The 113,144-nt window shown below is 35.9% G+C and carries 90 protein-coding genes and 12 pseudogenes; 68 read left to right on the top strand and 34 right to left on the bottom strand.

The window, feature by feature from the left end:
* The first annotated feature begins 285 nt into the window (after window positions 1-285).
* Together ACQKMR_RS10235 and ACQKMR_RS10230 are read left to right on the top strand one after the other, a co-directional pair.
* The gene (locus ACQKMR_RS10235) at window positions 286-660 is read left to right on the top strand and encodes an STAS/SEC14 domain-containing protein (RefSeq protein WP_201223872.1); all 375 of its coding nucleotides are present in this window, start codon (window positions 286-288) and stop codon (window positions 658-660) included.
* A 226-nt stretch (window positions 661-886) separates the two neighbouring features.
* Window positions 887-1,441 (top strand): annotated as a pseudogene (locus ACQKMR_RS10230) (recombinase family protein).
* A 140-nt stretch (window positions 1,442-1,581) separates the two neighbouring features.
* Here the strand turns inward: ACQKMR_RS10230 and mprF are convergent.
* Window positions 1,582-4,122: a bifunctional lysylphosphatidylglycerol flippase/synthetase MprF gene (mprF, locus tag ACQKMR_RS10225; protein ID WP_427697194.1), complete on the bottom strand. Its 2,541-nt coding sequence runs from the start codon at window positions 4,120-4,122 to the stop codon at window positions 1,582-1,584.
* A 1,048-nt stretch (window positions 4,123-5,170) separates the two neighbouring features.
* Here mprF and xerS point away from each other — a divergent pair.
* Window positions 5,171-6,310 carry a tyrosine recombinase XerS gene (xerS, locus tag ACQKMR_RS10220; RefSeq protein WP_427697193.1) on the top strand — a complete coding sequence of 380 codons (1,140 nt, stop codon included), beginning with the start codon at window positions 5,171-5,173 and terminating at the stop codon, window positions 6,308-6,310.
* Between the two features lie 85 nt (window positions 6,311-6,395).
* Window positions 6,396-6,569, top strand: a complete 174-nt coding sequence (locus tag ACQKMR_RS10215) for a hypothetical protein (RefSeq protein WP_427697192.1) — start codon at window positions 6,396-6,398, stop codon at window positions 6,567-6,569.
* 838 nt (window positions 6,570-7,407) lie between these two features.
* On the opposite strand, the gene ACQKMR_RS10210 is transcribed toward ACQKMR_RS10215, so the two are convergent.
* Window positions 7,408-8,205, bottom strand: coding sequence for a LysM peptidoglycan-binding domain-containing protein (locus ACQKMR_RS10210; protein ID WP_427697201.1), 798 nt, complete (start codon window positions 8,203-8,205; stop codon window positions 7,408-7,410).
* Between the two features lie 541 nt (window positions 8,206-8,746).
* On the opposite strand from ACQKMR_RS10210, the gene ACQKMR_RS10205 reads away from it, so the two are divergent.
* The 7 genes from ACQKMR_RS10205 to ACQKMR_RS10175 all read left to right on the top strand — a co-directional run bounded on the left by ACQKMR_RS10205 (window position 8,747) and on the right by ACQKMR_RS10175 (window position 17,855).
* Window positions 8,747-9,355 (top strand): TetR/AcrR family transcriptional regulator, encoded by a 609-nt coding sequence (locus ACQKMR_RS10205; RefSeq protein WP_427697191.1) that lies wholly within the window; start codon window positions 8,747-8,749, stop codon window positions 9,353-9,355.
* A gap of 47 nt (window positions 9,356-9,402) precedes the next feature.
* Window positions 9,403-10,737, top strand: coding sequence for a cytosine permease (locus ACQKMR_RS10200; RefSeq protein WP_427697190.1), 1,335 nt, complete (start codon window positions 9,403-9,405; stop codon window positions 10,735-10,737).
* Window positions 10,734-11,822 carry a DUF917 domain-containing protein gene (locus ACQKMR_RS10195; protein ID WP_427697189.1) on the top strand — a complete coding sequence of 363 codons (1,089 nt, stop codon included), beginning with the start codon at window positions 10,734-10,736 and terminating at the stop codon, window positions 11,820-11,822. Before ACQKMR_RS10200 ends, ACQKMR_RS10195 begins: the two co-directional genes overlap by 4 nt.
* Window positions 11,822-13,387 (top strand): ROK family protein, encoded by a 1,566-nt coding sequence (locus tag ACQKMR_RS10190; protein WP_427697188.1) that lies wholly within the window; start codon window positions 11,822-11,824, stop codon window positions 13,385-13,387. Before ACQKMR_RS10195 ends, ACQKMR_RS10190 begins: the two co-directional genes overlap by 1 nt.
* 225 nt (window positions 13,388-13,612) lie before the next feature.
* Window positions 13,613-13,804, top strand: coding sequence for a sporulation histidine kinase inhibitor Sda (gene sda, locus ACQKMR_RS10185; RefSeq protein ID WP_427697187.1), 192 nt, complete (start codon window positions 13,613-13,615; stop codon window positions 13,802-13,804).
* Between the two features lie 294 nt (window positions 13,805-14,098).
* Window positions 14,099-15,658 carry a class I adenylate-forming enzyme family protein gene (locus ACQKMR_RS10180; RefSeq protein WP_427697186.1) on the top strand — a complete coding sequence of 520 codons (1,560 nt, stop codon included), beginning with the start codon at window positions 14,099-14,101 and terminating at the stop codon, window positions 15,656-15,658.
* A 463-nt stretch (window positions 15,659-16,121) separates the two neighbouring features.
* Entirely contained in the window at window positions 16,122-17,855 is a 1,734-nt protein-coding gene (locus ACQKMR_RS10175; protein WP_427697185.1) for an amidohydrolase, read from the top strand.
* Here the strand turns inward: ACQKMR_RS10175 and ACQKMR_RS10170 are convergent.
* A complete protein-coding gene (locus ACQKMR_RS10170; RefSeq protein WP_427697184.1) occupies window positions 17,852-18,058 on the bottom strand; it encodes a hypothetical protein in 207 nt (68 codons plus the stop codon). The genes ACQKMR_RS10175 and ACQKMR_RS10170 overlap by 4 nt on opposite strands.
* Before the next feature lie 834 nt (window positions 18,059-18,892).
* Window positions 18,893-20,263, bottom strand: a complete 1,371-nt coding sequence (locus tag ACQKMR_RS10165; RefSeq protein WP_427697183.1) for a sigma-54 interaction domain-containing protein — start codon at window positions 20,261-20,263, stop codon at window positions 18,893-18,895.
* A 293-nt stretch (window positions 20,264-20,556) separates the two neighbouring features.
* Here ACQKMR_RS10165 and ACQKMR_RS10160 point away from each other — a divergent pair, with 293 nt between their 5' ends.
* The 14 genes from ACQKMR_RS10160 to ACQKMR_RS10095 all read left to right on the top strand — a co-directional run bounded on the left by ACQKMR_RS10160 (window position 20,557) and on the right by ACQKMR_RS10095 (window position 36,838).
* Complete coding sequence (locus tag ACQKMR_RS10160) at window positions 20,557-21,582, top strand: NAD(P)/FAD-dependent oxidoreductase (protein WP_427697182.1); 1,026 nt, start codon at window positions 20,557-20,559, stop codon at window positions 21,580-21,582.
* Window positions 21,583-21,608: 26 nt separating this feature from the next.
* Window positions 21,609-21,860, top strand: coding sequence for a ferredoxin (locus ACQKMR_RS10155; protein WP_427697181.1), 252 nt, complete (start codon window positions 21,609-21,611; stop codon window positions 21,858-21,860).
* A 162-nt stretch (window positions 21,861-22,022) separates the two neighbouring features.
* Window positions 22,023-23,072 carry an aromatic ring-hydroxylating oxygenase subunit alpha gene (locus tag ACQKMR_RS10150; protein WP_427697180.1) on the top strand — a complete coding sequence of 350 codons (1,050 nt, stop codon included), beginning with the start codon at window positions 22,023-22,025 and terminating at the stop codon, window positions 23,070-23,072.
* A gap of 463 nt (window positions 23,073-23,535) precedes the next feature.
* A complete protein-coding gene (locus ACQKMR_RS10145; protein ID WP_427697179.1) occupies window positions 23,536-25,209 on the top strand; it encodes a thiamine pyrophosphate-binding protein in 1,674 nt (557 codons plus the stop codon).
* Window positions 25,210-25,292: 83 nt separating this feature from the next.
* Window positions 25,293-25,601: a hypothetical protein gene (locus ACQKMR_RS10140; RefSeq protein ID WP_427697178.1), complete on the top strand. Its 309-nt coding sequence runs from the start codon at window positions 25,293-25,295 to the stop codon at window positions 25,599-25,601.
* 98 nt (window positions 25,602-25,699) lie between these two features.
* Window positions 25,700-26,320: a hypothetical protein gene (locus ACQKMR_RS10135; RefSeq protein WP_427697200.1), complete on the top strand. Its 621-nt coding sequence runs from the start codon at window positions 25,700-25,702 to the stop codon at window positions 26,318-26,320.
* A complete protein-coding gene (locus ACQKMR_RS10130) occupies window positions 26,304-27,464 on the top strand; it encodes a M20 family metallopeptidase (protein WP_427697177.1) in 1,161 nt (386 codons plus the stop codon). Before ACQKMR_RS10135 ends, ACQKMR_RS10130 begins: the two co-directional genes overlap by 17 nt.
* Window positions 27,465-27,954: 490 nt before the next feature.
* Window positions 27,955-29,427: an aldehyde dehydrogenase family protein gene (locus ACQKMR_RS10125; RefSeq protein WP_427697176.1), complete on the top strand. Its 1,473-nt coding sequence runs from the start codon at window positions 27,955-27,957 to the stop codon at window positions 29,425-29,427.
* 862 nt (window positions 29,428-30,289) lie between these two features.
* Window positions 30,290-31,465 (top strand): Glu/Leu/Phe/Val family dehydrogenase, encoded by a 1,176-nt coding sequence (locus ACQKMR_RS10120; RefSeq protein WP_427697175.1) that lies wholly within the window; start codon window positions 30,290-30,292, stop codon window positions 31,463-31,465.
* 69 nt (window positions 31,466-31,534) lie between these two features.
* Window positions 31,535-32,959, top strand: a complete 1,425-nt coding sequence (locus tag ACQKMR_RS10115) for an amino acid permease (protein ID WP_379176384.1) — start codon at window positions 31,535-31,537, stop codon at window positions 32,957-32,959.
* A gap of 202 nt (window positions 32,960-33,161) precedes the next feature.
* Window positions 33,162-33,356, top strand: coding sequence for a DUF3311 domain-containing protein (locus ACQKMR_RS10110; protein WP_427697174.1), 195 nt, complete (start codon window positions 33,162-33,164; stop codon window positions 33,354-33,356).
* Window positions 33,353-34,837, top strand: a complete 1,485-nt coding sequence (locus tag ACQKMR_RS10105) for a sodium:solute symporter family protein (protein WP_427697173.1) — start codon at window positions 33,353-33,355, stop codon at window positions 34,835-34,837. Before ACQKMR_RS10110 ends, ACQKMR_RS10105 begins: the two co-directional genes overlap by 4 nt.
* Window positions 34,838-34,895: 58 nt before the next feature.
* Entirely contained in the window at window positions 34,896-36,338 is a 1,443-nt protein-coding gene (locus tag ACQKMR_RS10100) for an aldehyde dehydrogenase family protein (RefSeq protein ID WP_427697172.1), read from the top strand.
* Between the two features lie 230 nt (window positions 36,339-36,568).
* Window positions 36,569-36,838 (top strand): SH3 domain-containing protein, encoded by a 270-nt coding sequence (locus tag ACQKMR_RS10095; protein WP_427697171.1) that lies wholly within the window; start codon window positions 36,569-36,571, stop codon window positions 36,836-36,838.
* A gap of 288 nt (window positions 36,839-37,126) precedes the next feature.
* On the opposite strand, the gene ACQKMR_RS10090 is transcribed toward ACQKMR_RS10095, so the two are convergent.
* Window positions 37,127-37,669: a DUF2690 domain-containing protein gene (locus ACQKMR_RS10090; protein WP_427697170.1), complete on the bottom strand. Its 543-nt coding sequence runs from the start codon at window positions 37,667-37,669 to the stop codon at window positions 37,127-37,129.
* A 177-nt stretch (window positions 37,670-37,846) separates the two neighbouring features.
* On the opposite strand from ACQKMR_RS10090, the gene ACQKMR_RS10085 reads away from it, so the two are divergent.
* Window positions 37,847-38,437, top strand: coding sequence for an undecaprenyl-diphosphatase (locus tag ACQKMR_RS10085; RefSeq protein ID WP_427697169.1), 591 nt, complete (start codon window positions 37,847-37,849; stop codon window positions 38,435-38,437).
* 689 nt (window positions 38,438-39,126) lie between these two features.
* On the opposite strand, the gene ACQKMR_RS10080 is transcribed toward ACQKMR_RS10085, so the two are convergent.
* Both ACQKMR_RS10080 and tatC read right to left on the bottom strand, forming a co-directional pair.
* Window positions 39,127-40,047, bottom strand: coding sequence for an LCP family protein (locus ACQKMR_RS10080; protein ID WP_427697168.1), 921 nt, complete (start codon window positions 40,045-40,047; stop codon window positions 39,127-39,129).
* A 427-nt stretch (window positions 40,048-40,474) separates the two neighbouring features.
* On the bottom strand, window positions 40,475-41,221 hold the full coding sequence (tatC, locus tag ACQKMR_RS10075) for a twin-arginine translocase subunit TatC (protein WP_427697167.1): 747 nt from the start codon (window positions 41,219-41,221) through the stop codon (window positions 40,475-40,477).
* A gap of 925 nt (window positions 41,222-42,146) precedes the next feature.
* Between tatC and ACQKMR_RS10070 the strand changes: the two genes are divergently transcribed.
* The 3 genes from ACQKMR_RS10070 to ACQKMR_RS10060 all read left to right on the top strand — a co-directional run bounded on the left by ACQKMR_RS10070 (window position 42,147) and on the right by ACQKMR_RS10060 (window position 43,597).
* Window positions 42,147-42,392 (top strand): AbrB/MazE/SpoVT family DNA-binding domain-containing protein, encoded by a 246-nt coding sequence (locus ACQKMR_RS10070; protein WP_048689328.1) that lies wholly within the window; start codon window positions 42,147-42,149, stop codon window positions 42,390-42,392.
* Window position 42,393: 1 nt separating this feature from the next.
* Window positions 42,394-42,795: a type II toxin-antitoxin system death-on-curing family toxin gene (locus ACQKMR_RS10065; RefSeq protein ID WP_427697166.1), complete on the top strand. Its 402-nt coding sequence runs from the start codon at window positions 42,394-42,396 to the stop codon at window positions 42,793-42,795.
* Between the two features lie 514 nt (window positions 42,796-43,309).
* Window positions 43,310-43,597, top strand: coding sequence for a head fiber protein (locus tag ACQKMR_RS10060; RefSeq protein ID WP_427697165.1), 288 nt, complete (start codon window positions 43,310-43,312; stop codon window positions 43,595-43,597).
* A gap of 71 nt (window positions 43,598-43,668) precedes the next feature.
* On the opposite strand, the gene ACQKMR_RS10055 is transcribed toward ACQKMR_RS10060, so the two are convergent.
* Entirely contained in the window at window positions 43,669-44,586 is a 918-nt protein-coding gene (locus ACQKMR_RS10055) for an SDR family oxidoreductase (protein ID WP_427697164.1), read from the bottom strand.
* A gap of 1,468 nt (window positions 44,587-46,054) precedes the next feature.
* Window positions 46,055-47,032 (bottom strand): FUSC family protein, encoded by a 978-nt coding sequence (locus tag ACQKMR_RS10050; protein WP_427697163.1) that lies wholly within the window; start codon window positions 47,030-47,032, stop codon window positions 46,055-46,057.
* Between the two features lie 424 nt (window positions 47,033-47,456).
* On the opposite strand from ACQKMR_RS10050, the pseudogene ACQKMR_RS10045 reads away from it, so the two are divergent.
* Window positions 47,457-48,448 (top strand): annotated as a pseudogene (locus ACQKMR_RS10045) (IS4 family transposase); the annotation flags it as partial.
* Between the two features lie 48 nt (window positions 48,449-48,496).
* Here the strand turns inward: ACQKMR_RS10045 and ACQKMR_RS10040 are convergent.
* The 4 genes and pseudogenes from ACQKMR_RS10040 to ACQKMR_RS10025 form a co-directional block, all read right to left on the bottom strand.
* On the bottom strand, window positions 48,497-48,958 hold the full coding sequence (locus ACQKMR_RS10040; RefSeq protein WP_427697162.1) for a hypothetical protein: 462 nt from the start codon (window positions 48,956-48,958) through the stop codon (window positions 48,497-48,499).
* Window positions 48,959-49,193: 235 nt separating this feature from the next.
* A complete protein-coding gene (locus ACQKMR_RS10035; RefSeq protein WP_427697161.1) occupies window positions 49,194-49,673 on the bottom strand; it encodes a hypothetical protein in 480 nt (159 codons plus the stop codon).
* Between the two features lie 295 nt (window positions 49,674-49,968).
* Window positions 49,969-50,198 (bottom strand): annotated as a pseudogene (locus tag ACQKMR_RS10030) (integrase core domain-containing protein); the annotation flags it as partial.
* 265 nt (window positions 50,199-50,463) lie between these two features.
* The gene (locus ACQKMR_RS10025; protein ID WP_427697160.1) at window positions 50,464-51,696 is read right to left on the bottom strand and encodes a cytochrome P450; all 1,233 of its coding nucleotides are present in this window, start codon (window positions 51,694-51,696) and stop codon (window positions 50,464-50,466) included.
* 964 nt (window positions 51,697-52,660) lie between these two features.
* Here ACQKMR_RS10025 and ACQKMR_RS10020 point away from each other — a divergent pair.
* Together ACQKMR_RS10020 and ACQKMR_RS10015 are read left to right on the top strand one after the other, a co-directional pair.
* On the top strand, window positions 52,661-53,854 hold the full coding sequence (locus ACQKMR_RS10020; RefSeq protein ID WP_427697159.1) for a YhgE/Pip domain-containing protein: 1,194 nt from the start codon (window positions 52,661-52,663) through the stop codon (window positions 53,852-53,854).
* A gap of 45 nt (window positions 53,855-53,899) precedes the next feature.
* Window positions 53,900-54,439, top strand: coding sequence for a PadR family transcriptional regulator (locus ACQKMR_RS10015; RefSeq protein ID WP_427697158.1), 540 nt, complete (start codon window positions 53,900-53,902; stop codon window positions 54,437-54,439).
* 156 nt (window positions 54,440-54,595) lie between these two features.
* Here the strand turns inward: ACQKMR_RS10015 and ACQKMR_RS10010 are convergent.
* Window positions 54,596-54,838 (bottom strand): annotated as a pseudogene (locus ACQKMR_RS10010) (integrase core domain-containing protein); the annotation flags it as partial.
* A 130-nt stretch (window positions 54,839-54,968) separates the two neighbouring features.
* Between ACQKMR_RS10010 and ACQKMR_RS10005 the strand changes: the two are divergent.
* The 7 genes from ACQKMR_RS10005 (at window position 54,969) to ACQKMR_RS09975 (ending at window position 63,060) form a co-directional block, all read left to right on the top strand.
* Window positions 54,969-55,283, top strand: coding sequence for a hypothetical protein (locus ACQKMR_RS10005; protein WP_427697157.1), 315 nt, complete (start codon window positions 54,969-54,971; stop codon window positions 55,281-55,283).
* A gap of 1,305 nt (window positions 55,284-56,588) precedes the next feature.
* Window positions 56,589-56,795, top strand: a complete 207-nt coding sequence (locus ACQKMR_RS10000; protein WP_427697156.1) for a hypothetical protein — start codon at window positions 56,589-56,591, stop codon at window positions 56,793-56,795.
* A 207-nt stretch (window positions 56,796-57,002) separates the two neighbouring features.
* Window positions 57,003-57,341 (top strand): hypothetical protein, encoded by a 339-nt coding sequence (locus ACQKMR_RS09995; RefSeq protein WP_427697155.1) that lies wholly within the window; start codon window positions 57,003-57,005, stop codon window positions 57,339-57,341.
* Between the two features lie 105 nt (window positions 57,342-57,446).
* Window positions 57,447-57,758 (top strand): hypothetical protein, encoded by a 312-nt coding sequence (locus tag ACQKMR_RS09990; RefSeq protein WP_427697154.1) that lies wholly within the window; start codon window positions 57,447-57,449, stop codon window positions 57,756-57,758.
* Window positions 57,759-58,174: 416 nt separating this feature from the next.
* Complete coding sequence (locus ACQKMR_RS09985; RefSeq protein ID WP_427697153.1) at window positions 58,175-61,210, top strand: efflux RND transporter permease subunit; 3,036 nt, start codon at window positions 58,175-58,177, stop codon at window positions 61,208-61,210.
* A gap of 521 nt (window positions 61,211-61,731) precedes the next feature.
* On the top strand, window positions 61,732-62,382 hold the full coding sequence (locus ACQKMR_RS09980; protein WP_427697152.1) for a DsbA family oxidoreductase: 651 nt from the start codon (window positions 61,732-61,734) through the stop codon (window positions 62,380-62,382).
* A gap of 75 nt (window positions 62,383-62,457) precedes the next feature.
* Complete coding sequence (locus tag ACQKMR_RS09975; RefSeq protein WP_427697151.1) at window positions 62,458-63,060, top strand: nitroreductase family protein; 603 nt, start codon at window positions 62,458-62,460, stop codon at window positions 63,058-63,060.
* 152 nt (window positions 63,061-63,212) lie between these two features.
* Here ACQKMR_RS09975 and ACQKMR_RS09970 read toward each other — a convergent pair.
* The 4 genes and pseudogenes from ACQKMR_RS09970 to hutG form a co-directional block, all read right to left on the bottom strand.
* Window positions 63,213-64,254, bottom strand: a pseudogene (locus tag ACQKMR_RS09970) (serine hydrolase domain-containing protein).
* A 720-nt stretch (window positions 64,255-64,974) separates the two neighbouring features.
* On the bottom strand, window positions 64,975-65,286 hold the full coding sequence (locus ACQKMR_RS09965) for a CotD family spore coat protein (RefSeq protein WP_427697150.1): 312 nt from the start codon (window positions 65,284-65,286) through the stop codon (window positions 64,975-64,977).
* Between the two features lie 638 nt (window positions 65,287-65,924).
* Window positions 65,925-66,206: pseudogene (locus ACQKMR_RS09960) on the bottom strand (sodium/glutamate symporter); the annotation flags it as partial.
* A gap of 419 nt (window positions 66,207-66,625) precedes the next feature.
* Entirely contained in the window at window positions 66,626-67,570 is a 945-nt protein-coding gene (gene hutG, locus ACQKMR_RS09955; protein ID WP_427697149.1) for a formimidoylglutamase, read from the bottom strand.
* A gap of 116 nt (window positions 67,571-67,686) precedes the next feature.
* Here hutG and ACQKMR_RS09950 point away from each other — a divergent pair, with 116 nt between their 5' ends.
* From ACQKMR_RS09950 to abc-f, 5 genes and pseudogenes are all read left to right on the top strand, one after another.
* Window positions 67,687-68,586, top strand: a complete 900-nt coding sequence (locus ACQKMR_RS09950; RefSeq protein ID WP_427697148.1) for a LysR family transcriptional regulator — start codon at window positions 67,687-67,689, stop codon at window positions 68,584-68,586.
* Between the two features lie 248 nt (window positions 68,587-68,834).
* Window positions 68,835-69,689 carry a hypothetical protein gene (locus tag ACQKMR_RS09945; RefSeq protein WP_427697147.1) on the top strand — a complete coding sequence of 285 codons (855 nt, stop codon included), beginning with the start codon at window positions 68,835-68,837 and terminating at the stop codon, window positions 69,687-69,689.
* A 71-nt stretch (window positions 69,690-69,760) separates the two neighbouring features.
* Window positions 69,761-70,717: a VanW family protein gene (locus ACQKMR_RS09940; protein ID WP_427697199.1), complete on the top strand. Its 957-nt coding sequence runs from the start codon at window positions 69,761-69,763 to the stop codon at window positions 70,715-70,717.
* Window positions 70,718-70,726: 9 nt separating this feature from the next.
* Window positions 70,727-70,837: pseudogene (locus ACQKMR_RS09935) on the top strand (succinyl-CoA--3-ketoacid-CoA transferase); the annotation flags it as partial.
* Window positions 70,838-71,671: 834 nt separating this feature from the next.
* Complete coding sequence (abc-f, locus tag ACQKMR_RS09930; protein ID WP_427697146.1) at window positions 71,672-73,309, top strand: ribosomal protection-like ABC-F family protein; 1,638 nt, start codon at window positions 71,672-71,674, stop codon at window positions 73,307-73,309.
* A gap of 412 nt (window positions 73,310-73,721) precedes the next feature.
* Here the strand turns inward: abc-f and ACQKMR_RS09925 are convergent, their stop codons facing one another.
* The 3 genes from ACQKMR_RS09925 to ACQKMR_RS09915 all read right to left on the bottom strand — a co-directional run bounded on the left by ACQKMR_RS09925 (window position 73,722) and on the right by ACQKMR_RS09915 (window position 77,312).
* Window positions 73,722-75,185 carry a sodium/proline symporter gene (locus ACQKMR_RS09925; RefSeq protein WP_427697145.1) on the bottom strand — a complete coding sequence of 488 codons (1,464 nt, stop codon included), beginning with the start codon at window positions 75,183-75,185 and terminating at the stop codon, window positions 73,722-73,724.
* 203 nt (window positions 75,186-75,388) lie between these two features.
* The gene (locus tag ACQKMR_RS09920) at window positions 75,389-76,606 is read right to left on the bottom strand and encodes a Zn-dependent hydrolase (RefSeq protein WP_427697144.1); all 1,218 of its coding nucleotides are present in this window, start codon (window positions 76,604-76,606) and stop codon (window positions 75,389-75,391) included.
* Window positions 76,599-77,312 carry an L-2-amino-thiazoline-4-carboxylic acid hydrolase gene (locus tag ACQKMR_RS09915; protein WP_427697143.1) on the bottom strand — a complete coding sequence of 238 codons (714 nt, stop codon included), beginning with the start codon at window positions 77,310-77,312 and terminating at the stop codon, window positions 76,599-76,601. Before ACQKMR_RS09915 ends, ACQKMR_RS09920 begins: the two co-directional genes overlap by 8 nt.
* Before the next feature lie 195 nt (window positions 77,313-77,507).
* Here ACQKMR_RS09915 and ACQKMR_RS09910 point away from each other — a divergent pair, with 195 nt between their 5' ends.
* The 3 genes and pseudogenes from ACQKMR_RS09910 (at window position 77,508) to poxB (ending at window position 80,719) form a co-directional block, all read left to right on the top strand.
* A complete protein-coding gene (locus tag ACQKMR_RS09910) occupies window positions 77,508-78,374 on the top strand; it encodes a LysR family transcriptional regulator (protein WP_427697142.1) in 867 nt (288 codons plus the stop codon).
* 129 nt (window positions 78,375-78,503) lie between these two features.
* A pseudogene (locus ACQKMR_RS09905) lies at window positions 78,504-78,658 on the top strand (transposase); the annotation flags it as partial.
* 336 nt (window positions 78,659-78,994) lie between these two features.
* Window positions 78,995-80,719, top strand: coding sequence for a ubiquinone-dependent pyruvate dehydrogenase (poxB, locus tag ACQKMR_RS09900; RefSeq protein WP_427697141.1), 1,725 nt, complete (start codon window positions 78,995-78,997; stop codon window positions 80,717-80,719).
* Between the two features lie 890 nt (window positions 80,720-81,609).
* Here poxB and ACQKMR_RS09895 read toward each other — a convergent pair.
* On the bottom strand, window positions 81,610-81,951 hold the full coding sequence (locus ACQKMR_RS09895; protein ID WP_427697140.1) for a DUF4183 domain-containing protein: 342 nt from the start codon (window positions 81,949-81,951) through the stop codon (window positions 81,610-81,612).
* A gap of 453 nt (window positions 81,952-82,404) precedes the next feature.
* The gene (locus ACQKMR_RS09890) at window positions 82,405-83,043 is read right to left on the bottom strand and encodes a LexA family protein (protein WP_427697139.1); all 639 of its coding nucleotides are present in this window, start codon (window positions 83,041-83,043) and stop codon (window positions 82,405-82,407) included.
* A gap of 134 nt (window positions 83,044-83,177) precedes the next feature.
* On the opposite strand from ACQKMR_RS09890, the gene ACQKMR_RS09885 reads away from it, so the two are divergent.
* The 4 genes from ACQKMR_RS09885 to ACQKMR_RS09870 all read left to right on the top strand — a co-directional run bounded on the left by ACQKMR_RS09885 (window position 83,178) and on the right by ACQKMR_RS09870 (window position 87,660).
* Window positions 83,178-83,402: a helix-turn-helix transcriptional regulator gene (locus tag ACQKMR_RS09885; RefSeq protein WP_427697138.1), complete on the top strand. Its 225-nt coding sequence runs from the start codon at window positions 83,178-83,180 to the stop codon at window positions 83,400-83,402.
* Window positions 83,403-83,772: 370 nt separating this feature from the next.
* Window positions 83,773-83,988 (top strand): hypothetical protein, encoded by a 216-nt coding sequence (locus ACQKMR_RS09880; RefSeq protein WP_427697137.1) that lies wholly within the window; start codon window positions 83,773-83,775, stop codon window positions 83,986-83,988.
* Window positions 83,989-84,950: 962 nt separating this feature from the next.
* On the top strand, window positions 84,951-85,409 hold the full coding sequence (locus ACQKMR_RS09875; protein ID WP_427697136.1) for an NUDIX hydrolase: 459 nt from the start codon (window positions 84,951-84,953) through the stop codon (window positions 85,407-85,409).
* A gap of 718 nt (window positions 85,410-86,127) precedes the next feature.
* Window positions 86,128-87,660, top strand: coding sequence for an esterase/lipase family protein (locus tag ACQKMR_RS09870; protein ID WP_427697198.1), 1,533 nt, complete (start codon window positions 86,128-86,130; stop codon window positions 87,658-87,660).
* 199 nt (window positions 87,661-87,859) lie between these two features.
* On the opposite strand, the gene ACQKMR_RS09865 is transcribed toward ACQKMR_RS09870, so the two are convergent.
* Window positions 87,860-88,147 carry a hypothetical protein gene (locus tag ACQKMR_RS09865; protein WP_427697135.1) on the bottom strand — a complete coding sequence of 96 codons (288 nt, stop codon included), beginning with the start codon at window positions 88,145-88,147 and terminating at the stop codon, window positions 87,860-87,862.
* A gap of 988 nt (window positions 88,148-89,135) precedes the next feature.
* On the opposite strand from ACQKMR_RS09865, the pseudogene ACQKMR_RS09860 reads away from it, so the two are divergent.
* The 3 genes and pseudogenes from ACQKMR_RS09860 (at window position 89,136) to ACQKMR_RS09850 (ending at window position 91,800) form a co-directional block, all read left to right on the top strand.
* Window positions 89,136-90,118, top strand: a pseudogene (locus ACQKMR_RS09860) (alpha/beta fold hydrolase).
* Window positions 90,119-90,145: 27 nt separating this feature from the next.
* Window positions 90,146-90,817: a response regulator transcription factor gene (locus ACQKMR_RS09855; protein WP_427697134.1), complete on the top strand. Its 672-nt coding sequence runs from the start codon at window positions 90,146-90,148 to the stop codon at window positions 90,815-90,817.
* Entirely contained in the window at window positions 90,814-91,800 is a 987-nt protein-coding gene (locus tag ACQKMR_RS09850) for an ATP-binding protein (protein WP_427697133.1), read from the top strand. Before ACQKMR_RS09855 ends, ACQKMR_RS09850 begins: the two co-directional genes overlap by 4 nt.
* 321 nt (window positions 91,801-92,121) lie before the next feature.
* Here the strand turns inward: ACQKMR_RS09850 and ACQKMR_RS09845 are convergent, their stop codons facing one another.
* Window positions 92,122-92,244 (bottom strand): hypothetical protein, encoded by a 123-nt coding sequence (locus ACQKMR_RS09845; protein WP_427697132.1) that lies wholly within the window; start codon window positions 92,242-92,244, stop codon window positions 92,122-92,124.
* Window positions 92,245-92,441: 197 nt separating this feature from the next.
* Window positions 92,442-93,065, bottom strand: coding sequence for a transcriptional repressor LexA (gene lexA / locus ACQKMR_RS09840; protein ID WP_427697131.1), 624 nt, complete (start codon window positions 93,063-93,065; stop codon window positions 92,442-92,444).
* Window positions 93,066-93,220: 155 nt separating this feature from the next.
* On the opposite strand from lexA, the gene yneA reads away from it, so the two are divergent.
* The 6 genes from yneA (at window position 93,221) to ACQKMR_RS09810 (ending at window position 97,783) form a co-directional block, all read left to right on the top strand.
* Window positions 93,221-93,532 (top strand): cell division suppressor protein YneA, encoded by a 312-nt coding sequence (gene yneA, locus ACQKMR_RS09835; RefSeq protein WP_427697130.1) that lies wholly within the window; start codon window positions 93,221-93,223, stop codon window positions 93,530-93,532.
* A 19-nt stretch (window positions 93,533-93,551) separates the two neighbouring features.
* Window positions 93,552-94,208 carry a YneB family resolvase-like protein gene (locus ACQKMR_RS09830; RefSeq protein WP_427697129.1) on the top strand — a complete coding sequence of 219 codons (657 nt, stop codon included), beginning with the start codon at window positions 93,552-93,554 and terminating at the stop codon, window positions 94,206-94,208.
* Between the two features lie 64 nt (window positions 94,209-94,272).
* Window positions 94,273-94,506: a DUF896 domain-containing protein gene (locus ACQKMR_RS09825; RefSeq protein WP_427697128.1), complete on the top strand. Its 234-nt coding sequence runs from the start codon at window positions 94,273-94,275 to the stop codon at window positions 94,504-94,506.
* A 234-nt stretch (window positions 94,507-94,740) separates the two neighbouring features.
* Entirely contained in the window at window positions 94,741-96,744 is a 2,004-nt protein-coding gene (gene tkt, locus ACQKMR_RS09820; protein ID WP_427697127.1) for a transketolase, read from the top strand.
* A gap of 298 nt (window positions 96,745-97,042) precedes the next feature.
* Entirely contained in the window at window positions 97,043-97,483 is a 441-nt protein-coding gene (gene sirA / locus ACQKMR_RS09815; protein WP_053345514.1) for a sporulation inhibitor of replication protein SirA, read from the top strand.
* A gap of 84 nt (window positions 97,484-97,567) precedes the next feature.
* Entirely contained in the window at window positions 97,568-97,783 is a 216-nt protein-coding gene (locus ACQKMR_RS09810) for a YneF family protein (protein ID WP_377393060.1), read from the top strand.
* 333 nt (window positions 97,784-98,116) lie between these two features.
* Here the strand turns inward: ACQKMR_RS09810 and ACQKMR_RS09805 are convergent.
* Together ACQKMR_RS09805 and ACQKMR_RS09800 are read right to left on the bottom strand one after the other, a co-directional pair.
* Window positions 98,117-98,203 (bottom strand): annotated as a pseudogene (locus ACQKMR_RS09805) (IS3 family transposase); the annotation flags it as partial.
* Window positions 98,204-98,585: 382 nt separating this feature from the next.
* On the bottom strand, window positions 98,586-99,338 hold the full coding sequence (locus tag ACQKMR_RS09800; RefSeq protein WP_427697126.1) for a GTP cyclohydrolase II: 753 nt from the start codon (window positions 99,336-99,338) through the stop codon (window positions 98,586-98,588).
* A 553-nt stretch (window positions 99,339-99,891) separates the two neighbouring features.
* Here ACQKMR_RS09800 and ACQKMR_RS09795 point away from each other — a divergent pair.
* The 5 genes from ACQKMR_RS09795 to ACQKMR_RS09775 all read left to right on the top strand — a co-directional run bounded on the left by ACQKMR_RS09795 (window position 99,892) and on the right by ACQKMR_RS09775 (window position 102,832).
* The gene (locus tag ACQKMR_RS09795; protein WP_427697125.1) at window positions 99,892-100,047 is read left to right on the top strand and encodes a hypothetical protein; all 156 of its coding nucleotides are present in this window, start codon (window positions 99,892-99,894) and stop codon (window positions 100,045-100,047) included.
* Between the two features lie 246 nt (window positions 100,048-100,293).
* Window positions 100,294-100,713: an RrF2 family transcriptional regulator gene (locus ACQKMR_RS09790; protein ID WP_427697124.1), complete on the top strand. Its 420-nt coding sequence runs from the start codon at window positions 100,294-100,296 to the stop codon at window positions 100,711-100,713.
* A 104-nt stretch (window positions 100,714-100,817) separates the two neighbouring features.
* Window positions 100,818-101,204: an IDEAL domain-containing protein gene (locus ACQKMR_RS09785; RefSeq protein ID WP_427697123.1), complete on the top strand. Its 387-nt coding sequence runs from the start codon at window positions 100,818-100,820 to the stop codon at window positions 101,202-101,204.
* 53 nt (window positions 101,205-101,257) lie between these two features.
* Window positions 101,258-101,572 (top strand): thioredoxin, encoded by a 315-nt coding sequence (gene trxA / locus ACQKMR_RS09780; RefSeq protein ID WP_427697122.1) that lies wholly within the window; start codon window positions 101,258-101,260, stop codon window positions 101,570-101,572.
* A gap of 135 nt (window positions 101,573-101,707) precedes the next feature.
* Window positions 101,708-102,832 (top strand): NADH-dependent flavin oxidoreductase, encoded by a 1,125-nt coding sequence (locus tag ACQKMR_RS09775; protein ID WP_427697121.1) that lies wholly within the window; start codon window positions 101,708-101,710, stop codon window positions 102,830-102,832.
* Between the two features lie 406 nt (window positions 102,833-103,238).
* On the opposite strand, the gene ACQKMR_RS09770 is transcribed toward ACQKMR_RS09775, so the two are convergent.
* The 5 genes and pseudogenes from ACQKMR_RS09770 to ACQKMR_RS09750 form a co-directional block, all read right to left on the bottom strand.
* Entirely contained in the window at window positions 103,239-105,044 is a 1,806-nt protein-coding gene (locus ACQKMR_RS09770; protein WP_427697120.1) for a LamG-like jellyroll fold domain-containing protein, read from the bottom strand.
* A 1,659-nt stretch (window positions 105,045-106,703) separates the two neighbouring features.
* Window positions 106,704-107,102, bottom strand: coding sequence for a DoxX family protein (locus ACQKMR_RS09765; RefSeq protein ID WP_427697119.1), 399 nt, complete (start codon window positions 107,100-107,102; stop codon window positions 106,704-106,706).
* A gap of 648 nt (window positions 107,103-107,750) precedes the next feature.
* Window positions 107,751-108,509, bottom strand: a pseudogene (locus ACQKMR_RS09760) (aldehyde dehydrogenase family protein); the annotation flags it as partial.
* Between the two features lie 245 nt (window positions 108,510-108,754).
* Complete coding sequence (locus tag ACQKMR_RS09755) at window positions 108,755-109,495, bottom strand: polysaccharide deacetylase family protein (protein WP_427697197.1); 741 nt, start codon at window positions 109,493-109,495, stop codon at window positions 108,755-108,757.
* 385 nt (window positions 109,496-109,880) lie between these two features.
* Window positions 109,881-110,054: a Spo0E family sporulation regulatory protein-aspartic acid phosphatase gene (locus ACQKMR_RS09750; RefSeq protein WP_427697118.1), complete on the bottom strand. Its 174-nt coding sequence runs from the start codon at window positions 110,052-110,054 to the stop codon at window positions 109,881-109,883.
* A gap of 258 nt (window positions 110,055-110,312) precedes the next feature.
* Between ACQKMR_RS09750 and ACQKMR_RS09745 the strand changes: the two genes are divergently transcribed.
* From ACQKMR_RS09745 to ACQKMR_RS09735, 3 genes and pseudogenes are all read left to right on the top strand, one after another.
* On the top strand, window positions 110,313-111,020 hold the full coding sequence (locus ACQKMR_RS09745) for a cytochrome c biogenesis protein CcdA (RefSeq protein ID WP_427697117.1): 708 nt from the start codon (window positions 110,313-110,315) through the stop codon (window positions 111,018-111,020).
* 214 nt (window positions 111,021-111,234) lie between these two features.
* Window positions 111,235-111,593, top strand: a pseudogene (locus ACQKMR_RS09740) (response regulator).
* A gap of 110 nt (window positions 111,594-111,703) precedes the next feature.
* Entirely contained in the window at window positions 111,704-112,183 is a 480-nt protein-coding gene (locus tag ACQKMR_RS09735) for a CcdC family protein (RefSeq protein WP_427697116.1), read from the top strand.
* 772 nt (window positions 112,184-112,955) lie between these two features.
* Here the strand turns inward: ACQKMR_RS09735 and ACQKMR_RS09730 are convergent.
* On the bottom strand, window positions 112,956-113,144 hold a 189-nt coding region (locus ACQKMR_RS09730), incomplete at its 5' end, for a hypothetical protein (RefSeq protein ID WP_427697115.1).

Raw genomic sequence — 113,144 nt, 5'->3', positions numbered from 1 at the left:
AGTGCTTCCCGTAAGGGAGCGACAGTCTGTGATGCACCGAGGTCGTTGGAGTCAGACTAACGGATGGGCTCTAATGGCACCATAGTTCATCGACCACCATAGAATCAGTATGGACGGTTTTCCACCATTTTCATTCTCTGTGGTGCAGCGCTGGTCGTGCGCTGCATGGTTGGCTAACGGGGCAGTTTAGTTCAACAAGCGTAGTGTCTTCGAACTGTGCAACATTAAAATTTATTCTCCCTTCCATTATTTAGTTTATAATAATAGTAAGGAGTTGTTTTTTTATTGAATGTTAAAAATATAAGTACATCCATTTCTGAAGATATTATTATTACTAATTTGACAGGTTACATAACCCTTGCTGATGTAAACACATGGTTTAATTCATTTGAGAAAACGTGCTATTCATTTATTAGACAAGGAAAAAAGTATAAGTTGTTAGTTAATCGTAAAGGTTATACTCCAGAACATTTTTCTGTACAAAAATTGTGGAAAGACAAATTGTTCTCTAATAATATATTAGAGAACACTATTGCAGTCGCTTTTTTATTAGAAGAAGGGGATATTCTAATTCACCTTGAACAGTCTAATACTAAAGACAACGCAATGTTCTCAAGTAACTATGACCAATTAATTGACTGGCTTACTAAATATAAATAATGGATTTCTAATCCTAAGTTGCTGAAAGGTAACTTTTTTTATTTCACAGTTTGTGTCAACTCAACAATCCTTTTCTGAACACACTCAAATTCCCATTGAAATGAATGTTTTTTTATGGCTATAGATGTTACAAAACTCTGTTCACTATTCTATGTTCAATAACATACAGAATTCTATCTTATGTTACAATGAACTTAAAGGAAAAATGAGAAAAGAGTGATTACTGGTGTTAATTGGATATGCGCGCGTTTCGACAGGGTTACAAAATTTAGATTTACAAATGGATGCGTTAACACAACATGGCTGTGGAAAAATCTTTTACGATAAGATGAGTGGAGCGAAAAAGCAGCGACCTGGTTTGGAGGAAGCACTTCAATATGCACGTGAAGGCGATACCATTGTTGTTTGACGATTAGATCGTCTTGGTCGCAACATGCAGGACTTAATACAGATTGTGAATACTTTGAATGAACGAGTTGTGGGCTTTCACAGTCTGCAAGAAAGCCTAACGATGGACAAAAGCAACGCAACGGGGCAATTAATGTTCCACCTCTTCGCATCCTTTGCAGAATTTGAACGTAATTTGATTGAAGAACGCTCAGCTACAGGGCGTGCAGCAGCTAGAGCACGTGGTCGTCTTGGGGGACGTCCGGAGAAACTAGAACCGAAAGATATTGAAGTGATGAAAGCGCTCATTGAAAATGGTACATCAATTAAAGATGTGGCGGAAAAATGGGGTGTATCTCGAACAACCATTTATCGCTATTTGGAAAAACTCTAAATAAAACGTAAAGCACTTGTTACCAGCTTACAGCTTGGATAAGTGCTTTTATTGTTTAGAATAGACGTATATTGAAGTGCAAAATAGCACTTAAAACAGGTGCAATTTACCGATTAAAGTGACAAAAGAAGACTAGTGTCTCAATTTTGTTCTTTTCTTTTCTTTCCAATCAATAAGGTGATTTGTGTCATAGTAAAAGGCAATGAAGTTTTTTTTCGATAAGCTAAATATTTAGGTTGCCATGTATCTGCATATTTTTCTTTAAATTTTCTTAAACCATGAAAAGAATAGAGAAATTGACCATGCATAAATATTTGGGAAGCTATTTTTTCACTTAAAAATGAATACTTTGATAGCCCAACATTGGATAAAGGTGCCATCCCTATATTAAAGTATTTATATCCTTCTTCTTTTGCCCATTCAAATAATGATAGAAAAACAAAGTCCATCGTTCCAGAAGGTGCATCCTTTCCAAATCGCATCAAGTCCAAAGAGATAGTTTGTTTTTGATCATAAACCGGCATAATGTTTACAAATCCAAGGATCCTCTTTCCATCAGCTTTAACAATGGCGATCTCAGCTTTATTGAGGTAATCCTCATCAAAAAAGCCGAGGGAAAAACCTTTTTCTATTCTTCCTTGAAGCCATTCATTTGATAATCCCCTAAGCTCATTCATGAAATCTTCATGATAAGGGGGTGTTACAATCTCAAAATGATAATTCTCTCGTTCAAACTTGTTTTTTACTGCCCTAGCTCCTTTCATTTTTTTTCCACTAAATGAAAAACTGTCTAAATCAACGTAAGCCTCCTCGCCGAGCTTGAAAAAGTCATAACCGTTTTCATGCAGATAAGGGAGCATTGCATTGCTGACCTCATAAAAAACAGGGGTAAATCCATGGAGATCAGATGTTTCTCGGAATTCTTCTATTGCAAGAGGCAATTCGTCGCGTTCTCCAATAGGGTCTCCAAGAACCACTAGCTTGTCTGCAAATATTTGATAGGAAAACATTACGTTGTTCTTTTTATTCCAATAAATATATTTATCATGTAAAAAAACTAAATGTGTTAGCACAGTTCCATTAAATCTATCTAAGTGATCAATAATTTTCCCTTCCTGAATAAGAGAAGATTCCATAACCCATTTTTTATCCCGTCTTATCAAATAACCTGCGGTAAAAAGAGACAAGGCGATAAGCAAGCCAATTAAAGCACTATTAAATAAATCATGATAGTCTTTAATCACAAATAGCGATAGCTTTGGATTCACTTTCAATTTGGAGGAGGGCAAGTTTAGATATCCAATTAAAACATACATAAAGGTAATCGTGACAAACACAGCTATATCAAAAATAGTAGTGCCCCAGCTCAATACAAAATTTTCTCTGTAAAAACGTTTTTTTGAAATTCTCAAGAGCACGATAACAATTAGAAGGTATAATGCCTCCTCATAATCGAATCCTTTAAAGAAGGAAAATAAGGCAGCAAAAAATAGTACAATCATAGTTAGGGGGTATGACTGTTTTACCTTGTACTGAATACCTCGGGATAAACCGAGCAGGATAAAGCCTGTTGCAACAGAGAGCTGATGAGATATATTCATGATCGGTAAGGATAAAAATTCTTGAGCTAGTTGTAACCTTCCTATAATTCCCGGTACTGCAGCTGAAAGAAGCAAAATAAGTCCTGAAAGAAATACCAAAAAGGTTAAAAGTACATGGCTAGTCTTAACTATGACCACATTGGGAACATTGTTCCATGATTTATTCCACTTGTCCCAAAACTCTTTGATGAAAAAAACTACTCCTACTAAAAATGGAAGGATAAAATAGCCTATACGATAAAATAGTAGTAGGACTAGCACTTTCTCATCCGGAACACCCAATGACTGTGTTCCCCAAATGAAAACTAAGTCAAAAGATCCAAGGCCTCCAGGAATCATACTGATAATACCGGCACATGAAGCAACGATAAAAACAGGGACTAGATCGTCAAAATCAATTGGTATGCTCATAATAATACATAATAACCAAATAACAAGGAAAGCGCATATCCATTCCAGTAAAGAAACAATGAGTAGTCTTATTGCAATTCCAAAATCGATAACTGAACCAGTAGCTTTTTTGCGTTGAATTATATGGACAATGATAAAAATTGGTAGATAAATACCCACGGCCACAACTGCCCAAAAAAGCCACCTTGTATCTTGAAAAAGAGGGTAATTCCTATAACCAACAAGTACAATCCAGGAAAGCAAAGAGATTCCAGTAAGGTAAAAAAGAGAAACAGAGGCAATTTTCTTTACTAGTCTTTTCCTGTCAACTTCGTATTCATTATAGAAATAGGTTCTCAGCGTAGCGCCAACGAGACCTCCAAAACCAATTAAGTTTGAAAAGGTATTAGCAATAAAGGACTTTATCACCAAATCTTTTAAAGGTACTTTAAATCCTAATATTTTCACTAAAAATACATCATAAAATATCATAGGAAAAATAGCACAAAAAGTAATGAAAAGAATCAAGAGCATCTTAACATATTGCAACTGGCTTACTTCATGGCGAAGCAATTGAACATTTATGTTTCCAGTAAATTTTTTTATTTCAAAGACTGCAAGGCCTAATAAAATCAATGGAAAAATAATTTTTATGAATTGAACTACCTTTGCTTTATTTAATCTTTTCATACTCATTCACCTCGCATATTTCTCCTTGCTTGCCATCCATAGATATCTGCAATGAACTTATGATAAGGAAAAGAATTGCTTCTAAATTACAGATAAAAAATATTAATCTAAGCCGTAATTTGTATCGAAAGTACACAAATATTCGTAAATGAATTGATTTTTCTCTATCACTGAAACTGAAATCCTAATAAAAGAAAGTTTGTTATGTAACCAAGATTTTGTCTAACAAGTAACCCTTAAAAAGTGCCTATTAATAAGTTATTAGCTAATGAGTTGGGAAGTATACCAGTGGATAACTATGAGGCAGGGAACATTATCATTTAATCATTAGGACTAATACAACTTTTAAAAGGTGAGATTACAGAAAAATTACCGTTATATCTCATAGAGCAAGCAACGGATGTACAAGTGTAATTGGTATCCATAACGTTGAATGTGGACATACATTAATTAAATTGAATGTGATTCAGCGAATAATAATGTTTGAATCTATAAAAATAAAGATATCAACATACGCATTACTTTACCAGGAAAACTGTACAAATATTTCTTAGATGGGGAAAATAACAATTATATTCAAAAAAATAGGAGGGATTACTTTTGAGGAATATCTAAGTAATAAGATGGATTGAGGATGTTGTATGGGGCATGTTTATGAGGTATCACTTTTTTTATTTCCTAAACAAAAAAACGGGAGTAGCCTAATTAAAAATTTGCCGATAGGCTATTGTTCTTAGGAATCCCCCACTTCAATCAGACCGTAAGGTCGATAAGTGGTGGGTAGTTCAATCACGTTCAAACAATTCACGAAGTGTCGATTAGCGCAAAATAAATATAAGTATGATTTTTTAAACTCCTTAAACATTAATAATACTTAAGAAAGAAACAATAGCTATTTTTATTTTAGTCTTAAACATTTCATTAACCCGAACCTTCATTAAAGAATAAATAGAGGAAAAGGGGAACGGGATGTTCAGATTTTAAAGTTCGCGTTAAATTCTAATTTAACGCGAACATTCGACATTTTTCGACATGAGGAGTTTTATACATGGCTTCTGCAAGAGAAACACTTATACATGAAAAACGCTTAAACACTCACCTGGCATCTATGCCAGAGTACGTCGTTGAGTTTGTTCAAGCAAAAAAAAGAGCAAAATACTCCTCTTCTACCCTGCTTGGTTACATACATGAGTACAAAAAAATTTTCGAGTGGCTGCAGCACGAGGGAATCTCAAAAGTGGATCACATAAAATATATTCCTCTACCTGCCTTAGAAAATCTTACAAAAAAAAATGCAGAGTTTTATAAGGAATTTTTAGAAGAAGAAATCATTTCTGAAAAAGACGATGTAATAAAAAAACGGTCAGGTAATGCCGTAGCAAGAAATATTAATGCAATCAAATCACTCTTTAATTACCTTACGACTGAAACTGAGGATGAAGAAACAGGAGAATGTTATTTTTACCGAAATGTATTCAGTAAGGTGAAATTAAATAAAAAAGATGAAGATACAACCAGCCGTCGCGCCAAAAAGATAAGTTCTATTATCCTGAATGACAAGGAAATCAATGAATTTCTAGATTACTTAAAGAATGGCTATGAGAATCCACTCAGCCCGCACCAAAAAGGCTCATTTCTTCGAGACAAGGAAAGAGATATTGCGCTTATTAGCATGATGCTTGGAAGTGGTGTTCGAGTTAGTGAAATTTCCTCCCTTACGTTCAAAGACATTAACTTTCAAAAAAAGCAATTAGACATTATTCGTAAAAGCGGTAAAGCGGATACAGTAGAAATCCTAGATTCTGCGTTGAATGACCTAAAGGAATATCTCCGAATTCGAGAAACGCGGTATCCTGGAGCAAATAGTACCTCATATGTTTTTGTATCTAAATATGCCGGTACGGCAAGACCGATTTCAGTCAGAGCTATTCAAGATTTAGTAACTAAATACACAATTGCTTTTAATTCACAGGAGGAATTCTCTTCAGGGCAAGCTTTGAGTCCGCATAAATTAAGGCATACTTTTGCAAGCGAATGGATAAAAAACGGTGGAAATCTCATTTTGCTTCGTGACCAATTAGGACATAATTCAATTGAAACAACACAGAAATATACGAACTTATCATCCAAAGAGAGTAAAAAAGTAATGCATGAAATAGAAAAGGCACGTGATCAGACAAAAAACTAACAACTTGCATTAATCAGCGATCACAAGTATTTGATAAAAGTATTGGATCCGTCCCAAACTGTGAAGAAAGTGGTGAGGTATAATTATGTTTGAAATCGTAGTTAAACTTAAGAGTGATTGGATTGATTTGTCTCGTGTGCCAGATGTGGAATTATTTAAGGCACTGTCTGAGTGGTCAAATGGTAAAGAGGACGTTATTAAGATTAAAAGTTTTTCGTTCAAATCTAAAGATATTATGAGTATTACTATCAATAGATAATTGAACAGTACGAATAAACTGAGCAGTAAAATGATTAGCGACCTGGATAATAATCCAAGGTCTCTCTTCTATGGCACTGAAACAACAAACCATACGAACAGTTGTAGCTTCTAATATCATCAGATTTGGAGTCCTGTAGCTTTAAAATTAAGTTTGATCAAATCACTGAGCCTTGTTCCGCAAACACCCCAGTTAGTTAAACAAGAAAATCGATAAAGCAACTTCGAAAGAAAGAATCATAAATAATTCCCTTAATATATCAAAGAATATTACCTGATTTATCGCAACTAAATTCTATAGTGAAGGCTTTCTCAGTCGCTATACCATTAATATTATAAATACCTTCAATGCGAAGGCTATAATTTCGACCATTATCAATAGTGAAGCATCATAAGATGTTTGCTCCCACTCGCCCCTAGAAGAACTTGCTATATGCGATGTAATAGGGTCTACTTTTGAAAACACTTACCCCTTTCGAGATTCATTTGTTCAATTTGGCTATCTAGATTTTGATCTTGTGCACTTACTCGAGCATATCCATAAATCATTTTTTCCCTCTTTTCAATAGTATTTTTGATAGGTGTTATTGAGAGTCTATCAAGCTAATACATCAAGAAACCAAGATCTTATCAATAGAGTGTACCTTATTTATAAAAAATGGCTGTTTTCGTAAACTTTGTTGCTTTTGATGAAGGAAACTCTTGATTAATGTTAAAACCTCGCTTTATGTTTCCTAATTTCTTTAATTAAAAAGTGAACTTTTTCTATTTAATTGAATCCCTTTGCAGATAAAAAATCCAGTAAAAAGACCATTCCGTAGAATGGTCTTCCAAAATTATTAGTTAAAAACGCGTACTGCTTTTACAAACCTAGGCATCCAATAAGCTTTCGTATCTGCAATGGATACTCCTTTGGATGTGGCAGCATGTAATACTGTTGATGAATCTACATAAATGCTGACATGATTTATCACGCCGTTATTGTCTGTAGCAAAGAATAACAGGTCCCCTTTTTTCGCTTCTGAAAGTGGGATTGTTGTTCCGATTTTAGATTGTTCTGTAGAGGTTCTTGGTAATTTAATTCCATTTTCACTAAAGACTCTCTGCGTGAAAGAAGAACAATCAAATGTTGTTGTTTGGTTTGGTGACGCACCATATTGATAAGGAGCCCCCAAATACTTTTTTCCCGACTCAATAATAGCATTAGCCACTTGTTCCCTCGTTTTATCCACACTAGGTTTAGATGGTGTAACGCTGCCTGTCGTTCCATTTGGGACATTTACTACTTGTCCAACTTTTATTAAGTTTGGATTAGAAATTTGCGGATTTAAGCTTAGTAGATTCGTGGTTGTTGTATTATACTTTTTCGCTATACTACTTAAGGAATCTCCTGATTTAACCGTATATTTTTGATTTGATGTTTCATTTGTGGAAGGTTTAGAATCCGCAATCTGCAAAACCTGTCCAACATAAATAGTGTCAGAGGTTAATTTATTTTGAGTTTTTATTTCTGACACACTTACCTTGAAATTATTTGAAATTTCCCATAGGCTATCTCCTGATTTAACAGTGTATTCAGCAGCTGAAACACCTTCTCCCACAAACAAAGAACTAAGGAGTGCTCCTGCAATGACCATTTTCTTCAATTGAATTTCCCCCGTTTGTATGTAAAATAACTAGTTGTCTCAAGGACTGGTTAATCATAGCATCATTTCCATGGATATAGTCGAAATTCCAATATTTTTTTTATTGGTAATTAAACCCTAGGGGGAACTTTTAAAATTAGGTGGTAAAATTTATTTGTAGGTCTAATATCAGTAAGGAATGAAAAATAATGGAAGATAAATTGCTTGATTTTAATGCGTATGATACTTGGATGAAAGGACTACCTTCTCAAATTAAAGGTTTTAATGAGTTAAGAAAAGAGAAGTTACTTCCTCTAATGGAGATGTGATTTTTAATTTAATCGATTAGAGAGAATTGTTCCTAGAGCGAAAGCTAGGCCTATTTTGTGAAGGATGTTTTTTCAAAAGAAACAGACCGACAGCCGATCTTTCATATTTGCCCTTTAACTGAACTTCACCAGTTGGTTGAAAGAATTTTCAGAATTTAGCTATTGTAATTTATCAGAATAGTTAGTATTATTACACCTAACTAAATTAGTTAGGTGGTATGTTGATGACGAAAAATAAAATTAAAGACGTTGCTTACAAGCAATTATCTGAGAAAGGCTATGAGCGTGCAACTCTTTCAAGCATTGCTAAAGAGGTGGGTATTAAAACGCCGTCCATTTATGCTTTTTATAAAAGTAAAGAAGATCTATTTATGGCTGTATATAAGGATTTGTTGCAAGATAATCACCGTCACATAAAAAGTTCCATTGACAATCTAACAAATGGAACGGTAAAAGAAAAGCTCTATCAAATATTAGAAGCGATATGTCATTATCATTTAAGTCAACCTGAGAAAACGGCAGCCTATATGAAATTTACCTTCTTCCTTCCTCCGACTTTAAACGATGAAGTAAAAGAAACGTTTAGCGAGATGGAAGAGGTTCTTGGTGAGATGCTTGAAAGTATCTTTTCGGAGGGAATTAGGCAAGGGGTGTTAAAAAATCAACCTATTGATGACTTAATTGCCTCCTTCCTATGTTTAATGGACGGGATCTTTTTGGAATTGCTCTATTATCAACACCAGGAAGACAAATTTAAAAGACGGGTAGAGCAAACCTGGAGCATTTATTGGAATGGAATTCATAACGATCATAAAAAAAGCAGTTTACTCTGATGAAAGTAAAAAAAACAAATTGTGACAATAAATAGGGGGCTGCGTCTATGAAAGAGGAAAAAGTTACTTCAGATTTTGCACGGGAGGCTGTACCAAAGGAATTGCGAAGGTCATGGTTTTCGATGTTTTCGGTATTAGTCGCTATCGGGGTCGACTTATCTGCGGTTATTTTAGGCGCGGAATTAGCGAATGGGATGCCGATAAATCAAGCGATTTTATCGGTTTGTGTCGGTTCGCTCCTTCTATCCATTTTATGTACGATTTGTGCAATTGTTGGATCTTCCACTAATCTTTCTACAGCAATGATTACAAAGTATGTATTTGGAAAATACGGTGCTCAAGTGTTTTCTATTGTCCTCGGAATATCATTACTTGGTTGGTTTGGGGTACAAGTGGGCTTTTTTGCTACCAATGCGCACACAGTTTTAGAAGACACCTTTCACTTATCCATCAACGTCAAAGTCCTTTCTTTAATTGGCGGTCTACTGATGATGACGACCGCTATTTTTGGGTACCGGGCTATTGAGAAATTAAGCGTGTGGTCTGTGCCGCTATTATTAGGATTAATGCTGTTCACCTTATTTTTAACGCTGAAAAATTATTCGATACCCGTAAGTATTCCAAAAGCAGGAGGATATACGTTTGGCAGTGCAATATCGCTTGTTATTAGTATCTTCATTGTAGGAGCAACGGTGCAGCCAGATATTTCTCGTTGGGCAAAAAGTAAAAAGGATGCAATCATTGCTACATTTTTCGGAATTTTTATTGGAAACAGTTTCATGATTATCCTAGCCATTTTAATGTCAAAGGCAATGGGAACTGATGATATGATGAAAATTTTTATCACGCTTGGACTGGCGATTCCAGGAATACTCGTATTAACGCTCGCACAATGGACAACGAATACGTCGAATTTATACTCTTCTTCGTTAGGTTTTTCGATAGTTTTTACGAAAATTCCGAAAGAATGGTTAACGATTATTTTAGGAGTCATTTCAACAATCCTGGCAGTTCTCGGTATTTATGATCAATTTATTTCATTTTTAAATATTTTGGCGATTATAATTGCTCCGATTGGTGGTATTTATGTAGCTGAATATTTTTTTGTCAAAACAGAGTTCCAACGCTATGACCAACATTTAGAGGCAAAGGCAATTGTAACTCGTTCGATCATTGCCTGGGTTGCTGGAATGCTGATTACTTATTTGACAACTGCACAGCCGTCAGGATTATCCTTATTTTCCCTTACAAGCGTCTCTGCCCTTGATGGCGTTTTAAGTGGATTTATTGTACAAGCAGTGTTAGGAAAGCTTTTGAAACAAAAGGATTCATTTCAACAAGTAACGATCGATAAAAGAGAAAATGAGGAGTTTGGAAAATGAGATATATAGATGAACAGACAGTTGAAAAAATCGCATTAGGTGCAGCCGTTTTAGGAACAGGCGGCGGTGGAGACCCCTATATTGGGAAATTGATGGCGATAGAAGCCATTAGAAAATATGGACCTGTGAAGTTAATTTCATTAGATGAATTAGAGGATGACCAGTTGGTAGTAACTGTATCTGGTATGGGTGCCCCAACTGTCGCAATTGAAAAAATACCGTCAGAACATGAAATGACAGCACCATTGGAAATGTTAGAAAGAGTGCTGGGGAGAAAAGTCGATGTGGTAATGCCAATTGAAGTAGGGGGGATCAACTCTTTATTTCCAATTATCGCTGCTGCTAAAAAAGGTTTGCCAATGTTAGATGCGGATGCGATGGGGCGTGCGTTTCCAGAAGCACAAATGGTCACCTTCTATTTGGACGGTTTTGACCCATCACCTGTTACAATGGCTGATGAAAAAGGAAACACGGTCGTGTTGTATCCACAAGATGGAGTGTGGACAGAACGATTAGCACGTGCTCTCACGATTGAAATGGGAGGAAGCTCATCCGTTTGTGAATATAGTCTGTTTGGAAAGGATGTCAAGACGTCGGTTATTCCTGATACACTTTCTTTGGTTGAACGAATAGGTGAATATTTGTTAGATAATCAAGTGAAAGAACAAATAGGAATCAATAAAATGTTAGAGGAATTAAATGGATATTGTTTGTTTGAAGGCAAAATAGCAGACATTGAACGGAGGCTTAGTGGAGGCTTTACAAGAGGTAGTGCAAAGTTGGAAGGTAGTCGTAATGACCAAGGGAAAACATTTTCCATCTATTTTCAAAACGAGCATTTAGTAGCGAAAGAAGGCGAGCATTTATTATGTTCTACACCAGATTTGATTGCTGTTTTAGATGCTGAAACAGGTTTCCCGATTACAACAGAAAGAATGAAATATGGTACACGTGTTGTAGTCGTTGCATTTCCTTGCCATGATAAATGGAGAACGCCAAAGGGAATTGAAACAGCAGGACCTCGTTATTTTGGGTACGATTTTGACTATCAACCAGTAGAAGTTCTACAGAAGGAGAGAAGATAATGTATCGCTTAGGAGTAGATGTTGGAGGAACTAATACAGATGCAGCTTTATTAGACGAACGTTTACAAGTAATTCATACGGTTAAAGTACCAACTACAAAAGATGTAGAAAGTGGGATCTTTGAAGCCATCGCAAAAGTGGTACAAGAAAGCAGAATAGAGCCTAGTGATATTGGATATGCCATGCTTGGAACAACGCATTGTACGAATGCTATTGTTGAGCGTAAACGTCTAAATAAAGTAGGTGTTATTCGAATTGGGAAGCCTGCTACAACAGCTATCCCTCCGTTTACAGATTGGCCACAAGATTTAAGAGAAGAAATTGAAGGAGCTTCCACTATGGTTTCTGGTGGCTATGAATTCGATGGACGATTGATTTCTGAGATAAATAGAGAAGAAGTGTTGGAATTTTGTAAAGAAATAAAGGGGAGTGTAGAAAGTATTGCTATTTCGGGTGTGTTTGCGCCTGTAAATAAAGAACAAGAAGAAAATGTTGCAATCTGGGTAAAGGAAGAGCTTGGAGGTATCCCTATTTCTCTTTCTAATGAAATTGGTAGTATCGGTTTACTAGAACGTGAAAATGCCACTATTTTAAATGCAGCCTTAATGACAACAGGTCAAACTGTTATTAATGGATTTTCTAAGGCATTAAGTAATCTCGATATTAAAGCGGAAATGTTTTTCAGTCAAAATGATGGGACATTAATGAATGCGGCTTATGCCCTTCGTTATCCAATTCTGACCATGGGGTGCGGTCCAACAAACTCTATTCGAGGTTCAGCCCATTTATCAGGATTAAAGGATGCCATTGTACTTGATGTTGGAGGAACAACAAGTGACCTTGGTGTATTAACAAGAGGATTTCCAAGACAGTCTTCTTTAGCTGTAACAATTGGTGGTGTGAATACTAATTTTAGGATGCCTGATATTTTATCAATTGGGCTGGGCGGTGGAACTCGCATTTTTGGATTAGACGAAAATTTTACGATTGGACCGGAGAGTGTAGGCTATGAGATTACCAGAAAAGCACTTCTTTTCGGTGGAGATGTATTAACTACTTCAGATGTTGTGACGCGTTTAGGACATGCTTTTGAGGATAAAGCAATGCAGGTTGACCAATTATCAATTGAGTTTTGTAATAATGTATATAAAAAAATGACAGATATGTTAGAGGATGCAATTGATCAAATGAAAACGAGCTCAAAAGAAGTACCACTTATTTTATCAGGTGGTGGGAGCATTATTGTTTCGAATTCTTTGAAAGGGGTTTCAGAGGTCTTTAGGCCAAAACATTTTGAGGCCGCAAATGCAATTGGAGCAGCACTTGGTCAAATTAGTGGTGAAGTTGAAAAGGTTTATAGTTTAGAAGGAATTTCCCGTGAAGATGCTATCCATCATGCTAAAAAGTTAGCTACTGAGGAAGCAATAAAGGCGGGAGCAAATAATGCCACTATATCGGTGGTTTCTGTAGAAGATATACCACTTTCGTATTTACCTGGAAATGCATTGCTAATTAAAGTAAAAGTAGTCGGCGACTTAGTTGGTTCTGGTGTAAAAATTATTTGAAAAAGTCACAGGATATTACCTTTAAGAAAATTAAGAAGGTGCTTATAGATTTTTAAAATTTGAAAGATTGGTATTGTTACTAGAAAACAAAGTACTGAACCACATAAACAACGACGTAATTGAGTAGATGATTACTTAAAAACTAATTATCCTGATTTTGATGTTAAGGTGCGTGGAAAGGAAAGAATGGAGAGTTCTAAAAAGGTGTTGAAAGGGGGAGAAATATTGCTTCAAAAGTTAAGCGATGAATATACCTATCTTAAAGCAATAAAATTTGAAATTGATCCCAGTTTTATATCGTTATTAACCAAAGAAATAAATGAAAGATTTAGTTCTGATGTAATAAAATCATTAAATTTTCTAGAACTATCATGGAAATACACCATACCCAAACCAACAGATAGGCTTTGCAAATGAAATTGTACCAGTAACATTGAATAAAATTTATAAGGAACAAAAACAACTCAAAGAAAAGTAGAGCAGCTAAAAAAAGTTTTGAAATAATTAGAAATCAATATTTGGAAGAAGAAGTAGAGACAATTATCCAGTTGAAAAGCCTATTAATTAGGCTTTTTAATGTTTTTATAAATTAAAGCAGGGGTCTCAGTTATAACTAATGGTTGGTATAAAAAAGCTCGATAATATTTTTTTACCAGATTATTTTAAAATGATATAATTTTCTTAAAATTATATTTATTTAAGTGGGGACTGATGGAGAGTATGCTGACATTTGGTACAGTTATAAAGCAAAATGCAAGTAAGTACAAAAATAAGCCGGCTGTTATTTTTCAAGATACGATCAAGACATATGAAGAGTTAAACATTCGTGCGAACAAAATTGGAAACGCTTTCTTGCGACGTGGCTTTCGAAAAGGCGATAAAGTAGCTGTCATGTTAAAGAATCATGTTGTTTTTGTCGAAATCATGGCCGGGCTGTCTAAAATCGGAGTCATCATTGTACCGATAAACTATCGCCTGGTTGGACCGGAAGTAGAATATATACTAAGAAACTCTGAAAGCCGGGGATTCATTATTTCAAAAGAATATGAAGGGATTGCCCAAGAGTTGCTTCCAAACAACTCTCAATTAGACACCGTACTAGTAGTGGGTGGTGCGTCCAATGAAAATATGGAAGGGTATGTAGATTTTCTTGCTTCAGACTGTGATGATGAACCGAACATTGAGGTTCATGAGAAAGATACATTCTATCTGGGCTACACTTCCGGTACGACCGGAAAACCAAAAGGAGTAGTCATTTCCCATCGATCCCGAATACTGACAGGAATGGCCGCAGCTTATGAATACAAGATTGACGAATCAGATATTCACCTTGTTGCCGGGCCCGTTTATCATGCATCCCCATGGATTTTTCTTGTCATGCAGTTGCTCGTGGGCGGCACCATTGTCATTCATGAATCATTTAATGCAGAACAGGTGCTTGAAGACATTGAGCGATACAAGATCACAAATACGTTCCTTGCACCAACGATGTACAATTTCTTGATCAACACGAGGGAAGACACAAAAACAAAGCATGACATCGCCTCTATGCGCGTGTTGATTTCAGCAGGTTCGCCGCTGCCGACACAAACAAAAATGGATATTCTGGAATTTTTCAAAAATACCGATTTGAACGAATTTTACGGTTCGACTGAAAGTGCGATTACACTGAACATTAAACCGGGTGACATTCGCCGGAAGGAACTTTCAGTGGGACATCCTTTCCCGCTTGTGGAATGTGTAATTTTGGATGACGAGAAGAACCCAGTTTCGAACGGTGAAGTAGGGGAGTTGTATTTTAAATCTCCGTACAACTTAGACGGCTATTATAACAATCCGGATGCTGACGCCGCTTCGTTTTATCATGGTTTTTTTACAGTAGGAGATATGGCGTTGCAGGATGAGGATGGATTTTACTATATTGTAGACCGAAAGAAAGACATGTTGATTAGCGGCGGTGTTAATATTTATCCGCGTGAAATTGAGGAAGTACTTTATTCACATCCCGGGATTCTCGATGTTGCGGTGATCGGAGTACCGGATGCCGTGTGGGGGGAATCGGTTAAAGCCATTGTTGTACAAAGAGAAGGGGCTAATCTCAAAACAGAAGATATCATTAGTTACTGCGAAGGAAAATTAGCCGGCTATAAGAAACCAAAATCGGTAGACTTTGTCCATGAACTCCCACGCAACCCATCGGGGAAAATATTAAAAACAACATTGCGGGATTCCTTTGCAAATGATAGAAATGGAATCTTTCATATCAATTAATTTTTTCTATTACGGAAACAAGTTAAAAAGCAACTGTTGATTAAGCAGTTGCTTTTTTTTTATAAAATAGACAAATAGGACTATCGATAATTCCCTCTTTCGGTATTTCCATTTTGATAGCAATTTACTTAAATAAGGGAGTTGCTTCGGCAGCTCTTTTTCTTATGGGACTAAAGTCAAGTTAGTTCAACGGTGCTCTTTGATCTTTGTTCAACAATTGGGCCATCCTAATGAATTTTGGAGAAAAATAACCATTTTATATATATCCCTATATAAAATTCAGAATATTTTGTATAATATTGGTACGGACATCACGATGTTTATGAATCTTTTTCAACAGCATTTAGGAGGGGGGCTCTTTCTAGTTGTTTAAATGAAATATTTCTTAGAACATCATCGGTGTATATGGCATAAATCAAGAGGTGTTATGGATAGGATCTTAAATTAGAAAAGGGGTTTTTTCTTGAAAAGAAATTTTTTAAGTAAAAGAAATTTGTTTATCTTCTCCCTAGTTTTTGTGCTTGCATTAGTAGGCTTTTCTTCAGGTACACTTCCAGACCATCTTGATTCTCTTGCACCTGACACTGTTTACTTTAACGGAAAAGTTATCACCATGGACAAAGGTGCTACCATTGCCGAAGCCGTAGCAGTCAAGGACGGAAAAATCATTGCCGTTGGTTCAAATAAGGAAATTGGTAAGTTAAAGGGACGGCACACGAAAGTCGTTGATTTAATGAATAATGTGTTATTACCGGGATTCTATGATGCCCACAGTCATTTTCCGAGCTCCGGAATGGATGGGACTGTTCAAGTTAATTTAAATAGTCCTCCGGTAGGTCGTATTAAAAATATTGATGATCTGATCATTGCCTTGAAAGATCGAGCTATGGAAACCCACGAAGGTGAATGGATACTCGGGCGAGGGTACGATCAGACACTTTTAGCGGAAGGACGTCACCCGACACGTGAAAATCTGGATAAGGTATCAACGGAGCATCCAATCTATATCGGACATACTTCCGGACATTTAGCAGTAGCTAATAGTGTTGCACTTAAATTGGCAGGAATTACAAAAGATACTCCCGATCCACCTGGTGGAGTAATCGTAAGAGATCCTAAGACAGGAGAACCGACTGGGGTATTAGAGGAATCTGCTAAAGGTCTTGTAAGCAAGCATATTCCTGTTGTTACAGAAGAGGAAAATCTTGCAGCGTTTAAAAAGGCTGTCAAGGATTATATCTCAAAAGGTGTAACGACCTCGATTATAGCTGGGGCAAATAAACAGGGTCTTATTGATTTACAAAGATATCAGAAGCAAGGTTTGCTGCCGTTAAGGATTACAGCCATGGGTGCCGGGTTTGGTGGCGTTATAACCTCTGGTGAATTAGGTGGTATTGTAACAGGTTTCGGAAGTGATATGCTGAAGATTGGACCGGTGAAGCTGTCTCATGATGGATCTATTCAAGGGTACACCGGCTATTTAAGTAAACCGTACCACGTGCCTCCGGGAGATGATCCAAATTATCGGGGATATCCGGCGACAAGTCGTGAGGAATTAACGAAGCGAGTAGTGGATTTGCATAAGGCTGGATACCAAATTGCGATTCATGGTAACGGAGACGCAGCGATTGATGATATTCTTTACGCCTTCCGTACTGCCCAGGAGGAGTATCCGCGTAAGGATGCCCGTCATCGTATTGAGCATGCTCAAATGGCTAGATTAGATCAATTGGATGAAATGATGAAACTGGGTGTTACACCATCATATTTTGTTTCCCATACCTTCTTTTGGGGCGATCAGCACAGGGATATATTCATGGGGCCTGAACGTGCAGCTATGATGAGCCCTCTTAAATCTTCCATTGATCGTGGTATTAAATTTAGCATTCATCTTGATTCTCACATTACCCCAATGGACCCGCTGCAGGCAGTATGGTCTGCTGTTAACCGGATTTCAAGAAGCGGCAAAGTGATTGGTCCGGAGCAAAGAATTACACCATTAGAGGCACTTCGCGCAGTAACAAGTGATGCAGCATGGCAAAACTTCGAGGAAAATGAAAAAGGCTCAATCGAAAAAGGAAAATTTGCGGACTTTGTTGTTCTGGAAGAAAATCCGTTAACAGTTGACCCTATAAAAATTAAAGAAATCAAAGTACTTAAGACAATTGTGAACGATAAGGTTATCTACGAAAATTAAATTAAGGATAGGATGCACGGGGACGGTTCTACTGCTTCATTCACTTGCTGGTGAAGCACAAGAACTGTCTCTTTGCTTCCTGCATGTGTGCCCAGCAAGCCGTTAATTGCTAGTTGCGAAAGTCCAAGCCGAGTAAGTGCCAAGACGTTCGGTAGCTGACAGGCAACTGGTGGAGAAATCCTAAGGTTGAAGCCCTGTGACAAAGTAACTCTCTTTAAGGGGGGAATACCAGCTAATACAAAGTTATGTGCTTATTCAAGAAAAGGGAGTTGCGTTGGCAGCTCTTAAGGAGCTAACGGGGCAGTTTAGTTCAACAAGGTAATCGGGTTAAGGATACAGAATAAATATCCATAAAAAGTGAATCTTTGGTTAGATGATAATATAAAAAATATTGATTAATATTATATGGATAATTATATATTTCAAGTCAAAACGGGAGAGGAGAGATTAAGCGGGAATTACGGGAAGTGTGTAACTTGTGAGGTAACTTACATTCTTAATAAGACCTTTTGGTTCGTTATTTCACAGGTACTTTTAAGCGACTCATGGATCGGACATATTCGGACCTTCCTTTAGACGTTTTTTCAATCAGTAATTAAAAAAATCTCAATAATGAGCTACCAGTACATATTTTTTGCCTGTCATAAATGCCTTTGTACGATTTTATAAAGTTTTATGCAATTTAAACGGCCTTTACAGGTGAAAGGTGTCAATACTTATTTATGGGGTAGCGTCAGGAAAACGCGGATTTACAACGTTAAGGATATTCCATTATTAAAAATCCCAATTTCTCACTTATATGATTAAGAGATTGGGATTTAATTATTTTAACAATTGCAACCTATTATGAAAGAAGGTATTAGTCATATGCAATGCTAGTGACTAAGGATATAAAATGAATTTGGATCCTCGAAACTAAATCAATCTCATCGAAGTTAAGGAAGGCGAGTGCTTTTGGCTCGGGATCCGTACAAAAACGGCTTATATTTCATTACCTCAGACAAACAAGCCAAGCTTCGCAACATCCTCCTGGATGTTCAATCCCCATGCAAGCCCTGACAATACTCTCTGATCAATTTGGTTGCCCATGTTTGGCTGATTTGTAGATCCTTGGCTACACGCCTTGAACTTCGATTCAGCTTATAAGATGTACGAACCATCTCTTTTTTTGCCAATTCTATCGCCTCATTGAGGGAAGTGGGGGCAGTTTTTTCAATCTGCAGCTGGCTATGGTTATAAACGCCTTCGGGTAGATCATCGATGGCGATGACATCATCGCTTGTAATGACAAGCTTTTCGATGAGGTTTTCTAATTGCCTTACGTTTCCTGGCCAGGAATAATGGGTCAGCCATTTGAGACAATCTTCCGAAATTAATTTATTCATTTCATATTTTCGATTAAATTTATATAAGAAATAATAAGTGAGCGGGCTGATATCTTCCTTTCTTTCTCGAAGGGGAAGCATTTCGATATCCACTACGTTCAGCCTGTAATATAAATCTTCCCGAAACGTTTTATTTTTCACCATTTCGTTCAAGTCTTTATTGGTAGCGGCAATAATACGGATATCCACCGTCTTTTCTTTATTTCCACCAATAGGAATGAATTTTTTCTCCTGAATGACTTGAAGCATTTTGGCCTGAAGAGGCAAAGGCATGTCCCCGATTTCATCAAGAAACACTGTACCTCCATTAACACTTTCCAGCAGCCCTTTTTTTCCGGAACGGTTTGCATTGGTAAAAGATCCTGGTGTATAGCCAAAAAGCTCGGACTCCATTAAATCGGCAGGAATGGCTGCACAGTTGACTGTTAAAAAGGGACCGTTCTTTCTGCTGCCGTTTTCGTGGACATATTGGGCCAAAACGCTTTTACCTGTTCCGGACTCACCAAGAATTAATATAGTAGAGTTTGCAGCCGCTACCTTCTGGGCAAACTTCAGTACATTTTTCATTTTTTCATTATTGGTGATGATGCTGGCGAATGGGTCTTCCGTTTCTTTACTTTGATCTGAATCCTTTTCTTTTACCTTCAGCATTTTATAGCTTTGTAATTCCCTTGCGGTTGTTACAACCAATTCCACTTCCTTCTTTTCATTTAAAATAGGGACAGCAGAAGTGAGCAGCTCTGCACCGAGGACAGTGGTTTGTTTAATCATAATCGGTTCTTTTCTTTCCAATATATCGGGGAAAATCGAGGGATACCAATAGCCTTTATCCACTAATTCCAAGCTTAATTTCCCCATAACTTCTTCCTTATTTAAGCCATAATGCTTCTTACAGGCATCATTTACATAAATAATTTTCATATTCTTATCCAAAACAAAAATTTCATCAGAAGAATAATCCAAAATTTTAATAAGCGTTTCCATATCCAAATCGAAATTGGTTAAAAAATTGGATAGTGTCATGGTGTGACCTCCTGAAAAACATAATGTGAGTTCGATAGAACTCAAATTGAGTACAATAACGTTCAAACAAAATGAATATAGTACGATTTAGTGAATTAGCATGTAGTTTCGCCGCTCTTTAAAAGTTGGCACGGTTATTGCAAGTATTATAGAGTACAGCAAGAAGAGTGGGGTTTTGTGTGTATGCGCTTTCATTTAAAGATTTGTTACGCCAATAAAATCTTATCACTTTGCACTTAATAATAGATGAAATATTTCGAACTGTAAATAGGTGGATGAAGGAGGGCACTTAAATGGGAGATCATCGTGAGATTGTAGATATTACTATTATTGGCGGAGGACCGGCGGGATTATTCACCGCTTTTTATGCAGGCATGCGTCAAGCATCCGTGAAAATTATTGAGAGTTTGCCACAGTTAGGTGGCCAATTATCGGCTCTTTATCCCGAGAAGTTTATATATGATGTTGCTGGATTCCCTAAAGTGAAGGCACAAGAACTCGTCAGCAACCTGGTTGAACAAATGAATCAGTTCGAAGTTCAAACCTGTCTCGGACAATTGGTTGAACATGTGGAAAAAGATAAAGAAGGCATTTTCACCATTGAAACGGATAAGGAAGTTCACTATTCGAAAACAATCATTATTACCGCAGGAAACGGTGCTTTCCAACCACGCAAGCTAAAGCTTGAAGGGGAAGACAAATTCGAAGAAACGAATCTACATTATTCCGTTCAAAACTTAGCACAGTTTGAAGGTAAAAAAGTGGTCGTGTTTGGCGGAGGAGATTCGGCAGTTGACTGGGCGTTGATGTTGGAGCCAATCACAGAAAAAGTAACCATTGTTCATCGCCGGGATCAATTTCGTGCTCATGAGCACAGTGTAGAATTATTAAATCGGTCGAAGGTGGAGATATTGACTCCATATGTTCCGGTTGAACTTTTCGGAGATGAGATAGTAGAAAAAGTGATAGTCAAACATGCGAAATATGACGTAACATTCGAACTGGATGTTGACGGTGTACTCGTAAATTACGGCTTTATTTCTTCACTTGGACCAATTAAAGATTGGGGATTGGAAATCGAGAAAAACTCGATTGTAGTGAATTCCAAAATGGAAACGAACATAGAAGGTATTTATGCAGTTGGCGACATTTGCACATATGAAGGAAAAGTGAAATTGATAGCGACCGGTTTTGGCGAAGCACCAATTGCTGTCAGCAACGCAAAAGTGTATATGGATCCGAAAACTAAATTGAAGACGGTGCACAGTACAACATTAATGGAAGAAAAAGAAACGAAGAAAGAAAAATCATTAGTTTAAAGTGAATTTTACAGGGGTGGTTATCGATGGCGTTATATGTAAAAGTCGACAGGGATACTTGCATTGGATGCGGAGCCTGCGGGGCAGTGGCTCCAGATATCTTTGATTATGATGAAAGAGGAATTTCTTTTAGCCTTTTGGATTTTAATGAAGGAACCATGCCAGTCTCGGAAGATCTTGTTGATGATTTGGAGGATGCCTGCGATGGTTGCCCTACAAACTCAATCAAAGTGGAAGAAGAACCGTTTGCAGCTTCTTTAAAAGACGAAGTAGTTTAGTGCCAATGAGTGAGTTTAGGTACACACTCTGAACGCTAATGAACTCGCTTTCATTTTTTAAAACTTCGTCAATATTGGATTTTATATAAAAAAGTAGTTGGCATGAAATTTGCAATTGAATTTTAGGAGAAAACTTATTCAGGGATAGGGGGAATGGAAAAAATGAAACAGTTACAAACAAATCAGACCTTGGAACACACTCTTCCATACGATAATTATGTGAACCCGCAAATAATTGAAGAGGAAAAGAAAAAAATCTTCCAAAACAACTGGATTTTAGCCGGACACACAAGTCAAGTGGAGAAAGTTGGAGACTTTTTCACTTTTGATTTAGCAGATCAGCCATTAATCATCAGCAGGGATAAAAATAATGAATTGAATGCTTTTTATAATATTTGTCCACATAGAGGATCGAAAGTGGAAAAAAACGAACAAGGAAATAAAAAGGTCTTCATGTGTTCTTATCACGGCTGGACATTTCAATTGAACGGAAAATTGAATAGGGCACCAAACTTTGATACAAATGAATTAGGTAACCATAGCTGCATGACACAAGTGAAGCTTGAAGTATTTCAGTCATTGATCTTCATAAATTTGAACCCAGAGGCAAGACCGATGGCGGAAACATATGGAGAATTGATGGCCAACTTGGAAAAATACACGTTCTTAGATTCATTGAAAAAGATTCGCGTAACACAAAGAGTCATTGATGCCAACTGGAAAGCGGTAGTTGATAACTATTTGGAGTGTGACCATTGTACGATTGCACACCCTGAGTTTTCAAAAACCTTCGATATGAAAAATTACCACATTGATTTGCATGACAATTTTTCATGTCAATATTCCAAACTGACAAACAAAACAAATGAAGATCAAGAGGAGCACGCAAATTTCTATTGGGTATGGCCGAACTTGATGGTGAGCATCTATCCTGGAGAATCCGGAAATATGACGACAAGCCAAATCTTGCCTCTGGCTCCGGATAAATCGCTGGCTATCTATAGCTACTACTTTAAATCAGATGAAATTAATGAGGAGCAGAAAGAACTGATTCGATTCGTGGATCAGGTCAGAAATGAAGATTTCGATCTTGTGGAGTTATTGCAAAAAGGTTTCCACACGAATGCCTTCAAATACGGAGTTTATTCTCCAACTGAGTATGCAATTAAATTTTTCCACGGCCTTTATGAAAACGCCATCAATGGTGAGTGAAAGAAGGAACTAGATAGTAGAATGCCTTCTTTTTTAAGGAAAGCAAAAAATCTCAGGACTAAGTGACTATCCGTCTTCAGGTACCAGGGGCACAAAGCTTATATTAAGCACTCCGAATGGCAAGAATGCCTTCCGAAGTGCTCATCGTTACTGATACGACAAGCCACATTATTCAGAACCTTTCGACATAAATCTGGGGCTTCGATACAGTTTTAGTCATTTTGGTCATTAACTTTGTCATATAACGTAAGTTTAGCTACAAAAAAATGAAAAAATTGAGGAAGAGGACCATTTGTTTCAGGAATTGAAGGAGAAGGCTTAAAGGGAAATCTCCGTAAGACAGTGGGGATTTGTTTTTTAGACATATGAATTCAGGATGGGGTAACTGGACTGGACTTTCCGTTAAACCAAGAGAGTAAGATTCATAGAAATATATTAATAAACATACTTGGGGGATATTACAATGAATAATCAAACGGAATTCACAGTTGCAGATGCAATCGTAGAAGAATTGGTTGAGGAGGGCGTCGAGGTCATTTTTGGAATCGTGAGTATCCACAATATGCCAATATATGATGCGATGCTTCGCAATGGCAAAATCCGCATGGCAACTGCTCGCGGTGAAAGCGGTGCAGTCAATATGGCAGATGCCTATTCACGTGCGACTGGCAAGATTGGCGTTGTGTTGACAAGTACAGGAGCAGGCGCAGGAAATGGCGCAGGTTCATTGACTGAAACATGGAATTCTGGAACTCCGCTTCTTCATATTACAGGTGAGGCAGATTCCAACTATATCGGAACGGACCAACGTTACATCCACGAAAGTAGAGACCAGTTGAAAATGATGGAAGGAGCAAACAAAGCTGCTTATCTTCTGAAGCGTCCGAAATTGATTACGCCATTTATGCAAAAAGCAATCAAAGAAGCAAAAACTGTTCCTACAGGACCTGTGACTGTTCAGATCCCGACGAACTTCCAAGCGACAATCATTCCGAAAAACAACTTGGTTGCAGTGCAAGCTGAACTAGATACAGAAGTGAAAATCGACCTTCCGGCTGAAGTGATAGAAAAAATCGCTGCTGCAAAAAGACCGGTTATCTGGGCAGGAGATGGAGTGATTCATTCAGCCGCATCTGAAGAACTTTTGGCTTTGGTTGAAAAAATCCAGCCGGCAGTCGTCACAAGTGAATCTGGAAAAGGTTCCATCCCTGAAGAACATCCGCTTTGCATCGGAAACTTCGCGTGGTTCCCTCGCTTTGAGGAGCTTTTGAGAAAGTCTGATTTGCTTATCAGCATCGGCGTCCGTTTCCGTGGCGGTGAGACAAATGGCTGGACATCTCCAGTACCTGAAAATCACATCAATATCGACTTGAATCCTAATGCGTTCAACCGCAACTTCGATACACTTTACGGTCTGGTCGGCGATGCGAAAGCTGTTTTAAAAGAGATCAACAAAGCGTTGGCTGACAAGGAAATCACTTCTGATGCAGCTTATGTGGAAGAAGTTAAAGCTGTCCGCGATGGCGTGCGTGTCGACCTTTGCAGCACGATTGGGCCTTACGGTGATCTTGCTGCGATCATGAATGAGCAGCTTCCTGAAAACACAGTTTTGGTGACAGACGTTACAATCCCTGGATACACTTGGGCAAACAAATTAGTCGATGTTCACGAGCCGAGAAATTACCTCTACATGACTGGCGGCGGTATTGGACAAGGCTTGCCAATGGCCATTGGTGCCAAAGTTGGCCAACCGGAAAAACCTGTTGTTCTCGTTGCTGGTGACGGCGGATTCATGGTAAATGCGGGTGAGATGATCACTTCCGTTCAAGAAAATGCACCAATCGTTGTCCTATTATTCGATGATGGCGGCTACGGAATATTAAAATACTACCAAGAAGCAGCCTATGGCAGACAAACAGCTGTTGACTTGGTAAACCCTGATTTCGTCATGATGGCAAAATCCATGGGCTTCGAATCAGAGAAAGTACGCTCGGTCGATGAGTTCAAGGAAGGGTTAGCGAATGCAATCGCAAGCAAGAAACCTTATATGGTTGTAGTAGATGTAGAAGCAGTAGGAGTATTGGAATACCAAGATTCGGACGAATACATTTCATCTTTCCGTCCAAATCACGGATAAGTTTTAGCTGATTAACCACTTGCTCTTAGAGAGCCTATGTGTCTATTAAAAGTTAGATAGAATTGGTGGCCATATGAAGTAATATGGCCATCAATTTACCATATGGAATTACTATTCCGATGGTAATTGTGCTTGATTACAATGCAATGACTGGTTATGCAATGGTATGTTTTGGAGCGATGGCCGGGTTCCTAACAAGTATTACCAACCCATGTAATGTAGGAGTTGCTCAAGGAAATGCGGATCTCCCTCTTTTTTCAGGGATGGGATTACGTATAGCACTTTTTGTCGTACTGTATATTTGTACGGTGTTTTATATTTTCCGCCATGCGAATAAAGTAAAGAAAAATCTGTCCATTGGTACATATGGTGCCTTTACATCTCACATTTGACTCAAATTTTAAAATGAGTAAAAGGCATTTTGTTTCTTTGGTTATGTTATGACTTACGTTTATCGGATTAGTATATGGAGTAATCAAATTAGAATGGTATTTTAAGTGAAATTGGCGGATTGTTTTTACATAGCGGAATTATTATGGGGTTCATTTCTGGTATGCCTATTAATAAGGTTGCGAATGGTTTTGTCTCAGGAGCAAGTGGTATGACCTCATGTGCCCTAATCATAGACTTTGCATATACAATATTAGTTATCATTAAAAATGGTGATATATTAGATACTATTTTATATTATTCTACCAATTTGTTTGGCAGCCTTCCACCAGCGTTGAATGCAATCGGGTTATTCTTTGTTCAGTTATCTCTTAACTTTTTAGTTCCTTCTGGCAGTGGGCAAGCAGCTTTAACTATGCCAATTATCACTCCATTGGGAGATATGATGGGATTAACGAGACAAACAACAGTACTTGTTCTCCAAATGGGGGATGGAGTGTCAAATATTATCTTCCGTACAGTAGGAGTACTATTGGGTGGCTTAGCTATTGCGGGTATTCCGTATGTAAGTTGGATTAAATGGATTTTTCCTTATTTTCTTCTCATAGTGAGTGTCGGAGTAATTTTCTTAATAATAGCCCGATTGATAACAAACAATATATTTAGAAAACATAATCAGAAAAATAAGGAAGGTGATGTTAAAAGTGAAAGATACACTTAAACATGAATTAGATAATATAAAGTCAAAACTTTGGGAAATCAGTGATCAGATGTACAGAAACCCTGAACTCGGTGACAAGGAATTTGAATCAATGCAACTACTGACAAACTTATTGTCTGAACACGATTTTCGGATTGAAACAGGATTGGTTGACCGTCCAACTTCTTTTAAAGCTGAATTTAAAGGTGAAAAAGCTGGTCCTACAATAGCCTTTTTAGCAGAATATGATGCTTTGCCTGAAATTGGCCATGGGTGCGGACATAATTTGATCGGTACGATGAGTGTGGGCGCTGGTATTATTATTAGCAAGCTGATAAGTGAAATAGGGGGAAGTGTTGTCGTATTAGGTACTCCGGCAGAGGAAACGAATGGTGCCAAAGTTCCGATGAGTCAAGAAGGAGTATTCGAAAGTGTAGATGTTGCGATGATTCTCCATCCTAATAATGTATCCGTTGAAAGTGGAACAACTTTGGCGGTAGATGCACTTCAATTCAAATATAAAGGAAAAGCATCGCATGCAGCTGCGGCTCCTGAACATGGAATTAATGCACTGGATAGTGTTATCCAACTTTTTAATGGTATAAATGCACTTCGAGAGCATTTGCCGACAGATGTTCGTGTGCACGGGATTATTTCTGAAGGTGGTCAAGCCGCGAATATTGTTCCACATTTAGCAGTCGCTCAATTTTATATTAGAGCAAAACAACGTTCCACTTTAGATGAAATTGTAAAAAAAATAAAAAATATCGCAAATGGTGCTGCCCTTATGACGGGTTCTGAGCTTGAAATATCAAATTATCAAATAAGCTATCATAATATGGTTACAAATCAATATCTATCCCAAGCTTTCACTAAGAATTTACAAGAAATCACCGTTCAACCGGTTCTAACTGCTGAACATAGTAATGGATCTATTGATATGGGAAATGTAAGTCGTGTCGTACCAGCAATTCATCCATTTATTGGATTGAATGATACAGAGTTAGTATTACATACCCAGGAATTTGCTGATAGAACAGTATCAGAAGAAGGCCGTCAAGCACTTGTTAATGGTGCACTAGCATTAGCTTATACGGGATACGATGTTTTAACAGATAAAAACTTATTGGAAAATATTGATAAAGAATTTAAAAAGAGTAAATAGTTTGTTCGATTTTCACAGTGATAAGAATAGCTAACTTCAGCAGGGTCTCAAAGCCTATCAAAAGATTGTGTAGTGTTTATTATTTTAATAGAGTGCTTACATTTGATTGTAATAAGCCAGCCAAGGTCATCGATTACGATTACTTCCAGGTGAGTTTTAAAAGAGCCTCTTTGAGTACGAGCGTACTCAATCTTATGAATGAAAACTTATCATAATCAGCTTTTATTGAAGAATGAAGTTGGCGTGAAATTTGCATAAATTTATCATTGAAAAAACTTATATGATGTAGATATAGTTGTGTGAATTGGTAAAGAACTGTAAATGGATCACTTTCCGGAATGCGGCTAAGTGAAGAGTGGATATAATTTGCCGGGTTGAATTAATTAAGTGCTGCAAATCAACGGTGTGTGTGACTGTCATAAACAGCAATACAGTCTTGATTTCAGCATTTGTTAGACTGTAAACCGACATGTAAGGGGGAAACAAAGTCATGGTAAAAGAGTTGAAACAATATATAAACGGGCAATGGGTAGATTCAAGTAACCCAAAAAAACTTGATATTATTAATCCTGCCACACAAGAAGTCATCGCCAGAGCCCCGAAAGGATCAAAAGAAGAAACAGAAGAAGCTATCAAAATAGCAAAAAGAACGTTTGAAAGTAGTGTATGGTCCGATAAATCCCCGCAGGAGCGGGCGGCAGTTTTACTTCAGATTGCTGATAAATTGCAGGAAAACATTGACGAGTTAACGGACTTGGAAGTACAGAATAACGGAAAAATGAGAAGAGAAGCACGGTCGGATGCTGAAGAGGCTGCTAATACATTTCGTTATTATGCAGGTCTGCTTAATATGCCTAATAGCCAAGCGTATGAAGCCTCCGGGGATATGCAAACATTGATTGTAAAGGAACCGATGGGTGTTGCGGGATTGATTGTTCCTTGGAATTTCCCTTTATTGATGAGTGTTTGGAAGATTGCTCCAGCATTGGCAGCAGGTAATAGCATTCTTTTAAAACCGGCAGAAATTACTCCGATGACAGCGGTAAAAGTGTTTGAGCTGATTGATGAGTCCGATTTGCCAAAGGGAGTAGCTAACCTCCTTATGGGATCTGGATCGATTGTTGGCCAGACGATCGCTGAAAGCAATGATGTGGATGTTGTTTCCTTTACTGGAAGCACAGGGGTCGGCCGCCATATCATGCAGGCAGCAACAGGCAATATGAAAAAAGTGTCCCTTGAGTTGGGAGGGAAATCTCCGAACATCATCTTTGATGATGCGGACTTGGAAACAGCCGTCGATTACTCCTTATTTGGCATTTTCATGGGATCTGGGCAAGTTTGTTCTTCGGGAAGCCGCATTCTTGTCCAAGAGGGGATCTACGATGAATTTGTGGAAAAATATGTAGAAAAAGCAAAGGGGATAAGAGTTGGTCCCGGAAATGACAAGCACTCCCAGATGGGAGCCATTGTCAGCGAAAAGCACTTCGAGAGCATACTAGACTACATTCGGATTGGAAAAGAAGAAGGTGCAAACCTTGCTCTGGGTGGCAATCGAATCGAGAAAGACGGTTTGGAAAAAGGATTTTTCATTGAACCTACCGTCTTCACTCATGTAACAAGTGATATGCGGATTGTCAGAGAAGAAATCTTCGGTCCTGTCGTCGCCATCCAGAGATTCAAAAATGAAGAAGAGGCAATCAAGATCGCCAACGACACAGACTTTGGACTTGCGGGTGCTGTATTCTCTACAGATCAAAACAAAGCCTTGCGTGTCATCAAAAAAGTCCGAGCTGGCATCACGTGGGTAAACGCCTACCACCTTACGAATATTCAAGCCCCATGGGGCGGCTATAAACAAAGTGGTATCGGCAGAAGCCTTGGTACGTATGGATTGGATGAATACCAAGAAACGAAACAGATTAACATTAATCTGGCTCCAAAGCCGATTCATTGGTTTGAATAGAGGATTAACGAAAAGCTTGCAGGGAATCTTCTGCAAGCTTTTCTTGCAAGAGACTTTAATGTTGAGGTTGAGGTTTACTAATAATAAGCGATAGTCCAAAAAAATAGCTGAGATGTCGCCTTTCCTTTAAATGGAAGAGGCCATTGTGGAAGTTTCAACGTTATTATGGAACTCCCAAGGAGGATTATTACTGAAATAGTTTTTTTCGAGGCCAGGTGATTCATTTTTTCTTTTGGATTGAACACGTGCGGGTGAGTTTGAAGACACTCTACGAACACAATTGCACTCACCTTCATGTTTATAAACCTTATCGGTATCCGGTTTTGTATACAAAAAAGTTGGCATGAATTTTGCAAATATACTAGTAAGAGGGAGTTTTTTTGGGGAATGAGATGGCGGCAAGAATAATCGATGGACCTCCTTCTTTTTGAAAGCGCTTAAAAAGGACAGGGTGAAGAATCCCTATGTGAAAATGTGGGCGCTACCATGGTTTGCTAAAAAAATATGGGGGAGTCGCACTCGATGAAAACATGAAGTTTTTTAGAAGCGAAAGAAGATCCGCTTATGAATTTACATATAGAGGGGGTGATACATGAATTTGCTGCTCGGATTCTAAAAAATACAATCATTATGATTGCAAACTTCGGCTTAAGTTCCATATATCTTATTAATTAACAACATTTTCATAGTTGGTATGATATATAAGTGAAATAACGGAACCGATGGATATCCGGGTCTCTTCTTTGTTTAGAATAGCAATCTAGTAATTTTTTCTTAAAAAGAAAGTGTCTATATGAGGCTTGCATATAAGTTACGATAATAATAAAAGCAATGAAAGAAGAATTCTTTAGGGGGTATTGGAATGGCCAAACCATATTTAGTTGTAGAGTGGAATGATACGGAAACGGATGCACAAGGGTGGCTTGTTGTTCATAACTTCATGAAAGGCTATGCAGGCGGCGGTACGAGAATGCATCCGTCAGTTACAAAAGAAGAGGTTGAAAGATTGGCAGAGGCCATGGCTTATAAGTATGTAGCTAGTGACAGCGGAACGACCGGCGGATGTAAGGCAGGTATCTCTTATGATTACAAAGCTCCGGATGCATATGCCGTATTAAGAAGATTTTTAATTGCAATGATGCCTTATATTGATATCGGCGTATCTTTGGGAAGTGATCTAGGTACAAAATATGAAGATGTACTTAAAATCTTTAACGAATTTGGCATAGCTATCCCTCTGACGAAGTCAATGAAACAAGATCCTGCTATCCTTCAAGGGATAAAGGATTTTGATGGGCTGATGAAAACAAGAATTGACGGATTGCTTTTAAATGATGTTGTCACAGGATATGGTGCTGCATTTTCGGCAGATGAAGCTTGGAAATTTAAAAATGGTAAAGACGGTGCGAGGGTTGTCATCCAAGGCTTCGGTTGTGTAGGTGCAAGTTGCGCATTGAAATTGTCTCAATTAGGTTATAAAGTCGTCGGAATTTCGGATGCGAACTTGTTAGTCACATGTGAAGAAGGATTAGATGTTCAAAAGCTCATTGACCATAAGAATGTATACGGAGAAATGGATCAAGACTATTTTGAACCGAACTATACTGTAAGGCCAAACTCGGACTGGCTTAATGTGGACTGCGATATTCTCATCCCATGTGCATTAGAGGACGTTATTAACCATTCTAATGCTGGTACAGTAAAAGCAAGCTTGATTGTTGAAGCTGCTAATATTCCGATTTCTTCCGAAGGAGACGAAATCATCAAACAAAAGGGAATTGACATCGTCAATGATTTTGTTGCGAACCTAGGTGCAATAAGATTTTATGACGCAGTTATTTTTGGACTGGTCAAACCGGATCCGCAGGCTGTGATTGATGATATTGAAAAGCTATGCCGAAAAAATACCTATCAACTATTTTCGGAAGCAAAGAAACAAAACAGGTATCAGCGAGACGTTGCTAATGAAATTTTCAAACCGGAAGTCAGCGATTTATTAGAGTTTGAGGATCCGTCCAAAAAGGTAGCTACTCGATAAGCAGTTAATAAAACGGATATATATTTCTCCTAAATATTTCATTCTGATAGAAGAAACGGTGGGGATTGGATGAAGTCGGAACAAGGGAGTCAACCAAAAGAGTTAAAACGTTCGATGAAAAGTAGACATTTATTTATGCTTTCCATAGGTGGAGTCATTGGAACTGGTCTTTTCCTAGGGTCCGGGTATGCAATCGGTGAAGCCGGACCTGTAGGGGCCATTACTGCCTATTTGGTCGGGGGCTTACTTATGTACATGGTCATGGTTTGTCTTGGAGAACTATCCGTAGTGATGCCGGTCTCCGGTTCATTTCAAGCCCATGCAGAGCGCTTTATTGGCCCCGCCTCTGGGTTTATGATCGGCTGGACTTACTGGTTGAGCTGGGCTATTTACGTAGGGCTAGAGTTTATTGCGGCTAGTTTACTGATGGCCAGATGGTTTCCAAATGTACCAGTATGGGTGTGGTGTACAGTTTTCGCCTTGCTTTTATTCGGTATAAACGCTTTGACAACAAGAAGCTTTGCGGAGACGGAATATTGGTTCTCTGCAATTAAAGTAATTGCTGTACTCTTTTTTATCGTGATTGGCGGAGCAGCGATTTTCGGATTGGTTCCTATAAAGGGACAATCTGCCCCGCTATTTTCAAACTTTATTGGTGACGGATTATTTCCAACGGGATTCATTGGTGTGTTTATATCGATGATGACAGTCGTCTATGCGTTTATGGGTTCGGAAATTATGGGAGTTGCAGCAGGTGAGACAGAGGATCCCGAAAAGAGCATCCCAAGAGCAATCCGAAGTATCGTCATCCGTATTTTAATTTTCTATGTACTAGCAACTTTTGTCTTATCAGCAATTGTTCCGTGGAAAAAAGCGGGTATACTCGAAAGCCCGTTTGTAACTGTATTCGATATGATCGGTATTCCTTATGCAGCTGATATTATGAACTTCGTTATTTTAACAGCAATTCTTTCGGTGGGAAATACAGGTTTGTTTGCTTGTACGAGAATCCTTTTCTCACTTTCACAAAGCGGGCAGGCTCCACGTTTATTCGGAAAGGTAAACAAACGCGGTATACCTATGAACGCCTTACTCGTGACTCTCGTCTTTGCCTTGCTGTCCTTGCTTACTAGTGTCATGGCAGAGGAAACATTATTTGTAGTGCTGCTTGCTATCAGTGGTGTTGGAGGGTTGGTTACGTGGATGGCGATTGCGTTTGCACAATATAAATTCCGCAAACAGTATATTGCGGCTGGTGGAAAGTTGGAGGATTTAAAATTTAAGGTTCCTTTCTTCCCTTTTGTTCCAATTAGTTGCCTCATCATGTGCGTAGGTATCGTCGTGTTTACCGCTTTCGATCCGACACAACGGGCATCACTGTATATAGGATTCGGCTTCGTTGTAGCTTGTTATGTCTTTTACTATTTTAAATTTACCAGAATGAAAATCGATGCTACTATCCTAACAAATGGGCATCCCAATAAAACATTATAATAGATTTTCAGAATCATCTTCAGAACTTTTAGGGGAATTTCTTCTCGGTCGTGATATTCTATTAAATCATTGTATTTAGTATTAAGTGAATATTCAGGCTATTTTGGAGCCATTTCCCATCCATACATCCACTAACCTGTTTTGAATTGTAAGGTACAACAACCATATATACATGTATGTATTCTAAATAAGGAGATGGAAGATGAAAAAGAAGATTTTTATATTAACTACCATACCTGCTTTGGGTTCACTTGTTGTGATTAATCGAGTGGAACCCTATGTACTTGGATTGCCATTTGTCCTTTTTTGGGCTATATGCTGGGTTTGTCTGACATCTTTGTTTTTGATCATTGCTAATAAACTGGATCCCTCAAATAAGGAGGAAGAAGAATTATGAATGCAGCCCTTCTAGTAATACTCTTTTTCCTAGTTTTGTGTATATGGTTAGGACTACAGGCTGGTAAAGGGAAAAAAATGAATATGGAACAGTGGTCTGTCGGGGGACGGGGTTTTGGAAGTATATTGCTGTTCTTTTTGCTAGCGGGTGAGATGTTTACTACTTATACTTTTCTAGGAGCAAGTGGTGGTGTCTATAGATCTGGTATTCCCACAGCCCTATACGCTTTTAATTGCTTCTATTTTGTAATCGCTTACTGGATGTTGCCACCCATTTGGAAGTTTGCGAAGAAAAATAATGTCCTCTCCCAATCAGACTTCTATGAAAAAAAGTATAATAGCCCGGCTCTCGGCGTACTAGTAGCAATAATAAGTGTTATTGCCATTATCCCGTATTTGGTGATGCAGTTAAAAGGGTTAGGAATTATTGTATCCCAATCATCCTATGGTTCGATTTCTCCCAACATGGCGATAGTGGTAGGGGTGATTGCCATCACAATTTATGTAACGGTATCAGGGATGCATGGGGCCGCATGGACAGCGATTATTAAAGATATTCTGATCCTGGCTGTGGTCGTCTTTATGGGATTTTATTTTCCTTTTCATTATTACGACGGAATACGTCCGATGTTTGAAGCAATCAATACGGAAAAAAGTGAATTTTTACTATTCCCTGAACAAGGGTTGAGTATATCATGGTTTGTTTCTGCAACGATCATGACGGCACTAGGCTTTTACATGTTTCCACATATGCTAGCGGGGGTGTTCTCGGCTAAAAGTGCTAAATCACTGCGTGTGAATGCAGGGGTAATGCCCATTTATCAGATTATTATTGTTTTTTCCTTGCTTATCGGCTTTTCCGCTATTATCCAAGTTCCAGATTTAAATGGTACAGATGCAGATTTAGTCTTGTTTAAAATGGCTAAAATGTCCTTTGATCCTTGGTTTGTTGGTGTGATTGGGGCAGCTGGAGCAATGGCCGCTCTTATCCCAAGTTCATTAATATTGACGGCAACTGCAACGATTATTTCTAAAAACATCTATAAAGTATGGAAACCAAACACAACTGATCAACAGTTGGTAAAGTTGAGCAAAATGTTGGTGCCTGTCATTGCTTTGGTGGCACTTTACTTTACATTCAATGGCGGAAACAACATTCTTACGCTATATCTCTTGTCTTATAGTTTTATGGTACAGTTATCTCCTGCACTGATTTTTAGTCTTTGGAAAAGGAATCCTGTTACCGTTCAGGGGGCTTTTTCCGGAATGATTGTCAGTATTATGATCGTTGTATATTTAACTATTACAGAATCGTCACTTGCAACATTTTTCCCGTCCCTTCCACAAGTAATCAAGGATTTAGATAGCGGATTAGCCGTATTAATTATCAATATTGTTGTAACGTTAGTTGTCAGTGCCATAACAAGAAAACAAGGTGCCACAGTTGAAGAAGACACGAATACGAAAAATCTAGTTGGATAATTATATGAAGTAGAGAGCGAAAAAAGAATAATAGGAAATTCAAGGGGGATATTGAAGGATGCGTTATTTAAATTACATTAATGGACAATGGAAAGCACCATTTACAGAGGAATTTAGAGAGAATCTTAGTCCACATAACAAAGAAAGCCTAGGGGAATTCCCATCCAGTGCAGCAACTGATGTACACGATGCGGTTGCAGCTGCAAAAGATGCATTTCCAGATTGGAAAAGACTTTCCATTCACCAAAGAGCAACTTATTTACAAAAGGCTGCGGCTATTTTAAAAGAAAACATAGAGGAAATAGGAAGGGATCTAATTAGAGAAGAGGGAAAAAATTTATCAGAAGGGATGGGGGAAGCCAATCGTGCAGTAAGTATCCTCGAATATTTTGCGGCTGAAGCACGGCAATCACTTGGAGAAGTAATACCTTCCGCTAATGAGAAAACATTTTTGTATACGACTCGTACCCCCTTAGGTCCTGTGGGATTAATTACACCATGGAATTTTCCAATTGCAATCCCAGTATGGAAGATGGCACCAGCACTTATATACGGAAATACGGTGGTGATTAAGCCTGCTGATTTAACACCAAAATCCGTATATCATGTCATGAAGGCTTTTGATGAAGCTGGTCTACCAGCAGGTGTCCTTAATTGTGTATTTGGCAGGGGCTCTGTTATTGGGAATGAATTAGTGAAACATCCCGATATAAAAGCCATTTCTTTTACCGGTTCGAATCAAGTAGGTCGGCACATTCAAGAACAGGCTGTAGAACACGGGAAAAAGGTACAGATGGAAATGGGCGGAAAAAACCCACTTGTTATTCTAAATGACGCAGACCTTGAAAAAGCAGTTGAAATAGCTGTAGGCGGTGCATTTAAATCTACCGGTCAAAAATGTACAGCTACTAGTCGTGTGATTGTAGAAGAAGGAATTTACGAGACATTTCGTGATCGGCTTGTAGCGCGTACAAAGGAATTAAGAATAGGGAATCCACTTCACGAAGAAACATATATCGGACCTGCCGTATCGAAAACACAGCTTGATGGAGTGCTTGAAATGTTAGAAATAGGGAAATTAGAAGCAACACTGCTTTGCGGTGGGGAGGTCCCGGAGGATGATGAATTTAAAAATGGTTTTTATGTAAAACCAACAATATTTGAAAACGTGCAAACAAATGCTCAAATTGCCCGTGAAGAAATTTTTGGTCCAGTTATTGCATTATTTAAAGCCAAAGATTATGAGGAGGCAGTGAAAATAGCAAATGATACAGAATTTGGCCTTAGTGCAGCCATCTGTACAAACAATTTAACAATGGCTCGCCGTTTTGTTGAAGATGCAGAAGTAGGACTTGTACATGTTAACTCGGAAACAGCAGGAACAGAACCACAATTACCATTTGGCGGTTGTAAAAATTCTAGTACCGGTAGTCGTGAACAGGGCAAAACTGCTATTGAATTTTATACAGAAGTGAAGACAGTTTATATGGATCCAATGTAATTTTTAACGGTTTTACATATTAGATGCAGGAAAGACTCTCTTTTTAAATACAATATTTAAAAAGAGAAAAAAAGTGTCAGTCCCTCACTGCTCTAAAGTGGTGAGGGACTGACACTTTTCCCTTTGAGGATGGAGTAGTGGAAGGCATAGATATTTAAAATCAAATTATCCTCTTTTTTATGAAAATATAGTAAAATTTTGCTGTGAAATAATTAAGGAGGATTATACTTGTGAAAAGATTATTGAAAATATCTATTATGTCCGTTTTGGTATTCTCGTTTTTCTCGTTCTATTCAACAACTGCAGAAGCAGCTTCCACAGAAAAAGCATTTGTAAAAATCAAAAGTGGTACATTGACTGTAAGAAGTAAAGCAAGTGACAAAGCTAAAAAAATGGGTTTACTAAAAAAAGGAGCAAAGGTGAGTGTATCTTCGACCACGGACTCGGGTCGGTCGAAGATTAGTTATAAAAAGAAGAAGGCATATGTTGCAACAAAGTAACTAAATTTTGTAGATTCATACAAATGAACTCCTGGAATGAAAGCACTAATTGACTAAGCCGACACTATCATTACCTGTTCGTAAAAGTACAACTTTTACGAACTTTTTTTGATTGTTATTTCTTTAAAATAGACTCTGTTAAACAATGCTTTTGATTTTTCTTCTTCAACTAACGAAAAAACGCTAGTTCACATAATCACCCTTATAGGCATGAAAAAAGGATCTTCGATTAAAGATCCTTTTTGCTACTTGTGAACTAAACTTCCCTGTTAGTCTAAACTCAGATATTTAGTGACGGCCGGTAATCGCATTTTGGGTACCCCAACCATCTGATGTATAAATCCACACTTCGGCCGAAGCTTTATACGGGTCTTTATCCCATAATTGAGGGGTATAACAAGAGGTTTGACTTTTCATTACCATCCCGTTTCCACCGGAAGAAGCACAATCAGTAAATGTTCTCCGAGTAGTGCCATTGGTGTAACTATTTACGATTGCTTTTGCATAATAATTGTACGAAGCAGCAGAATAAAACTTTACATAACCCCAAGCCGTATGACAATAGGCACTTCCTTTTAGCTGTAGATATCCAATTTTCACGCCGTTTCTACTATAGATATATTTTGTTTCATAGGTGATTGGACTTTTATATGCACAACCTGTTGAGTAAGGGTTTGAATAATCATAAGATAGGGCAGATGCTTTATTTATTGGTGTAATTGCAAAAATCATTGAAAAGCAATTGATATTACTAATTACGTAGAAGATAATTTTCCATATAAAGAAGAAGGCTGCCAATTGGCGGCCTTTTGAAAGTATAATTCTATACATTATCATACTTTCAAATCAAAGGAAAAATATCCTATAATAGATTGGGGCAGGATAGTTGAACAGGAAATTTTATAATATTATTGACAATAGCTAGAGGAATACGAATAATAGAATTTTAATTACTTAACGAATAGGTGGACAGAACTATTCCAGAAAAATGAAGAAAGGGATGATTATATGAATTACGAATTATTTAAAAGCATCCATAATTTATCTGGCCATAGTAATGCATTGGATAACTTTATGGTATTTATAACGGATAAAGCTATTTACATTTTTGCGTTGGCACTTTTGGTTCTTTGGATATTTGGTGGAAAATCCATGAAACGTGCTGTATTATATGCCGGTGGAACAGGAGTCATTGCGTTAGTCGTAAATGTTCTAATTGCTCAAATTTACTATGAGCCGCGTCCATTTGTCACTCATCACATCCAAACCTTGATTCCTCATGCTGAGGATTCTTCATTTCCTAGTGATCATTCGACAGGCGCTTTTACGATTGCAATCGCCATGTGGTTTCGATATAAAAAAATAGGTATTCCCATGTTTATTTTAGCCCTATTAACAGGTTTTTCCCGCATCTGGGCAGGACTTCATTATCCGTTTGACGTATTAGGCAGTTTAATGGTGGCAATTGTCGTCTCTTATGTGATTGTAAAATTATCAAGATTGTTCGATCCACTTGTAAACTGGATTATTTCTATCTATGACTCAATTTTTGGCAAAAGAAGCATATCCAATAAATCTTCTCGAACTAAAAACTTCTAAAAAAGAAGGAAACGATTTAATAAGTCGTTTCCTTCTTTTTTGATTTTAAGGAATGTTGGTAGTTAAAACTGGATAAATCGCCAATACCCCAATGCACCGCAAGGACACTCATCTCTAAAAATTCAACTATGCGATCGGTGTTTCCTGGAATCGATCTGACCATCTGCTGGATAGTACTCTCACACACCTCAATCACCTTAATCTAATCTTTGACCATACTTTCAAAAATACCTTGACTTCTTACACCATTTAAAATTATTTATTATCTTTTTCTCATCAACTTACCCTAACAGAGTACTTCACTAGCCCACATTTATTAACCTTTTAGTTACGATTGATTATTGCAAAGCTAAGAAAAATTTAAGTATTTTATACCGATGAGAAAAGGCAGACTAATGCAGTCGGCCTTTACTAGTCATTTTCAAATGTATTTTTTATATGTTCCGTTCTCTATGTAAAGAACATTTTTGGGGTAGCCTATGCAACGGAAAACACTTCGAGGATTAAAAAAGTGGCCATGCAGGTGATGCTTAATTTTACTGGTAGGACACCACATGGAAGAATCTATGTCAGCCTAAGAGGTGAATTAAAATAAGAAAATTCCTTTTCGAAACGATGTTTTGAAAAGGAGTTTGTCTACGGTCTAAAATCACCTTTACGGTGATTTACGTCAATTAACACTCATGCTCTTATTTATTTCTACTTTCAATATCATCTTTTAAAAATTTCTGTAATTCCTCTTTGTTCTTATCTAGATCAATATTTAGAACTTCTCCGACATCATCATAACGCTGATTCTCAAATGTGTTATTTAAAGGAATTCTGAGTGTTTGTACATTTTTAGCTTGTCCAGTTATAAAATCTTTGCCGAGAATTAAGTTAGTCTTTGTATCTACATTTGTATCAATATATGAGTCTAATAAACCAAGTAATTTAGGTAATTTAAGCACACTATTAATATTAGTTGCTTGGTCTTTTAACTTCGATAATACTTCTTGTTGTCTCCCAACCCGACCAAAATCACTTAATTTATCATGACGAAAACGAACGTAACCTAGTAATTCTTTTCCATGTAGTGTTTGTTCTCCTGGATGTAGTGTCATCCCAATTCCGGAAGACATCTCATGAGAAATATTTACTTTGATACCATCTGGAGCTATTGTATCTACTATTTTAGAAAAACCATTAAAATCAACTACAGCATAGTAATTAATATCAACATTAAAATTTTGTTTAATTGTTTCTCTTAGTAACTCTGGTCCTCCAAATGCATAGGCAGCATTAATTTTTTGTTTGCCATGACCAGGTATTTCTACATACGTATCCCTCATAATTGATACAAGCTTAGGTTGTTGTGTATTTTGGTCATAATGAGCAATTAAAATAGAATCTGTTCGGGCATCCTTTTCACCTCGGGAGTCACTGCCTAATAAAAGAACATTTATTTGACCATCATCGGGGAGATTACCATTAAACTGTTCAAAGGTTGTTCCATCATTCTTATACTTTCCATCACTAGCTGCAGATAGTCCCTGTTTATATTGAATAATACTGTAGGTTCCTCCTATTAAAAAAATAAATACAAATAGTATAAAAAGAGCCCTTTTCATCTAAACCTGTGTTTCGTACGTTGTGATCGTTCCAACTTATACATCACCACTTCTTCCAAAATAATTACGTTTTTTTTATAAATAGAGCCAAGAATTTATTCTATCAAATGTTGCTAAAGATTCATAAGAAAGTAATTACCATTTCACAAAATTGGTGTATCTCCACAAGGGTTATGAATGTTCAACTGTAGTTAGGGCAGGATTTACCCCTTGGTGAAGCCTATAAGACAAAAGTTGGTTTTTCCTACGTTAAGGAAAACCAACTTTTTGTTTCCATCACTTATTCAAAATTTCTATAAAAAGACACAGAACTATTTACAGGTATTTCCATACCGTGGAAAATATGATAGCTAGCGGCACGATTATCGAGTATATTTCACTACTTACTTAACCGTATTACAAGGATTGAGGTAATTCATAATAAGCTTTAATCATTTGTTAATTCCTTTGTATTTGTCAATTTCATACCTTTTTGTTTTCTTTTATAAACGATCTTAGATAGGAAAACGCTTATTTCATATATAAGAATCAATGGGACAGCTACCGAAATATGAGAAATAAATTCAGGCGGAGAGATCATACAAGCAATAATCACTAAAATGAAATAGGCATATTTTCTTAACTTAACTATTGTATATGGATTTACAATTCCTAGTGTAGTTAAAAACATCATTACAAGAGGTAGTTCGAATGCGATACCAAATGGTAAAGTAATATTTATTAAAAATCTGAAGTATTTGTCTGCCGTGAAGGATATTGTCATTAAGTCGCTGCCTAGATTGATAAGAAAACTCAAAATGTTTGGAAATATAAAGAAGTAGCCAAATGCCAATCCTCCAATAAAAAGAATAAATACCCCAGGTATATAGGATAAAGCTGCTTTTCTTTCATGTGGCTTTAAAGCAGGTCTAACAAACAACCAAATTTGCCAGGCTACAACTGGAATTGTTCCTGCAATTGCTACTAAGGAAGCAATGTGAAAATAAATCCACATAATATCACTAGGTCCTAGAACGAGCAATTTGTAATCAAGATTTCCCATGAAAAAGAGATAAATATCTTTTACATACATAAACCCTATAATAAGAAATACTAAGAAAGCTAAAGCAGAGATGATCAGCCTCTTACGCAACTCATCTAGATGTACTATTATATCAAGTTTTTTTTCAGTCAAAATAATCCACCACGCCTTCCTGTTAAATTAGAATCGTCTTTTCCTTATTGAATAAAATCCTACTTATTTTGTTGCCTCTAATTTTATATTGGATTATATCTATTATCAAAAATATTGTCTATCTATGTTAAAGGGTTGTCCTCCACATGTTTTTTGGATTATGTTATTAGGCATTGCTACAATTTTATCAGCTTTTTTTAATTGGGACCATATGATAGGGGTCCCACCACATCGCCATCAAACTAAGGTGAATTTGTATCATCATAACGAAAAAAACGCTTTTCTTTTTGTAGAAATATACAGGAAGGATGGCGTTTTCTATGAGTTTTTCTGTTTCAGACGAAATGAATATAAAGAAGCGAGTCCGTTTTATGCCAGAATTAAAAACGTTTCGAGCAGCCAAACAATCATCTGTGGAGTGGAGGTGATGCATATGCTGAAAAAAGGACAACTTCAACAAGGGGTGAAGCTTGTCCAAAGCGAGATTGAATTCATACATAAATTATTTGGAGTAGCCTCATAATTCATAGATGAAAAGGATATTGAGATTCTATGTTTCTAACAGGTCATATTTGCACCAGAACCCATAATATTCACCCAAAAAATATTATGCAGTTAAATCATCCGAACTGTACATTCTTAAACAATCACTTTTGTACATTCTTAACTTAGCATTAATAACTTGAAAATCAAATTCTCCGAGTTCGGTTTTCAATTAGATTAAACATACCCGTTCGTAAAAGTACACTTTTACAAACGGGGTTTTATAGAATAAGACGAAAAAATAAAAAAGGAGTAAAGAAACGGATGTTCGAATGGTCGTAGGCTAAAAATAACCGATTTAAGATAAAAGTAGTATAAACAATAAAAACAAATGTTATAATAGTAATAACAATTAGAACTTCATTTGAAGGAGGAACGAATAATGGCTATTAGGAAATTAACTAAAGTCGGAAATAGCTTGGGTATTACGTTTCCAGTTGAAATGTTGAAAACTGCAAATTTAGCTTTTGGTGACGAATTAGAGGTTGAGTTCAAGGGTGAAGAAATCATTTTAAGGAAAAATAAAAATGTGAAATTACCTAAAGGTGTAGATGCGGAATTTATGGAAATGTTATCAGACGTTATTAAAGAACATGACGAAGCATTCAAGGGTTTGGTGGATAGATAATATGACGTTTGATATTATCTATCTTTCCACTAATCAAATTATTGCTATCAATGCCATTCAAATAAAAGTTTATTCTCCTACTGAACAAATCGGGGTGAAAGATCCCGGCCTCCTTGATTCTGCAGTGAACAGACCCAGACAAACTGTTTTCGAGAATGATGCTCACCCATCTATTCATGAAAAGGCTGCAGCATTATTCGAATCCATTTCAAAAAATCATGCGTTCCACAACGCAAACAAGAGGACAGCACTCGCTTCCCTTATTATGTTTCTGAAGATCAATCATTATCAATGGATAATGGGAATAGAAGAAGAACAGGATTTTGTTGTAGATGTCGTCAACCATAAGTATGATTTTAAAGATATCGCAAGAATCATCCAAGAGAACATAAACACTTTATAAAAAGGATCAAGATCCATGCTAGGATTTGGAATACAATAAGTGATTATTCTACAAAAGAGGGAGAAGAAGTCATCCAGATGACTTCTTCTCCCTCTTTTTATCTTTTTCTTTATAAAAAGAAGAAGCTAAGTAAACATACATGAATTAGATGTAGGTGTGGAAATATCTTTTTTAATTTGGACAATTTTTCATATCTTCAATCTTTAAACCATTTTTCGAAATGGATCTTTTAAGAGCGCACCATTCAATTGAGCCCAAAATTCAGCAAAAACTTCTCTGAAAATGACGACTTTCTTCTATTAAAACAAAAGAAGAAAACAAAGAATTTGATAATGAAGAAGTAACTGGAGAATTTATGGAGCGTTATGTAGAAGGAGCCGAATCTGAAAAATCTGTTTTTTTTCGGAGCTGACAAAAAAGGTGAAACAGACAGCCGGGATTCTCTATTCCAAAAGATATTTGGCAAGCCTTATCCAGGAACAACTGATGAAGAGCAAGGTGGTGTTGAAGGATAATGACAAACTTTAAAGCTGTTGTAGTAGAAGATATCCAGGCTAACAGATTAGTAGTATTAGCAGTCAAAGAAAAAGAAAATGAAATAAATATTCGTTTAGCCCAAGAAGATGAAGTCCCTGACTTCTTAGCAACAAGAGCGATCACAGAAGGTGAAGAGGTCTCTGTGACTAACAAGAATAGAGAAACGTGGAAGGTCGAAGCGGGAGCAGACATTCAGGCAGGTGTTTCTGTTGGAACTGGTGAAGTTGGAAAAGTAGTAAAACAACAGTTTATGGGGAAAGTATAGTAATGTTCTTCACTGAACGCCGATCAAAAGAAAAATTTCAAATTAGTTTCCCCCTCACCAAAGTTAGATACCTAGTTGAGTACTTCCGAGAGCCTCGTTTGCGCTTCGCTGACTTTCCATAACCGCTTTGCAATTTCCCAATCCTGGGCGATCACAGAAGGGGTTTTCACTTTCTTGTCGGTGTAGTATAGGCCATTGTGAATGGTGTTATCGGTTGAATCCGCAAGCCACACCATGGTTTCCGCGCCCTTCTCAGGGCTGCGAGAAAATAGCTTCATTACGGCCATGGTCATGCGAGCTAATGTACCGTTATTTTGGTTGAAGTTTGTTGAAACTAGTCCGGGGTCGAAGCAATAGGAGGAAACACCAGTACCATCCAGCTGTCGTGCCAGCTCAATGGTAAACAAAATATTGGCGAGCTTGGTCTGACTATAGCGCAAGGTAGGACCACCCATTAGCTTCCTAAGGGGACTATAGAGACGCTCGGCGTTTAAGTCTTCGAAATCGATACCATTCTTGGCCATTTCGTGACCGTGGGACGCGGTGGTGATGACTCGGGAAGGTGCGCTTTCCTTTAGTCGATTAAGGAGAAGATTCGTGAGCAGAAAAGGTGCCAGGTGGTTTACTGCCCAAGTCATTTCTAAGCCATCATCAGTTAGCTGGTGGGTTTCAAACAAGGCACCAGCATTGTTAACTAGGATATCTACTCTGGGACACTTTGCTAGGATATCGGTAGCCACCTTGCGTATGGATTGCTGCGAAGCCATGTTTGCCACGAATACGTCAACAGTGACACTGTAGTTTGTAGATGTCTTGATCTCATTGGCGATTTCATGCGCCTTGGCTTCATTACGAGCGACAATCCCAAGATTTGCACCTCGGGCCGCGAGCTCCTTGGCAGCGGCTAGCCCGATACCGCTAGTGGCCCCGGTAATTACTACATACTTACCGCGAATATCCCATTTTGGATTTGAAATTATTTTCTCCATCGGTAAAACCTCACTTTCTAATAATAAATGAATGAATTATTCATTCATATTATTTGTATGTAGATTAAATGAAAATATTGATCACTAAATTCATCGCCTTCCCATTTCCTTATGAAGTAAGCGATGATAATTATGAGAGTCAACAAACTTTTGGTTCTTTTAGAGTTGTTATTCAAGATAAAGAATAAGATTATCAAAAGAAAGGAAGAATTAAATTGTCTACTATAATTAATATATTAGGTTTCGTGGGTATTTTTGGATTTATAGTTTTTTTAGCAATAGCAAAAACTATAAAAGATAAATCCAAAAAGTAGTTTGTTTATTAGTTCCATAGGATGCACTAAAGAAGACCACATTAAGTGCTCTACAGTTTTTTTGAGGATTTTTAAAATTTAAACGTTGATTGGAACGTAGGGCACTCGCTTTCCGCGGGCGGTCCGGGAGCCTCCCAGCGTTTTGGGCCTTCACGGAAAGCTCTCCTGGTCGTTCCAATTGCAGGTGCCTTTCTTATTGATGTGTTTGCTATGCCGATCATTATTACGACGATTAATTTATTTAAATGAAATTATGAAAAGATCCCTTCAGGCTGGAGGGATTTTTTTGGATTTTGCACTTTGTAACAGTCCTGTTTTCGGAATTTATTGAACTACTATCAACGAATAAAATATTCCGTATTTGTTAATTTGTATACCATTCTCAAATGATATATATACTCATTTTAATACAAAATTAAGAAACTAATCGTCACTTTCAGTGGAGCTTATATTTTAAGAGGACCAAATCCTAATATAGCATTTGTCGTTAATGAAACAGAAGGTATAGGAGTAGATAAACTCATATCAATCCGAGCGGATGCAACAAAGGAAAACATGAGTTAAATTGGAAAGGCTATGAAAGAAAAGGGAATAGACGCACGAGACATTTTCATGGATAAACTAAGTGGAAAAGATTTTAATCGAGCTCAATATCAGTTGCTTAAACGAATTTTAAGATAAGACGTTCTTCAACGAAAATCCCTAGTTTAGATTCCTATCTATTAATAAAGGGATAAAGAATTTGGGCCAGTATCAAAGGTTTCCGATTAGGGTAAATGTCCAACGACTTTCAAAAGTGTCAAACAGATTATCGAAAAAAGTATGATGAATTGTCTGATTCAGTTAATTCTCAAGGGGAATCTTTGAGGGATAATATTTCAGATAAAGTCGATGAAATGAAGGAGAATAATATGAATTAAGTCTTAACATTGTTTTAGATCCAAAATGCTTCAAATTGGACCCAAAATAGGGGCATAAGTGCACAAGTACTCTTTAAGAGGATATTGTATCTTATTGTTTCTTAAATGCAATCGATCCCGGATTGGCTGCACATCTTTTATTGGATACAACTTGTTTCAGACCCTTTTTCCGATTTGGAAATGGATCAAGTCAAATCTTTGCCACTGCATAGGATACCAGGTCAAAAAGATTTTTTAAATACGGGGGTGCTGTTTAAGAGTAGAAATAAGATGTTGTGCATGCCAAATAGCTGGAAAGTGAAATTTTTCATTTGAAAGGGTCTCATTAAATGCAACGTCTGTTATTGCTTTTCCTTCATTCCAATTACGGAGTAAAGACTCTAATAAGAAAAAATTCTGTGTCCATGCTTTCATGCTTTCTTTTGTCAATGAGCCTGTTTTGCTCCACTCGTCCATTATTTTGAACAAGAGATCAATATCTATAGATACTTGATTCAATGTTTTCAAAAGGAAATCTCCCTCATGTAGTAGTGGTTTTCTTTTTTTGGATACAGGGTTAAATTTCAAGCTTAATTCAGCTTTTTTAATCATTGTTTCTGCTTCGAACATTTTCTTACGTAATAGATTCATATCTAGATTGAAATAATTTTTTTGAGATGCTCCTGCTTCAAGCCACATTGCCAAAGATTTCAGCTTATCCGCTAATATTTGGGGCAATATTTCAACTTCTGCAATTGCTCTTTTTGTTAAATTAGGCGGATTAAAGAATATATGCAGCAACAAAGCTACGGCTACTCCAATTATTGAATCCCGAATTCGATCCGGCCCGTATCCAGGCAGCTTATGCTCAAATTCAAGGACGAGCAAGACACTTAATGCAATTTGATGCAGCGTTGTGCTATTGGCCCCTAAAATGAGCGGGATGACAAGACTGACCATCATGATAACAGCGATTGACCAGCTGTTCGCATGCAGAGAATGGGCGAGAATGAAAACGGATGCTACTCCAATCATTGTGCCGATAATTCTGGCTATTCCAAATCTGATGGATTTAATGAGTGTCGCCTGTAAACAGAGAATAAGTGAAATTGGTCCTAAATATGGATATTTTGAACCGAATAAAATTGCTAATTCCCATGAAATGGATGATCCAATGACCATTTTGAGAATTAGGATTATTTTTTCTAGCATTGTTAGTTTTATTTTATTCACATATATTCCTCCTGATAAGAAACATCAGAGATTAGTTTGGTTTTTGCTTTCACTATTTATGCAAAGGATGGTAGGGTCACAGTTCCCAATTTCTTAATGTGCTCGTAACCCTGTTTCGTAACCTAATACAACATGGATGTAATCACGTTCGGAACGATATGTCTCTTCAGAGTCCATATAGATTTTAGGTATGTAAAATTTAAAGGGATTCGCCTTTAAAAATTCGGGGTAAAACAATAAAAAACCGAGTGATGATATCTCCAATGGTTACTTTTAATCCAAGGGGGAGTAGTTTAATCATGGTAGAGGCCACCGATATAAACAAAATTAGATCTCTTTCCAGAGAGCTGGGTATGTGGAAGAAGACCACATCCTTAGATCAGTTAAGGGGCAAAATTGAGTATTCAACTGTGGCATTGAGGCTTCAAGTGGGAGTATTAATACGTAGATGTGAAAATTCAATTGGAATATGATTTACTTAGTGTTCAATTCCTTATCGAGCAACTTGGACCAGGAAATAGTAATGATAAAATATATGGTACCATCTGCCTTGAATCCGTAGGGGGCGGGCGATTTGTGTTTGAAAGAAATTGTACTTCGATTTAGGAGATTTACAAGCCATTCATGATAAAGAGGTTTACTATATCTCGCGGTTAAAGCTGAATACACGCATTTATATCAAGAACCCTGGCCAGAATACTTCAACAATGGCACGTTAAAAAGGCAAACAGAATACATCCAGCTGATATGACACAAATGATGTCTAGTCTAACCCTTGGTGACGGTGGAAATCCCCGAGGTTTACATTGCCAAATTAGAAGCTTCCAGCACGTGTCATTATCCATCGCTTAACCGATAATCTGACGCAAACACATCTGAAAAACTAAGCGATACGTGAAAAGAAGAAAGGCAATGTCATGAAGGATAAAAGTAAACGTTTAATGGATATGAATGTATATATCATGAACACTTCTCTAAAAGAAGTACAGACGAACTAAGTGCATTCATTGTATTCACCTCGTTCGCAGATTGAGATTTTGTTTAAAACGTGGAATCCATTCATTGAAATTGGATGAATGTAAAAATGTTAAAAGAGAACGCCTAGAGTGTCATTTATACGGACAACTCATTGGCATTCTCCTTTGTTCTTCTATGATGTTTCAAATGCGACAGCTTCTGCTTGAAAAGAAAGGAAAAAGAAGGAGCTGAGTGAATACAAAGCGATTGATTAAAGATTACTTTCCGTTACTGTTTCAAGCGATAGAAGTTGGTGCAGAAGAACTTTTGAAAATTTTGCATCGCCTTTATCAACTGCTCAAAAGGAACGGTCGTAAATGTCATCGGTTTTGAAGGTGACCGTCTGATATTCTAGGAAGTGTATATGAAACGAAGATGAAGCATAGAAAAGCTGCCTAGTGAAAAAATCACGTTGTATGCGGCAGGACTCCTCTTTTCATCAACTCACTACCGTTTATAGTCTGATACAAAATTTCTGATTTCTTGTATCGGTATTTCCAAATTAATAACCATCTGAATGAGTTCAACCCATTCTTTATCAAGTTCTTTTACTGTTTCGTTTGCCTCCTGACGTTGCATTACTATTCCCTTATCAGAATCAGAGGGTAACCCAGCTATCTTTCTCACACCAGATTCACCTTCTTTTTCTTGATACCCCTGTGATTCTTTGTGTAGCAGTTCCCACTGCTCATATAGGCTTTTGGCTGTCTGATAATCATCGAAATTCACTTTTAAATCTGTCTGTAATTTACCTTTTAAATCGCGGTTTGACTTTTCCCATTCCTCTAAACTTTTTATATCAAAGAGTTTTGAAAACCTCGGTTTTATATTTTCCCAGTGAAAATATATATTATCACACCATTCTAACAAATCTTCACGGTATTGTATTTGTTCTTCTATTTCTAGCATATCCCTTGAAGAACCTCCCTTTTAGTGATTTTTCACCTTTATAATGACCACAATTTTATACTATGTTCCATGAATATCCTAGGACTAGGCATTAGCCTAAATATTTCTAATAAACATGACATTATCATTGAATAGTATTGTATAAATTAGGAGGACGTTCAGCCTTCAACTATCCTCCTTTTATAGTTAAGATTCACCCTATCGCTCAATAAAACAATTGATGTTTTTGGTTATTTTAAAACCTTCGAGCGGTAAAGGTATTCCTGCTTTCAGGACCCCAATTTTCTCCCCCAAAACCTGTTCTGCCTTCTAGATTAACAAAGCAAGGCAGTACCGTATATTGAACACCTGGGGTAGCGTTTTGGTTAAAAGTCATTAAAAACCTTGTTTTTGAATTGCCAACAGGCGTAATCCTTGCCATATCAGGTCTTAGACTGTTTGTAGGAAGGAGCTTCATATTACCTCTTTCAACAGTTGCAATGTCGGACGGACTATCTAAATTAATTCTAATCCAATAATTTCTTACATTTGTTGCAGATTTCAAATCGGCTGGTTGGTCATAAGTTATTTCAATTTGATTAGGAGCTGTTTGTCTTACAACGGTAAGGACTGGGTGAGGAACCATTTGAGGATTTTGTCTACCAGTAGGCATCATTTGTCCCGAATACATTTGGGAAGACATATCAGAGTAAGGCATCATTTGTCCCGAATACATTTGGGAAGATATCAGGGGAAGGCATCATTTGTTGTTTTCCTCCTTGAAAAAATTGTAGTCATCTAATCATAATCAATGTATGAAGGGGTTTGCATAATGTTAAAATTCTTATATAAATACTAATAAGTAAGTAAATCTGTTATTTCTGCTTATTTAACTGACTGGTGCTGTTCCTTTAAGATCTGGCTGCTAATCTAGGCTGCTTTTTTATTGAATTAAAGAAGCAGTTTAGTTTAAGAAGGTTAAAGTTTATAGTGTTGAATTAAATTAGATAAAGACACTAAAAAGTTAAATCTTAAGCTCTATTCCAAATTCGATGTTCAATGGCTTGTGGGTTTTGATAGCCCAAGCTGCTGTGAATCCTTTTTCGGTTATACCAACTTCAATAAATTGGAACATTGCTAATTTAGCTGTTTGATAGTCTAGATATTGCACGTGGTTGACTTCTTCCTTCTTTAATATCGCATGAAAAGATTCAATACAGGTATTATCATACGGGCAACCTTTCTGGCTAAAGGATTGCTTAATATGATGGTTTGGATATGTTGAGTAGACTCCCTGCTTGTTTATTATGAGCCAAGATCCGTATAAAACAGGAATTAAAGCCACGGAAACCATTTACTCTTCTTGTTTTAATCACTTTAATTTCTCATGGAGCGACAACTGGTGAAAAACTTTTAAAATCTTCGTATAATAATAGTTATGTCATAGTAGCTAATAAAAAAGAGAACAACAGAAGTTATCTGATGTTCCCAAATCCAATTAACAGATCTTAATGACTTTTAGATCCTTATTTGTAAACTTTCATCGGTAGATAAGTTAAGGACTGTCCCGTTGCGGAGGCAGTTAGGTTCTTTTCTAATTCAAACCCATCCACTGGTTCGATGCGGGAAAATTTTTGTAAAAATGCTTCTAGTGCAATTTTCATTTCTAATCGTGCAAGAGGTGCGCCTAAACAGAAGTGTGGGCCATTTCCGAATGTCAAATGCTTTTTATTGTTTGAACGGTGAATGTCGAGAGAGAAAGGATCATCAAACATATCTTTATCCATATTGCATGCACTCATCCACGCGATGACTACATCTCCTTTCTTCAACTCAACTCCTAACAGATCATTGTCTTGTTTCACCGTACGATCTCTTCTTGACATATGAAAACGATAGCGGAGCATTTCTTCGACTGCGTTTGGCACTAATTCCACATTGTTTCTTAGTTCTCCATATATTGACTCATCATCATAGAGCAATGAGTAGAACGTATTGGCAATTGCGTGGCTGGTTGTTTCCACCCCTGCACCTAAAAGCAGCATGGTCGTCTGTACAATCTCCTCATCCGTAAACTTGTCACCGTCTACTTCAGCCCGGATTAAGTCAGAGATAATATCATCCGCAAGGTTCGAACGTTTTTGAACGACAATCGGGTAAAGATATTGGAAATACTCCATTGCAGCATTTTGTTTTTGTAGCTCAATGTCTTCCAGCCTTTCTTTGTCGTAAGGTTGGAAAAGAATATCAACCCATTTTTTGAACTGATGCCGATCTTGTACCGGTACCCCAAATAAATCTGCTATTACTAGGCTAGGCAAAGGGGCAGCAAACGCTTCAACAATATTAACGGTAGCGTTGTCCTGGATATCTTCTGCAAGTTGAGTTGCAATCTGTTGAATACGGGGTTCCCAGTTCTTCAGACTGCGTGGAGTGAAAGCTGCTGCCAACAAGGAGCGGCCCTTCCGATGCTGAGGTGGATCTGTGAGTGTAAGATTCGTAATAGGTGAGGGTTTTTTTTGTTTGTTGTTCGCTCCAACAAAAATGGTTGTTTTGGGACCTTCACTTGAAAAGAATTCATAGTTGCTTAACACCTGTTTAACATCTTCATATTTAAACACATTCCATGTATTTGTTTTTTCATGATAATAAACAGGATGATCGTGTAACATTACTTTATACCAATCAATCGGAAAAAATTCCTCTGCACGTGACTGAAAATTTGTGATTTCATTAATTGGAATGACTTCTTTATTCATAATAATTCTATTCCTCCTTTAAAATAGATTACACAACCTACCTTTATTTTTAAATAAAGTATCAAACTTAGTGACAACTCCCTAATTCCAGAGTACTCTAATCAGAGTAATTTTTATAGAGTAAAAGGTAATAGGACATGGACCCTATTTATGATTGGAAATTTGGTTTTAATTAGAATTATTGATTTCTCGTCTTCGATGATACCTTCAGCTACACATAATAAGAAAAAGGAACGATTCTATTTTAGAGAAAGGAAGTATGGCGAAGCTTAATATGATTCAGTTGAAATATATTGATCCAGTGAAATCCGCTGTTTTCCTAGAGAATTCAATTAAACAAGAAAAGTTGGGCTCAATATAGAGAGACTAAAAATAAAGAAGAAATCAAAAAGCGTCTTGCACTCCTCGATGAAATACAGCAGAAGTCCGTACAATTTGGCAAAGCAGAACAAAATATTCGCTGGATGGAAAAGTTCTTAACTTTTTAAAAAACAGTTCGGTGATTGAAAAAAGTGCATTCCTATGTCTACGTATAGGGATGTTGCTTGAATAGCATTTTCTCTTAAGATGATAACCTTTGAGCTTTTACACCTTCGTCACCGGTTTTCTGTACCGTATTAGTGGAGGCTGACGCAGAAACCACATTATTTTTCCTGTTTTATATCAATACTAAATTCTGAATTTAATATATTAATTTGTATAAAAAATACTCCCCTTACAGTAGTAACATTTTACTTTAATCGTGCAGCTGTATGGGGAGTATTTTCATTTTTTTTAATTGCTTCCATCTTCGTTAGATAAATTTACCATACAAAAATGGAGCGTTTTGTAATTGACTTTGCAAAAATAATAAAATAAACTATAAAAGTACTTTGATTATAGTACTTTAAATAAAGTATATTAATAGAAGTAGTATGATGTGATTTGATTAAAATAAATTCTAACTTAAGGAAGGATACAACATATGAAATTTACTCAGTTCTTAAAAACAAAAGGCGCAATTGCGACAATCTTTATGGGGATCTTCTATGCCGTTGCAATGCTAGGTATCTTCTTGCCTGGTTATACAGCAATTCCAGGGAATATTGATAAATTACCAATTGCTATTGTCAATGATGATGCCGGTGAATATGGGGCAAAAATTGCCGACCAGCTACAAGAAAATTTACCGTTTAAGGAAATCGAGACGGAATTAACAAATAAGCAAGCCTTAAACGATTTAGAGCACAATGACTTAGCGTTAGTCGTACACATCCCAGAAACATTCTCTGCGACTATGCAAAAAGGTGAAGCGTCATCAAGTATCGACTTTACAATTAATGAAGCAGGGGCAACAACTGTTTCTTCCACTATGAATTCAGTTGTTAAGGAAATTAACAACCAGTTAAGCACACAATTTTCACAACAAACAGCCCAAGGCGTATTAATGAACTTTAATATACCAGAAGAGCAAGCTGCCGAATTAGCAAAAAAGATTAAAACAGCTTACGTAGGAAACGTAGTGTCAATCAACGAAGTACCAGACGGTATGAATAATAATATGCTGCCAATGTTCTTAACAATGGCTGGTTATACGGGGGCGATGATCGGAGCGATGCAATTAGTAGGTGCATTTAAAGAAAGCCGTGGAAAAGCAAGTAAAAAACGTTTATTCAGCTATGTACAATTAACTGCGTTATTGGTTGCAGTGGTATCATCATTAGTTGCATTAGGTGTAACATATTTAATCAATGAGCCAAGTGGTGACCTGTTCTTCAGTTTGGTAGGACAACAAATTTTAAACTATATGGTATGTTTCAACTTTACAGCGATTGTTATCTTCTTAATTGGTGAAGGCGGTATGATTTTGAACTTACCAATTTTATTAATACAAACATTAGCAAATGGTGCCACAATTACACGTGATATGATGTACTTGCCATATGAATGGATGAGCCAAATTTCACCAATGTATTACTCAGTACAGGCATACTTCGCAAACTTATATGGTAGCGTTAGTCCAAGTCCATATATTTGGTCAATGGTTGCAGTAGGTGCGGTTGCAATGTTAATTAATATTGCTATTGTCGCGTTTATCCATAAACCAATGCCGCTAGAAGTTCCGGAAATAAAGGCTGAAACGGAAAATGTAAAGAATGTAACTGAATTCACAGCTTAGTTTTGCTAAAATAAGGAGATAATTCTTCTTAAAGGAGCAAAGAGAATGTCCATTCAAATTTTTATATTGAGTAAACTGATGGAGGATAACAATTATCCTTATAAATTAAAAAAACAGCTTTCAGAACCCATTCCATTTGATCAACTAGGTGGGCTAACAGAAAGTAAACTGTATTACCATTTTGATTCATTAGCAAAACAAGGTTTAATTAAGGCAGTCGAAATCATAAAAGAAGAACATCGACCTGATAAGCAAATATTTACGATTACGGCTAAAGGTCGTGAAGAACTACCGAAAAAAATCTACAAGTTGTTTGAAAATGCGGATGCTATTAGTGATATGGTGGTAGGCTTAGCAAGCATCAAGTATGTGGATCGTGAGAATGTAGTAGAAATATTAGAAAAAAAATTAAAAGATATTAAGGCTCATTGGGAGCAAATTAGTAATTTTGAAAAGCAAATTCAGATAGAAAAAGAACACGAAAAGTTTGCAGAATTTTTCAGTGGCTATGTTTCAACTAGAACAGAGCACACAATTTATTGGCTTGAAGAGTTAATTAAACGAATTGAACAAAGGGAAATATAATGGGATTGTAGTTTGGTCCACAATAAAGAAAAGCCAGTTAGCATTATTTTAAGGTAAACTGGCTTTTCTTTATTAAATATTGAAATGATCGTTTGTGAAGAAGTCTACTTAACGGGTGGATTCTAGTCAATATTTTGGACACTAAAAAGTTAAATCTTAAGCTGTATTCCTAATTCGATCTTCAATGGCTTGTGGGGTTTGATAGCCCAAGCTGCTGTGAATTCTTTTTCGGTTATACCAACCTTCAATAAATTGGAACGTCGCCAATTTAGCTGTTTGATAGTCTAGATATTGCACGTGGTTGACTTCTTCCTTTTTTAATAGAGCATGAAAGGACTCAATACAGGCATTATCGTACGGGCAACCTTTCTGACTAAAGGATTGCTTAATATGATGGTTTGGATATGTTGAGTAAACTCCCTGTAAAAAACTCCACGAATGTACATATTTCTAGGTAATGAACCTAAACATCCTTCCTTATCTTCACATAATCTAAATCAAATAAAGAATTGAGGGGGACTTACTAAAAATGTATGATTTAATATATGAAGATATAAATGCAAATGATTTAAGAAGAATTGGTTTTGGTGGAGGTCACTTTGGAGGTTTTGGGAGACCATTTGGATTTGGAAGACCATTTGGATTTGGAAGACCATTTGGTTTTGGATTTCCTTTTCTAGGGGGGCTTGCTGCAGGAGCATTGCTTGCAGGGCCATATTATGGTGGCTATGGATATGATGGGTATGGATATGATGGCTATGGATATGGTGGCTATGGATATGATGGCTTTGGATATCCAGGATATGCTCCATACCCAAACCCATATTCATACTACCCTTATTGAGAAAAGAAGTTAGTGGCTAAGAGCAAATATGAGAGAGCGAATATGAAATTGTACAGATACTTTTAATTTTTATACCCTTTTTTTTAAGAAGGGCTTATTTTTATTTAAAAGGGTAAATCATCCTATTGATAGGCAAACCTTCATCACTAACTCTGGAATATCATTCTCTCCGTTATAAAAGACGTTATCCATCCTAAAATCACCACTAGAAACATCTTCCCTTTTCATCTGTTGGATCTAATCGTATTCGGCAATTGCAATGCCCAGAATGGTTCTTTCTTGCAGTCTGAAACGACGGCTGGAAAACTACCATTTTGTAAAAAGTTATTTCCCTTTGCGGTAAGTTGACCTCAATATTAAATGTTCATGCTCTATCAAATAAAATTTTAATAACTTGTAGTTCGGAATAAGAAGTAAAAAACTCCACGAATATATATATTTCTAAGTAATGAACCTAAACATCCTCCTTTTCCCTCAAGTTCCCGTGGGTTCCTACTTTATCACTGCTGCTGAGCCAAAATTTTTAACTCCACTCCGTATTACTATTACTATTCCTGTTACTCGAAATAGGAACACAAACGTTACCATAACCATGCAAGTCGATTCATTAGGAATGCAATTTTTGGTAGTGTTAGAAGTTTAACATACACACAACCAATTAAAGATGCAACTGTACAGGTTTCTAGGATAGTGGTTACTCAGCTAGAGGTGGCAGGAACTGTTAATACAAATGCTCAAGGACAATATTTATTTGCTAATCTAGTAGATGGTGCCTAATTTATTGAGGCTGTCAAGCCAGGATTCTTAACGAATCAAAGTGAAACTGTAGACATTTCTGGAAGGGAATTTGTCCAAAGTGATATTGGTTTAGCTGCTGATCTAGATGCTACAACTGGAACTATAAGTGATTTTTTTATCCGGAGAAGAAGCAAATAGTGATATGTGGGAAAGCGTTGGAGTCTATGAAATCCAATGCTTTTTTGATTGCTTATAATGTCAACAAAAAAACAGAAATATGAAAAGATATAGTTTTTGAAACATCTGAATTAGATAGAAAATCGGCACAGGCAGCTGTAGAAGAGGTAATGGAGAAATACCAGTTTAAATACTTAACTTTAAAGGATAGAGAAGCAACGCTCACACAAAAAGCTCGGAGGTTCGTTATCATGGACCAACTAATTAGAGTAGAATCAGACGGGAGATTTAGCTATTTAATGCTGACCAGTTATTTGATGGAGCTGTCAGGAGGAAATAAGCAGGAAATTATCACCTAATATCGAACTATTAGATAAAGGAGATGGTAAAATGAATCTGAGAGTTAAATATAGGCTTTTTATACATGTTGACGGAGGACTTACTCCTGAGAAATATGACCGATACGAGATACTAAAAGTCAGAGAAGATATTGATCCTAATGATACTAAGGATTACCAAGAACTTAGTATAAAGTTGGGAAAGTCGATTAATCGGCCTGTAAATGAATTTAAAATGAAAAGCTTTGAACCAATGTAGGAGCATCCTAGCGATCGTACTTTTTTACTTGCTGGAAAAAATATCCTTAAGTCGAAATGTTGTTTGATTAAGGTAAGGTAAGGTAAATTTATATCATCGAGAATAAAGCAAAGGGACGGCACTTATGTAGAGAGTGTCGTCTTTTTATGGATAGAGAAGGAAAAAATCAGTCGTTTGGAGAATATGAAGAAAGGGGGTGGGATAATATTGAGTCAAAATAGTGAACTGGTTTTATCTAAAGAGGATATTTTAAGAATGATTGTTAAACACCTTGATGTATTCCCGTTAACTAGTCTAGAGGCTATTAGAGAAGTGATTAGGAGTTCTTTAAAAAAACAAGGCTTAATATTTGGGGTAACTGAACATACAGGTGGTGGTACTATAACCTATAACCGAAGAATATCAGATGAAAATTCCCTTTTAATAAATGATTGTATTTATGACCTTTTATATACACGTGTTATCACACCTGGTATTAATGATGATAATCTTGATTTACCTTGGATTCATGTTTCTGATAAAGAGAAACTCAAAACATACCTATAATGAATAGTAATCAATTTAGTTCAAGCACTCATTTCACTGGGTGCTTTTTATTTGCAGGAAATTATCTCCTTGTGCCGAATCTATAGGGCAAAGGGAGTTGATAAAATGGATAGTAGTCAATTATCAATTTTTACGTTGGAAACACTAAAAAAACACAAAACAAATACAGGTGTAAGTGTAAACCAATTTTTACAACAAAAACATCCTAATGGTGATTGGGTAGTAAATAAGGATGAAATAGGTTATTACGTAAAAGTAGCACATTTAACTATGAAATATCGATGGAAAATAGTTGGTGAGGTTATAGAGGCTATTAGTGGAAGAGCAGTACAACTTACACCAGATTTACATCCAAATAAAGTTAATAGGGATTCTAAAAGAGAAAAAGTTGATAAAAAACATCTAAATGATCTATGACTTTGTTAGAAATACCCTTTGGAGAGATTGAAAGCATGGAAGAATCAATTAATAAAGCTTCTGTAAAATTCAATCTTACTGAAAAGGAAGTTGAGGCAAGAAACTATATTATGATTTGAAGGCACTCAGTAGTTACTGAGACAATTCTTATTCAGTTAACGGGTAGCGTAAATAAATAAGGAACACGAAAATAATCAATCTTTTTAATAAAGAATAATTCGATTAAATATTAAAAAAGAGCCTGTATTGATCAATCATTTTTCAAAACAGGCTCTTTTTTTTGTTCGTTTATCAAGGAGCATTAATTTGAATAAAATTTATCTCAAAACTAAAATTTTTACCCACTTATAGGAATATATGGTATTATTTAAAATGGGTATTATTTACTAAAATATACAATATGGGGTGATATTTACATGGAGTTTTTTACTAAGTGGTCGTTTAAGAATAGGGCTGCAGTTTCATTAGTAACCATTTTTATTTTGTTGATAGGAGTAGTTAGTTATTTTAAACTGCCGATGGAATTTTTACCATCTGCTGATAATCCACAAGTTACGATTATCACGATGGGACAGGGCACTGACTCGAAAACGATGGAAACACAAGTTACAGATCCGATTGAAAGGGCTGTTACAGGAGTAAAAGGAAAGAGTTCTGTATACTCCACCACTGGTGATGGTTTTTCAAAAGTAGATCTATTCTTTGAATCCGGATCAGATATGAAACAGGCAAAAATTGATGTTCAAGAGGCTTTAAACAATGTAGCATTGCCGCAAAGTATGACAAAGCCTACTGTTACACAGTTAAATACATCAATGATCCCCATTTCATTTATAGCTGTGACCTTTAAGGACGGATTAACAGCTGAAAATCTAGACTTTACGAAGAAGGAATTAGAGCCTCTATATAAAGATATTAAAGGAGTTTCGGATGTACAGACATTTGGAATCTCCCAATCTGTTCTTTCTGTAAAATTGGATAATAATCAATTGGCTAAAAAGAAAGTCTCCATTCAAGATGTCATGAGCGTCCTTAACGGTCAAAATACAGCTCTAGCCGTAGGCGAAAAAGTGATCGATGGGAAGGCTAGTAACATTAAGGTTATCGGGGATTTAACAAGTATTGAAAAATTAAAAGCGTTAAAGGTCACTCCAAATGTCACACTTGGAGAGATAGCGAAAGTTGATGAAGCGAAGGATGGTAATCTCATCAGTCGTTTCAATGGAAAAGAAAGCATTGATATTAGCATTATCAAGGACAGCCAATCAAATGCTGTCACAATCAGTAAAGAGGTTGAAAAAACAGCAAAAGAAATTAATGAAAAGTATAGTGACCAGAAATCGACCATCTATTTATCTACAGCTGATATGGTGGAGACTTCTGTTCAGACGATGGTAAAAGAAGTGCTGCTTGGTGCGCTATTCGCCACAATTGTGATCATGGTCTTTTTACGAAATGTCCGGTCTACATTTATTACAATCGTGTCCATACCGCTATCTCTTGGCTTTACGTTATTCTTGCTGTCAATGTCGGGAGTGACGCTGAATATTTTAACGCTAGGCGGTGTCGCTGTAGCAATAGGTCGCTTGGTGGACGACAGTATTGTTGTTATTGAAAATATTTTCCGGAAAATGCAGCAGGAGAAGATTTCCATCCAATTGGTAATGGATGCAATAAAAGAGGTAGGAGTGGCGATAACAGCTTCAACCCTTACTACTGTAGCCGTTTTCTTGCCGGTAGCTTTATTGAACGGAGGGCTTCAAGAGTTTTTGCTTCCTTTCGCTTTAACGGTCACTTATTCTTTACTGGCTTCTTTAATTGTCGCATTAACGGTTGTTCCGTTAATGAGTGCGGGATTGCTAAAAAGAGCGAAGCTGCCAAAACATCGACCAGCTAAGCGTTTTACCAAGCTGGTTACTTGGTCATTAAACCATAAATGGGTTGTCCTGATTGTTGCATTGCTGTTGTTTGTCGGTTCCATTGGTACATATTTTGCCATGCCAAAAGGGGCGATTGATAATTCTTCAGCTGACTATGTCTCAGTGACATTGACTTATCCAAATGATCAGCCCTTTGATAAAGTAAAAGAAAAGGCGATAGAACTCGAAGAAAAAATGCAGGATATGAGTGATGTAGATAATGTGTTCATGCAATTAGGTAACTCTGCCGAAGCGGCTCAATACGGCGCAGTCACATCACCTACAGAAGCTACATTCGGTATCTTAGTGAAGGATAAAGCAAACATAGATACCATCTTGGAGGAAATCGAAAAGCAAAAAGAAAACTATCCTGGTGCGAAGCTTACGACTACCGCTTCTTCATTTATGATGGGGGCTTCAAAGACGAACATTACGATAGATGTAATTGGCAGCAGTGCGGAAGATTTGGAGCTGACAGCTAATAAAATCAAAGGAAATATTCAAGATATTAAAGGAATTGAAGATGTTACAACGAACCAGGACGAAAAGAAAACTATTTATTCATTTAAGGTAGATCCGGCTAAAGGCAACACAGAACAAATAGGTCAACAACTTGGTATCATGCTTAATAAAACCCCAATTGGCAATATCACCTTGGATGATAAGCAGACACCTGTAGTCCTTGAACCAATCTTAGATCCTAAAAAACCAAAGGATTTAAAGAATATACCTATAATGACAGATGGCGGTTTAGTCCCGGTGTCGAAAGTTGCTTCTTTAAAGAGTGAAGAGAGTGCAACAACCCAGTTCCATAAAGACGGAGAAACGTATCTTCAATTAACGGCAACTGTCGATCCGACTAAACTTTCTGATATTGCAAGCAAAATAAATCTTGAGATATTTGGAGATAAGGAGAACAAAGGCCTTGATATTCCGAAAGATGTAGATATATATGTTGGGGGAGCCAGTGCTCAGCAAACAGATGACTTTACTGATTTGTTCCTTACGATGTTAATTTCTATAGGCATCGTCTTTCTAATCATGGTTTTAACATTTAAATCAATTAAAGCACCAATCGCCATTTTATTTTCATTGCCGTTCGCTGCTATCGGAGCAGTGTTAGGATTGGTAATCAGTCGTATTCCAGTGGATATTACAGCACTGTTGGGTGCGCTCATGTTAATTGGAATTGTGGTGACAAACGCTATTGTGCTTCTGGATCGAGTCAAACAAAACGAAGAAAAAATGATTATCCGAGATGCGATCGTTGAAGCGACAGCTACAAGATTCCGTCCGATCATTATGACGGCTGTAGCAACAATTTGTGCCATGTTGCCTCTTTTATATAAAAAGGCGGAAACGGGAAGCCTGGTTTCACAAAGCTTAGCCATCGTTGTCATTGGCGGACTAGCTGTATCAACACTGCTCACACTCATCGTCATCCCATGTATATACGAATTGCTATACTACAAAAAGTCGAAAAAGCAGAGAAAGAAAAAGAGAGAACCCGTTAACGAACACATTGAGATGTAAGGGTGCTTAATAAAAAAGTTTGTAGAGAAAGCGACGCTTTCTTTACAAACTTTTTTTTCTGTAAAATGGATATAAAACTTAGAGTTAAAGGAGCCAGTCAATGAATGGGGAGGATGGCTTTTAGATTCTTGCCTGTTTTTCAAGAAGTATTTAGATAGATTCATTCTCTTTCAAAAAATAGCCGTTCAATTTAATAAGGCTATATTAAAAAGGATACTGAAACAAGCATACATGATAACCATAAATTCTTGATACATCTCAAAATGCATATGATTATTTCATGTTTTTTAAAGTTTTTTAAAAAAATAGTTGACTTCCCTTCAACCTGTAACTAAAATAGTTACAGCGGAGGTGATAAATAATACAACCGCAAGAAGCAATGGAACAATTAGTTACATCAACAGTAAATGTGTAGTTATTCAAATGCATTCTAGATTGTAGAGAAAGCATATTTTTTTACCTTTATTGTAACTAATTAAGTTACAAGTGGAAACTATTGATAAAAAGTGAGGGAATACAATATGACTGTAAAAATTAAAGCTTATTCTGATTTCATATGTCCATTTTGTTTTTTAGGAAAAGGTCCTTTAGACGAAATCGTAAAGGAAAAAGATGTAGAGGTAGAATGGATGCCATTTGAACTGCGTCCGAGTCCATATTCCAAAATTGATCCATGGAAAGAGCCTGAAAAATTGAATTCATGGGATTCTTATATTCTTCCTACTGCGAAAAAACTCGGAGTCGATATGCGTTTACCACGTGTTTCTCCACATCCATATACACATTTGGCTTTTGAAGGGTGTCAGTTTGCAAAGGAGCATGGAAAAGGGAATGAGTTCCACAACAGAGTGTTTGCGGCATTTTTTCAAGAGGAACAAAATATTGAAGATATTGAAGTATTGACAAAATTAGCGGGTGAAGTTGAACTGCCTGAGGATGCTTTTAGAGAAGCGTTAGTGTCACGAAAGTATCGTGAAGTGCATCAAGAAGCTCTAAAACATGCTTACGAAGAAGCTAACATTAGGGCTGTTCCAACGTTTATTATTGGTGATGAAGTTATTCAAGGACTAGCTAGCAAAGAAAGGTTAGCACAAGCCATTGAGAATGAAGCAGAAAAAAATAAACAAAACGAATTTGATGGCTTGCAATGTGATATGGAAGGAAATTGCTAATAACGGTTTGAACAAATAAGAAAAAAATCTATGCATAGATAATTTTTAAATTAAACATAATTTGGAGGAATCAAAATGTCAGTAAATACAACAAATTTAAAAGACGCAATCATCAATCGTCGTTCCATTCGTAAGGTGAAAAAAAACGAAAATATTACGAAAGAAAGAATCAATGAAGTATTAAAAACCGCTATACATGCACCATCTTCATTTAATATGCAAAGTGGACGTGTTGTAGTAGTGATGGAGGACGAGCATGAAAAGTTTTGGGATATTGTAAAAGAAACACTTCGATCTCGTGTTCCAGAAGAGAACTTTGCGGCAACTGTAGAACGATTACGAGGATTTCGTGATGGAGTAGGTACAATTCTTTTCTTTGAAAACCAAGAAACAATAGAGCAAATGCAAGATAAAGCACCATCATATAAAGAACAATTTCCATATTGGTCCCATCAAGGAAGTGCAATGTTACAGTATGCAATATGGATGTCTTTATCAGTAGAAGGTATTGGGGCATCTTTACAACACTATAATCCAATTATTGATGAAGAAGTGAAGAAAACTTGGGATATTCCTGGGGAATGGAGTTTAGTAGCCCAAATGCCATTTGGTGAGCCGAATGAACAACCGGGAGAAAAAACCTTCTTACCTTTCGAAGATGTTGTGAAATTTTATTAATACAAGCAAGTATTTATGAAGGAAAATACGATTGATAGAAAATTAGTAAGGAATGTTAAGAAATGATGATCTATCAGTTGTAGAAGGGCATCTCATTTAAATTAATATTAAACAGACCACCATCTAAAATAATAGATGGTGGTCTGTTCTTATCATGAATAAGAGTTATTATCCAATGGTATATAGTTAGTTTCAATTGTCTGAGATATATCGTATGGCCCCTCATCTTTATTTGAAGGTATGACCGTTGTAATTCCAGACTGCGGATAATAAGAAGAGTTAAAACTGACACCTGGGTCATAACCCATGACATGATATTTACAAATTGTATTATCCTTCTTACTTATCCAAATCCCGTATCCATAATATTCTTCGTCCTCCTCACAAATATGAGGGGTCAAAAGTAGATGGGTTGTCTCTTCTTTTAAAAGCTTATAGCTAAGTAGTACTTCCCAAAACTTCATCATATCAGGAGCCGTAATAAATGCTCCTCCATCTGCCCCACCTTGAATTGGGACTGCATAATTATTGGTTTTCCATGTTCCAGCGTCCTCTAAATCTATATAACCAATGGCGGTGTTTTTAGGTAGTCTATCTAAAGAGAAATAACCAGAATCATGCATATCACACTTTGCAAAAAGATTCGTTTCTATATATTTAGTAAAACTTATACCTGTTTGTTGCTCAATAATTAGTCCTAATAGAATATAGCCAGCATTATTATAATGAAACCTTTCTCCAGGAGTAAACATCATCTTATTATTTTGAAACATAGGTAAAAAATCAGATAAACTTGTTTAGTAGGTACATGGGTTTTTCTTTCCAAAGGTCTTCAAAATTCTCCATTACAGCTTCATCAAAATAATCAGGTATCCCTGCACTATGTGTTAAAAGATGGTGAATCGTAATATCTTCATCGAAATTTGGGAAATCAAGGTCTAAACAATCTTTAAGCCTTGTTTCGAAAGCAATATCTCCTTTTTCTACTAACTGACAAATCGCTACTGCTGTAAACAATTTACAACCTGAAGCGATTGCAAACCTAGTACTAATTTTATTTTTAATTTTATCAGCTCTGTTAGAAAAACCAAAGGCAGCCTCATAAACGGAATTCTCTTTATCCTTTATTAAAATAACACCAGAAAAGTCTATCTTACTTGTTATATCTACTATATCTTTATCTATATTTATCATAAAAACACATCCTATATCTGATTTACCAATCTTTTTTACTGAGTAATTATTAGCTACTATTTTAATTAACTGTTCCAGGACTCCTGATAATTTTATCACATTATTTTTATTAAATGGAATAATTTACTAAATTAATGAGATTTCCTAGCGATTTAACTAATAAAGGAGGGTTTATTAAAAGTATATATGGAAAGATTGGACACGGTGACCTTCCGCTAAAATGAAGAAATATGTATTCATGTATTTGCCATCAAGAAAGCTCTACATATGATTAAATAAAGAAATGCGAAGATTCTGCAGAACTTGCTCTTATATGTGGAAACAAAAGGGGTTAAAAAAAGATCAGCGTATACAAGAACTCCTGAAATTTGGGATATTTAAAAACCTATTGAATTTACTAATTGCTCGATAAATCTCCGAAAAAATTCCTCCATAAATTATTCAAGGACCTCATTTGTATGTCCTGTAGGATCTTTTTTAACTGCGTATTCAGTTACGTCGTTAACTCCAAAACATTGTTTACGCCTTTCTTTCTAAAGCCAGGGTTCCTCTCCTAAGTACACAAAGGGTGACTTCATTCCTGCATATGTAAAAGACTTGCAAAGTGAAAAGAGTCGAAGTACGTGTAAGTGGTTGTTAATTTTGTAGATGAATAGAGAATAAAAACTTTAAGAAAAGGAAGGGAAAACTAATAAAAAACCCCAAATAGGGGTTATATAGTTAAAATCTGAATGGTCTTCGTGGACAACAAGGAGGTTGTGGCACTCCACAAACAAACCTTTGAGTGTAACACTCATTCACTACAGATACTTTATTTGGGGAATGATGTATATACTTTTTCACATGTCTATTAACGATTGTAGTATGTGTCGGATGAAAAACAGGTATAACTGTGTTCGTGACATTGGTATTAACAAATTGTTTTGTGGGTGAAATTTGAGGTGGACCATGCTGAAAAGGAAAAGTTTGTGGCGGACAATATTGAGGTGGAAATTGACCATTGTGTGCATTAGCCCATGTTCTATTATACATTTCAAAACCTCCAGTTCTTATTTAATAAGTCATTGATAGTTTATGAAATGCAATAATAAATGGACTAGTATAAATGCCTCATTTCAAAACAATAACATTGAAAAGGTTAACTTTGAAAATTACCAAAATATATAATTTTATATTGGTAATATTACTCAGTACGGCTAAGCCACAAAAAAAATAACTATTCCGGTTGAAATAGATACAAAGGATAATCGGGGTCTAAAGGGAAATGCTAAAAGAAAATTCTATCCAGCGTCAGTATAAGTAGTGATCCAAAGGGCGTTCCACTGAACGCGATAGACCAACTTACATCTATAATTTTTCAAAAAAACGTTACGATCAGCCGTCTTGCTTGATTGAAAAGGGCGTATAAGTAGAGGGTGATTTTGTATAGGGTTATCAAATCTAGTCTTTAAAGTTAAACCATCCATTAGTGGAATGAAATACGCAAAAAATTGAAGGAAACCTTTGCTTTGGTTAATACGTAACTTGAATATTGCCCTTCTAAAACAGTAGAATAAGTTTCGACGCAAGTTTACGAATATAGGGCCAGAAGCTGATATGGACACCTGGCCGCTTTTATACTTAAAACTTCGTATATTAAGAACAAATTATCATTTAAATATATTAATACTTATACAATACGCTTTACTTGAAGGTCCATATTTAGCAGTGATAGTTGACATATTGGCCATAGCATTTGGTGTAGCCCCTATACATGTCCGTTAAACCCTCAAACCATAACAGCCCCATCGTGGTTTTTGCCAAGAAACCGAAACATGATGAATATACTTAAAAGAATATTTGAAAATTACTTGAATCACCACGATTGAAATAATTGGTAATGCAAGATCTGCAATTTCCTATAGTTTTATACTCATCAAAGCCATTGATAAGAAAATACCTAAAGTAATATCCCAATAAAATTTATACTAGGCATTTCAACTCCGAACTATTACAGCTACTATCATTGCTCAAACATAATTAGGTAAAACATAACCTGTCTTCGCCGAAAATAACTCTCCTAAATATGAACCTAAAGCCATACAAAAAGATAGAATTAATACTTGTTTCATAAATGAAGCTACATTTAATTCTATCTTGTCTTCCATTTCTTTCTTTTCTTGGTGTTAATTTGTGTTTATTAATTAGATACTAAGTTTAGAAAGGTTTTAAGACTTGTACCGACTATTGCAAAAAGTAATCCTCAACAAAAGGTGCAGGGATACAAAAGTGTTTGAATAATTTCACATTCTTAACGATAATCCCACCTAATGCTAAAATCAGTATCGCTAAAAAATAGTTATCGTTTGATAGATCTCGGTTGGTCAGATTGTTATCTACCGTCTACGCTCATGAATACTTCATTTATTAGGTTTGCAGCTAGTTTTACAGTGCGATTATCATAATCTAATGATGGATTTACTTCACAGATATCAAATGAAATAGTTTTCTTATGTGAAGCGATTTTGCGAATTAATTGTCTAACTATTTTTCCAGAGAGACCAAATGAGGAAGGTGCACTAACACCTGGTGCTTCAGAAGCGTTTATAACATCCATACAAAGTGTTAATATAATACAATCATTTTGATTCATAAAATTTTGAATTTTCTCTTCAATTTCATTGGAAATCTCATTTACTAATTCTTCTTCATAAATCCAGGAACAGTTAAGTGAGGTAGCGGTGTTAAATAATTTTTTTGTGTTTCCATAACGTTGAATACCAATAGGTAAATAACTTGCTTGACTATCATTGTCCAATATTTGTTTAAACATTGTTCCAGAAGAAGTCATTTGGTCATAAGAACGTAAGTCAAAATGAGCATCAATGTTTAGGATCCCTATTTTAACATTTGGTCCAACATGCGATCTTACTCCTAGATAATGTCCATAAAAAGTTTCATGTCCGCCTCCCAAAATAACAGGAAACATATTTTTAGTTAATATTTTCTCAACGTGACTTCCTAATTCAGCTTGAGCTGCTTCTAACTGTTGATTTTCACAAATGATATTTCCGAAATCAACTAGACTATCTGCTGATTGGCCGTGCCAAGATAAAGAAGATAAGGATTTACGTATTTCATTTGGAGCTTCTTTGCTTCCAAGTCTTCCTTTATTCCTGCGAACGCCTTCTTCACAAGAGAATCCTATTATCCCACATGTATCAATTGTTGATGTTTTTGAATGATCACTAACTATTTGATGAATTCTAAATTCATCTTTATCTATTAAACTATCTGTTCTGCCTTTCCATAAATCCATATTTGGTCCAATATACATTTATTATCCCACCCTAGAAATTAATTTATTTATTAGAGTATATCTGCTATTATTTATAATATCCAATACGTATTTTCAATATATTAATATAAAAAAACTATAAGTGGGGTGCTTTTTTGGATATTAGGCAACTAACTTATTTCATTTCTGTAGTAGAGAATAAGAGTTTTTCAAAAGCAGCAAAAAAATTGCACCTTTCTCAACCCTCGTTAAGCAATGCAATTACAAAATTAGAACAAAATATTGGATTTCCTTTACTTGAAAGGTCTACTCGTTCTGTTCGACTTTCAGATTCAGGAGAATTATTCTATCAAAGAGCAACAGAAATATTAAAAAAATTCCAACAATTCGAATTAGAATCGGCAGAAATACAACAAGTTGGAAATAAGCAACTGTCTATAGGAATTATTGAATCAACAAAACATTGGATATCTCAAGTAATTAGAGAATACAATAAACATCAATCAATAACTCATTATCAATTAGACGAAATATTAAGTAAAGATAATGTAATTAACGCATTACTAAATTATAAAAATCATCTTGTTTTAACAAATCAAGAAATTACACACCAAGAATTAAATGTACAAAAATTATATTCGGAAAAATTATGTTTAATTGCAAATGTTAATCATGCACTGTTCAAGAAACAGACTATTTCATTATCGGATATTCTGCCATACCCTTTTATTATATGTTCAGATGGATTTGAAACGAGGAATAACATTTTCAAAGCCTTTGAAGCCGAAAATCTTTCTCTAGATGTACAATTCTCCGTAGAGCGATTCGAAACAATTTGTGAGCTAATATCAAATGACTTAGGCATCAGTATCTTACCTGAACGATATTGTGAAAGTATAAATGATTCTAGATTGCATTTTGAATATTTGGATTCTTCATATTTTAACCGTACAGTATATCTAGTTACAAGTAAGAATCGTTTTATTGCTCCACATGTTAAATTATTTATTAAACATATTTTTGATTTTCACAAACGCGAAGTCCCAATAGAGTAAACCCTATTGGGGCTTTTTTTGTCGCATGAAATGGACAATTCGTGTATTTTGATTTGATTTGTTTCCATAGATTATCAATGCATTCCATCTTATTACTATATTAATGACTTTAGCTGATTAACTAAACGTAATTAGACCCTTTGTGTTAATTCTAATTATAAACACCTTTACGGATGAATTTCCAAATATTTAAAGCTATTCAAATCATTGTTTCCAGAAATAATAAGAAAAAACAATGGAGAAATCAAATGAAAAACAAAAAAAAGTTTCAAGTATTTATCGTTATTTTTATATTTGTCTTTATGGTCAATCACTCAGCTTATGCAATTGAATGGGAAGATGAAGATGTACCTATAAGCTTTAAAATTGAGATGTTACCTTGGGAGATTGTAAACAACATTATTCCAAATAAAACAAATTTCACCATTATAGATATTGAAACTGGTTTATCTTTTAAGGTACAACGAAGAGCAGGTAGCCATCATGCCGATGTACAGCCACTAACCAAGGAAGATACTCAAATTATGAAGAAAATTTATAATAATAAATGGAGTTGGAATAGAAGAGCCATTATTGTATTAATCAATAATCAAATGATTGCGGCATCTATGCATGGAATGCCGCACGGTGCTGGTGCTCTTCAAAATGGTTTTTCCGGTCACTTCTGTGTTCATTTCTCTGGAAGTATAACGCATCGTTTGAAAAACGAAGATCTTTCTCATAAATTAATGGTATTGAAAGCGGCTGGTAAGCTTGATGATTATATAGAAACGGTAAGTCCCTATGAACTTATTCGTATTTTTACCATTTCCATTAATCAGGGAAATCAGAAATTATTAGCAATGACCTTATCAAATCCGAGTCATCTTAATCGTGTTAATAAACTTGTTAAAGATATTACATATTTTGGAGTAGTTGACCCCTTAAGACAACCACCTGAACAACTAAATGGGTTACTTCTCGTGGATGTACCCGTTCAAGTAGCTATCTATAAGAAGAGAGAAGGCAAAGAAAAAAAGGTTATGCATTTTATGATTCGAAGGGACAGTTTGACAGATCGTTGGTATATTGATCAAGATTCGCTCTATGAAGACTTAAAATAAGATATGTAAAATGAGGAATACATGAAATGATAAATTCCAACCCATATTAAAATAATGTGGGGGTGGTTTCACTGAGATTAACATGGATTGCCGGCCTTTTACTATTCGTTCAACAAGTGTATATTCCTGACAGCTTATCGGTAACCCAGCAAGGACAAACGATTGCTGTTGTCAAACGCGCTGATGTTTCTATGGCATTTCTAGATGTTCCTATGATGGACGTGGATAAATACAATCAGTTTATCGAAAAAATAGACCGTCATGTATATCAAGAACCTGTAAATGCCACAATCGACAAAAATGGTAATATTCTTCCTGGGCGGGTAGGTTACAGGCTATACCATCAAGCATTTAAAGAGCAATTTTATTCCTTTCTATACGGACGTAGAGAACAGAAAGTAGAAGTTCCCTTACTTGCCATTCATCCAAAGGTTGATAACGAACTACTTGCTCAGATTCGTGTAAATAAGATTGGTGAATATAGAACCTATTTTAATGTGAATAATAAAAATCGTTATAATAATATCTCACTCGCTACAGAAGCCATTAATAACTATGTCGTGTTTCCAGAAGAGACGTTTTCCTTTAACCAAGTCGTTGGCAAGAGAACAGTAAACAAAGGATATTTGCCCGCTCGCGTTATCGTTAAAGGAGAGTTTTCTGAAGGGGTCGGTGGAGGGATTTGTCAGGTGTCATCCACTCTGTATAATGCCATCGACAATGCAGGGTTGCAAATTATTCATCGCTATTCCCATTCTAGGCACGTTCCTTATGTTCCACCTGGCCGCGATGCTACGGTAAGCTGGTATGGACCTGATTTTAGCTTTAAAAACAAGTACAATCAACCTATCCTAATCCGTGCTACAACGCAAGAAGGCACCGTAAGTATCAGTGTTTACTCTTCAGATGTGATAAATAATGAGACACGGAAAGTTCCCTTAGCTACAAGTCAGAAATTAAAGGAAGCTTTGGATTATACGAATGTGTTGAATAAACAAGGGACCAACCAATCTGTGCGGCCATATTGATCACGTTTTTTAGGCGGTATGGAAGTAGCGGAAAATGGTGATCGGGCTAACTGGATGATCCCAGGCAAGGTCTTTAAAAGGACTTGGGTGCAGCGATGGATCTTGTCAACGAGGCGAAACACGTTATCGGAATATGTAAAAAAGCATACCAAAAATTAGGCTTGAATGTCACTGCCATTACCGGGTAAAGGGGTAGTACATAAGAGGGAATGATTCGATTGCCTAATACTTTAGAAAACACATTAAACAAATGAAAGAAGCAGTTGGTGATGGTGCTAAATTAATAGGATATCTAGACATCAGCTTTTGTTTATTTAATCGCTTGCGCTGTTTTTACCATCATTGCAGCAGTGGAGCTTAATTTGAAAAAAGGTCTTTCCTTCAAAGAACCATTGGTAATTAGCAGGGGAAAACAAACGTAACCAAACAATAAAGTAATGAATATGATAATCAAACACTTTCAACTTTGTTATTCAAGCGATGTTATGAGTCAATTCACCATCAATTTATCGCTAATACCTATATACAGTAAATTCTTACTGAATCATGGTATTATTGTTTATTCAACTAAAATTAGATTTTATTTTATATTAATCGCTTAATAAAGAGCTGATAAAAATAGATGAAACAGAAAAATTCTGAAACGTTCGAGGAAATACTGAGTGGAGGAACGGAATAGTTTTAGCAGATTTTTCTTTTCATTATTTGATTTTGTGGGTATAATATATTAAATCATATTAGAAGGGATGATGGGTGGCCGATGAAGTACTAATCTTATTTCAAACATTTGAGAATAATTTTTCAAATTAAAAAATAGGATTAGTCTGCCCATTTTCCATATAATTTTTTAAGCTATTCATTAAATAGCTTATTTTCATTATGAAAAATGCAACTAATCCTTCCAAATTCAATTGGGAGGATTTTTTTCTCCCTTGAAAAAGAAAGGGTGATACGATGAAAGAAATCGTAAAATTAAATCAAATAAATTTAGAAATTATGGACCGTATTATTTTTAAAGATCTTAACGCAACTATTGGTCGTGGAGAAGTGATTGGTCTAGTTGGCCGAAATGGTAGCGGAAAGTCCACGCTATTACAAATTTTACTTGGACATGTAAAACTATCTGAGGGACAGGTTGAATGGGAAAATAACAAAACCGAAGTCTTTTTAGTGGATCAGGAGAAACAAACATACGCATCTGAGCAGGTTACACAATTAGAAGCTACTCTAATGGCGAAATGGCATATTCCAGATGTTCCTTACGAAGTGTTAAGTGGCGGAGAAAAGCTCAAAATTCGTCTTGCAAAAGGTTTCGCGTTAGCACCGCACTTACTCTTATTAGATGAACCAACAAACCATCTAGATATAGAAAGTACGGAGCTGTTAGTTAATCAAATAGAAAATTATACGGGTACAATCATTGTCGTTTCACATGACAGATATTTTTTGGATACTGTAGCGACGAAAATTTGGTCAATTGAAAATACGAAATTATTCGAGCAAAAAGGAAATTATACACATTATATAAAGATTCGAGAACAAAGAAGATTAACTCAACAAAGAGAGTACGAAAAACAACAAAGAAAAATGGAACTCGTAGAAAATCAAATAAACGAACTGACATCGTGGTCGCAAAAAGCGCATGCACAATCGACGAAGCAAGAAGGATTTAAAGAATATTACCGCCTAAAAGCGAAACGAATGGATTCTCAAGTCAAATCTAAGCGCAAACGTCTTGAGAAGGAACTTGAGAAGACGAAGGTTGAACGTGTTGAGGAAGATTATCTTGTTCGATTTTCGTTAGAAGCGAATACGAAGGTCGGCAAAAGATTTTTAGAGGTGAAAAACTTAAAAAAGAAGTTTGGGGAACGAATATTATTTGAACAGACGAATTTTACAATTCAACACGGTGAAAAAGTAGCGCTTATTGGCCCGAATGGTAGTGGGAAAACGACATTTTTAAATATCTTAATGGGCAAGGAGTTTGCTGAAGGGGACATTTGGGTTTCCCCATCTGCGAATATTGGTTATTTAACGCAGCAAGTATTTGACTTGCCTCTAGAGCAAACGCCTGAACAATTATTTAAATGTGAAACATTTAAAGAACGGGGCAAGGTTCAGAATTTAATGAAGCATTTAGGATTTACAGCAAGTCAATGGTCTGAGCCAATTGAACAGATGAGTATGGGAGAGCGCGTGAAGTGTAAGCTTATGCAATATATACTGGAAGATAAGGATGTACTAATTTTAGATGAACCGACAAACCATTTAGATTTGCCTTCGAGAGAGCAATTGGAATTAACGTTAGCAGAGTATACCGGCACATTGGTCATTGTTTCACACGATCAATATTTCTTAAGTAAAACGACATCTGTACAGTTGATTTTTGAAAATCATCGTATTCAAAAGAAATTAAAGCAATCAGACGAAAAGGTTAATTCACTTGCAGAACAGCGCTTAAAGCTTGAAACAGAACGACAAGAAGTATTAGGGAAATTGAGCTTTTTATCGTCTAAAAGCCAAGAGTATATAGAACTCGATCAAAGATTCAATGAACTTACAAAAAAGATTAAGAGATTAGAAAATCTATAATTCAGTAACGAACGCACTTTAGTGGAAATCAAACGAATTTGATTTTAGTTTTAATAATTGTATTTACTCTGAACGAATCATATTAAAGAGCTTATAAAGGAGGTACTACGTTTTAGATAGTATCTCCTTTGGGTTTCTTAAAGTAAAATAAAAGACTTTATTATCTCTATACAGCTGCCAGTTTATCTGCTATTTGTATTGCCATTCAGTTAGCTCTCCTTTATTAGGTCTTGATAATTTCAAAATGGAGTAAATTTTTTACTTAGGGTACAACTTTGTATTACATCCACAACAGACTCTTTTAAATCCAAAAAAACCTTGTAATCCTTGATAGACAAGGATTACAAGGTTTATATAAAGTAATTCTGACTTGAACTAGCAACTGTCAATCTTTCCAACCTATTTGGAACAATTAAGAAGCTAATTCAGCTGATTTTGAAACTTTTTCAGGAAACCATAAACTCACTACAATACCAACAATAAGACAGATAAAGAAAGTGGCCGCTTTAGCAGTTACGATGGCTTCTAAAGGAGAAGTGGTCCACAGGATGGCGCTGATAAACCCTGTAATTATAGTGGCTACTACGCCTGTACCAGATGTTTTTTTCCAAAAGAATATAAGTAAAATGACGGCAGAAAATGTATTGCCGACCCCTGCCCAAGCAAAACTGACCATATTATAAATAATGGAGCCAGATGCTAACGAAACAACAATACCTACAAGACCAGCTACAATGGCAATGCAACGAGATAATTTCACTAAGGTTTGACTCTTTATCGTCATACCCATGGCTTTATGAACAATATCTTCACTTACTGATGTTGTAATAACGAGTAATTGAGAAGATGCTGTTGACATGATAGCAGCTAAAATTCCTGCAATGATGATTCCTGCAACCCATGGTGGCAACAAATCGAATACCATATGAGGCAAAATCATTTCAGAATCTTCAATCGTTCCTTGTTTATAGATAACGGAAGCAAAAATGGCAGATAAAAAGGCACCGACATAGACAATTAATGTCCAAATAATTGCAACAATTTTTCCTGTTTTTAGTTCTTTTTCATCCTTTAATGCCATAAAGCGAGAACTTAATTGTGGCTGTCCTCCAAGCCAGCCAAAGAACCAAGAAAGGTTTGTAAATAGCATGGCTCCGATGGCTAGTCCAGATAATCCTCCGATCCAACTATCTGCACCACTTCCCATTGAATTTAAGGTATACGAAATCGATAAATCATTTTGTTGAATTTCAAAAAATCCTGCAATTGGAACGATAATAAACGCTAAAACCATTAAAAAACTTTGAATTGTATCAGTCCATACAACTGACATAAACCCACCCATACAAGAGTAGGCAATAATGATGAGGGCAACTACAATGGTTCCTACCGTAATATTAAGTCCAGAAAAAGAATAAAGAGTTTTACCAACACCGGAAAATTGAGCTGCTAAGTAGCAAGTGAAAAATATGACCATAATGATCGATGACAACCAACGAATCAAATTAGTGTGATTAGGAAATTTAACAGCTATATAGTCGGTTAATGTATACACTTTATATTTTTTTGTTTCATTCATAAATCTTTTGGCTAAAAAGAGCCAAGAAAAGAGAACGCCTATAAACATTCCCGATAAGATCCATATTCCTGACAAACCTGTTACATAAATAAAACCTACTGCCCCTAAGAACATATAGGCGGATTCACCTGTAGCTCTTTCAGAAAAAGCTAGTGCCCAACCAGGTAACTTATTTCCTCCGAGAAAATAATCAGCGTGGTCCAATTTTTTTCTACTAAAGAGCACACCCACTCCAAGCATTAAGAGAAGGTAAATGATGATTTCGGCAAAAACAATCGAAGATCCTGAAAAATTCATTTTATTATCTCCTTTATAAATTATATTAAACAAAGTTGTATAGTGAGAATAAATGCAAAATTTTTTTCCCATCAGGGATTATTCATGGTTAACAACTAATTTCAAAAACATGATTTAACCCTTGATTTATATAAATAACAGAGCCAGATTTTGAAAGAGTAAAATCGTAAACAGGCTCTGAACATACTACAATGATATATTCTTTAGTTTTTGTCTAATTGTAGAATTGTTAAATATAAGACTTTAGCGGCTTTTTCAATATCTTGCTCTGAAGAAAATTCCCTTGGATTATGACTGATCCCATCTTTCGATCTAACAAAAATCATACCAATTGGGAATCGATTTTTAAACTGCATGGCATCATGTCCGGCACCACTAGGTAAAGAGACGATGGATTCACCTAATTCTTGAATACTTTCCTTTATGACATCTTGAATGTTATCTTCACAACGAACAGGTGCAACACGTTGTAATACAGAGATTTCTAAGTGTAATTGTCGATCATTAGCTACCTTTTTCGCGAATTTTCTAATCTCTTGTTCGACTTGATCTCTGGTTTTTTCATCGATATCTCTAATATCAATTGTCCATTCCACCTCACCAGGAATGACGTTCACGCCGTTTGGTTTTACAGAAAGTTTGCCCACAGTAGCTACAGATGAAGGGGACTCCTTAGCTATTTTTTCAACCTCTGCAATAATTAAACTTGCTCCTACTAAAGCATCTTGTCTTAGATTCATCGGTGTTGCACCAGCATGCTCTGACAGTCCTGTTAATTTGAACTTAAGCCACACCGGACCAGCGATACCAGTTACATTACCTACTGCTGCTTCATTATTTTCAAGAACCTTTCCTTGTTCGATATGAACTTCTAAATAGCACTTTACGTTTTCTATTTTCGCACTTTGGAGATGCTGATTTTCTAATCCATAATCCCTCATAGCTTGTTCAATCGATATTCCTTGATTATCTACTTTTTTTAAATCATTGGATGTCAATGTACCTGCGACAGCTCGGCTCCCAATCATACCAAAGCCAAAACGGGTTCCTTCCTCATCCTTAAAGGCAACAATTTTAACAGGATGTTTCAGTTCAATTTCTTTTTCTTTTAACGAATGTATGACTTCAATGGCGGTTAAGACTCCTAAACTCCCATCATACTTTCCGCCATTTGGAACGGTATCAATATGTGAACCTATTAAAATAGTGGGTAAATCATCCGTAGCCTCTTGACTCCCAATCAGATTGCCCACTGTATCATAATGGACGGTTAAACCAGCAGATTCCATATATTGTTTGACTCGTTCATTTGCTCGTCTCTCATCACTTGTATAAGAAAACCGATTTATGCCACCATCTATTGTTTTTCCAATGGCGGATAACTCTTCTAAATGGGTATTCAATCGCTTGATATTAATCATTGTTTTCCTCTGAATCTTTTAATTGAAAACGAAAATGACATTGTCCTTCTTTTAACACAAATTGATCATGTACGACGTTAAATTTATTGTTAAAACCATGAGCAATTGCATCATCTATCACCCTACAATAAACAAGTCCGTAAGCATGCATATCGTCATCAGCCCATTGTTGGCCTAATGGACATACTGTAAATGTTTGCTCGATTTCCTCAGATTTATTCACCGTTTCAATGGTAAACAAATCACTTCGTCCCATATCGTAGTTTGTTAAGTATTGATCAATTGTGTTGTCCGCCCCATTCACTCTGGCTCTTTGTGCAATTCCACGACCACGCTTTTCACCAAATTGCCATATACCTTCTTGAATAGCGGCTTCTCCTTCATCGCCATAAGTATCTACTATAGCTTTCGTAATTTGGGCAAATAATTTTGCAAATAGGGCAAAGGGTGTAAGATTTCCATACTTATTTTGACTGTTATGATCTTTAGGAATATAGTCAAATAACGTATGATTTTCTCTTTCTGTCGTTGCTTTTATCGCAATCTCTTCCGCGTCTTTATATCCAAAATTATCAATTCCTTGTTGCAGTAATGCCTTTCCATTTTCTTTATATTTCAAAACAACGACTTTTTCTATTTCTGTAAATAATTTAGCTGTCATGACTTCCATGGAATATGGTGGGATAACATGATTCGTTTTACTCAATATAAACACTCACTTTCTATTTTTCATTTTTTAGAATAATCCTAGCTTTCGTTTAAGTTAGTTTTTTAAATTTATAAAACCGATAGATTTACTAGCAATTGATTAATTGTTATTATAAATTCAATTCTTTATATAAATCAAATGAATAATTGTAATATAAAACATGAAAAAAATTAATAGTTGGAGTGACTATGAATGACACTGATCAAATATGAGATCTTTAGAACCGTTATAGAAACAGGAAGTCTATCGAAAGCAGCGGAAGTAGTTGGATTAACTCAATCAGCTGTAAGTCATGCAATCGCAAGTCTTGAGTCCGACTTCGGTTTTTCGTTGATTACTCGGGGACGTTTAGGTATTCATTTAACCAGCAATGGAGAAAAAATGCTGCTTTATATGCGAGAAATATTAAAATGGAATGAGCTGATGATGCAGGAAGTATCTAAAATTAATGGACTAGAAACAGGTATCGTACGAATCGGTACACTTCCGAGTGTGTCTATTCAATGGTTGCCTATGATTATTAAGCAATTTAATAAAGATTTCCCGTACATTGAAATAAAACTATTTGAAGGAGATTACGATGAAATTGATCAATGGATCTCGGATGGAACCATTGATTTTGGTTTTATGTCCTTGCCAGTTTCAAAGGCATATGAAGTGATTCCGTTAAAAAAAGATAGACTTTTGTGTATTTTACCGGATACGCACCCTTTAAATCAGCAAGATATCATTTACTTAGATCAACTCAAAGATGAATCTTTTATCATGCCTAAATCAAGCATCGATAAGGATGTTCGAAGAATTTTGAAAGAACACAAAATCAAACCAAAAATCAAATATGAAATCGCTGAAGATCAGGCGATCATTTCCATGGTGCAAAATGGTCTTGGAATCAGTATCCTCCCTGAAATGATACTGTATCGTATACACGAGAGTATTCGAATAATCCCTTTGGAAGGTAATTATTATCGCTCCATTGGAATTGCAGCCACTTCCTTACGTTATATGTCACCAGGATCGAAAAAACTAATTGAGTTTATTCAGGAATGGTTAAAATGAAAACAGCTCTTTTTGTCGTTGTCACACTTGTATTAATTGTATATTTTCACCAAATGAACAGAAAAGGTTTACGGAAGCCCTTTATGCTGTTGAATATTAAGCATCTTATATCAACTAAGGATCATGATAATAGGAGAAAAACTCGCAGCCACAATTATTTCTGAAATTGGTGAAATCGATCGGTTTAATCATCCGAAAAAACTCGTTGCCTGCGCTGGAGTAGATACAAGGGTTGACACTCATCGGGTAAGTTTACGGCAACAATTAATCGTATTACTAAAAGAGTCAGATTGAACAAACCCTAAATATAAATGGTTACAAGCCCAATTGGAGAATGATTGTACTTAGAACAACAAGTAGTGGGTTAACTGACTTTGTTGCATTCATGTAATTTCTATCCTTGAGTTAATAAAATCGTATACATTATTTCGATTTAGATTTAATAATGGTAAGTCGAAACTCCGCCTCAGTGAAAGGTTACATCAACAGAATATTAATAAGTAAAAAGGAAACCATAATGTTAATAAATTGAAATTAATATTAGAAGTATTATTATTCTGTTAAGACGCGGGTAATGAAAATACAAGATTTTTATATTTACTAAGGAGGAAAGGAAAAGGATGAAACAAACAATAGCAGATTTACTGATTGATTCTTTGCTGAACGCTGGTGTAAAACGGATTTACGGGATAGTGGGTGACTCACTGAACGCTGTTTTAGATTCCATTCGCCGTTCGGGGAAGATTGATTGGATATCAGTTAGACATGAGGAGGTTGCAGCTTTCGCTGCGGGTTCTGACGCATTATTAAGTAACAGTATCGCAGTTTGTGCAGGAAGCAGTGGCCCAGGGAATCTTCACCTAATCAATGGACTTTACGATTGTCATCGAAGTCGAATACCAGTGCTGGCTATTGCGGCACATATACCAAGCAATGAAATTGGAGGAGACTATTTCCAACAAACAAATCCTGAGCATTTATTCAAGGAGTGCAGTCATTTCTGTGAGGTTGTGACAAAACCTGAACAGATGCCCCGCATGGTTACGATGGCTCTACAACATTCCATTTCACGAAAAGGTGTCTCTGTCCTCGTTCTTCCTGGAGATGTTGCTTTACTCGCTGACAATGAAAGTGTTCCTGAACAGGTAATCCACATAACACAGCCGGTTGTTCGGCCATCTGATGAAGAGTTAAAACGCCTGTCAGAATATCTTAATAGTGGTAAACGCATCACATTATTGTGCGGGGCAGGTTGTGAAGGAGCCCACGCTCAGTTGATGCAGCTTTGTGACAAACTTAAATCGCCAATGGTCATTGCACTTAGAGGGAAAGAACATCTTGAGTATGATAATCCATATTTGGTGGGACTAACAGGTCTTATTGGATATTCATCCGGATATCATGCCATGATGGATTGTGATGTATTATTAATGCTTGGTACCGACTTTCCTTACAGGCAATTTTTACCCAAAAAATCAATTATTTTACAAGTTGATATTCGAGCGGAACATTTAGGCCGCCGAGCAGCATTAACCTTTGGACTTTGTGGAGACGTTAAATTTACAGTTGAATCACTTCTTACTCTTTTAAGTGAAACACATGACACTCATCATCTAGATAAATTTGTTTCAAATTATCTGGATGTTCGCAGGGGATTGGATAAACTTGCAATAGGGAAGCCAGGAAGGATGCCGATTCATCCGCAATTTCTTACTAAAGTAATAAGCAATCTCGCCAGTGAGAGCACAGTGTTTACATGTGATGTAGGTACACCAACTTTATGGGCTGCACGATACCTGGAAATGAACGGAAAAAGACGACTTCTGGGATCTTTCAATCACGGAACGATGGCAAATGCTTTGCCTCAGGCAATTGGAGCCCAGGCTGCGAGACCGGAAGTTCAAGTAGTGGCACTGTCTGGAGATGGAGGACTCTCAATGTTAATGGGTGATTTATTGACGCTTCGGCAGCATAAATTACCGGTAAAAGTAGTTGTATTTAACAACAATGCTCTAGGTTTCGTAGAACTCGAGATGAAGTCTGCAGGCTACCTAGAAACAGGGACAGGTCTTGAGAATCCAAACTTCGCTGATGTTGCCCAGGCGATGGGAATAGAAGGAATTCGTGTAGAAGACCCGGCAGATCTTGAGAATGCGGTAAAACGAGCGTTTTCACATAACGGCCCAGTTGTACTTGACGTGGTAGTAAACCGTCAGGAGCTGTCACTTCCGCCTAGTATCAAATTAGAACAGGCACAAGGATTCACTCTTTGGATGCTTAAAGCTGTGCTGAATGGCCAGGGCAATGATATTGTGGAGCTGGCTAAGACCAATTTCATCCGATAGTATGGAAGTAAGAGGCAAGTGTTAATAGAAAGCAAATAAGGTGAAGGTTAAAACATAAAAAAATGCAAGCAGGTTGAACATTAGCCTGCTCTGATACTGAAAAATAAAAGGGCTGTGTAAATCTGCATGGGCCTCATATTCTTTTTTTTCTATGTCTTCTTTAAAATAGAAATTATTTCTTTTGTGGGTTCTACGAGGGATGCCGAAATAATTAACTAGTCGCTACTTTTGGTGGTAAATGAACCACATGTTCATTATGCCTGATGCTGATTTAGATCAAGCCGTTAATGCCTTCCTAGGTGCAGCGGTATGGATTAGCTAGCTTCCCAATTATTTTAAAGCCTCTTTCTTGCTAAAGTGGCATGATATAAATTCCTCTAATATCTATTTCAAAGAAAACCCCGATAGAATATATGAATAATCTTTAATCCGTAAATATCTGTCCAACCCAATTTTTGTTTTTTAAGACTTTAAAAAATTAAGGGTTAAAAATGAAGTATAGATAGACAAAGGGAAACGATACAATCTCCGTATAAAATAACCACTTTTTTATGTACATCGAGTAAGAGTAAAAAATCTATTCCTTATTATTTTAATAGGTAAATGAAAACAGTTTGCTTATCTTATGAAGATTTTTAGCTGTTTTTATCAAACTATATTTAATTTGATCAATATTTTTTATAACTTATCGAACTTTCTTCAAATCCTACACTAGCTTTCTATTTTTTGATATTTATAGAACTAACGGGGCAGATTAGCATTCCTGTAGAACGTTAAATATTGACTTTGCTAAAAAAAAAGCCTCTCAGTATGATGAGGTTACACACAAACACAACTCAAATGTAAGTGGTAACTATACATACAATTTGGGAAAGAGAAGGTTTATCCCCTTATTCTTCAGATGTCTTTAATGGATTAAGTGATAACAGTTGTATCGCTCGTGGGTATGAATTTTGTTCAATAGTTGAACCAGCAGGAACTGTAATTACTAATTGCCCTACACCTGCACCTCCAGGAGTAGAGGTTAATAGATCATCCATCTGTAGTACACCATTAACATATCCATTAAAGTAACTATTATCTGTTGCTAAAGCCGGAAGTGCAGTAGCATGCGCTCCTGTGTCAGTCCGGAAGTCTTCAACTGCAATTGTTAAATTCCCTGCACCTGTAACAGTGGCAGTAACTTCATTGAAGAACCATACAACAGATGGAAACAACGGCAACTTGTGCAATAGGAAGTGAAAGCCTCTGACGGGATTCGAACCCGCACTCCTTTCGTAAGCTTAGGTTAGGGGAGAACACGCTTCCCTACGGATTTTCACCGGCAGGAATTGCACCTGCCTCAGCTTATTTGCTTTTCGGTGCTTCTGAAACCCTTACCTTGCGACCCGGTGACTACAATGTTTTCCGGCGCTCTTCCCTTCTAGAGCTACAGAGGCGAATTATAATACTCTAATTATACGAATCCTATAAGTGGTTGTGAACGATAGTATAGCCGAAATAAAAAAGAATGAAAAACCTGACTTTATTTTTAAGGATTGCTGCATAAAAGTAAATAACGGCGCAACCTGGTTGAATAGACGAAAATGTACAGGGCTTCCTCTATAGAGAAATAAATTTAATGAAAAAACATCTAAAAGAGGGTGAACCTTCGCCCATCTTTAAATTGGTCACGATAGAAATTATCAATCGTATATTTTTATTGCTTGAACTACTTTGCCTAATATTCGAACTCGATCTTTGTTGATGTTATAAGTTTTTTCTTCATAAAATGGATCTGTGCTGGATGGAATCAGTGTGATGTTTTCTTCGAAAATGTTCACTTTTTTGACTGTAGCATCATGACCATTTACTAAGACCACACCAATTTTACCGCTTTCAACATAGGTTGTTTTTTCAACTAGGATAAGTGAGCCGTCGCTGAATTCTTTATTCATGCTGTTGCCATTTACCTTAAGATAAAAATATTCTTTGTTTGTTTTAAGCATAGAATTTAATGTCGGCATATAGGCCTCTATATACTCTCGTGCAAAATTCGGTTCACCAGCAGGGATATTTCCGTAAACACCAATTAATCTGACGTTCTTCTCGTTTAAATATTCCATTGAAGGATCATCTTCAACTGTAGGTGATCCTTCAATGAGGTGGGAAAGCGGTATATCAAAGCAAGTAGACATCAGGCTTAATTTATCCATTAAAGGTTTGTTTCGCCCCGATTCCCAAGCTGATACTGCTGTAGGAGCAACTTTTAATATTTTTGCTAAATCTTCTTGGGTCATTCTGCGTTCTTTTCTTAACTTTTTAATTCGTTCACCAATGTGCATATTTCTTCACCTCTATCTTGAATATACACTATGAGTGAATATGAGTAAACTTAAAGTGTGTGAATTTTACAACAATTTGTTGTTAACTATACTTCAAGTGTGATATTCTTTTTTTAGACAGGAGGTGACAAGATGTGACAAATGTTAAATTTACAATTAAACAGGCGAGAAAGTATAAAGGTTTAACACAAGAAGAAATGGCAAAAGTGTTGGGAATGGCCAAGAGAACTTATATTGATTATGAGCAATATAAAATTCCTTTACGTATTGATAAGGCTTTTTTGTTTGCAGAATGTGTTGGTTTTTCGATTAACGATATAATTTTTTTTGATCCTGATGTACACTTTAAGTGTAGTTAGTGGAAGCTAGTTTACTATCTGGCTTAACAACAAGTGATTGAGCTCCCCTTTTTGAAAAGAAAAAACCACTCAATTATATGGAACAAAGGCGAATACTTTGGGATATGAACATTGCTTCAAACATCTTTGGGTGAATGGATTATGCAACAGTCAGGAAAATAAAACACTTGTATAACAATATAGTTGATAGTCGTTTATAAGGAATTAAGTATGAGTGATGTTAACTTTTGATTAATTGCTGAAGAAGAGCGGATTTACTATATTGAAAATCATCCGAACCTGCCACCGGAAAACCAGACTAAAAATAGAGTTTTCTCGAAAATCCATACGTATGATGATTTGAGAAAATAATTGATGGAAGGTGAATAAAGTGGAAAGAGAAATTAAATCTTTTGAGGTAATTTCAGGAGCGGTTGTAAATACCATTTCGATTGGTAGAGAATTTGGTGGAGAAGTTGTTGCGGACATTATCTTACACGATGGAATATTCAAATTGTTTAATCGCAAGGACGAGCTTATCACAGAAATTAATTTACCTGTTGTTGGTGTGATATACGAGTATAAAGGAGGAGAGTTTAGTGCCTAAAGAAATCAAACATCCAAAAATTTTATAGACTTTAAAATAGGCTTTCTTAACTTTAATGTGCAACCAGAACATGCAGGTATTGATTATTATGGCCACGGAATTTTATTGGGTAATTCAATTGTAATGGACCCATCCACAGGTGAGGTTGTGTTGAAAGTAAACCTAGATAGTTACCCAAGTGAAGTTTATTGTTTTTTATTTAAAACTGCAATTTAAAAAAGGATTCTTGGATAAAAACCAGAATGACAATCTATTTGTTTGTAGAAGGCATCATGAGTTAATAAAATAACGGATTCAATTACAATCTATGAATTGTATTATTTAGTACACCAAGACTAGGAGCAATTGGACAGTGGCGCATTCAAAGAAATTGCAAGTACGGATGTTAATAAAATATTTGGCCCTCTTTCCTTTGTAGGAGATAGGGCTTGTTCATTATAGAAAGACAAATCATCCTGAATTTCATGTCTAATCATCAATACTAATTCTGTAATTTCAATTTTATAATCAGTACTGTAATAAATGGTATTTTAATCTTTTGGATCTATTCGGATGTCGCAATTGTAACTGTCCAGCAAATATATTTATTTAAAAAAGTTACAATTGAAAAAAGTAGAAAATGTTATATCCCTAACACAGGTCCTTGCTTATTGTTCTGCTTCCGTTCATTGGTTGTGTGCTATATTTGAAGTGTAGATTTGAAATGCCGCCACTCTTGACTTTGTATAAACAAATGGCTTTTTCTATGAAGAAATCTGATTCTGAAAATAGGTAAATATATACGATCTATCTAGATGAACAAAATAAGAATCAATATAGGTCAATCCATTTATTGCTGGCTTTTTTTGTTCGAAAATGGGATGATGCCGTAAAGAAAAGTTAGTAAGCTAATAATGCAGTTGGATTTAAGAATAATCTAATTAATAATTTAAAGTAATAAATTCTATTAGAGGTGTTGGATTATGAGGAAGTTCAAATATACAGTTTGTTTTATTAAGCAAGGAAGTAGATTGCTCATGCTTAATAGAGAAAAAGCGCCAATTATGGGAGTTTGGAACGGTGTGGGTGGGAAAATTGAAAGAGGAGAATCACCAGAGGAAGCTGCTCTGCGTGAAGTAGAGGAAGAAACTGGTATACACTTAGAAAATTTTTTCTCACAAGGTACAATAACATGGGAAACATCAGAGGGTGTAATCGATGGGATTCATGTTTTTTTAGGTGAGTTAGATAGCAGTCATGTATATGAGACACCTAAGAAAATGCGAGAAGGTATTTTAGATTGGAAGTCAATTGACTGGATACTCGACCCTCATAACCTTGGTATTCCAGAGAAAATACCTCACTACCTGCCAGTTTTATTGGAAAAAGAAGGGGTACATTTCTTCACTTATATGGATGATAAGATGATACATGAGGGATAATTTGCTTTCATTAAACTAGAGCATTGATAAGTTTAATTTGAAAAATTAAAGTCAGCAAAAACATTGTTGGCTTTTTTATTATGGGGTTGTAGTGATTAATACTATAAAATGTAACAAAAGTAAGATTAAATACACTTATCATATCGGAAATGAATTTATTAGAAGCGACTATTAGTAACAACGAATTAAAAACTATGCAGACCTTTACCTTTATAGCTGATTAATGTTAAGTGTTTAATTGAATGAGTCGACATTTTAGAAATTTGGCTTTTTGTTTTCCAATCCTAATCCCGATAAAAATGTTGTAAACCTTTTTTGCACCAAAAATGGCCGAAGTGCACCTGCTACAGATCTTACGAGATTTAAGTAGGGGAGAAAGTGAGCGGACGAATAATTAGATAAAAATTGTAGTTTTTCATATTTATGAGAGTTCTTCTTGTATGAGATGGACCTATTTTTATAGGTAGTATAAAGATATACTAGTCATACTTTATCTCTATCTTGTTGAAATATCTCTAGTTTTTTTCACTCATTTTTAGAAAGAATGCAGGTGATAGATTGCTAGAGCACAAATATACACTTAATAAAGCTTGTAATCTGGCAAAAGGAGGTTTTGGATATTCGGAAAATTCAAAAAATAATTTGGAGGAGATAATAATTGAAAACAAATATTATTAAATATGTTGCTTTTCTTGTTCTCATCTCAACAATATTAGTTATGGTTAAGCCAGACATTACCTCGGCAGGGAAATTAAAGCCGCCATCTGAAACTTTTACACCAGGAGATTGGTTTCTAGGAGATATCCCTCCTAATCTAGATGTAAATAAACCACCGATCGTATTTGTTCAAGGGAAAAATGGTAGTTCAACTAGCTGGTACGGAGAAACGGAATATCATGGTGTCAATGATATGTATACAAAAGCATATGAAGCGGGTTACCAAACTGTATTTGTTCAGCTCTATGATGCGGCTGGAAATGGTTCAGTAAGCCAATATACGAATGGTAGGCTATTAGCATCAAAACTTGCTGAAATCAGTAACCATTTTGGCGGAAAAAAAGTTAATATAATAGCTCATAGTAAGGGAGGACCAGACACTCAAGCAGCCCTTGTTCACTATGGAGCACATCTTTATGTTGGAAGGGTTATCACTCTGGCTTCTCCTCATCATGGTTCTAACTTAGCTGATTTAGCATATAGCTGGTATGCGGGGTGGCTTGGTTCACTGCTTGGTCAAAAAGATGATGGAACATATTCTTTGCAAGTTGGAAAAATGGCAGAATTTCGTTCTGTCACAGATAACCATGTAAACTCTCGAAAAAATAAGTATTACACCGCTACAGGAATGAATAGAGGTCCAGCTCTTTCCGCTTTATCAATGGGAGGACAATATTTATCTTCATATGGAGATAATGATGGTCTAGTAAATGTATGGAGTGCGAAATTACCTTATGCTTCCCATTTATTTACTGATCCAAACTTAGACCACGACAACATACGCATAGGTTCTGCTGTCTTTTCTAGAATTGAACCATATTTAAGAAGCGATTCAATTGCTGGAGTTCCAAGTTTAAATACCAAGTCGACTCAACAAGTTCAAGATGAGGTTATCAAAACTGATATTTCTCAAACTGTTCATGGAGGAATCTTGCAACAAAATGCTTGGATCGAACAAACCTTCAATGTTAATGAAACAACCTCAGGTAATGTAACTATATACACAGCCTCAGATGATGTAGCAGTAGAATTAATTTCTCCATCTAATCAAACATATTTACCTTCCATACAAGTAAACTCTGCTGAGAATGAATCTTCCTTATTTTCTGGTGCAACTATCCAAACATTTAAAAGAAATAACCTTGAAGTTGGAAACTGGAAGGTACGAATGAAGACAATGTCACCAAAAGATGCATTCCTATTTACAGCACAATTTAATGAAAAGGATCCCATTACATTAAGTATGTCCGGGAAAGTAAAACAAAAGGATGCAAAATTCTTAATAAAGACTCCGATGAAAGTTAAAGATAAGTCTACTAGCACCACCTTTACTGTTCATCTTATTGATGAAAATGGAAATGAAATTGCCAAAAATAGCTCAATAAAGGAAATTGATACAGAGAATTTTTCTGGTGCCTTTCCAGAAGTGCCTAAATCAGGTGTTTATAATATAACGATTGATGTAAAAGAAAAAAATATAGATGGAACTGAAAGAACTCGTACTTTGATTCGCTCAGTCTATATTGAAAAATAGTAATGATGAATTAGGAAATAGCCATCTCTTTATTGAGAGGAGCGATATGCAGAAGCAAAAAATGTAGTCTGACTATAAATCTATATAGTGTTATGGATACTGCATGGGGTAACCTAACAGGCACCAACTTGAATTCGAGAGGAGAAAGGGGTAGTGAGAATTTTTACATCTGCTTCTAAGCGCCCAACCCGCTGTATTCTTAATCCTTATTTGGATTAGACGCTCTATATGACAAAATGGCAGTTTTGAGTGCAGCATAATTGCCTATGCTTGCGTAACCATAGAACCAGCCCATGAAAATGCCTGCAACAATGTGATGACGATGGCTGATGAAAATGGAAATGATTAACCCTAGAACTATAGCAATTGTAGGTACGAATTTTGAAGGAATATGAAACATGACCTTCAAAATTTGAGTCAAGATTATGATAGTTGGAATGGCTATTACTGCATCCCAAAAATTCGTATGGATGGTTGGAAAATCCAAATAATAACACCACTTTCAGAAGAAGTAAAGGAAGGTTCATTGAATTAATTTTTACCATCTTTAATGTATTTATACCTTCAGTATTTAGACAAATAAAGTGGAATATTTAAAGGCTCCCGATATGAATGGTTTGAGGGTTTTTCATAGTTCAAATAAAAAAACTTTGAATCAAAAAAAATAGTGGATACTATGTTCAATATGACATAGACTATCCACTATTTTTTTACATACCATAATTTCTCTGCATACTATTTATCCCTAATATTAAATGTCTACTATATAAGAGATCCATGAGAAAGGGATTTTATTTTATTAACAGCGTCTCGTGTAACGAAAGCAACTCTGTACAACAATGTAGTTAATCGTGAACGGATTGAAGTATAAAAGCAGCAACAATCACAAGCATCTACACCAAAACAAGTTTAATGAGAAATGAATGAGAGCAGCAAGGATGCCCTTATTGAATCACTTTAACGTAAGATAAAAGTTAGAAGATGATTAACAAGCAACTTAGGGACCAATGAAAGTAGCTTACGCAGAGGTATATAAAAAGATTAAGTATCAATTGGAGAAAATCGCCTTTCCTGTTTGTCTTCTTTTCAACTACCATGAAAATAAGTTTCTTTAAGAATGGAAAAATGACAATACATAAGAAGACCCTGCTCAATCGTTAAAAAAAAGAGGAGAGCGTTAATTAATTAGTCTATGGATTAGGGTTGACTGGATTAAGGTCAGTATCAGTATTGACACTGCCTAACCAATTTCATTCTCTGTGGTGCAGCACTGATTTTGTGCTGCATGGATGACTAACGGGCATGTTAATGGAGGAACTCCTTGTGAAAATTAGAGGAATTTGAAATAATTGTTAGTGGACAATTGAGAGTTTAATGGAAGCATAGCGTGTATGAGGAAAAGTTTTGTGAAAAATTCATTAGAAATTTATTTTTCTATTTTATCCTTTCAATATAACTTGAAAGGAGATTTTTTTATGAAAAGAGCATTTAGAATCTTTAAGAGAATACTTGTAATCATTTTCGTTTCGACATTGTTAATAGGAGTAGCAATTTTTACTTACCATCATTATCAATTGAATCAGGAATCAGAATTAATAAAAAGTAAAGGAACATTAGTCGATATTAAAAACAAAAACATCAATGTATATGAAGAAGGGGAAGGAAAAGAAACATTTGTGTTTATGCCAGGGGCAGGTATAGCTTCGCCCGTGTATGAAATGAAAGGACTTTATAGTAAATTTTCTAAAGAAAATAAAGTGGCTGTGGTGGAAAGGGCTGGTTATGGGTATAGTGACGTTTTTCACGACAGAAGAGATATAGATACCATTTTAAAGCAAACTAGAGAAGCCTTAGTTGAGAGTGGGAATAAACCGCCCTACATACTAATGCCTCACTCTATTTCGGGTATAGAAGCTATCTACTGGGCCCAAAAATACCCGGACGAGATCAAAGGTATCATCGGTCTAGATATTGGCTTGCCCCAAGATTACGTTACACATAAAATGAACCTTGCTGACTCCTTGATGATAAGAGGAAGGAATCTACTTACGGGAATAGGTGTTCACAGGTTATTTCCGAGTGCAACGTATGATCCTGAAGTAATAAAACAAACGTTTTTATCTGTAGAAGAAAAAGAAATTTTTAAGGCTATATCTTATAGAAAAGCATTTAATGAAGATATGAAAAAGGAAATCTTACAAAGTTATCAAAATTCGAAAAATCGACTGAACTACAACTTCCAAAGAATACGCCTATTCTATTTTTATCTGCTTATACAGATCAAAATAAAGACTCGGAATATACCATACAGAAGAACAAAAACTATAAAGCATTCGCAGAACAGGTCACCATATCGAAAGTAGTGAAAATCAATGGGAAACACTCTCTTTATCTTTATGCACCAGAAAAGATACACCAGCTTACCATGGGGTTTATCAATAAAATAGAAAAAAGATAAAATTAATTTTAGACGGAAGGTTTTTAAATGAAAGGATATAACATTCTTATTGTTGAAGATGATCTTATGATTGGAGATATATTAAAAAAAATTTTAGAAAGAGAGGAATATAATGTCTGCTGGAAAACCAGCAGCAGTGGAGTATTTGACGAAATAAATGAAATAGATATGGTCGTAATGGATGTGATGCTACCTGGTGAAGATGGCTATCAAATTACTAAGAAAATAAAGGGTTTAGGATTAAGCATACCCGTTATTTTTTTGTCTGCTCGAAATGATATCGATAGCAAACTACAAGGTTTAACCATTGGAGAAGATTACTTGATCAAACCTTATGACCCGCGTGAGCTATTACTAAGAGTACAGAAGCTGTTAGAGAATAATTATGGTACTTTCACACAAATCAAGCATGTATACATTAATGCAGATACGAAACGGGTCTATATTCAAAATGCTCATCATGAAGCAGCTTTCACTGCTATTGAACGTAAACTATTTTTTTACTTGTATGATAATCGGGATAGAATCTTAAGCAAAGATCATTTCTACAATTATTTATGGCAGCTTGAAGATAGAAACCCAAATATCATTAATGTCCATATAAAAAAAATCAGAGCAAAAATTAAGGATGATAAAGGTGAGATCATTCAAAATATATATGGAGAAGGGTACAGAATGAATACCTACATAAAAAAATGAAGCTAAAGAAAAAATACCAATTATTATTAACATTAGTAATAATCAGTGTTCCGTTATCATTACTGATCATGAACTTTATTGCGTTAGGAATATACAAGATTGCCTCTGCCACTAAGAATCAGAATGTTCCCTTTCATGAATCTTTCGCTTATCCAACTATGTATGTATTATTTTTCCTATCTTTTCTCTTATTAGCCTTTCTATTTTCTAGATCTATTCATTCATTATTAAATAAGATAACCTTACTGAATAAAACCATCAAGAATTTAGCTAGTAATGAAAACATTCCTGAAAAAATAGACATTAAAAGTGATGACGAAATTGGGGAACTTATCCACTCTGTAAATTTATTAATTGAGAGAACTACGTACAGGGAAATAGAAATGAAACAACAAGAGGGTCTACAAAGGGAATATTTGAATAAATTAAGGCATGATATTAATACCCCATTAACAGCCATTCGATTACAGTTATTCTATTTAGAAGGTGAACATCCAACTCTTGCACTAGAATCTCTATATCAACAAATACAATATATAGCTGATTTAACAGATGAAGTTCATATGGAATCTGTCGACTCATTAGATACATCTTATATTATGAGAAGTGAAGTAAATATCAATAATTTGTTAAAAGGAATGGTGAGAAAGTGGGCTTACTTGTATAGTATTAATGATATTGAATTATCCTTTCGTCCCTTAGATGAAGATTTAGTATGGATGAGCCATGATCTATGGCTACAAAGATTATTTGATAACGTCTTCCAAAACACGCTAAAACATTCAAACGCTGATAAACTTGAGGTCATCATTCATCAGGGTGTTATTTCTATAAGAGATAATGGAAAAGGTTTTGATTGTAGAGAAGAACATAAGGGACTCGGATTAAAAGTAATCGAAGACCTTGCTAAGGTTCTCAACATAAAATATACTGTACATTCAAATTCGGCCGGAACCTTATTTAATTTTACAATTGAAACCTAAGGATATAGATATTTGTGCAATTTTAGTAATGCAGTAAAAGCATCTTCTTCGTTTTCATACAATTAAACGATCTTCTAATTAAATAAATAGGCATTGAACAGTAATACTATATTGTTAATAACGTAAGTCATGTTTCTTAAATATAGGGCGTATTTGTTGAACAAGAAGTATAAGGGCGAAACATATTATATTGACTAATATGTTTCGCCCTTAATTTTTACGATCTAGTTCTTGATAATCGCAATAGGCTTTTGTTAATAGGATGTAAATCTTCCCAAAGCTTCTATTAAACCATCTATTTTTTTTAAAAATTTATTGCATTCAAAAAATCAAAACGTCTACGATTTGAGCATGTTTCGGAAGTAAGTTTCTTGGAGAGTCTTCCGTTTCCCCGTTTACAACGGCTAGTTCACCTTCAAAAGGATCAATAGTGTCCTTAACCACCCTTTTTCACCGTCATATCTCCTTTTAGATAGGGTCAAAAATTCTCGTGCCATTATATGTCAAAAAGAAAAGGTAAATACTCCTATAAAAGATTTCTACTAAAAAATGAAAATTTACGAAAACATAGTCTTCCATATGCATATTGAAGGAATATGGGACATAAATTAGACAAACAAAAAAAAGCGCAGTTAGCGCTTTTAGTGTATTTGTCTATACAAGCCTATTACTTTTCCAAGTATCGTGACATCTCTTAAAATAATTGGTTCCATATTTGAATTTTCAGGCTGAAGCCGTATGTAATCCGGTTCCTTAAAGAATCGTTTTACCGTGGCTTCATCATCTTCAGTCATGGCTACTACGATATCTCCATTATTGGCACTGCTTTGTTGTTTCACGATGACATAATCTCCATCATGAATTCCTGCTTCAATCATACTTTCTCCCATGATTTCGAGCATGAATACATGATCATCATGCGGAACCATACTTTCGGGAAGCGGGAAGTATTCTTCTATGTTCTCAATGGCGGTTATCGGCATGCCTGCGGTTACTTTTCCAAGCAACGGTACGTTAACGACATTAGTCTTAGGTATAGTGCTGGCTTCCTCTATGTTTAAGATTTCAATGGCCCTCGGCTTAGTAGGATCACGTCTGATCAGTCCTTTACTTTCCAGACGAGATAAATGTCCATGTACCGTTGAACTTGATGCAAGTCCCACTGCTTCGCCAATCTCTCTTACGGAAGGTGGATACCCTTTTTGGCGAACCTCTTCTTTAATGAAATCAAGAATATCTTGCTGCCGTTTTGATAGTTTAGTCATATGTGCACCTCTTCTCCAAAGTTCTTTGCTTTATTATAGCATGGCCCCTATTTCTATACAAACATAAGTTCGAATTTTGTTGTTGACTGAAACAAACGTTCGTACTATAATCTGGTTATAAGATACGAACGAACATTCGCCTTGGAGGGATATCTATGAAAAAGTTGTACAAAAATTATATTTATACGATTCTATTAGCGGGATCAGTATTTATCTTTTCAATTTTATTCTCCTGCACATTAGACAAAAATCAAAATAATAATTTTCTTTCAATAGAAGTAAATGAAGGTGATACCTTATGGGAGATTGCCGAAAAATATGAAGAAGCTGATTTGACAAAAAAAGAATTCATTGGTTGGATAGAAGAGCACAACGAAGTCAGGGCAGATTCAATTAAACCTGGCCAAGTCATTGTCATTCCGGTTAAAAGTGAGAAACTTGTTCAGAATTTGGCCAGTCAGCAGTAAGTAGTAAAGGTAGGGTATTATGAAAGCAGTAATCTATTGTAGAGTAAGTACGGAAAAAGAGTCGCAGGAAACATCGTTAGCAAGGCAGGAAGATGAATTAGTCAAATTGGCAGAGAAAATGGATATGGAAGTAGTCTCTATTATAAAAGAGCAAGCAAGCGGTTACGAATTAAACCGTGACGGTATTTTTGATATGCTTGATCTATTTAAAACTCAAGAGGCTGAAGTTCTATTAATTCAAGACGAAACGAGACTAGGAAGAGGAAATGCAAAAATTGCTTTGTTTCATGTCGTTCTTAAAGAAGGCGTTAAAATCTATACACTTTCCCATGACGGGGAACTGGAGCTATCGGATTCAGATGCCATGGTTATCCAAATAGTCGGAATTGTGGAAGAATATCAAAGGAAACTACATAATTTAAAAATTAAACGCGGGATGTTACGAGCAGTGGAAAAGGGATACCGCCCCCAAAAAAACCTTCAAAATCAAAGGAATGCTACTGGAAGAGACCGTAAGGAGATACCTATTGAAGAAATTGTTAAACTTCGGATAAATGGATTGACGTTTGCAGAAATCGCAGCCACGTTAAGGGGTTTTGGTTATAATGTATCTAAAGCTACAGTTCACAGGCGCTTTCTAGAATATCAACAGAATACACCTGAAAGTCAATCATAGAACTTGTAATTTCTCTTCTTTTTTAATACCATGACAATATCCGTACATTAGAAGGAGCGAAATTATGCTATCAAAAGAAAAACTAGCCCGTATTAATGAACTTTCTAAAAAGGCTAAGGCAGAAGGCTTAACAGAAGTTGAGGCTAAAGAGCAAACCCAATTGAGAAGTGAGTACTTGGAAACATTCAGACAGTCTATGTCCAATACGCTAGAACATGTGAAAGTTATTGATCCGGAAGGTAATGACGTCACGCCTCAAAAGATAAAAAATATTAAGGAAAAAAGAAACTTACATTAATGAATGGGGCTATCTGATGGAACTTTTAATCGGCTGCCCTTCTTTCTGGTCTTAAGAATTAAAAGGAGAATGCATTTATGTATGTATTCTCCTTTTTAGCTTAACCTAAATATGGGACTTCTCTAGTTACTAGAAAATTGAAATATTAGGGAAGGTTTTAGTGATTTTAGTTGTGATATTAAGCAGGTCACTATAATATAAAGAGGTACATTACAGGAAGGGATGTTTTACAATATGTTAGATAAATTAGATGCACTTTCTATCAATACGATTCGTACATTATCGATTGATGCAATTGAAAAGGCTAATTCTGGTCATCCGGGAATGCCAATGGGTGCAGCCCCGATGGCGTATAAACTTTGGACTGAATATATGAATCATAACCCTAAAAATCCAGATTGGTTTAATAGAGACCGTTTTGTTCTTTCAGCTGGTCATGGATCTATGCTGTTATACAGCCTTCTTCATTTGTCAGGGTATGGCTTATCCATCGACGATTTGAAGAATTTCCGCCAATGGGGTAGTAAAACTCCTGGACATCCAGAGTTCGGCCATACAGCTGGAGTTGATGCGACTACAGGACCATTAGGGCAAGGGATTGCAATGGCAGTGGGGATGGCGTTGGCCGAACGTCACTTGGCTGAAAGTTACAACCGTGATTCTTATAATGTGGTTGATCATTATACATATAGCATTTGTGGAGATGGAGATTTAATGGAAGGCGTATCTGCAGAAGCTGCTTCATTAGCTGGACATCTTCAGCTTGGAAGACTTGTTGTTTTATATGATTCAAATGATATTTCACTTGACGGCGATTTAAGCCAATCATTTAGTGAAAGTGTAGCTAACCGTTTCAAATCGTATGGCTGGCAATATCTTCGCGTAGAAGATGGAAACGATCTTCAGGAAATTGCGAAAGCAATTGAAGAGGCAAAGACTGACGATGCCCGCCCAACATTAATAGAAGTGAAAACTGTAATCGGTTATGGTTCACCAAACCGTTCTGGTAAGTCTGCTGTTCACGGTGCGCCGCTTGGTGCAGATGAGTTGAAACTGACTAAGGAAGCATACAAATGGACATTTGAAGAGGATTTCTATGTTCCTGAAGAAGTGTACTCCCACTTTAATGAAGCATGCGTCGAAGCAGGCAGCAAAAAAGAAGAGGCTTGGAACGAACTGTTTAAAAATTACAAAGAAGCATATCCTGAGTTAGCTGAACAATTGGAGCTGGCTATAAAAGGTGAACTACCGTTTGAGTGGGATAAGGAAATTCCGGTCTACGAAGAAGGAAAAACATTAGCTTCCCGAGCTTCAAGTGGAGAAGTCCTAAATGCGATTGCCAAGAAGGTTCCTAGCTTTATTGGTGGTTCTGCCGATTTAGCCGGATCTAATAATACAGCCATTAAGGGTGAGTCAGATCTATTACCGGGTAATTATAGTGGACGTAACATTTGGTTCGGTGTTCGTGAATTCGCTATGGGAGCAGCTTTGAATGGGATGACCCTTCATGGTGGTTTAAAAGTGTATGGCGGAACTTTCTTCGTATTCTCTGATTATTTACGCCCGGCTATACGTATGGCAGCGTTGATGGGTCTTCCTGTTACGTATGTATTTACTCATGACAGTATTGCTGTAGGGGAAGACGGACCGACACATGAACCTATTGAACAATTAGCTTCATTAAGGGCAATGCCGAACCTTGGGGTAATCCGCCCGGCTGATGGTAATGAAACAGCAGCAGCTTGGAAAGTGGCGATGGAGTCCACTAATAAACCGACTGCCCTTGTTCTAACACGTCAAGGATTGCCAACAATAAAAAACACTTCTGAAACTGCTTATGAAGGTGTTTCAAAAGGGGCTTATATTATTTCTGCTTCTAATAAAGATGAAGCGGATGCATTACTTCTTGCGACTGGCTCTGAAGTAAACCTAGCTGTAGAAGCACAGAAAGCATTAGCAACAGAAGGAATTGAAGTTTCTGTTATCAGCATGCCATCATGGGATCGTTTTGAAACTCAATCTAAAGAATATAAACAAAGTGTAATCAACCCAGCTGTAAAAAAACGTCTGGCTATCGAAGTGGCTTCACCGTTTGGTTGGGATCGTTATACTGGAGATGAAGGCGAAATCTTGGCAATCAATCATTTCGGTGCCTCTGCACCAGGTGGTAAGATCATGCAAGAGTTTGGATTCACTGTAGAAAATGTAGTTGCTCGTGTAAAAGAAATGCTTAAATAAAATTCGGAACTGACACCAAACTAGTTTGGTGTCAGTTTTTTCATCGAATCTTCTTAAAGCATGTTGAAAGTGCCCATAATTTACGGTAAATCTTCTATTCGACAAAAAAAGAAAAAAATTTCTCCAGCAAACAACATATCTTGTTGGTTTGTCAATATATAATGAGAATAAATAATTTTCGTTTAAATATGTCAATTAAAGGGGAGTAGCCATTATAAATAGAAAATAATAATGGCGGGTTATCGAAAAATAAAAATGTTCTGGTTTCCAAAATAGGAATGCTAGGAGGCATTGGCTAATGAGAACCTATCAAATTTTTTTAATCGAAGATGAATTTGCCCATCATTATTATGGAAGAGAAAAGCTATTTTTCAATTTGTTTTTGGAGTATATTCAAGCAAGGGGCAGACTGAAGAGTATTTTGCAAAAACAAATCGAATTTGTCACCAAGACTGTCCCTATTATCCAATTGCAGGTAGCCATTGAACAGCGTTTGCAAAAAAAGATGAATTTTTGGTCTCAGAATGGAAAATACTATCTAGAAAAAACGAGTGGATCGAGCAAAGCCGTATTGATCATACATGATGATTCTATTACACTTAAAGCTGACGGAGACTATGAAGCAGAGACAGCGTTCTTTGAATGTATTCGAAAATACGAAGCGAGTTTTCTGGCCATTGATTTTGAACACGAAAAATATGGTTGGTTAAAACCGATAAAAGAAAGAAAATTTGTCTAAATGGGGGACTTTTCAGTAGCGGGTATTGTATAATAACCTTTGGTCTAGTACACTGATGTTAGACAACATGAAGGAGGAAATAGTATGTGGGTTAACATTCTAGTTGGCGTACTGGCATTGATTGCTGGAGTAGTGCTGGGATTTTTCATCGCTCGTAAATACATGATGGATTACTTAAAGAAAAATCCGCCAATTAACGAACAAATGTTGAAAATGATGATGATGCAAATGGGTATGAAACCATCCCAAAAGAAAATTAATCAAATGATGAGCGCCATGAATAAACAACAAACAAAATAAACCTTTAACTTTAGGGTTTATCAATTGATTGATAGCAATTATAAGATAAGCAAATCATAAACTACCTTATAGAGTGAACTTTCATCATAAATGTCTATTGTTTTTGCTTTATCTTTTATCAGACTAATCCGAAGCCTCTTTCTCTGATGGAAACAAAACCAGAGAGAGGGGTTTTTTTGTGTTGTTATAGGATGTTTTGGAGGAATACTTGTACCATTGCCAAGCAAGAGGGTTTATATTTCGTATTATAAGGTTAGCTAGTTATTAAACTGTACCCTTTGTAAAGGACATTATAAAAAAGGTTAGTCACTTGAAGAAGATGATTTCTGTATTCTACATGCATCCTTTTATGTTCCAATGATATCTGAAATTGTTATAGTATGTCGTATAACTATTTATTTCCTTTTTGAGTTCTACAAAATATTCAAACGTTCAGTACTAAAAAAAACTGGAGTATATACTTTGGTTACAGCCAAGCCGGTTTGCAACCAAAAAGGAAAATTGATTCGGGTTCTGGCAAACTTAGGGAAGTGATAGCCAATAGCCGAGAAATGCTAGATGTCCTTGACCTTGTCCATTATGTTGCATCATCCGATTTCACATATTGTTACTGGGGGAAACGCTTATCAAAAGAAGTTTTGGATCAATTGTTAATGTATATATATCCCAGGAAACATTTTATCGTGTGGCTCCTCGGATTAAAGCGCTCCGATTCTAACATTTCGGTAAACATTCAAAGGGATTTGGAACGCTTTTGGCTTTCATTGGTACAGTCAATTTCATATAAACATCAGTTACTCATTTAGATTTCATCTGTTAAATGACCGGAACGAGCCACTTTAGTTTCTAAATATTTTTCATTAAACTCTGAGATATCTCCCCATAACGGAACTCGCCCTGCAACATTGGCACCTGACTTTTGAAGGGCTTCTAGTTTTCTCGGATTGTTTGTGATAAGAGTCACTGGATTGGACCGCAGTTTTTTTAACACTCGAATGGCGTCATCATAGTTACGAGCATCATCAACAAACCCGAGCTCTAAATTCGCTTCCACCGTATCCAATCCATTTTCTTGCAGAACATAAGCCATGGCTTTACTAAATAAGCCGATGCCTCTTCCTTCGTGATTCGCTAAATAAAATAAAGCACCGGTTCCTTGAGCCGCAATCATTTTCATAGCCTGTTTTAATTGAAAGCCACAATCACAACGTTTACTGCCAAAAATATCGCCAGTATGGCAAATACTATGCATACGGATAAGGGCATCGGCAGAATGTTGAAAATCTCCATACAGTAACACACTGGATTGCTGCATTTCCGCTAAATTGGAAGAGGCCAAAGTTTCAATGATCTTTTCCGTATTATAAGAGCCGTCATCACAAAAATGACCTGCCATATTCTCACAACGTAACCAGCAATACCATTGGAATATGGTTGTCTCGCCCTCTAAGTTAACGGGTAATTTGATAGGGCCTACTAAATAAATGGATTTTTCACCACTTTTAATAACGTTAATTTTATCTTCTAATAACAAAGCCACTTTTTCATTAATCATATAAACTTCCTCCTGATGCTTCAAAATATTTCTTTGGGCAATTTATACTACACTTTACAGTTCTGTTCATATTGTACCCAATCCATTCTTTTGCGAATCTTTTGTTTTAATAAGAGGCAGGAAAGAATAAACCTATCCGTTTAAATCATTTTTGAATGCTTGCTTTCCTAATTGTTTGAGAATGTAGGTATCATCTACAGGCTGAAATAAACCCACGAGGGGGAGAATTAGAAAAAAGCACCTATGCTGCCTGTTCAGACATGTAGTTTAATTTTGCATGAATGCTTATTTCGGTATAATAATACATCAATGGATTTACTATACCTACTTTCTTACAATTAGAGAGGTTAATTAGCTAGAGGTTAAATGGATTGTGTGACTTTAGTTTGTTTGGAGCCATTTCCCTGTTGTGGCAGGCATGATTGTGGATACAACAGGCTCTTACTCTCTTGCCTTCATATCTGGTGGTTTAATCGCAGGGTGTGCCGCAATCTGTTATTGGTTTATCGTAAAAAATCCTATTCAAGAATAAAGTAAACAAGGAGAACATAAATTGAAGCCAAAAGTGTATATAACAAGACCAGTACCGGCAGAGGTAGAAGCGTATATTGCGCAGGATTTCCCCAAGCAAAATGGGAGAGAGATCAGCACAGAAAAGGGAATATCTTTTATTCGTTTCGAACGAATATTATTTGAGTTACTCAATTAATTCAACTTCTTTTTTTAAAAACTTAGGGAGGATGGAAGGTTGTCACACATCCAATCCCTCCAAAACATAAAATACATTCAAACAGTTGTTTTTATTGTCTCAAAATAAAACGATTTGATTAAATAAAAAACTGATAAAATAAAGTAAGGCCTTAAATAGAGGTAACCATGAGCGAGTTTTTTAGTTGACATAGTTAACTGTAAATATTAAGATTACAGTAATCTTCTTGAGGAGGATGGGAAAAAAGTGAATAGTGATTTTACAATAGCTGTGCATAGTTTAGTCTATTTAGCTTATTTACCAGATCATATGGCAAGCAGTGAGTCTATCGCAGAAAACGTTTGTACAAACTCAGCTAGAATTCGTAAAATGATGAGTTGCTTACGAAATAATGGATTTGTTAAGACAAAAGAAGGTGTGGGCGGCGGCTATATTCTTGACTGTAACCCTCAAGAGGTAAGTTTGGCTGATATTTATATTGCTGTCTCACATGGAACCCTGAAACCAAATTGGTGTACAGGTGATCCGAAAAAAAAATGTGTTATATCATCTAATACCCAGATAGTTATGGATCAAATATTCGATGAAGCTGAATTATATTTTGAAAAATATTTGGAAAATATTACCCTTAGCACTTTTTTAGAAAAAATTAAACAATGTCCGTGATATTGATTTATTTTTTTCTTTTTATGCATACTGTATATTTTGTTTTTACAGTTAAAAGCTTTTAATTGAAAACTGTGACTAAACATTTAAAGGGGGGTATATATATGGCCGATAAAAATCGCTTTGAAAATGGAGATTGGGTACAGGGAAGGTCCAGAGATGGAGAACTTATTCACGGGTTTATAGAAATAGTTAACACTAATCGCGAAATTGTAAAAGTAAATGTGGTGGAAAGTGACAATGAAAAAGCGGTTGGGAAATCGATTTGGATTCCAAGTAAATGGACTGAAAAGCTGCCCGATTTAGCAGTTAGTAATGAAAGTCACCTTTTAACATTAATAGATCTGGCTTTACTTTCAAAAGATGAGACATGGTTTATGGAATTGTCCGGAAAATTAGCGACTTTGAAAAAACATCCAAAAGTAAATACCAAGAAATCTGAGTTTCTTATCCCAGGAAATAGGATCGGAAATCTTGATTTAAATAGATAAATCATTTAAAAATATAGATTGATTAATAGATAATATTGGAAGGGGAAATGATTATGTCAATAATACATGTAACAGATGAAACTATTGCTAGTGAAATTAAAAAAGGTTTAGTGTTAGTTGATTTTTGGGCTCCTTGGTGCGGCCCTTGTAAAATGATTGCGCCAGTGCTTAATGATATCGATGATGAAATGCGTGATCAAGTTAAGATTGTTAAGCTAAATGTAGATGAAAATGCAGGTACTACAAGAGAATATGGAGTCATGGGTATTCCAGCGCTTATCCTTTTCAAAAATGGGGAAATAGTGGATCAGGTAGTTGGCTACCAGCCTAAAGAAGTTTTAACAGAATTAATTGCGAAGCATGCATAATAATTGTTTTTTCTGATATACAAGATATTACTTGAATCTGTTCTTTCTAATGCACAAGAAAAAAGGTATAGCAAAGCCTGATCCACACCTGTTATTTAGTGATGTAAACATAATTAAACTGGAGGAATACAACAAATGAATTCAAAATTCACACCATTATTTGAATCGTATAATTTAGGAAAAGACGTACATTTAAAAAATCGATTGGTTATGGCACCCATGACAAATTTCTCTTCGAATCCTGACGGTACAGTAACCGATGCCGAAATTAACTATTATGAACGTCGTTCAAGCGGAGTGGGTATGGTTATTACAGCATGTACCTATGTCACAGCAAATGGTAAAGGATTTTCCGGTGAATTTGGCGGTGATCGGGATGATTTGATCCCGAGCTTACGACGCTTAGCTTCAGGGATTAAAGCGAAAGGGGCAAAAGCAATTTTACAAATCTTCCATGGCGGCCGTGAGGTTCCAAAGGAATTAGTACCAAATGGCGATGTTGTGAGTGCCAGCAATATTCCTTCAGAAGGCAAAGGTAAACCTGTTCCCCGTCCACTATCTGAAACAGAAATTGAATCGATTATTCTCGATTTTGGAGAAACTACTCGACGTGCAATTGAAGCAGGTTATGATGGTGTCGAAATTCATGGTGCCAATGGATACTTACTTCAGCAATTCTTTTCACCGCATTCTAACCGTCGTGAAGACAGGTGGGGTGGAACTCTTGAAAAGCGTTTAACTTTTCCATTGGCGGTTGTAGATGAAGTGAAAAAGGCAGTTGCTAAATATGCAAAAGAGCCGTTCATTGTAGGATATCGCTTTTCACCAGAAGAGCCAGAAACACCAGGAATCACTATGGATGATACATTGGTATTAATAGATGCCCTCGCAAAAAAAGATCTTGATTATCTTCATGTTTCATTAATGGATTTCTGGTCAACGCCTAGACGAGGAGCCGAGGTTAACCGTCCTCGAATAGAAATCATAAAAGAATGTGTCGGGGATCGAGTTCCTGTCATCGGTGTCGGTTCCATCTATACAGCAGATGATGCGATCAAAGCTCTTGAAACAGGGGTTCCTTTAATCGCATTAGCCCGTGAACTCATTATTGATCCTGACTGGGTTCAAAAAGTGGAACAAGGCAGAGAAACAGAAATTGTAACAAAGATAAACAAGAATGATCAGCAGCAACTTGATATTCCAGATCCATTATGGCACACGATCATCAATTCTCCAGGATGGTTTCCAGGTGTAGAATAACGAATAGTGGTATTCGGAGTTACCCTTTTCGAATATCATAATAAAAAGGCTGTCGTAAACACTCGACAGCCTTTTTGATTGGCGCTAAACCATGTGAGAGTAGGAATTTTTCATACAGAAATATGACCTTTATTTAAATAGTGCCAAAAAGTATACTGTTGACAAAAACTAATTCCGTTTTGATTCAAAAAAGTGGTTATCAAGGAGAAAAAACCCAATCTTTACGGATTCGAGAACTGTTATTTCCATTTGGTTACAGGGTGAATAGCAAAAACAAAATGCCACTATCGTTTAGAATTAATAAAAAATAAAGATAACTCAAAACAAAGAATCTTCCTCTCATTCCGATGGTAGAAAGTGAATATAGGCTATATGATTACTTAGGGAAGTTAGTTCTTATATTTGATTAGTTGAATTTAAATCTCTCTTTAAAATGGAAATTTAATTCAAATAGATTGTTTTCATCTGTTAAATATTTATAATCTATATATGTTTTTCCTTTATTTGGTATTCCGTCTACAAATGGCGAATAAGTACGGAAAAACATTTTGTTTTTCTTTTCATCAAATTCCACAAGCCTTAACCAACCATTTCCACCTCGGTAATTTCCTTGGTAATCAACTAACATCTGTATGACTTCGTTTCCTGCAGCATTTTGTTTCACCCTGTGTCCAGCACCGTTATAATGTCCATTAACTGTCATAAACACTTGATCGTGGTTATATACAAGTTCATCCCAGATCAGACGTCCGTTATTGGAATCAACTACAATCGGTTTATTGTTTTCGAGTGTAATATCAATAATATCGTGAGAAACAATGATAGTCGGCTTATTCTTATGTTGATTCAAAACATCTTTTGACCATTGCAAGTCTTTTTGAAGATTGTCCATATCAACAATTAAGTATAAATATTCGTAACTGCCCGCCTTTACTACCGCATAAGAACCATACCCCGAAGGTGAAGTTCCCTTATAATATTTTTTATTCGTAAAACGTTCTGGTCCATAATATGTTAAGAATGGTTCTCCGTACGCATAGTCATGATTCCCTGCAGCAATCATGTAAGGAATATATTTTTTATCTAAAATTGAAATGGCTGTATTAGAATTCTGCCATTGTCTTTCTTCATTGTCATCTACAATGTCTCCAAGAAATGTGCTCATTAATATATGATTTTTCTTACTATTTATTGCAATCCATTTCATTTGACTATTGAAAATCTCTGGATGCAAATTGGAATACTTTTGCGTGTCTGGGATGAAAAGAAAATTGTAATTACTTTTATTTGTTAGGAAAGGGATATTGTGATTTGTTCCATTCACTGTATGATTATCACGAGCATCTTGCACAAGCCATTTTTTTTCAGTCAAAGCTTTATTTGCAATTCGAATTTCTTGGATATTTCCTGCAAATAGTGTATCGATTTCATTCGCCCACTCTGAAGCGCCAATGTTCCATCCTTTGTTATTATTAGCCGTAATTCCTATTACTTCTTCAGATTTTCCGTAATCGCTAATGCCATTCACAGTTAATGTAGTATTTTTACCGTCATTGACAACAGCTAAATGATACCAATCTTCTTCATTTAAGTAACGGGACCAGTTAGTTACATTGTAGTTTAAATTAGATGGATGGCTTGTCCATTGGACTTCTTTTAAACTAGATATCGATAATGTAGTAAGTATCTCTATTTCACCTTCCATTTTATTAAGATCAGCAGCTTGTCCTTGTCTTGTTAAAATTCCCATCCAGCTATGTAAACGATCATCAAAATTATTTGGTAATTTAAAAACAGCTTCGATTGTAAATCCTTTATCAAATTGCTCCTTATTAATAGGTGCATCCTTCTTTGTTTTGAAATATCTTCCTGAAGGAGCATTTTTGTAATTAGCAAATTGCAAGCTATCAACTTTTTCTTGATTATGATAATCTTCTTCAGACCATTTAATGATATTTTTTAATTCTGGAGAAGCTTGATCCCCAATCGTTACTAACTCTAAATCATTTCCTTGTTTACTTGCATCTTCAATAATTAAATCGCCTTTATATATTGAACCGCTTTTCACATGTTGTTTCGAAAATTTCCAATCTGCTACGATATTTCTTCGATCTTTTTCAGCAACAAAATTTGAGGCAGCTGCCAGATTAGCAAAAACAGGAACAATCATACATAAGAGCGATAAACCTATCATTGCTTTTTTCATTCTCATAAAACATTCACCTCATAAAATTTTGATTACATATTAAAGGATACCAATAATAAATTTATTCTTTTTAGATAAGTAAATGATTTGTGAAAAAACAAAACCTGGTTGATAAGACTTCACTTTTTACTGCTATCTGGAATAGTAATAGTGGTTAAAAAAGAAAGGTGATGAGAAAAAAACAAAGGAGGATACAAGGAATTATAAAGAAATATTATTTCTCATAGAGAAAATTAAATTCAAATTTAGATGCAGGAAAATATAAGAAGTCAAATGAGTATTTGATTTAATTTTTTTATAAAACAAGTAAGTTTAATGGCTAAGATGCACCAAACTGCCATCTATCATTCAGGGGTATAGATAATATAAATAAAAATAATTAGAAGCAAAAATAGGGGGAGGGTTAGGTTACTCTCTCTCCGCGTTCTTATTGTAAAGAACGTATATTCCATAACCTAGAAGTTCAATGTCATTATGTGTTTAATTCCTATATCCTTACAATTTCCATACTCTAAATCGTTCATATTCTTTAATGATAAGAGGTATTCATGGTTAATTATCACTCTTTGCAAAACCTCTTTAAATTAACGTTGTTAATATTTTACAAAAGAAAAAGAACAATTGGTTGTTTTTTTCTGTTTCAGATAACAAGCGTAATGTCGTATCTAAACGAATTGGTTTACAACATTATTGATCCATAAGAAAGGAAGGCGGGGATAGCTCGAATAGCACAGTTAGCGAATGACGCTTTTGTAGAATTTTTAAGAAGTGATTATGTCACAGTCTGATACATAGAACACGTTCGAGAAACAGAAGAATGGCTAAATACAAAAAGGCCATAGAGTGTATTACATAATCATGAATGATCAGTTTTATAAGCCCTAAATATGAAAGAGGAGGGGATGACGAAATGCAGCAATTCACCTGGAACGAAAGTTGAAACAAATGAAGTTTATTACCATATTATAAAAGAAAAGTATACATCTTATATCTTAAAGTACCACCTCCAATTCCCCTGGAGGAAAATACGATTGTACTTTGAGTTGAAGTAGGAACTAATAGAAAATACGTACTATGTATATAAGCCTTTCACCAAAAGTATTTCAGTATGTTGAAGTGGAACATTAAAAAAAGCATTAATCCATTTAAATCAATTATGTTGTTGATTTTATCTTTCAATTTAAAGAGTGCTTCACTGGAATATCTTGACTTAATTTTAATATGAATGCTATTGTAATATGGTGAAATATTCATATAGAAAAGAGGGACGAAATGATACAGGAAATAGCTTGGGGCAGCCCAGGAAGTTTATTATGTTTAGGCTTTTTCTTTGCAGGTCTTGGTGTTTTTATTAGATTATCTAATATTAAAGGGAAGATGTGAAAGCTACTACTTAAAAAGACCATTAGTGTTTAGGTCTCTTTTAATCTCGCATATATTTTGTGAACATTGACGGTTTCAAAATTGAAATTGCTCTTAAACTATATACATATTAACTAGTTAAAAAGAGCATCGAATATACGATGCTCTTTTATTTTTCCATCTAATACATCTACTTATTAGGAAACATATTATCGATATGGTTTTTCTCAAGACAGTATCTATTTGTTAATAACTTTTCTCGTTATCTTACCTTTACATTTACTAAAAAAACTTTAACAGAACTTAAAATAAAAAGGCATCAAGTGAGTATTGGCCAGCTCCTGTAATCGCTACACCAATCGCAACGGCAAAGATGGCAAGATTATATTCATAGCCATTTTGAGTTGACCAGTAGCCATTTGCTCCGTGAACTTTAACAATCGCAACCAGCATAGTAAGGGCAATTAATATACCTGCGAGCGGTGTAAAAAGGCCTAAAGCAAATAAGGCACCGCCAATAAATTCTGATAGACCAGCAAATAGAGCCATAGTAACTCCCGGCTTCATACCAATTGATTCAAACCAGCCACCAGTGCCCTTTAATCCATAACCTCCAAACCAGCCAAACAATTTTTGTGCACCGTGTCCTACAAACGATAAACCAATCACTACCCGAATAACTAATAAACCTATACCAATCATGTTTAATTCCTCCTGGAAATATATTTAGATATCTTTGATTCGAGATATATATGAAAAAATATTTACACTTATAAATAACGAATCTCTGGATATTATCTCGAATTAAATTATCTTTAATTAAAGATAATATTTTTTTGCATATTTGTCAATCATAAATAGAATATAATTATTACCAAACTCTAAGGAAATGGTTTGATCTTCTTGCTGTAACGTTAAATCATTCTAATAAATAAAACTAGTTGTTCCGTCACCCCAACGTTTGTAAGTCAGGAAAGATTTTAGGAAATGGAAAATTGTTCACGAGCGGAAAAAGGTGCATCACATAGGATATACCGTTCGACAAATCATTCTGGTGTATTTGTTTTTTATGAAACTTGGAAAGACCCAACTGAACTAGAAAATCATATATAGTCCAAGCATTATCAACAGTATCGAAGCAATACAGAACAGTTATTTGATGCACGTGAAGTGTACCGATTGGAAAAAATTAATCTATAACCAAATGTCAGTAGAAGGATTTGATAAACGCTTAAGCTTTGTGGGGAAAGGATATGTTCTAATTTTTGATGAGGAAATGAACGAGAAATAGACATGTGATTTTTTGATTACTTTTAATATTTGGCAAGATGCCTTGTATAAAACGGATATTTTCGTAACTGTGAATTCTTCAACTATCCAATCATTGCCGAAGCGGCCTATTCCACCTGACTTGTTGCCGCCAAATGGTACTGCAGGACTTTTGTTAACTGTCTGGTCATTTATATATGTCATCCCACTGTCGATTTGTAAGCCAAGTTCACTTCCTTTTTCTAAATCTTTTGAGAAGATGGAGAGCTTAAACTAAACTCAGTATCGTTAGCCAGTTCAATTGCTTGTTCTTCGGATTTTGCTTTAATGATTGTTGAAATAGGGGAGAACAATTTGAGCTAGATTACTTCTATTATCTACAACTATAAATACATAAGGGGTTGCCTTCTAACACAAGTTTTGCACCATCTTCTTTTGCGTCTTCTATGATCTTAAGTGCGTTTTCTACTTGACGTTCATTATTAAGCGGTCCAATAACGGTTTTGGGATCTTTCGGGTTACCATAAGGGATTTGTTTTACTCTTTCAATATACTTTTGAACGAATTCATCGTATTTATCTTTGTGGATGATGAATCGGTTAATGATCATGCATATTTGTCCTTGCTGAATAAACTTACCAAAGATGCCAGCATCTACTGCTCGGTCTACATCTACATCTGAAAGCACAATAAATGGATTGTTTTCTCCAAGTTCTAAAGCAACCCACATAAGCATTTTTCCTGCCCTGCTATTTCTCCAATATGTTTCCCAACTGGAGTCGAACCTATGAAGCTAATTAGTCCTGAGTGGGGACTTGTTAGCATTTCATCACCAATTTCTTAAATCACTTCATTGAGTATCTTCACCCTTAAGGAAGAAATACATAGGATTGAGGGAAGGAGATAGGCTATATAATTTATTTTCTTTTTTCTGGTCTTTTCCGATAAGCATTCATTCTATAAGTGGAAGAAGAAGCCTTTAAGTCGAAAAAGATATAATGAAAGTTCAAATAAGTACAACTGACGAAAAAAGGCTTGGTTAAAAATGAACTGCAGGATAACGTACATTAAATTATTAAATCAATTTATTTTACAGGAAAGGTTTTGAAAAAACCGGGTGAGCTATTATTTGAGCGAATTAGCAAATCAGATACCGTTACACATTCATAGCCATTTTTATATAAATAATCCAAAGTTGTTTCTAGTGCTTTTACAGTTTGGGGACGATCGCTCCAATCGTGCAAGAGAATGATGTCACCTGCTCGTAAGGATTTAATAATATGATTCGAAATTTTAGTAGCTGCAGGTCTTTTCCAGTCTTGTGGGTCTTGATGCCAAGACCATAGGACAACTTTAAACCCTTTTTTAACAGCTGTATTAATAATTATGTCGTTATGAAGGCCTCCTACAGGACGATATAGAGATGGTTTATATTTGGCAATTTTCCAAATCACTTTATCTGTTTGATCTAATTCAGAGGATAATAAATCAGCACTCATATTTTTGTCATAAATATGATTATAAGTGTGATTAGCAATTTCATGACCTTCTTTTATTTCTCTCTCTAAAATATTGGGATAACTTTTCACTTTATTACCAGAAACAAAAAAGGTAGCTCGGGCATTATATTTGGCCAATATATCAAGGATTTGAGGGGTGTATAAAGGATGAGGGCCATCATCAAAGGTTATTGCAACGATTTTCTCCTTGGTATTAACTTCCCAAATAACATTTCCTGTTTTTTCGTAAACCTCCCGACTAGCGGTTGAAGCTTGAATGTAATTACAGTCGAAAAAGTAAAAAAGGAAGAAAACTGAAAAGGTCATAAATAAGTTTCTCAAAATAATGCCCTCCTGTACATGTATATACTACATAGTATATGGAGTTAAATTTTATTTATTAAAATGATCAAATAACCTCATGTAATAGTAATTAGGGGAAAACAACAATGGCCTCGTGATTTCTGTACCCGAAGTTGTTCTTGTCGTGACAATTATAGAAACAATAAATAGGTCTTAGCTTACAAAGCGGTTTCCCTTGATTTTTTATGATAATGGTAATAGAAAATGTTACTTTTAGTGATTATCTACAAAGTGGAAATTGGAAGGAGGAAAATGAAAGTGGGTGGGGGAGAATGTCTGCTAACAAAAAGAATATAATGAAAAAAGTAATATTAATAGTAGATAAACTGGTAAGAAATTAAAGGGATAATTAAAAGTCTATACCAGTTTTATAAAAGAGCTCATTATACTTATTTAATAATTGATCAAGCTGCTGGCTATATTCAATCGCAACTTTAGAGTTTAAGCCGTCTTTAGCGACAACATTGATAAGCTCATTTCTCTTTAATTCAATCTGTTCGAGAAACTCATTTTTTTTTGCCATTTATATTTCCTTCCTGTACCCAACTATTCTTAAGGTATCCTTTTTATGAGCTAGTTGTAAATTTTGTATGAATATAACAATTATATAGGGTTGGTCTAATGAATTCAAATAAGACAGCTTAATGGAAATAAACAACAGCGCAACTCAATTTTATTGGTGGGTTTTGAGTTCGTCATGAAATATTCACAATTCCAAAAATGTATTTTTTTATCTTATTTGTTACAATGTTTATAGGTACTTACATAGGAGTGAGGGTTATTGAATGATATTAATATTTTCTTAGCTTTTGGAGCGGGCTTTTTGAGTTTTATATCTCCCTGCTGTTTACCGCTATACCCAGCTTTTTTATCTTATATCACTGGTATGAGTGTTGGTGAAATTAAATCAGAGAACGCCATGCTCCAAAGAAGAAGCATGTTGCATACCTTGTTCTTCCTACTAGGTTTTTCTTTGGTTTTTATTGCAATAGGGTTTAGCACTACATATCTAGGTTCTTTCTTCTCAAATTACAAGGAATTAATTCGTCAAATTGGTGCCATATTAATTATCATTTTCGGGTTATTTATTGTGGGGGTCTTTCAGCCAAAGTCTTTAATGAAAGATAGCCGTTTCGAGTTTAAAAACCGTCCTAGCGGATATATTGGTTCGATTTTGATTGGACTTGCTTTTGCTGCTGGATGGACGCCTTGTGCAGGTCCTCTTTTGGGTGCTGTCATCACTTTAGGTGCAACCAACCCAGGCGCGGCCATGAGCTATATGACTGCTTATATATTAGGATTTGCCATACCATTTTTCATTTTATCCTTCTTTGTAGGAAAATTGAAATGGATTAAAACATACAGCAAATATATTATGAAAATTGGCGGATATTTAATGATTCTAATGGGTGTGATCTTATTTTTTAATTGGATGACCAAAATAATTGCAGTCCTATCTAGATTATTCGGGGGATTTACGGGGTTTTAGTCCATGGATAAGATAATTTTTAAAAATATTTTAATAGGAAATTCTGTATTAGTGCTTTATGTCTGTTTAGTGTGGGGATTCACTTAGATTTCCACACTAAATCATTTGATTTTAGGTCTTAAGTCAGATATTCTATACTTATTATTGAAAATTATTATTACATTTCATTACAATTGATTTCGATTTCTATTGTTTGAAATGAGGAGGAACGGCTATGGCCCGAATATTAGTAGTTGATGATGCTAAGTTTATGAGAATGACACTTTCGAATATATTATCAAAAACAGAACATGAAGTGATAGGTGAAGGCGAGAACGGAAAGAGGCAATTGAATTATATCGTAAACTAAATCCCGATCTTGTTACAATGGATATAACAATGCCAATCATGAGCGGGCTAGATGCCGTTAAAGAAATTAAGAAAGATTTTCCCTACGCAAAGGTTATAATGTGCTCAGCAATGGGACAACAAAAAATGGTTGTCGAAGCTATTGAGGCAGGGGCAAAGGACTTTATTGTAAAGCCGTTTGACGAATGCCGAGTAGTAGAGGCCATCAATAGGGTACTTGATTAGAACACTCTCCTTGTTTATCTGATTTAGGTAATATATACTTTGTTTATTAATTGAAGTCATATATAATTTTTTTATGGTACTTACCTATTTTAGCTAAAAGGATGATAAAAATGATGATATATATATCAACAGGTATAGCGATTGTGATGGCTATGGGTGTTTTCATGTTTCGAATGAAGGAAACAAAAAAACCAGTGAATGAAAAAAAAATCATATTACCCCCCCTCTTTATGAGCACGGGTGCTTTGATGTTTCTTTTCCCAATGTTTCGGGTCACTCGATACGAATTTTTAGAAGCTCTCGTAGCAGGGATGGTATTTTCTATCCTCTTAATTAAAACATCCAAATTCGAAGTTCGAAATGAACAAATTTATATTCTACGGTCTAAAGCATTTATATTCATTTTAGTTGGACTTATGGTGATACGACTTGTTGCGAAGCTTATTCTGGGCAGTACGATTGAAGTTGGGGTTCTTAGTGGAATGTTTTTCCTTCTTGCTTTTGCTATGATTGTTCCATGGCGGATAGCGATGCTATATCAATATAAAAAGGTCAAAGCAGCCTACTTTAGCGAAAGTAACATGGTGTAAGTTTTTATTAAACTAAATATAACAAAAAACAACACCCACCCATAATGGTGGGTGTTGTTTTTTGTGCAATGGAACCGAAGTCTTAATTCTGTTAAATAGTAGTGAACAAATAGAGACGTTAAAGTCAGAGTGTGCTGGAAGGTTATCATGCGCTATGGTTAAATAGTTCTAACTGTACAGATTTACCTCCGAAAATTGAATGTACATAAAATGATTTTCATCCTAGCCGTTGTTGTTTATATGTAGAATCACTTTGGCGAAAAATGGATTCAAAAACATCTCACCGATTTGAGAAGAAAACCGTCTTTGATCTTTTATGTGTTGTATATGATTGTACGATGTCACAAAATCTCAAATGTGCATAATGATACTTTAAAATTTTTTTTAATAGGTTTATTTGCCATGGGTATTTTTAGTGTAGTTATAGAAAACATGAGAACGCATCTTCATTTAACACTTTTGGTATGCATATCTGGCAATGCGGTTGTACTCTCAAAAAACCCTCCTGTAAATTAAACCCCGTACAGTACCACCCTTTCAACTGATTACTATGGGGGGATAATCAGCGTAGAGCAGTAACTTCTAGATCTAGATTGTTCTTAAGATAACTATTCTACTATGGAGAAAGCAGAATAGATGAAAAGAAAAAATATGATATTATTTTTCATAAAAGTAGTGTCGATATTTATCCAATCCAATGTAGTTCCAGATTCATAAGATATAGTAATTCTTTATTAAGGAGGATACTAAATTGGGTAAGGATAAAAAATGTTCAGATTGTGGACATAGTAAGTGCAAATGCGATCATAAAAAATGTAAGGATTGTGGACATAGTAAGTGCAAATGCAATCATAAAAAATGTAAGGATTGTGGACATAGTAAGTGCAAATGCGATCATAAAAAATGTAAGGATTGTGGACATAGTAAGTGCAAATGCAATCATAAAAAATGTAAGGATTGT

The sequence above is a fragment of the Peribacillus sp. NPDC096540 genome, assembly GCF_050278525.1.
In the GTDB taxonomy this organism is placed as follows: domain Bacteria; phylum Bacillota; class Bacilli; order Bacillales; family DSM-1321; genus Peribacillus.
This window is presented reverse-complemented; position numbering and strand designations above follow the sequence as displayed.

Coding starts and splice junctions, on each gene's coding strand:
- ACQKMR_RS09810 (WP_377393060.1), top strand. CDS start 97,568: ATGTGGGTTAACATTCTAGTTGGCGTACTGGCATTGATTGCTGGAGTA.
- ACQKMR_RS09800 (WP_427697126.1), bottom strand. CDS start 99,338: ATGATTAATGAAAAAGTGGCTTTGTTATTAGAAGATAAAATTAACGTT.
- ACQKMR_RS10055 (WP_427697164.1), bottom strand. CDS start 44,586: ATGGAGAAAATAATTTCAAATCCAAAATGGGATATTCGCGGTAAGTAT.
- ACQKMR_RS10100 (WP_427697172.1), top strand. CDS start 34,896: ATGCGTTATTTAAATTACATTAATGGACAATGGAAAGCACCATTTACA.
- ACQKMR_RS10090 (WP_427697170.1), bottom strand. CDS start 37,669: ATGTATAGAATTATACTTTCAAAAGGCCGCCAATTGGCAGCCTTCTTC.
- ACQKMR_RS09975 (WP_427697151.1), top strand. CDS start 62,458: ATGTCAGTAAATACAACAAATTTAAAAGACGCAATCATCAATCGTCGT.
- ACQKMR_RS09750 (WP_427697118.1), bottom strand. CDS start 110,054: ATGGCAAAAAAAAATGAGTTTCTCGAACAGATTGAATTAAAGAGAAAT.
- ACQKMR_RS10105 (WP_427697173.1), top strand. CDS start 33,353: ATGAATGCAGCCCTTCTAGTAATACTCTTTTTCCTAGTTTTGTGTATA.
- ACQKMR_RS10070 (WP_048689328.1), top strand. CDS start 42,147: ATGGCTATTAGGAAATTAACTAAAGTCGGAAATAGCTTGGGTATTACG.
- ACQKMR_RS10085 (WP_427697169.1), top strand. CDS start 37,847: ATGAATTACGAATTATTTAAAAGCATCCATAATTTATCTGGCCATAGT.
- ACQKMR_RS10145 (WP_427697179.1), top strand. CDS start 23,536: ATGAATAATCAAACGGAATTCACAGTTGCAGATGCAATCGTAGAAGAA.
- ACQKMR_RS10160 (WP_427697182.1), top strand. CDS start 20,557: ATGGGAGATCATCGTGAGATTGTAGATATTACTATTATTGGCGGAGGA.
- xerS (WP_427697193.1), top strand. CDS start 5,171: ATGGCTTCTGCAAGAGAAACACTTATACATGAAAAACGCTTAAACACT.
- trxA (WP_427697122.1), top strand. CDS start 101,258: ATGTCAATAATACATGTAACAGATGAAACTATTGCTAGTGAAATTAAA.
- ACQKMR_RS09855 (WP_427697134.1), top strand. CDS start 90,146: ATGAAAGGATATAACATTCTTATTGTTGAAGATGATCTTATGATTGGA.
- ACQKMR_RS10025 (WP_427697160.1), bottom strand. CDS start 51,696: ATGAATAAAGAAGTCATTCCAATTAATGAAATCACAAATTTTCAGTCA.
- ACQKMR_RS09775 (WP_427697121.1), top strand. CDS start 101,708: ATGAATTCAAAATTCACACCATTATTTGAATCGTATAATTTAGGAAAA.
- ACQKMR_RS10195 (WP_427697189.1), top strand. CDS start 10,734: ATGAGATATATAGATGAACAGACAGTTGAAAAAATCGCATTAGGTGCA.
- ACQKMR_RS10215 (WP_427697192.1), top strand. CDS start 6,396: ATGTTTGAAATCGTAGTTAAACTTAAGAGTGATTGGATTGATTTGTCT.
- ACQKMR_RS09765 (WP_427697119.1), bottom strand. CDS start 107,102: ATGATTGGTATAGGTTTATTAGTTATTCGGGTAGTGATTGGTTTATCG.
- ACQKMR_RS10080 (WP_427697168.1), bottom strand. CDS start 40,047: ATGAAAAGGGCTCTTTTTATACTATTTGTATTTATTTTTTTAATAGGA.
- ACQKMR_RS10035 (WP_427697161.1), bottom strand. CDS start 49,673: ATGTATTCGGGACAAATGATGCCTTACTCTGATATGTCTTCCCAAATG.
- ACQKMR_RS10015 (WP_427697158.1), top strand. CDS start 53,900: ATGTCCATTCAAATTTTTATATTGAGTAAACTGATGGAGGATAACAAT.
- mprF (WP_427697194.1), bottom strand. CDS start 4,122: ATGAAAAGATTAAATAAAGCAAAGGTAGTTCAATTCATAAAAATTATT.
- ACQKMR_RS09870 (WP_427697198.1), top strand. CDS start 86,128: ATGGTTAAGCCAGACATTACCTCGGCAGGGAAATTAAAGCCGCCATCT.
- lexA (WP_427697131.1), bottom strand. CDS start 93,065: ATGACTAAACTATCAAAACGGCAGCAAGATATTCTTGATTTCATTAAA.
- ACQKMR_RS10125 (WP_427697176.1), top strand. CDS start 27,955: ATGGTAAAAGAGTTGAAACAATATATAAACGGGCAATGGGTAGATTCA.
- ACQKMR_RS09755 (WP_427697197.1), bottom strand. CDS start 109,495: ATGACCTTTTCAGTTTTCTTCCTTTTTTACTTTTTCGACTGTAATTAC.
- ACQKMR_RS10005 (WP_427697157.1), top strand. CDS start 54,969: ATGTATGATTTAATATATGAAGATATAAATGCAAATGATTTAAGAAGA.
- sirA (WP_053345514.1), top strand. CDS start 97,043: ATGAGAACCTATCAAATTTTTTTAATCGAAGATGAATTTGCCCATCAT.
- ACQKMR_RS10120 (WP_427697175.1), top strand. CDS start 30,290: ATGGCCAAACCATATTTAGTTGTAGAGTGGAATGATACGGAAACGGAT.
- ACQKMR_RS10210 (WP_427697201.1), bottom strand. CDS start 8,205: ATGGTCATTGCAGGAGCACTCCTTAGTTCTTTGTTTGTGGGAGAAGGT.
- ACQKMR_RS09825 (WP_427697128.1), top strand. CDS start 94,273: ATGCTATCAAAAGAAAAACTAGCCCGTATTAATGAACTTTCTAAAAAG.
- ACQKMR_RS09980 (WP_427697152.1), top strand. CDS start 61,732: ATGACTGTAAAAATTAAAGCTTATTCTGATTTCATATGTCCATTTTGT.
- ACQKMR_RS10040 (WP_427697162.1), bottom strand. CDS start 48,958: ATGCTAGAAATAGAAGAACAAATACAATACCGTGAAGATTTGTTAGAA.
- ACQKMR_RS10200 (WP_427697190.1), top strand. CDS start 9,403: ATGAAAGAGGAAAAAGTTACTTCAGATTTTGCACGGGAGGCTGTACCA.
- poxB (WP_427697141.1), top strand. CDS start 78,995: ATGAAACAAACAATAGCAGATTTACTGATTGATTCTTTGCTGAACGCT.
- ACQKMR_RS10190 (WP_427697188.1), top strand. CDS start 11,822: ATGTATCGCTTAGGAGTAGATGTTGGAGGAACTAATACAGATGCAGCT.
- ACQKMR_RS09735 (WP_427697116.1), top strand. CDS start 111,704: ATGATGATATATATATCAACAGGTATAGCGATTGTGATGGCTATGGGT.
- ACQKMR_RS10065 (WP_427697166.1), top strand. CDS start 42,394: ATGACGTTTGATATTATCTATCTTTCCACTAATCAAATTATTGCTATC.
- hutG (WP_427697149.1), bottom strand. CDS start 67,570: ATGTATATTGGACCAAATATGGATTTATGGAAAGGCAGAACAGATAGT.
- ACQKMR_RS09770 (WP_427697120.1), bottom strand. CDS start 105,044: ATGAGAATGAAAAAAGCAATGATAGGTTTATCGCTCTTATGTATGATT.
- ACQKMR_RS09785 (WP_427697123.1), top strand. CDS start 100,818: ATGGCCGATAAAAATCGCTTTGAAAATGGAGATTGGGTACAGGGAAGG.
- ACQKMR_RS09875 (WP_427697136.1), top strand. CDS start 84,951: ATGAGGAAGTTCAAATATACAGTTTGTTTTATTAAGCAAGGAAGTAGA.
- ACQKMR_RS10205 (WP_427697191.1), top strand. CDS start 8,747: ATGACGAAAAATAAAATTAAAGACGTTGCTTACAAGCAATTATCTGAG.
- ACQKMR_RS10060 (WP_427697165.1), top strand. CDS start 43,310: ATGACAAACTTTAAAGCTGTTGTAGTAGAAGATATCCAGGCTAACAGA.
- ACQKMR_RS09945 (WP_427697147.1), top strand. CDS start 68,835: ATGAAAAACAAAAAAAAGTTTCAAGTATTTATCGTTATTTTTATATTT.
- ACQKMR_RS09925 (WP_427697145.1), bottom strand. CDS start 75,185: ATGAATTTTTCAGGATCTTCGATTGTTTTTGCCGAAATCATCATTTAC.
- ACQKMR_RS09890 (WP_427697139.1), bottom strand. CDS start 83,043: ATGCACATTGGTGAACGAATTAAAAAGTTAAGAAAAGAACGCAGAATG.
- ACQKMR_RS10150 (WP_427697180.1), top strand. CDS start 22,023: ATGAAACAGTTACAAACAAATCAGACCTTGGAACACACTCTTCCATAC.
- yneA (WP_427697130.1), top strand. CDS start 93,221: ATGAAAAAGTTGTACAAAAATTATATTTATACGATTCTATTAGCGGGA.
- ACQKMR_RS10165 (WP_427697183.1), bottom strand. CDS start 20,263: ATGACACTATCCAATTTTTTAACCAATTTCGATTTGGATATGGAAACG.
- abc-f (WP_427697146.1), top strand. CDS start 71,672: ATGAAAGAAATCGTAAAATTAAATCAAATAAATTTAGAAATTATGGAC.
- ACQKMR_RS09850 (WP_427697133.1), top strand. CDS start 90,814: ATGAAGCTAAAGAAAAAATACCAATTATTATTAACATTAGTAATAATC.
- ACQKMR_RS09920 (WP_427697144.1), bottom strand. CDS start 76,606: ATGATTAATATCAAGCGATTGAATACCCATTTAGAAGAGTTATCCGCC.
- ACQKMR_RS10115 (WP_379176384.1), top strand. CDS start 31,535: ATGAAGTCGGAACAAGGGAGTCAACCAAAAGAGTTAAAACGTTCGATG.
- ACQKMR_RS09910 (WP_427697142.1), top strand. CDS start 77,508: ATGACACTGATCAAATATGAGATCTTTAGAACCGTTATAGAAACAGGA.
- ACQKMR_RS10155 (WP_427697181.1), top strand. CDS start 21,609: ATGGCGTTATATGTAAAAGTCGACAGGGATACTTGCATTGGATGCGGA.
- ACQKMR_RS09985 (WP_427697153.1), top strand. CDS start 58,175: ATGGAGTTTTTTACTAAGTGGTCGTTTAAGAATAGGGCTGCAGTTTCA.
- tkt (WP_427697127.1), top strand. CDS start 94,741: ATGTTAGATAAATTAGATGCACTTTCTATCAATACGATTCGTACATTA.
- ACQKMR_RS10110 (WP_427697174.1), top strand. CDS start 33,162: ATGAAAAAGAAGATTTTTATATTAACTACCATACCTGCTTTGGGTTCA.
- ACQKMR_RS10140 (WP_427697178.1), top strand. CDS start 25,293: ATGGCCATCAATTTACCATATGGAATTACTATTCCGATGGTAATTGTG.
- ACQKMR_RS10020 (WP_427697159.1), top strand. CDS start 52,661: ATGAAATTTACTCAGTTCTTAAAAACAAAAGGCGCAATTGCGACAATC.
- ACQKMR_RS10000 (WP_427697156.1), top strand. CDS start 56,589: ATGAATCTGAGAGTTAAATATAGGCTTTTTATACATGTTGACGGAGGA.
- ACQKMR_RS09830 (WP_427697129.1), top strand. CDS start 93,552: ATGAAAGCAGTAATCTATTGTAGAGTAAGTACGGAAAAAGAGTCGCAG.
- ACQKMR_RS10180 (WP_427697186.1), top strand. CDS start 14,099: ATGGAGAGTATGCTGACATTTGGTACAGTTATAAAGCAAAATGCAAGT.
- ACQKMR_RS09965 (WP_427697150.1), bottom strand. CDS start 65,286: ATGTATAATAGAACATGGGCTAATGCACACAATGGTCAATTTCCACCT.
- ACQKMR_RS09990 (WP_427697154.1), top strand. CDS start 57,447: ATGGATAGTAGTCAATTATCAATTTTTACGTTGGAAACACTAAAAAAA.